Here is a 115343-nt window from a genome sequence, read left to right on the forward strand (position 1 = left end):
TGCGGCGCCCGGGAGATGAATGCGGTGGTACTGCTCGCGGGTGCGGGTCGTCGTCGGTACGAAGACCGTGGACGCCGAGCGCGTCAGCTCGTCGAGCAGGGCCGCGGCCGCCTCCGTGACGTACGAGAGGGGTTTCCCGTCGTACACCTCGACGCAGAGCAGTCGGGGGGCCTCGGCGTCCGGCATCGTGAGCTGGAGGGCGGCCGTCGAGTAGATGAGGGTGCGGTCGAGGTCGCTGGCGACCAGAGCCAGGGGGGTGCTCACTTGGTCTCCACCGCCCGGCCGTCCGCGCCCGTCGCGCCGCGCGTGTACTTCGGGTGGATCAACCCGACGCAGGTGTAGGGGAGTTCGTCGACCTCCTCGACCGGAACGCCGCGCTGCTGCGCCAGCAGCCTGATGTGCTCCAGGTCGGCGCCGGCGCCGCGCTTGGCGAGGATCTTCCACGGGACGCGGCGCAGAAGGACGCGGGTCGTCTCGCCGACCCCCGGCTTGACGAGGTTCACGTCGTGGATGCCGTGCTCCTCGCTGATCCGTTCCACCGCGGCCCAGCCCTCCCAGGTGGGGGCGCGGTCGGCGGTGAGCAGTTCCTTGACCTCGGCGTCCACGGCGTCGGCGACCTCGCCGAACCGGTCGGTGACGGTGTCGAGGAAGTGGCCGGAGACATCGGATCCGGCGAGCTCCCGGTAGAACTTCGCGCCGTGGAAGTCGTCGGGCCCCACGAGGTCGGAGCGCAGGACCGTACGTGAGATCAGCCCGGAGACCGTGGAGTTGAGGCATGCGGACGGGATCAGGAAGTCCTCGCGGGTGCCGTACGTGCGGACGCAGCCGCCCGGATCGGCGAGGACCGCGATCTCCGGGTTGAAGCCGTCGATCCCGTCGGCTTCCTCGAACTCGGCTACGGCCGCGGCGAGTTCGCGGGTGATGGCGCCCTTGCCGGTCCAGCCGTCGACGAAGACGACGTCGGCCGGGTCGTGGTGGGCGGCCAGCCAGCGCAGGGCGTTGGCGTCGATGCCGCGGCCGCGCACGATCGAGACGGCGTAGTGCGGCAGGTCGATGCCGTGCCGGAGCTGGGCCCAGCGGCGCATCAGTACGCCGACGGGGGTGCCGGCCCGGGCCAGCGAGACGAGCACGGGGCGGGGGCCGCGCTCGGCGAGGACCGTCTCGGTGACGGTGCCGACGGCGCGGGCGATGCGCGCCGCGGACAGGTCCAGGGCCGCCTTGAACAGGTCTTGGTACGCATCGGACGGCTGGTACTCGACGGGCAGCGACTCGGCGTAGTGCGCGCCGCCGCTCTGTATCGCCTCCTCGCGCTCCTCGGTGGGCGCCTCCAGCTCGGTGTCCGACAGGTCCTGGAGCAGCCAGCCGACCTCGTCCGGGGCGTAGGAGGAGAAGGCGGGGCCACGGAGGGGCTCGGGCAGCATGGAGGCTTCTTCCTGCCGGTGGGGGGTGTGTGCCGGTGGCGGCCCGGCGGGGACGGCCCCGGACGGTACGTACGAGGGGACGACCGCCAGCAGGACGTGGGCGGTGTGCGGGGCGAGCTGCCCGACCAGGCCGCCGGGGCCGTGCAGGGCGGGGGTGTCGGCGGTGGAGTCGACGACGAGGACCACGGCGTCGAAGCCGCCGCCCGCGACGTTGTACGCGTAGCGGTCGCCCGGGCCGTCGGCCGGGTCGTCATGGGCGGGGAAGACCAGCCGGGTGCGTATCGCATAGCCCGGGTCGTCCACGGCGAGGACCGGGGAGCGGGTGGTGGTGGAGTAGCGGACCTCGGCGTCGATGCGCTCCTCCAGGGCGGTGCCCAGGCGCAGGGGCGCGTACATCAGCTCCTCGAAGCCGAGGACCAGGACGCGGCGGGCGTGCTCGCCCACGGCTGCCGCAATTCTGTCGGCCATGTCGGGGAGCGCGGTCTCCAGGAGGGCGCGGTGCGCGGGGGTGAAGCCGTGCCGGCCGCCGTCGGGCAGCCCCGCGGGCCACTGGAGGTCGATCCGGGTGTGGGGGACGGCAGGGGGCACGTCGCCCCGCGCCTGCGCCTCTCCCCCGGGCCGCCCCGCCGGGGCCTGCGTGGCCCGCGCCTCTCCCCCGGGCAGCCCCGCCGGGGCCTGCGCGGCCCGCTGGGCCGCTTCGTACTCGGCGACGAGCTTCTGGCCCTTCTCCAGGACCCCTTCCGGCAGGCGGACCGTGCCCGAGTTCCTCGCCACCAGGTCGATCCGGGCGCCGATCTCCTCGGCGAACTCCGCGAGCCGCCCGCGGTCGTCCGGTGTACGCATGTCGACCAGGGCCACGATGACGTAGTGCTTGCGGGGGTAGCGCTCGTGCAGGGCGCGAATGGTGTTGAGGACGGTGTTGCCGGTGGAGAACTCGTCGTCCACGAGGACCAGGGTCGCGCCCGCGTCGCCCGTCAGCAGGTCCGGATCCTCCGGCAGCAGCAGGTGCGAGGTGGCGTGCGAGTGCGACTCCTCGAAGCCGCCCGCCCGCGCCACGCCCTCGACGGGGCGCCGCGTCGAGTGGAGGTAGGGGGCCGGTCCGAGCCCGTCGGCGACGGCGTGGCCGAGGCCGGTGGCCGTCTCCGCGTAGCCGAGCACGACGGCGTTCCGCGCCCCCTCCTCACCGAGCAGCTCGCCCACCCGGCGGCCGAGCTCGAAGCCGGCGCCGTACACGACCGAAGGCCGCTGCGGCACGTGCTTGCCGAGCACGTTGGACACGAGCAGATGCGCCCGCTTGGGGTTGCGCCGCAGGGCGAGGCCCAGCAGCTCACGGAGCTCTCCGTCGCCCACCAGCTCGACGCCCAGCCGCTCCGCGACCCAGCTACCCGACCACACCACGTTCGCCGTTTCCTTCCGTTGGCCTGTCACGCACCCGCTCGCCGGGAACGCCGTTGGTCACGCACCCGCTCGCCGGGAACGCCGTTGGTCACGCACCCGCTCGCCGGGAACGCCGTTGGTCACGCACCCGCTCGCCGGGAACGCCGTTGGTCACGCACCCGCTCACCTGGGAAACCAGCGCGGGCTCCCCGCTCATTCCGCGAGGCCGGCCGCCAGCAGTTCCACGAAGCCGACGTCCCCCCTCGCCACGCCGAAGACCTCGGCCCGCCGCAGCGTGCGTTCGGCCCAGGCCCGGTGCGGCTTCACTTCGTTCATCTTGTTCGTGTACGAGGAGCGCAGCACCCCGCCACCGTCGCGCTCCGGCCGCAGGATGTCCTGCGCGTCGCTGAACTCTTCGTGGCTGACCACGGACAGTGCGTGCACGGGGGCGACGTGCGACGGGTGGATGCAGGTCTTGCCGAGCAGGCCGTTGGCGCGGTCGAGCTCGATCTCCCGCAGCAGCCCGTCCAGGTCGTGCTCGATCAGGGCCGTGCGCAGCTCCTCCGCCCGGCCCTCCAGGAAGGGGCTGCGGCGCAGCTGTGGCTTGAACATGCGCTCCTGGAGCCTGAAGTACTCCCAGACCGGGCCGGTGATGGTGAAGCCCGTTCCGTCCGCGCGGCCCAGCACGTTGACCACGTCGGAGATGACGTCGCCGACGATCCGGACGTCGTACGCCGTCATGTCGGGCGCGCGGCGCAGTCCGTAGGCGGAGCAGAAGTCGGTGACGCCGAGGCGCAGGGCGAGCACCCGGTCACGGTAGGTGTCGACGGTGCGGGCGATCTTCTGGAGGGACTCCTGGCGGGTCTCCAGATGCAGCAGCTCGGGGGACTCGAGCACGGGCATGGCGAAGAGCCGCCGCCCGCAGGCCGACTCCGCCTTGGTGAGCGCCTCCATGAAGGGGATGCCGCGCTCCTGCGTGAACTTGGGAAGTACAAATCCGGACAACAATCGGACGGACTCCCCGAGCCGGCGCACGAGGTCCGTGATCTGGCGCGGTTCGCGGACGCGGATGAACAGCAGGGGCAGTTCGCCGCCGCGCTCGGCGAGGTCGGCGAACTGCCTGACCAGGTTCTCCTCGGCGGCCGGCACCTCGGAGTCCTCGATCGAATCCTCCAGGCACAACACCATGGAGACGACTCCGCGACCGGCCTGCTTGACGACGTCGTCGGCGAGCCGGGGCCGGGTGGCGGGGCTGTACAGGGTGGCGCCCAGAGCGGCCGCGATGACGGGGGCCGGCGAGTCGGCGTCGAAGGCGCAGGGCTCGCGGAAGAACAGGGCGCCCCTGACGGCCGGTGCGATATGCCCGAAATGACGCATGTGATTCCCCCTGTACTGCCTGACCGATCGGACGACGTGTGGCCGGTAATAGTACGTACGGCCGGGTGTCGGCAGTTCCCTGCCTGCATGAATTCCGGGTAACTCGTCCATTTAGCGCCGCTTCCGAAGGGTGCGGAGGGGCGTACTCCAGCCTTCCCCCGCGACACGGCTTGACCCCCGCGTTGTCCGCACGGGCAGCCAGCAGGCAGGATGACCGGCATGACGCACGCGATGGTGAAAGGCTCGAACGTCCCCCTCGACGCCATGGCCGTACGGGCCGTGCTGCGCTGGACCCCGGGCGCCGGGATCCCCGATGTGGACGCCTCGGCCCTGCTGCTCGGCTCCGGCGGCCGCGTGCGCTCCGACGAGGACTTCGTCTTCTACAACCAGCCGCGTCACCCCTCCGGCCTGGTCCGACGGCTTCCGAAGCGGAGCCTGCCCGAGGGCCTGACGGACACCATCGAGGCCGACCTGAACGGGCTCGACCCCTCGGTCGACCAGGTCGTCATCGCCGCGTCCTCCGACGGGGCCGCCTTCGAGCACGTGCGCGATCTGCGCATCCTCCTGTACGACGCCGCGGCACCGGGCGGCGAACCGCTCGCCGTCTTCGACGTGCGGCCGGAAACCGGCGAGGAGACCGCGATCATCTGCGGCGAGCTGTACCGGCGCGGCGATGGCTGGAAATTCCGGGCCGTGGGCCAGGGGTACCCGACCGGTCTCATCGGTCTCGCGACCGCCTTCGGCATCTCGGTGGACGAGTCGGAGGCCGCCGACGAGCCCGGCCCGACGCCTCCGCCCGCGCCCGCCTTCCCGCCCGCGCCGGCTCCCGGCCCCGACGCGCAGGCCACCGTCCAGCACCAGCAGCCGGCGTACGGCTATCCGCAGCCCGCTGCGGCCCCTGGGGCGCCGGGACCGGGGTCCGGCTACGGCTACCCGCAGCCGGCGTCCGCGCAGCCCGCCTACGGCTATCCGCAGCCCGCGGCGGCGGCAGCACACGCGCCTGACCCGAATTTCGTCCTGCCGCCGCAGGGGCCGCAGTTCATACGGCCCTGACCTGCCCCCCGGCCCTCATCCGCCGGACGGCCCCGGCCCAGAGCGCCGCCCGGCTCACGCACGGCTCTTGTTCTTGTAGCCGCGCCCCCACTGCATGCCGTACCCGTACAGCCGGTCCAGCTCCGACTGGAACCCGTACACGAACTTCACCTCGCGCCGCACGATCAGCTCATCCTTGACGTTCTCCAGCGTGAACACGGCGCAGGAACGGGCCTGCGGGGCCCGTTCCTCCAGCTCGATCTCGATGCGCGGCCCGTTGCCCGGGTAGAGCGTCACCTTCGCGTGCGTACGGTCGAAGGCCGGGGTCTGGTCGTAGATGTAGACGAAGAACAGCATGCGCTTGATCTGCTCGCGCTGGTCGAGGTTGACGTAGACGGTCTCCCCGGACGCCGAACCGAAGCGGTCGTCCCCGCTGAGCTTGATGTAGGGCGGCCCGTTCAGATCGCCGAGCAGATTGCCGAGCGGCTGCACCACACCCTTGGTGCCGTCCGTCAGCTCGTACATGCAGCCCAGGTCCAGGTCGACGTTGGCCACCCCCTGGGTGTGCGCCTGGACCACGTCGGGCTGGAACAGCTTCAGCGGCCGCAGCAGCCGCCCGCTCTGCCGGGACCGGCCCCCGATGTCGGACGTACGCATCTGCCAGGAGAGGTTGACCCGGAGATTGCCGGTCAGCGCTCCCTGCTTGGTGAGTGAGACCGTCGCGTGCCGCCGGGAGAGCACGATGGAGTTGGTGGCCGCGCTGCCCGACTCGAACTGGGCCTCCCGCCCCGGCCACAGGCTGTTCCAGAACGCCATCCCCAACCCCCACGCATATCGGCCCCGGTCGCACGGCACGTGCGACGCACGCACCGCTGCGGGGCGGCTCCGGGCCGGATCCGGGTGTACCCCGAACCGATGCCGTACGAGCCGCCCCGCAGAGAGCGTTCCTCATTCCCTGCCGGGTCACACCCCGGCGGAGACTTCCTTGCTGTTTTCGCCGCCTTCGGCCGCGATCGCCTTGTTGCGGCGGACCGAGGACCAGAAGGACCAGCCGATCAGGATGATGCCGACGGAACCCGTGATGAGCTCGTGGATCTCGTACTGGATCGTGACGAGCAGGATGACCGCCAGGGCGCCGATCGCGTAGTGCGCGCCGTGCTCCAGGTAGACGTAGTCGTCCAGGGTGCCCTGGCGGACCAGGTAGACCGTGAGCGAACGGACGTACATGGCGCCGATACCGAGGCCCAGGGCCATCAGCACGATCTCGTTGGTGATCGCGAAGGCGCCGATGACACCGTCGAACGAGAAGGACGCGTCGAGCACTTCCAGGTAGAGGAACATGAAGAACGCGGCCTTGCCGGAGAGCGCGACGGCGGAGATCTTCTTGCCGGTCCGCCTGGCCTCTTCCTCCGCCTCGTGCTCCCGTTCCTCCTCCTCTTCGAGCTTGTTCTCGAAGTAGCCGGAGAGACCGCCGACGACGAGGTACGTGATCAGACCCGCGATACCCGCGAGCAGGACCGTCTCGGCCTTGTCCGCGTGGCCGCCGCCGTGCTGGTGCGCCTGGGTCGCGAAGGTCAGGGCGGAGATCAGCAGGACGATCAGCGCGATGCAGACCGACAGCATGTCGACCTTGCCGAGCTTGGCGAGCGGGCGCTCGATCCAGCGCAGCCACTGGATGTCACGGTCCTCGAAGATGAAGTCGAGGAAGATCATGAGCAGGAACATGCCACCGAAGGCGGCGATCGCCGGGTGGGCGTCGGTGACCAGTTGCTTGTACTGGTCCGGGTCGTTGAAGGAAAGATCGATTGCCTCGATCGGTCCCAGCTTGGCTGTGATGGCCACGATCACGACGGGGAACACCAGTCGCATACCGAAGACCGCGATGAGAACGCCGACCGTGAGGAAGATCTTCTGCCAGAAGGCACTCATCTTCTTCAGGATTCCGGCGTTGATCACCGCGTTGTCGAAGGACAGCGAGATCTCCAGGACGGAAAGGATCGCCACCACTCCGAAGGCTTCCCACCCCCCGTAGAACCACGCTGCGACCAGACCGATCGCGGTAATCGCGAACGACCAGCCGAAGGTTTTCAGCACCACTGGCTACCCCATCATGTGTGTAAGGGTCTCCCCCGACTTGCCCGGGGCTCCCCCGCGCCGTGCGCGGCTTTACGAAACGTTGACCCCGAAGTCTAGAGCGATGCCCCGGAGTCCCGACGCGTACCCCTGCCCCACTGCACGGAACTTCCACTCGCCGTTGTAGCGGTAGAGCTCGCCGAAGATCATCGCGGTCTCCGTGGAGGCGTCCTCGCTGAGGTCGTAGCGCGCGAGTTCCTGACCGTCGGCCTGATTGACCACACGGATGAACGCGTTGCTGACCTGGCCGAACGTCTGCCCGCGATTGTCGGCCTCGTGGATGGAGACCGGGAACACGATCTTGTCGCAGTGGGCCGGCACCTGGTTGAGGTTCACGATGACCGACTCGTCGTCGCCCTCGCCCTCACCCGTGAGGTTGTCACCGGTGTGCTCGACGGAACCGTCGGGGCTCGTGAGGTTGTTGTAGAACACGAACCATTCGTCGCCGAGCACCCGGCCCGACTGGCACAGCAGTGCGCTGGCGTCGAGGTCGAAGTCCGCCCCCGTGGTGGATCGTGCGTCCCAGCCGAGCCCGATGAGCACCTGGGTGAGATTGGGTGCGGCCTTGGAGAGGGAGACATTGCCTCCCTTGGCGAGCGTGACGCCCATGCTGTGTCCTCCCCGAGTCGATGAACCGGTGATGAGCCGGCGGATCCGTCTGCTGAGCGCGTCCGGCGCCGCACAGCTGTGCGGCGCCGGACGGGACGTGCTGAAGGCCTGTCCGGGACCGAGGCCCCGGACGCGGCTTGCTAGACGTTGACGCCGAAGTCCTGCGCGATGCCGCGCAGCCCCGAGGCGTAGCCCTGGCCGATGGCGCGGAACTTCCACTCCGCACCGTTGCGGTACAGCTCGCCGAAGACCATGGCGGTCTCCGTGGAGGCGTCCTCGCTGAGGTCGTAGCGCGCGAGCTCGGTGTTGTCGGCCTGGTTGACCACGCGGATGTACGCGTTGCGCACCTGGCCGAAGCTCTGCTGGCGGGACTCGGCCTCGTAGATCGAGACCGGGAAGACGACCTTGTCGACGTCGGCCGGGACGCCGGCCAGGTTCACCTTGATGACCTCGTCGTCGCCCTCGCCCTCACCGGTGAGGTTGTCACCGGTGTGCTCGACGGAGCCGTCGGGGCTCTTGAGGTTGTTGAAGAAGACGAAGTTGCCGTCGTTGCCGACCTTGCCCTCGGCGTTCGTCAGCAGGGCGCTGGCGTCGAGGTCGAAGTCTCCGCCGGTGGTGGTACGGGCGTCCCAGCCCAGACCCACGATGACCGCGGTCAGGTTGGGCGCGGCCTTGGTCAGCGAGACGTTGCCGCCCTTGCTGAGGCTGACTCCCACGAGTCCTCCCATTGGTTTCTTTGGGGGCCGGCCGGTGCCGGCGCCTCCAGGTCGTGTTGGCATCCGATCAACGACTGGATCCTAGTGACCGGTTCCCGGCCAAAACAGGCTTTTGGCCGGGGGTCGCGCGGAGATCCGCCGGATCTCGGATCAGAGGGCGCCGAGCGCCTTGATGTACTCGTCGAGGTCGCGCGCGTCGGGCAGGCCGTTGACGACCGTCCAGCGCACCACGCCCTCCTTGTCGATGATGAAGGTCCCGCGCACCGCGCACCCCTTGTCCTCGTCGAAGACGCCGTACGCGCGCGAGGTCTCGCCGTGCGGCCAGAAGTCCGAGACGAGCGGGTACTCGAGGCCCTCCTGCTCGGCGAAGACGCGCAGGGTGTGGATGGAGTCGTTGGAGACGGCGATCAGCTGCGTGTCGTCGTTCTCGAAGGCGGGCAGCTCGTCGCGGAGCGCGCAGAGCTCGCCCGTGCAGACGCCGGTGAAGGCGAACGGGTAGAACAGCAGCACCACGTTCTTCTCACCGCGGAAGTCCGAGAGCTTCACGGTCCGGCCGTGGTTGTCCTTCAGCTCGAAATCCGGGGCCTTGGTGCCGACCTCGATCGCCATGAAAACGCGTCCCTTCGCTACGTCACCGGGCTGGGCTGTCCGGGTGACTCCCACCCTACGCAGAGGCGCCGGGCGGGCGGGCGGCACCCGGGAAGCTTCCCGCGGACGTGCGGGGGAATGTGCGGGGGAATGTACGAAGGCCCCGGACGGCGTGACGCCGTCGGGGGCCTTCATGGGGGGAGGTGCGGTTCAGCGCCTGGTCTTGGCCGCCTTCGGCGTGACCAGACGGCTGCCCGTCCAGTCCTTGCCCGCACTGATGCTCTTGGTCTGGGCGAGACCGGCTGTCTGGGCAGCCTCGTTGATATCGCTCGGCTCGACGTATCCGTCACGGCCGGTCTTCGGCGTCATCAGCCAGACCGTACCGCCGTCCTCGAGCAGACCAATGGCATCCACCAGCGCGTCCGTAAGGTCGCCGTCCTCGTCGCGGAACCAGAGCAGGACGACGTCTGCGACGTCGTCGTACTCCTCATCGACGAGTTCCTGGCCGGTAGTGGCCTCAATGCCCTCACGGAGCTCCAGCTCGACGTCGTCGTCGTAGCCGATCTCCTGGACCACCTGTCCGGGCTCGAACCCCAGGCGTGCTGCCGGGTTGGTCCGCTCCTCCGCGTGGTCCGCGGTCGCGCTCACGGGTTGCCTCCTGATCATGTTTCGGAAAAAGCTTCAGCCACGCGCGTGCGCGGGGCGTTGGCCGTAGTCCACACGGGAGTGGCGGATCGCGCAAGTACCCAGCGTACGAGACCGCCTAAACGGTGACGTTCCCTGCCACGTCGCCGCGGTGTCGGCGGGCCCCTCGCGGGAGCCGGCGCTGCCGTCCACACCCTTTACGTCCTTGAACAGCTTATGCGGTTTCGGTCCGGCATTCGGAGTCGAACAGCATTTGGGAGCGCTTGGACCCCTTGGGCGTATGGTTGCGGTTTGGCCCGTCCCATCCTGCCCCACGTCTCCTGTCCGGCCGTCCCGCCCGTCCCCCGACCGGCCGGACACGCGTGTACCCGCTCCGGCGCGGCCCGTGCGTCCGCCCGGGAGCCGGCTTCGCGAACGCCTGCGGTTACCTTTCGGTAGAGATGACGTTTCGCGTCCTCGCGGTACACGATGGGATGGCGTACGCGCAGACATCCCGGGGGCACGCCTCCCGTGACCAGGCCCCGTAGAGCAGCACCGACAGCGAAGGAACAGCGTGGCTTCCGGATCCGATCGCAATCCGATCATCATTGGCGGCCTTCCGAGTCAGGTCCCGGACTTCGATCCCGAAGAGACCCAGGAATGGCTCGACTCACTCGACGCCGCCGTCGACGAGCGAGGCCGTGAGCGGGCCCGCTACCTCATGCTCCGGCTCATCGAGCGCGCGCGCGAGAAGCGTGTCGCCGTGCCGGAGATGCGCAGCACGGACTACGTGAACACGATCGCCACGAAGGACGAGCCGTTCTTCCCCGGCGACGAGGAGATCGAGCGCAAGGTCCTCAACGCGACCCGCTGGAACGCGGCCGTGATGGTGTCGCGCGCGCAGCGCCCGGGGATCGGCGTGGGCGGTCACATCGCCACGTTCGCCTCCTCCGCCTCGCTGTACGACGTGGGCTTCAACCACTTCTTCCGCGGCAAGGACGACGGCCGGGGCGGCGACCAGATCTTCTTCCAGGGGCACGCGTCCCCCGGCATCTACGCCCGCGCCTACCTGCTGGACCGGCTGAGCGAGGCGCAGCTCGACGCCTTCCGCCAGGAGAAGTCGAAGGCGCCGAACGGCCTGTCCAGCTATCCGCACCCGCGGCTGATGCCGGACTTCTGGGAGTTCCCGACCGTGTCGATGGGTCTCGGCCCGCTCGGCGCGATCTACCAGGCGCGGATGAACCGCTACATGGAGGCGCGCGGCATCGCCGACACCTCCGATTCGCACGTCTGGGCGTATCTGGGCGACGGCGAGATGGACGAGCCGGAGTCGCTCGGCCAGCTCTCGATCGCGGCCCGCGAGGGTCTGGACAACCTGACCTTCGTCGTCAACTGCAACCTGCAGCGCCTCGACGGCCCGGTGCGCGGCAACGGCAAGGTCATCCAGGAGCTGGAGTCGCAGTTCCGCGGGGCCGGGTGGAACGTCATCAAGCTGGTGTGGGACCGCTCCTGGGACCCGCTGCTGGCGCAGGACCGCACGGGCATCCTGGTCAACAAGCTGAACACCACGCCGGACGGGCAGTTCCAGACGTACGCCACCGAGACGGGTGCGTACATCCGTGAGCACTTCTTCGGTGACGACCCGCGGCTGCGCGACATGGTCAAGGACATGACCGACCAGCAGATCCTGCACCTCGGGCGTGGCGGCCACGACCACAAGAAGGTCTACGCGGCGTACGCGGCGGCCAAGGCGCACAAGGGCCAGCCGACGGTGATCCTGGCGCAGACGGTCAAGGGCTGGACGCTGGGGCCGAACTTCGAGGGCCGCAACGCGACCCACCAGATGAAGAAGCTCACGGCCGAGGACCTCAAGCGCTTCCGGGACCGGCTGCACATTCCGATCGCGGACAAGGACCTGGAGGACGGCAACCCGCCGTACTACCACCCGGGCCGCGACTCGGAGGAGATCCAGTACATGCACGACCGCCGCAAGGGTCTGGGCGGTTACGTCCCGACCCGTGTGGTGCGGGCGAAGCCTCTGGCGCTGCCCGACGACAAGGTGTACGCGACCGCGAAGAAGGGCTCGGGTCAGCAGTCGATCGCCACGACCATGGCGTTCGTGCGCATCCTGAAGGAACTCATGCGGGACAAGGAGATCGGCAAGCGTTTCGTGCTGATCGCGCCCGACGAGTACCGCACCTTCGGCATGGACGCGTTCTTCCCGAGCGCGAAGATCTACAACCCGCTCGGCCAGCAGTACGAGTCGGTGGACCGTGATCTGCTGCTCGCGTACAAGGAGTCGCCGACCGGGCAGATGCTGCACGACGGCATCTCGGAGGCGGGCTGCACGGCCTCTCTGATCGCCGCGGGTTCGGCGTACGCCACGCACGGTGAGCCGCTGATCCCGGTGTACGTCTTCTACTCGATGTTCGGTTTCCAGCGCACGGGCGACCAGTTCTGGCAGATGGCCGACCAGCTGGCGCGCGGCTTCGTGCTGGGCGCGACCGCCGGCCGCACGACGCTGACGGGCGAGGGCCTCCAGCACGCGGACGGGCACTCGCAGCTGCTCGCGTCGACGAACCCGGGCTGTGTCGCGTACGACCCGGCGTTCGGGTTCGAGATCGCGCACATCGTCAAGGACGGTCTGCGCAGGATGTACGGCGGGACGCCCGAGGAGAACGAGGACGTCTTCTACTACCTCACCGTCTACAACGAGCCGATCCAGCATCCGGCGGAGCCCGCCGACGTGGACGTCGAGGGCATCCTGAAGGGCGTCTACCGCTACAGCAGCGGCGAGAAGGGCGCGATCCCGGCCCAGATCATGGCGTCGGGCGTGGCGGTCCCGTGGGCGGTCGAGGCGCAGCGCATCCTCGCCGACGAGTGGAACGTGAAGGCGGACGTCTGGTCGGCGACCTCCTGGAACGAGCTGCGGCGCGAGGCCGTGGACGTGGAGCGGTACAACCTGCTGCATCCCGAGGAGGAGCAGCGCGTTCCGTACGTGACGCGCAAGCTGTCCGGGGCGCAGGGGCCGTTCGTGGCGGTCTCGGACTGGATGCGGTCCGTGCCCGACCAGATCTCCCGCTGGGTTCCGGGGGCGTACCAGTCGCTGGGTGCGGACGGTTTCGGCTTCGCGGACACGCGCGGGGCGGCCCGCCGGTTCTTCCACATCGACGCGCAGTCGATCGTCCTGGCGGTGCTGACCGAGCTCGCGAAGGAGGGCAGGATCGACCGTTCGGCGCTGAAGACCGCGGTCGACCGTTACGACCTCCTGGACGTGGCCGCGGCCGACCCGGGTGCGGCGGGCGGCGACGCGTAGGGACGTGACCACGGACGCGGGGCGGCGGGACCTGAAGGGGTCCCGCCGCCCCGCGCCGCTGTGTGCGGTCAGTTCTCCCAGATCTTGAAGGCCCGTACCTGGTACGGGGAGCGGGGCACCCAGGTGCCGCCGCCCGGGTACGTCTCGAACTCGCCGGTCTCCTCGCACTCCGCCGACTGGTAGGTGGTGACGGGCCGGCCCGTGCGGTTGACCAGGGCCTGGACGGTGGTGCCCGCCTCGATCGGTACGCAGCTCTCGATGTCGGTGGTGGAGAGTTCGTGGACCTGCCGGGCGCCGGTGAAGTCGGGTTTCGCCCAGAGACAGAGCTGGCCGGTCCCGCAGTCCCCGAGCCGGCCGGGTGCGGCGTGGGCCGGAGCCTGTGGGAGGAGCGCGGTGGCGGCCAGGGCGGCCGCGACAACGGTCGTACGCATGTGAATCAACCCCCGTGCTGATGTGGATCTTCCACGCCCACCCTGAGCCGGGCCGCGACGGATCGGGAAGGGGGCCGGGGGCAGGACCACCCTGATAGGCGACAGCCCCGCCGGAACGTTCCGGCGGGGCTGTTGTACGCACTGTGTTGACGCACCCGGGGTGCGGGCCGGTCTCAGATGTGACCGGCTCCCGCGCCCGCCTCGGCGTTCTCGCCGCGCTTGGTCAGGGTGGCGACGAGCGCGGCGATCACCGCGACGATGCCGGCGACCATGAAGGCCGTGCTCATGCCGGAGAGGAAGCTGTCGTGGGCGACGCCCACGATCTTGCCAGCGACGTCGGGCGGGGTCCCCTCGGCGACCGGCGGTATGCCGACCTTGATGGCGGACGACGCCTTGTCGAGCTGCTCGGCCGACAGCGGCGGGAGCTTCGCCTCCGTCCAGTTGCCGGGGAGTACGGAGTCGACCCGGGCGGCCATGATCGCGCCCAGGACCGCCGTGCCGAGGCTGCCGCCGACCTGCATGGCGGCCTGCTGCAGACCGCCCGCGACGCCGGAGAGCTCCATCGGGGCGTTGCCGACGATGACCTCGGTGGCGCCGACCATCACCGGCGCGAGGCCGAGGCCGAGCAGACCGAACCAGATGGACATGGTCAGGGTGCCGGTACCGATGGACAGCTGGGACATGCCGAAGCAGGCGATCGCCGTGCACACCATGCCGCCGACGAGCGGGACCCGCGGTCCGAACTTGGTGATCATGAAGCCCGCGAGCGGCGAGGCGACGATCATCATGCCGGTCAGCGGCAGCAGGTGCAGACCGCTGTCGACGGGGCTCAGACCGTGCACGTTCTGCAGGTAGAAGGTGACGAAGAACAGTCCGCCCATGAAGGCGAAGGCCATCAGCACCATCAGGACCACGCCCGCGGAGAGCGGAACGGACCGGAACATCGCCAGCGGGATCAGCGGTTCACGCACGCGCTGCTGGACGAGGGCGAACCCGGCGAACAGGACCACGGCGGCCACCAGGAAGCCGACGGTCCTGGCCTCGCCCCAGCCCCACTCCGCGCCCTTGATGAGCGCCCAGATCAGGCAGAACATCGCCGTGGAGAGCAGCACGATGCCGGCGATGTCGAAGGAGCGCGGCGCGTTCTCGGCGCGGTGGTCCTTCAGGATCAGCGCGCCCATGACGAGGGCGATCACACCGACCGGCACGTTGATGAAGAAGACGGACTGCCAGCTGACGTGCTCGACGAGCACGCCGCCCAGGATCGGGCCGCCCGCGGTCGAGGCGCCGATCACCATGCCCCAGATGCCGATCGCCATGTTCAGCTTCTCGGCCGGGAACGTGGCGCGCAGCAGGCCGAGCGCGGCGGGCATCAGCAGGGCGCCGAAGAGGCCCTGGAGCACGCGGAAGGTGATGACCAGGACGACGCTGCCGGAGAAGCCGATGGCTCCCGACGCGGCGGCGAAGCCGACGACGCCTATGAGGAAGGTCTGGCGGTGACCGAACCGGTCACCGAGCTTGCCCGCGGTGATCAGGGAGACGGCGAGGGCCAGCATGTAGCCGTTGGTGATCCACTGGACGTCGGCGAGCGAGGCGCCGAGGTCCTTCTGGATCGCGGGGTTGGCGATCGCGACGATCGTGCCGTCGAGCGCGACCATCATCACGCCGATGGCCACGGAGAAGAGCGTCAGCCAGGGGTGGCCGCGCAGCCCCTTGGCGGGTGCGGGGCCGAGCGGGTCCCGGGGCTGCTTCGAAGCCTTTTCGACGGTGGTCTGACTAGTCATACGCGGGAGGTTAGTGTCAGTCACTGACAGTTGACAAACCAATTCACAAGTCAGTAACTGTCATGTGGCTCACAGGTAAGCTGAGCCGGACAAAGCAGGGAAAAGAGGACCGCTTCAGTGACCGACGGGCAGCGAGCCACAGGCAGGCCGGCCGGACTGCGTGAACGCAAGAAACAGCGCACCCGGGACGCCCTGCTACGCGCCGCCCTCGGCCTCTTCGTCACCCAGGGGTACGAGGAGACCACCGTCGACGAGATCGCCGACGCCGTCGAGGTCTCCCAGCGCACCTTCTTCCGCTACTTCGCGGGCAAGGAGTCGGCCGCCTTCGCCGTCCAGGAGATGGTGGAGTCGCACTTCCTCCTCGAACTGCGCCAACGCCCCGCCGCCGAACCCCCTTTCGAGGCCATGCGGCACGCCGTCCTCTGCGCCTGGAACAGTATCGGAGAGGCGATCGAGGCCATCATCCCGGTCGAACTCCACATGCGGACCTACCAGATGATCGAATCGACGCCCTCCCTGCTCGCCGCCCACATGCGCCGCAGCGTCGCCCTGGAGGAGCAGATCGCCGCACTGATCGCCGAGCGCGAGGGCCTGGACCTGGCCCGGGACCCCCGGCCGCGGGTCGCCGTCGCCGCGTTCTCCGGGGTGATGCGGGTGACCGGGCAGCTGTGGGGACGGGGCCGCGACGGCAGCATGGACGCGCTGCGGGCGCTGACCGAGACGTATCTGGACCAGTTGGGCCCCGCGCTCGCCGGGGACTGGCGCGCCCACCCGGCCGAGACCGCGCACCTCAACTGAGGCGGCATGTGCCGCACGCCTCAGTACGGGACATGACCGACGTCACAACAGGCGGGCGACGAGGCCCCGATGAGGCCCGTCGGCGGCTTCCGGCGCGGCGGAGCGTGCGCCAGGACCGTACGCAGGGTGAGGAAAACGCGGCTTCATTCCCCGCACCCAGGTGATGTGCGTCACCCGCTTACCGAAGCCCTACGCGCGTCTCCTAATGTGTGCCGAAGTGACTTCCTTCGACTCCTCCCCCACACTCACCGCCTGGCGGGCTCTTCTCGCCATCGCGGTCGTGTTCGTGATGCTGGCGACCACCGGTTGGACCGCCGTGCGTCACCAGCACTCCGCCGCGCCGCGCACGGTCGCCCTCGCCTCCTGGGCCAAGGGGTCGATAGCGGGACGCCCGCTGCCCGCGGCGGACGCGCCCGCGTACAAGCTGGCGCACTTCTTCGCCTCGCTCACGGACGCCCAGCAGGCCGGCCTGGCCCGGTCCTACCCCCTGGTGGTGGGGAACCTGAACGGCGCCCCGGTCACCCTGCGTTACCAGGCCAACCGGCTCGCGCTGGAGCAGGCCCGCACGGCCGAGGAGGCCCGGGTCAACGACCCGAGGCTCTCCCCCGACGGCCGCTCCGACGCACAGCACCGGGTGGACCGCTTCCGGTCGATGCTCGCCGAGGGCCGGCACTTCCTCGCGTTCGACCCGTCGGGCCGCGGCCACGCCGCCGAGGTGTTCGGCGACCTCGAGCGGGCCGCACGCGTCTCGGTGGTCGTCCCGGGTGTCGACACGAACCTGCTGACGCTGGAGCGCACCGGGAGCAAGACGAACGCCGCCCCCGTCGGCATGGCCAAGTCCTTGTACGCGGCCGAGCACTCCGGGCATCCGGACGTCCGCACCGCGGTGATCGCCTGGGCCGACTACACCGCGCCCGCGGGCATCGGCATGGACGCGGCGCTGGGCAACCTCGCCGCACGCGGGGCGGTCCGCCTCGACGCACTCGTCGGCGCCCTCCCGGGGACCGCTCCCGTCTCGTTGTTCTGCCACAGCTACGGCTCCGTCCTGTGCGGCGTCGCCGCGGACGAACTGCCCCGCCGGGTGACGGACATCGCGGTCGCGGGAAGCCCCGGCATGCGGGCCGACAACGCCGGCCAGCTGCACACCCGGGCCAACGTCTGGGCGATGCGGGACCGCGACGACTGGATCGCGGACGTGCCGAACCTGGAGTTCGGGGGCCTGGGCCACGGAGCCGACCCGGTGGATCCGGACTTCGGCGCCCGCATCGCGTCGGCGGGCGAGGCGGTCGGACACAGCGGCTACTTCGAGCCGGGAACCGAGAGCCTCGGCAACTTCGCCGCGATCGGCGCGGGCGCCTACGCCTCCGTGACCTGCGCGAAGTCCGACAGCGGCTGCCACGAACAGATTTCCGGCCACACGTCCGCCTGACGCGCGTAAAGACGGCCCGAACGGGTCCGACGCGCGTAGAAGACCGCGACCGGCCACGAATTGACCCGGTCTCCGAGGGGCGACGCGCGGGCAAGTGCCGCATACGATGAGGCACATGGGTGATGTGCTGGCCGGAATTCATGCCACCTGGGAGTTCGACGCCGACTCCGTGCTCATCCGCTTCGAACGGGGTATCCGTACGCCGAGGCTCCTGCAGAGCCTCCGTGAGCGCCGCGTCCCGCACGCGGCGCTGTCGTCGGTGACGCTGACCCCGGGCAAGCGGGGCACGGTGGTGCTGCGTGCGGTCCCCAGACCCGGTGCCGATCCACTCCTGGAGGCGGCGGCCGGGCAGCTGAAGGACGGCTGCGACCCGTACCGCCTGGTGCTCCCCGCCGAGCGCGAGACGCTCGCCGAGTACTACGCGGACGAGCTGCGCGCGCGCCTGGGCCCCGAGGCGGGCGAGCCCGCGGACCGGTTCCTGGTCGCGGCCCCCGAGGCGCCGATGCACTTCAAGGCGTACGACGGCAGGGCCAGCTTCGACGGGGACCGGATCTCCTTCCGGTGGTTCTGGACGGGCGCCTCCTCGGAGAAGTGGAAGGCGGGCGACCAGACGTTCCCGGTCACCGAACTGAGCGGCGTCGAGTGGCGTTCCCCCGAGGCCTTCGAGGGCTATCTGCGGCTGGTGCCGCGTGTGCCCGCGCCCTCCGATCCGGCCTCCGCCACGGGCGCCGGCTCCTCCGCCTGCGGGCCGGGTGCGGGTCTGCTGACGAGCACCGCCCCGAGCGCGCAGCCGCTGGAGGCGCGTCCGGCCCGGGCGGACCAGGACCCGGCCGCGGTGATCTTCGGCCTGGGCTACGGCCCGGTGCACGAGTCGCTGCCCTTCGCCGCGGCCGTACTGGAGTCCGTCCGCAGGAAGCAGTCCGCCCCCGTCGCGGCCGCCCTGGTGAGTCCGGGGCGCCGGGACCCGGCGGACATCGCCGAGCGGATTCGCCATCTCGGGGAGCTGCACCAGGCGGGTCTGGTGACGGACGACGAGTTCAGCGCGAAGAAGGCGCAGCTGCTGGCCGAGCTGTGATCCGTACGCGAGCGTCCCGCACCGGCGCACGCGGGTCATACCTCGGTACGACACCGGCCGCGGCGGAACCGGAACCCCGGTATGACGCCGACGGACGGCTTCGCTGCCTACCCTGATCAGGCCATGCCCCCCTCCTCACCGCCCCCGCAGTCATCGCCGCCGCCCGTTCCCCCGCACCCGCCGGCGGACGGTCTGCTGAGCGCCGCCCGCCGCAATCTGCGGGAGACCGGCCACGCGCTGTCCCATCCCTCGCATCCCCCGACGCCGCTCCTGGCCGACGCCCCGAGGCAGTGGCAGCGACTGCTGCCGTACGTCGCCGTGCTCACCCTCGTCGCCATCTTCCTCCCGGTCACGATCACCGTTCTGAGCGACCAGTACGGCCTGAACGGCGGCATCGCGGCCGCGCTCGCCGTCGGGCAGGCCGTGCCGCTCCTGATGCTGGCGCACCGCCCGTTGCAGGCCTGGTGGATCATCTTCCCCGCCCACGTCGCGGGCGCGGTGGTGCTGCTCGGGCAGGACGGCGGGCAGGACAGCGCATGGCCGTGGACCCCGCCGGGCTTCGTCAGCTACCTCTTCCTGCTCCTGGCGCTGGGCCTGCGTGAGGGCCGGCGGACCCTCGTCGGGGTGTGGCTGGCGACCGGCGCCGCCGGGCTCGTCCTGTATCTGGTCTCCTCGCACCGCGGCAGCGACAACTCGCTCCTGCTGGTCATCCTCGGCGCCGTGGTCCTGGTGATCGGCGCGACGGTGCGGGAGCGGGGCGACGCGCAGCGCCGGCTCGCCGAGCAGGAGACCATCAGCGAGGCCGAGCGGGCGCAGCGCACGCTGCTGGAGGAGCGGACCAGGATCGCCCGCGAGCTCCACGACGTGGTCGCCCACCACATGTCGGTGATCACGGTCCAGGCCGACTCCGCCCCGTACCGGCTGAGCGGCGGGCTCTCGGACGAGGCCCGGGAGGAGTTCGCGTCGATCGCCGCGAGCGCTCGGGAGTCCCTCGCCGAGATGCGGCGCCTGCTGACGGTGCTGCGCAGCGAGGGCACGGAGGGCGAGCGGGCGCCTCAGCCGGGGCTCGACCGGGTGCAGCAGCTGGTGGAGGCGACGGTACGGGCGGGGCTGCCGGCCGAGCTGTCGATGCCCGCCGGGCTGGAGGGCGTACCGCCGGCGGTGGACCTGTCGGCGTACCGGATCGTGCAGGAGGCCCTGGCCAATGTGGTCCGGCACGCGCCGGGCGCCCGGACCCGCGTGTCGATCGGTTCCGACGGTTCCGACGGGGCGCATCTGACGGTGCTGGTCGTCAACGGTCCTCCGGTGCACACGGGTTCGTCGCTCTCCCCGCACACCCCCGTGGAGACGACGGGCACGGGGCACGGGCTGATCGGCATGCGCGAACGCGTACGGTTGACCGGCGGAACGCTGGAGACCGGGCCCCTGCCGGACGGCGGATTCCGGGTGGCCGCCCGGCTTCCCCTCGCTCCGCCCTCGTCCGCCCCCCTGCCGAATCCGGAGGACTCGTGACCATCCGTGTGATCATCGTCGACGACCAGGCCATGGTGCGGGCGGGATTCGCGGCCCTGCTGTCGGCGCAGGCCGACATCGACGTGGTCGGCGAGGCGCCGGACGGCCGCCAGGGCGTCGACGTCAGCCGCCACACCCATCCGGACGTGGTCCTGATGGATGTGCGGATGCCCGAGATGGACGGCCTGGCGGCGGCGCGCGAGCTGCTGAACCCGCCGGTGGGCGTGGTGCACGTGCCGAAGGTGCTGATGCTCACCACCTTCGACGTGGACGACTACGTGTACGAGGCGCTGCGCGCCGGCGCGTCCGGCTTCCTGCTGAAGGACGCCCCGCCGGCGGACCTCATCTCGGCGGTCCGGGTGGTGGCGGCGGGCGACGCGCTGCTGGCCCCGTCCGTGACGCGCCGCCTGATCGCGGACTTCGCCCGGCAGCGGCCGGCCGGGGCCACGCGCGGCGGCCAGGCCCTGCGGCTGAACGGACTGACCCCCCGCGAGACGGAGGTGCTGGAGCTGATGGCGCGCGGGCTCTCGAACCAGGAGATCGCGGGACAGCTGGTGCTGGCGGAGCAGACGGTGAAGACCCACATCGGGCGGGTGCTGGCCAAACTGGACCTGCGCGACCGAGCCCAGGCGGTGATCTTCGCGTACGAGGCGGGGCTGGTGGTACCGGGCGCGTCCGGCCCGCCCGGCGATTGAGGGCATCTCCCGAGCCCGTGCGGCGGGTGAGGCACCTCTGAACCCGTGCGGCGGGTGAGGCACCTCTGAACCCGTGCGGCGGTTGAGAACGAAGCGGCCCGGCGGACCGCCCCGCCCGAAGCGAGCGGCCTGCACGAAGCAAGCTGCCCCGGCGGTCCACCCAGACGAAGCGAGCCGCCTGCCGCCCCCGCGGACCACCCCGGACGAAGCCAGCCGCCCGCCGCCGCCCCGGGCGGAACCCGTACACCCCCTACCCCGGTATCACCCCGCAGTTGGCCCTCCGGTGTGACGCCCCCTCACCCGTCGTCTTCCTACCTTCCTCCTCGACGCGCCGCACGGCGTGCGGGAGCCGGTTCAGCCGGAGAGGGAGGGTCGGATGCGCCGCTATGCGAGGACCTTGGTCGCGGTCGCCCTGGCGACCACCATCGTGTCGGGGACGGTCGGCTGGGCCTCGGGGAACGCCCAACAGGCGCTGACCGGGCCGCCGCCCGGCACCGCCGCCTGGCGGTCGGATCACGTGCTGGGCCGGGAGCTGCCCGACCCGGAACGGGCCACCCCCGCACAAGTGGCGCGGTTCTTCGACGGGTTGAGCGCGAAGGAACGGCAGTTGCTGATCACCCGGCATCCGCTCGTCGTCGGCAACCTCGACGGCGTACCCGTCGCACTGCGCTACCGGGCCAACGCCCTCGCCCTGAAGGCCGGCCACGACCCCCGGTACGCGAGCCTCGGCGCCGACCCCCACCGCCGGATCCTCGCGTTCGACCCCCGGGGACGCGGTCAAGTCGCCGAGGTCTTCGGGGACTTGACGACAGCCCGCCGGGTGTCCGTCGTGGTGCCGGGTTCGGACATCGACGCCGGGACCTTCGACCGTACGCATGATGTGTACGGGACGCCGGCCGGCATGGCCAGGTCGCTGTACGCGGAGACCGGGCCGGGCAGCGCGGTGATCGCCTGGGCCGGGTACACCACGCCCGTCGGCGTCGGCGTGGACGCCGCGACGGGCTCGCTCGCCGAGGCCGGTGCGGACCGCCTGACCCGGTTCACGGACGGGCTCGCCGCGACCGGCGTGCCCGCGCCCACGGTGTTCTGCCACAGCTACGGCTCCGTCGTCTGCGGCCTCGCCGCTCCCCGCCTGCGCGCCCGCGACCTGGTCGTCCTCGGGTCCCCCGGGATGCGCGCCGACAACGTCGGCGACCTGCACACCCGCGCCCGGGTGTGGGCCGCCAAGGACCCCGACGACTGGATCGACGACGTGCCGAACGTCGAGTTCGCCGGGCTGGGCCACGGGGCCGACCCGACCTCCGCCGGGTTCGGCGCCCGCCGGGTGCCCGCCGGTGACGCCCACGGGCACACCGGCTACTTCGCGCCCGGCACCCAGTCCCTGCACGCCTTCGCCGCGATCGCGGACGGGGAGCTGTGATGAGCGTGCGCGAGCTCGCCTCCCGTATCGGGGCCCGCACCCCCGCCCACCGCGACCGCGCCCTCGACGGACTGCGCGCCCTCGCCCTGCTCGCCGTACCGACCGGGCACTGGCTGCTCGGCGGGTTCCGGCTCGACGGCGGCGGGGCCCTGCACAACGCCAGCCCGCTCTCGGCCTTCGGCTCGCTCGCCCCGTTCAGCTGGGTGCTCCAGATGCTGGGCGTCTTCTTCCTGGTCGGCGGCTACGCCTCGGTGCTCTCGTACCGCCGGAGGAAGTCCACGACGGGGGCCTGGCTGCGGGGCCGGATGGCCCGCCTCGGCCGGCCGGTGCTCGGGGTGACGGCCGTCTGGGCGGCGATGATCCCGGTGCTCCACTCGCTCGGGGTGCCGGGCGACACCTTGCGGACGGGTTCGACGCTGGTGATCCAGCCGCTCTGGTTCGTCGGCGTGTACGCGGTGGTGACCGCGCTGACGCCGTACTGCATCCGCGCGGCGAGGAGGCTCGGCGGCTGGGCCGCGGCCCCGCTGCTCGGCGGGGTCGCCGTCGTCGACGTGCTGCGCTACGGGCCGCTCGGCGACGCGATGCCCTCCTGGCTGAGCGTGCTGAACATCGTTCCCGGCTGGCTCTTCGCGTACCAGCTGGGCGTCTCCTGGGGCGAGGGCAGGATCGGGAAGCGGGGCGCCCGGTTCCTGCTCGTCGGCGGTGGCGTGCTGTTCGCGGCCCTGCTGCTGGTCTTCCACTACCCGGCGTCCATGGTCGGGGTGCCGGGCGCAGCGCGTACCAACTCGCATCCGCCGTCGCTGCTGGTCCTCGCCCTGGCCGCCACGCAGAGCGGTGCGGCGATCCTGCTGCACGGCCGGATCGGCCGGCTGCTGCGCAGACCGCTGGTGTGGGCGCCGGTCGTCATGGTCAACCTGTCGGCGATGACGATCCTGTGCTGGCACCAGACGGCGATGCTCGCCGCGGCCGTGCCGGCGTCGTTCGCGGGCGCGGTACCCGGCCTGACGACCGGCCCCGACACGCTCGGCTGGGTCCTGGCCCGGCTGGCCTGGATGCCGGTGTTCGCGGGGCTGCTGGTGCTGATCGCCCGCTACGCCCGGCGGTTCGAGGCTCCGTGGAAGGCGGGCACCCGGGCCGCGGCCGCCCGCCGGGCCGTGGCGGGGGTGCTCGCGGCGGGATTCGCGGTCTTCGCGCTGGGGATGGCGTGAGGCCTTCCGCCCCGGGGGCGGACGCAGGAGCGCGCGGGGCGGGGCCGGGCACAGAACCGCGGCCCGCCGGGCTCGCGGCCGCGTCGGCCCGACAGCGGTCAACGCGTCGCTCTCTCCGCCGCCCCGGCCCCCGCCCCGCCGTCTGCTACTCGCGGGCCGTGGCCGTGTTGCTCATGTCCGGGTAGCGGTCCCCCGCCACCTTGTCGGCGATCGGCTCCAGCAGTGCCAGTTCCTCGGCCGACAGCGTGAGCCGGGTGGCCCCGAGGTTCTCCAGCAGCCGGCTGCTCTTGCGGGTGCCGGGGATCGGCACCACGGTCAGCCCGTGCACCTGGGCGCGCTGCTGCACCCAGGCGAGCGCGACCTGGGCGGCGGTCGCCCCGTGTGCGGCGGCGATCTTGTGGACCGGCTCCAGCAGCGCGGCGTTCGTCTTCGCGTTGTCGCCGGTGAAGCGCGGCTGGAACTTCCGGAAGTCGTTCCCCGCCAGCTCCTTGCCCGCGTCCGTGAACGCCCCGGTCAGGAAGCCGCGGCCGAGCGGCGAGTACGGCACCAGGGCCACACCCAGCTCGACGGCGGCGGGCACGGCACTGCGCTCGACGTCGCGGCTGAAAAGCGACCACTCGGACTGGAGGGCCGCGATGGGGTGCACGGCGTGCGCCTCGCGCAGTTCCGCGCCGGTCACCTCGCTCAGCCCGAGGTGCTTGACCTTGCCCTGCCGCACCAGTTCGGCCATCGCGCCGACGGACTCCGCCAGCGGCACGGACGGGTCGCGGCGGTGCATGTAGTAGAGGTCGATGACGTCGGTGCCCAGCCGGCGCAGGCTGTTCTCGACCGCCTGCCGGATGTACGCGGGGTCGTTACGCACGCCGCGGTAGTGCGGGTCGTCGTCGCGCCGCTCGATGGCGTACTTCGTGGCGAGGGTGATCTCGTCGCGGTGCGCCCCGACGAAGGGCGCGAGGAACGTCTCGTTGGCGCCGCTGCCGTAGATGTCGGCGGTGTCGAAGAGCGTGACGCCCGCGCCGAGGGCCGTCTCCAGCGTTTCGCGTGCCGCGGCCTCGTCGGTGTCGCCGTAGAACTCGCTCATGCCCATGCAGCCGAGGCCCTGGACGCCGACCTGCGGGCCGCCGCTGCCGAGCTCCACGGTGGCGATCTTGTTGTCAGTCATCAGGCACTGGGCCTTTCCGGCACCCGAGGGGCGCCTGCGTAGAACTCGATCTTGTAGTCGAGGACGGCGAGGGTGTCGTGGAGCTCCGCGATCCGCGTCCTCACGTCGCGGCGGGTCGCCTCCAGCAGTTCCCTGCGTTCTTCGAAGGTGTGCTCGCCCTCACGCACCAGCTCCGCGTAACGCACCATGTCGGCGACCGGCATCCCGGTCAGCCGCAGCTTGCCGACGAAGGCGAGCCAGTCCAGGTCGGCGTTGGTGAAGCGGCGCTGTCCCGTGTGGGAACGGTCGACGTGCGGCATCAGCCCGATCCGCTCGTACCAGCGCAGGGTGTGAGCGCTCAGCCCCGTGAAGGCGGCCACCTCGCTGATGGTGTAGCGGTCCTGGCCCGCGGGACGCGGATGGGGCCGGGGGGCCGAGGCGCAGGCGTCCACCCCCGGCGAAGCGATCTCAGTCTCCGTCACCGTCATGCCCTCCACGCTAGAACCCTGGAGTGCACTCTAAGCAAGCACTGCCGGAGACGAGTTTCAGCCACACCGATCCCGTACGCCCTCCCCCCTTGCGCAATGGTCAAGAAGTGTTGACCATTGAGCGCATGCCACCTACCGACGATCTGCCCGAGACCTTTCACGTCACCACGGACGAGCAGCTGCGCGCCGTCTCCAACCTCACCCGCCACCGGATCATGGCGGTACTCCGCTTCGAGCCCGCGACGATCACGCAGATCGCCGCCCGGGTGGGCCTCGCCAAGGGAAGCTCCAGCTACCACGTGCGGCTGCTGGAGCGGGCCGGCCTGGTGAAGGTGGTGCGGACACGGAAGGTCCGGGGCGTCACCGAGCGGTACTACGCGATGGCCGCCCGGTCGATCGAGCTGCCCGATCCGGGCGAGGGAGGGCCGGATCTGCTGATGCGGCACGCGGTGGCAGACCTGGAAGCGTCGCCCGCGGACGGCGAGCGGCACGTACGGATGGCACACCTGCGGCTCACCGACGAGCAGTTCGCGGAACTGGGTGCGCGGCTCCAGGCACTGGCGGACGAGTACCGGAAGCTGTCCGACCCCTCGCTGCCGGACACGTCACTCGTCTTCGCCCTGTTCCACCCGGCGTCGCGCGGGCAGGCCGGAGGTGAGGACGAGTGACCACCGACCTGAAGGAGAGACTCCCCTCCGGCTTCGGACGGCTCTGGACCGCGCAGACGGTGTCCTCGCTCGGCGACGGGGTGACGCACGGCGCGCTGCCGCTGCTCGCGCTCACGCTGACGCGGGACCCGATGGCCCTCGCCGTGGTCACCGCCGCCGGCACGCTGCCGTGGCTGCTCTTCGGGGTGCTCGGCGGCGCGCTCGTGGACCGCTGGGACCGCCGGCGCACGATGTGGGTCGCGGACGCCGCGCGTACGGCGCTGCTCGCGATACCCGCCGGAGCGGCCGCGCTCGACGCGCTGAGCATTCCGCTGCTCGCCGCCGTCGCCTTCCTGCTCGGCATCGGCGGACTGTTCTTCGACACGGCCGCCACGGCGTATCTGCCGGACCTCCTCGGCCGCGACCCCGCCCTCCTGGAGCGCGCCAACTCCCGTCTGCGCGGCACCCAGACCGCCGCGTCCGGCTTCGCGGGGCCGCCCGCCGGCAGTGCGCTGCTCGCCCTCGGGCGGGCGGTCCCGCTGCTCGCCGACGCACTGTCGTTCGCGATCTCCGCGGTGCTCGTACGGTCACTGCCCGCCGCGCCCCTGCCCGTACTGGAGGCCCGCGAGTCGCTGCTGCGGCAGGCCCGCGCCGGGGCCTCGTACGTCTTCCGGGACCGGCTGCTGCTCGGGCTCGCGCTCCGTCCGGCGGTGGGGAACGTCGCCTTCCTCGCCGTGGAGACCGTGCTCGCCCTCTTCGCCCACGACCGTCTGGGCATCGGCTCCTTCGGCTTCGGTCTGCTCCTCACGGCGGAAGCAGCCGGCGGCCTGCTCGGCGCGGGCATCGCCTCCTTCCTCGGCCGGCGACTCGGCACCGGCACCGCGCTGACCTGCACGGCCGCCGTCGAAGGACTCGCCATCCTGGGGCTCGCCGCCGCCCCGAACCCGTACGTGGCCGGGCTCTCGCTCGCCGTCTGCGGGGCGGGCATGGGCGCCACGATGGTGCTCGGTCCCTCCCTGCGGCAGGCGATCGTCCCGGCCCACCTGATGGGACGGGTCGCCTCCACCTCCCGCATGCTCGCGATGTGCGCCGCCCCGTTCGGCGCGTTCCTCGGCGGCTGGCTGGCCACCACGTACGACCTGCGGACCCCGCTCTACGCCGCCGCCGGCCTCCTCCTCACCATGACCGCCGTCACGGCGACCATGACCGGCAACCGCCGCGTCGAGGCGGCGCTGCGCGCCGCGGCACCGGCCTCATGACGCCCCGCCTGCCCGCCGGTCTTAACCTCGTACGTATGCAGAGCCTGGCAATGATCGAGAACTGGCCCGTCCCCACCGCGGCGGCGGCGGTCGTACGAGCGGACGGGACCGTCGCCGGTACGTACGGCCCGACCGCGCACCGCTTCCCCCTCGCCTCCGTCACCAAGCCGCTCGCGGCTTACGCGGCGCTGGTGGCGTACGAGGAGGGCGCGGTCGAGCTGGACGAACCGGCGGGGCCCGAGGGTTCCACGGTCCGGCACCTGCTCGCCCACACCAGCGGCCTCGCGTTCGACGAGCACCGGGTCACGGCCCCGCCCGGCACCCGTCGGCTGTACTCCAACGCGGGCTTCGAGGTCCTCGGCGACCACCTCGCGAAGGCCACCGACATCCCGTTCCCCGAGTACCTCCGCCAGGCGGTGCTGGAGCCCCTGGGCATGACGGCGACGACACTGGACGGCTCCCCCGCCCGCGACGGCGTCTCGACCGTCGAGGACCTGGCGCGCTTCGCGGCGGAGGTGCAGGCGCCCCGGCTCCTCGACCCGCGCACGGTGCTGGAGGCGCAGAGCGTCGTCCACCCCGGGCTCAAGGGCGTGCTGCCGGGCTACGGCCACCAGAACCCCAACGACTGGGGTCTCGGCTTCGAGATCCGGGACCACAAGTCCCCGCACTGGACGGGCGCTTCGTCCTCCCCCGCGACGTTCGGGCACTTCGGCCAGTCGGGCACGTTCCTGTGGATCGACCCGGTGGCGGGCGCGGCCTGCGTGGCGCTCACCGACCGCGCCTTCGGCCCGTGGGCCGCCGAGGTGTGGCCGCCGTTCACGGACGCGGTGCTGGCCGAGCTGAAGGCGTAACCGGCTCCGCGGCGGCGAGGCACTCGAACCACACCGCCTTGCCGCCGCCGTCATGCCGCGCCTCCACACCCCACTTGTCCGTCACGGCGTCCACCAGGAACAGCCCCCGCCCTTCTTCGTCGAGCAGGTCTCCCTCGGCCATGAGGGGCAACCCCGGCCAGTCGTCGGCCACTTCGACGCGTACGCCCCCGCCGCCCGGGAGCCGGAAGATGAAGGTCTGGCAGCGACGGCCGGGAACATGCCGGACGACATTGGCGATCAGCTCGGTCAGTGCGAGCTCCGCCGCGTCGGCCACGCCCGCCAGGCCCCACCCGTTGAGGTAGAGCCGGAGAATGCGCCGCAGATGCCGGGCCGAGTGCTCGCCGATGGCGAAGTCTGCGCGGTAGACGGGCTCGTCGGGCCGGTCGGCCGCGGCCCGGGGAGCAGTTACGTGATTCATGTCACCACTGTGCGAGCGAGTGACTACGCTCGGCTACAACCGGAACCGAACGCCGCGAGGCGTTGCACCTCGGAGGTCCCCGTCGTGGCCAACGTCCAGTCACTCGACCCCAGCGCCTCCCCACTGGACTACTACGGCTGGGAACTGCGCCGCCTACGCGAAGCCGCCGGCCTGAACCAGGCCCAGTTGGGCGAGATCATCTTCTGTACGGGCTCGCTGATCGGCCAGATCGAGACCACGAGGAAGCTGCCCACCCGCGACTTCTCCGAACGCGTCGACGCCGCGCTGGGGACGGACGGAGTGTTCTCCCGGCTGATGGGCCTGGTCCTGCGCAGCCAACTGCCGACCTGGTTCCAGCCGTACGCGGAGATGGAGGCGCGTGCGACGTACATCTCCACGTACCAGGCGCAGTTGGTCTACGGCCTGTTGCAGACGGAGGACTACGCGCGGGCGGTCCTGGCCACCGGGATGCCCGACGATCTGGACGGCCTGCTCGCCGCCCGGATGGAGCGCCAGCGCATCCTGGAGCGCGAACGGCCACCGCTGGCGTGGGCCGTGCTGGACGAGGCGGTGCTGCACCGCTTGGTCGGTGGCCACAAGATCATGCGCGCCCAACTGCACCGATTGTTGGAATTCGCCAACAACCGGTGGATGCAGATCCAGGTGCTGCCCTTCACCGCAGGTGAACACGCCAGCATGGAGGGTTCGTTCACCACCATGCGCTTCGAGGACGACCTCGACATCATCTACACCGAGGACATCATCTCCGGCCATATGACCGCCAGTCCCGACATGGTCCGGGAAGGCTCGCTCCGATACGCTCACCTGCAGGCCGCCGCCCTCTCCGTGGAGGATTCGGCGGCTCTGATCGCCCGCGTGATGGAGGAGCGTTATGGAGACCGGCCCCGACCTGAAGAACGCGCAGTGGCGTAAGTCCAGCTACAGCGGAAGTTCTGGCGGCGAGTGCGTCGAGTGCACCGTGACCGGCGGCGCTGCCTGGCGTAAGTCGTCGTACAGCGGAACGAACGGCGGCGACTGCGTCGAGGTGGCCGACGGCTGCGCGGCCTCCGTGCCCGTCCGCGACAGCAAGAACCCGGGCGGGCCCGTCCTCGTCGTCGGGGCCGACGCCTGGCAGGGATTCGTGGAGGGGCTTTGCGGGGAGTGAACCTCCTCTCGCCCACGACGCCGTGCTCAGCGACATCGACGGCGTGATCCGCCATTGGCCGAGCCACTCGGGCGCGACTTACATGAGTTCGAGACAGCCGCCAAGAGTGAAGACAAGCCCGCACATGGCAACGGCAGTCGCAAGCAGCCGGTAGAGCCGAGCGGAGGGCGCTGTCGCAGAAGGCCCGAGCTCACCACGCGCGTGCATCACCCGCTCGTGGTTGGCCGCGGCCCAGCTCTCCAACCCGCGAGCAACTCCCCGAAAGTTGAGCGCCACCGCTCCCCCCAGGAGAAGGAGAACGGGACCAACGGTCAGAAGCACAACGGCCGTCATGGCACCCCCAGGTGATGTGATGATCACCCGGACCCTAGCAGCGGCCCGGAGATCCGGCCGCCCTCACGCCCCGCCGACCGCTCTTCTCCTGCCGGTCCCCGCCGCGGAGGGCCGCACCTTCCGGCCGGAGGCCTAAAACGCCGGGATCCCGCTATTGAACGCGTTCAATAGCGGGCGTAGGGTGTCGCCGACATGGTCGCAGGGACGGGCAAGGCATGCGCCCGGGGGCCGGGGAGGGCGAGATGGCACATCCGTGGGACTCCCGTCCAGCGAAGCGGCCGGGCGCGGCCCCGTCGTCGGTGTCGATGGCCGTCCTGTGCGTGGTCCTTGCCGCACTCACGCCGGCGTGGGCCGCCTCGCCCGGAGCCCCGTCGGGAGCCGCCGCGCTTCTCCTCGCCCTGGTGGTCGGGCCACCGGCCCTGCTGGGCACGAGCGCGGTGCTGACAGCCGCGTACATCCTGCCGGCCGTGGCCCTGGGGCATCGGTTCGGGCGGCTGGCGGGCCACGGGAGACGGTGGGGGTGGGTGGCTGCCACCACGACGCTGGGGCTGCTGCCCGCGGCCGCCCTGATCACGGTGGTCCGCGTCCTCCAAGGTGCGACCCCCGGGTGGCATGCACTCGCCTTGGCCGGTGCGCTGGGCGCCGTTTCCGCCCCGGCCGCCGTCGCCGTCCACCTCACCTTGATGCGTGAAGACGCGGGAAGGCCTGTCCGGCCGGTCGGCGGCATCGTCCTCTGGGGAACCCTTGCGCTGTCCGCCGAGCTCACGGCGTGCTTGGCCTGCCTCTGATCCGCCCCGGACGGGCAGGGGCCCGGCCCGTCCACGACGCCCTCGCCCGATCCGCGTCCGTCCGCTCAGACCGTCGCCACCCGCCCCGCGTACCGCTGGGTCCACCCCGTCCCCGTGTCGGCGGTGAGCACCACGTCGTAGTAGCCGTGCTCGGTGGGCCAGTGCACGGTCTTGGAGGCGCCGCCGGGGACGGTGTGCGTGAGGGTGCCGCCCGCGTAGTCGTTGGCCTCCAGGGTGTAGCGGACGGGGTGTCTCCCGTCGTTGTGCAGCCGCAGCCTGACCACCCCGCGCCTGCCCCTGACCAACTCCGCTTCCACGCGCGGGATTCCGATGCGCTTCCCGCTCTCGCTCTCGCTCTCGGGGACGACCTGGCCGGCGAAGGAGCGCAGGAAGCCGTCGGGCCCGTAGACGGAGAAGGCGTATCTCCCGTCGGTGGCGTCGGTGTCCCAGGTGTACGAACGCGGGGCCGTCGCCGTCACCGTGTACGGGGTGTTGTCGAACGCGAGGTACTGGTCGGCGAAGACCTGGAGGCTCACCGCCTTGCCCTCCGGGCCGCCGGTCAGCGTCATGGACGCGGTCACCGTGCCGGAGGAGCGGTCCTCGCTGAAGGTGGCGTGCGGGTGGAAGGAGAGTCCGCGCGGCTTCATCCGGTCGCGCGGCGGCTTCGGCGGAGTCCCGGTGACCGGGTCGGCGATGACGACCGGGCCCGGCCTCGGGTGCGCGAAGTCGATCGCGCTGGTCAGGTCGCCGGCGATGGAGCGGCGCCAGTCGGTGATGTTCGGACAGGTGAACGGCTTGCCCAGATGGGCGGCCCAGGTCTCCAGGAACTTCACCGTCGAGGTGTGGTCGAACACCTCCGACGCGACGTAGCCGCCCCGGGTCCACGGCGAGACCAGCAGCATCGGCACCCGGGGGCCGAAGCCGTACGGAGTGGTGCCGGAGAACTCGCCGGGCGTGCCCGCCTCCGGGCGCGGGGGCAGGACGTGGTCGAACTTTCCGTCGTTCTCGTCGTAGGTGATGATCACCAGGGTGTGGTTCCAGATGTCCTCGTTGCTCTGGAGCGTCTTGAGCACCTTGTTCATGTAGCGCTCGCCGTGGACGGTGTCGAAGCCCGGGTGCTCGCTCCACGCGGCGGGCATCACCACCCAGGAGACCTCCGGCAGCGGGTGCTCCGCCCCCGGTTCGCAGGCCGCGATCAGGTCGCGGAGCACGGCGTCGAGGTTCGCCTCGGAGTCGTCGTTGGGCGTGGTGGCGCCCGCGTAGACGAAGGAGTTGGCCTTCCAGATCCTGCCGGTGCCCGGTTCGAGGTCGGCGGCGTCCGCCTTGCGGGGGTCGAAGGCCGCGAAACTGTTGGTGACGTTGCAGCCGTACTCGCCGATGTAGCCGTTCTGGAGGCTGCCGCCGACGCCGTTGCCGCTGTTGTCGGAGTAGACCCGCCAGTCGATACCGGCCTGCTGGAGCTGCTCGGGCACCGTGATCCACGTGCGGCTGTAGTTGTTCTGCCGGGCATTGGTGACCTCGCCGCCCGCCGCACCGGTCATCAGGTAGTACCGGTTCGGAATGGTCGGCCCGTGCAGCGAACAGAAGTTCATGTCGCAGACGGTGTACTGGGAGGCGAGCGAGTACATCCACGGCATGTAGTCGGGGGTGTAGTACCACATGCAGTGGTCGCCCTTGTCCTTCACCCAGGTGTCCCACCGCCCGCCGTTGGCGCCGTAGAAGTTGTGCTTGTCGCTCCAGGTGGCGGTCGAGACCGCGGGCGTCACGATGGTGCCGGTGGCGTCCCGTTGCTGGAAGACGTCGGTGCCGTCCTGGAATCTCAGCACCTGCTTGTCGTGGTGGCCGCGCACCCCGCGCAGCTGACCGAGGTAGTGGTCGAAGGACCGGTTCTCCTGCATCAGGATCACCACGTGCTTCAGGTCGGACATGTCACCGTTGAAGCCCTCGGGCAGGACGTACTCGGCCGCACGGGCCCGCGCCCCGCCGACCGCTTCGGCGACCGGCCCGGCGGCGAGCGCGCCGAGGGTGACGGCGGCCGTCCGGAGCATCCGGCGGCGGGTGATGCGGAGCTCGTCGGCGTGTTCGCGGCCGTCACCCCCGCTCGCACTGTTCTCGACGCTCTCACCGGGCACGCCGTGCACGCCGTGCACGCCGTGCACGCCGTTCTCGGCACTCTCGGCGCTCTCGGTGGTCTCGGCGTCGAGACGTGGGGACTCGAGGGTCTGGAGCGTCATCAGGGGCCTCCGGGGCGGTGATCGGGGGGGCGGGGCGTCGGCGCGTGCCTGCGAAGCTAGGCCGCCGGGACGAACGGCGGGCGAACCAGGGACGTATTCCTGAGGCACCGGCAGATTTCCACGGCCCCGGCGCCAGGTCGAGATGCCGCACGGTGATAGCCGAAACTCGCGCCCCGGCGGTTGGTTGACCAGCACCGTCGCCGGGGTGGCCGGCGGTCGCGCATGGCCGATACTCTCCCCGGCCATGACCGACATAGTCCGCGCCACCGCATCCGACGTCCCGGCGCTCGCCGCCGTCCTGGCCAGCGCCTACGCCGAGGACCCCGTGTGGTCGTGGCTGATGCCGCACGACCGGGACCGCCGGCTGCGGCTGCTGTTCACCGCCCACCTCGCCCAGCAGGTCCCGGCGGGCCGGGTGTGGACGGACCGGGACCGCACGGTGGCGGCGGTCTGGGCGGAGCCCGGCCAGTGGAAACTGCCGGTGACCTACCTGCTGCGCAACGCGGGCACACTCCTGCGGGCGGGCCGGACCCAACTGCCGAGGACCGGTATGCGGTTGCTCGCGCTGGAGCACCGGCACCCGGCCGGTCCCGCGCACTGGTACGTCGAGTACATCGGCACCCACGCGGACGCCCGCGGCACCGGCCGTGGCTCGCGGGTGCTCGGCGGGCTGCTGGAGCAGGCGGACGCGGACGGGCGGCGGCCGGTGTTCCTGGAGTCGAGCAACCCCCGCAACCTGACGTTCTACCGGCGTCACGGTTTCGCCGTGCACGAGGAGATGACGTTCCGGTCCGGGCCGCCGATGTGGTCGATGTGGCGGCGGGAAACCGGCGGTTAAGACTTTGGCACAGCCGGCGGCATCGCCCATGCTGGGGAAGTGCCGCACCCGGATCGGGGCACATGCCGAGCGAGGGGTGTCCGGACATGGGTGTCTACGACCGGTTGTTCGTCCCTGCGCCGTCCCCCTGCCCCGCGTGCGGTTCGCGGGAGGACTGGGTGATCCAGTTCCACTTCGGGGACGTGCATCTGAACAGGTTCCGCGTCGGCGACGCGATCGCGTGGTCGGACCATGCCAAGGGATCCCCCCGGTCGGGCCCCTTCGAGGTCCCCGGCTATCCGGAGTGGTGCAAGCAGTGCGGGGCGGACGACAAGCCCTTCCACCTCGTGCAGTTCGACGGTGACGTGATCACCGGCCACCGCCCGGCGACCGAAGAGGACGGGCAGCGATTCGCATGGTGACGGAGGCGGGTCGCCTCCCAGGAGGCCGCCCCGGGTACGAAGTCACCGGCCGACGGACCTGATCCGCGCCTCAGTCCGGCAGCTCCCAGACCAGTACCTCGGACGCCCCGTCCGCGACGAGTTGGAGCCCGGTCTCGCCGGCGATCCGCGCCTCGTCACCCGCCGCCAGGCTCTCGCCGCCCAGCCGCACGTCCCCCCGCACCACGTGGACGTACACCTTCGGCGCGTCCGGTACCGCCGTGCGCTCTCCCCCGGCCAGCCGGCGCACATGGAGCAGCGCGCCGGCCTCCGGAAGGGCGTACGGGGTGGAATCGGCGATGCCCGGAACCGTCGTGTACGAGGGTTCGCCGCCCGGCTCCAGGGGTGCGAGCCACATCTGGAGGAACGCCAACGGCGCTTCTCCGTCGTTGCGTTCGACGTGCCGGACCCCGGACGCCGCGCTGAGGTGCTGCACGTCCCCGGGGCGTACGACGGTGGCGTGCCCGGCCGAGTCCCGGTGGGTCAGCTCGCCCTCCACGACCCAGGTGACGATCTCGGTGTGGCTGTGCGGGTGCTCCTCGAAGCCGGCCCCCGGGGCGAGGCGCTCCTCGTTGCAGGCCAGGATCGGGCCGAAGCGGAGGTTGTCGGGGTCGTAGAACGTACCGAAGGAGAAGGAGTGCCGGGACTCGATGCCGGCCGCCCCGTCCCCGCCCCTGAAGCGGTCGCCCGAGCGACGTACGGAAATCACCCGTCCACGGTAGCCCGCCCGCGCGGGACGGGGGCCGCGCCCGGGGCCGGCTACCCGGCGGTACGACCCGCCGCCCGCCCCGCCCCGTCGGGCACCCGTCCGGATAGGGCAGTCTTGTCCCCGTGCCCCGATCCGATCCTGAGCAGCCCGCTGCGAACGCCGCCCATCTCCATGCCGCGACCCTGAAGCGACTGGAGCAGTCCTCCGGCCGGCTGGCCGCGAACGCGATCGCCCGCATGGACGAGTCGCTGCCCTGGTACCGGGCGATGCCCCCGGAGAACCGCTCCTGGATCGGCCTGGTGGCCCAGGCCGGCATCGCCGCGTTCACCGAGTGGTTCCGGCATCCGGAGACCCCGCAGGCCATCTCGACCGATGTCTTCGGTACGGCTCCGCGCGAGCTGACACGGGCGATCACGCTGCGGCAGACCGTCGAGATGGTGCGCACGACGATCGAGGTCATGGAGGCGGCGATCGACGAAGTCGCCGCGCCCGGCGACGAGTCGGTGCTGCGCGAGGCGCTGCTCGTCTACGCGCGGGAGATCGCCTTCGCGACCGCCCAGGTGTACGCGCAGGCCGCCGAGGCCCGCGGCGCCTGGGACGCCCGCCTGGAATCGCTCGTGGTCAACGCGGTGCTGTCCGGGGAGGCCGACGAGGGCGCCGTGTCCCGGGCCGCCGCGCTCGGCTGGAACTCCCCCGAGCATGTGTGCGTGCTGCTCGGCACGGCTCCGGACGGCGACAGCGAGCTGACGGTGGAGGCGATCCGCCGGGCCGCCCGGCACGCGAAGCTCCAGGTCCTGACCGGGGTGCTGGGCAACCGCCTGGTCGTGATCGCGGGCGGCAGCGACAACCCGTTGCAGGTCGCGAAGGCGCTGATCGGCCCGTACGCGGCGGGTCCCGTCGTCGCCGGGCCCGTCGTGCCGGACCTGCTCGCGGCCACCCGGTCCGCGCAGGCGGCGGCCGCCGGGCTCAAGGCGTGCAGTGCCTGGCAGGACGCGCCGCGGCCCGTCCTCGCGGATGATCTTCTGCCGGAGCGCGCGATGGCGGGCGACCCGGCCGCGCGGGACCAGTTGGTGGAGGAGATCTACAGACCGCTCGAAGAAGCGGGTTCGGCCCTCCTGGAGACGCTGAGTGTGTATCTGGAACAGGCGAGCAGCCTCGAAGGAGCCGCCAGGATGCTCTTCGTCCACCCCAACACCGTGCGCTACCGGCTCCGACGTGTGACAGACGTCACCGGATGGTCGCCGTCCGATGTGCGTTCGGCATTCACCCTGCGAATCGCCCTGATCCTCGGGCGTCTGGCCGACAGGGATCTCCAGTCCTAGACTTTTGTGGGACATCAACAATTCCCCCTACGGTTCTTCGTCCCTGTCCCCACGGGCGTTCAGGACCGTTCACAAGAGAGAGTGTGAGGGTGCTCGTACTCGTCGCTCCCGGCCAAGGCGCTCAGACGCCCGGCTTCCTGACTCCCTGGCTCGACCTCCCCGGTGCCACCGACCGCATCGCGGCCTGGTCCGACGCCATCGGGCTCGACCTTGCCCACTACGGCACCAAGGCCGACGCGGAGGAGATCCGTGACACCGCGGTGGCTCAGCCGCTGCTGGTCGCCGCGGGCCTGCTCTCCGCCGCAGCGCTCGACGCTTCACCGGCTGTCGTCGCAGGTCACAGCGTGGGCGAAATCACCGCAGCCGCTCTCGCCGGAGTGATCGGCGACGAGGACGCGCTGCGTTTCGTGCGGACCCGGGGGCTCGGCATGGCCGAGGCCGCGGCGGTCACCGAGACCGGCATGGCCGCACTGCTCGGTGGCGACCCCGAGGTCACCACGGCGCACCTGGAGAAGCTCGGTCTGACACCGGCGAACGTCAACGGGGGCGGCCAGATCGTCGCCGCCGGCACCGCCGCGCAGATCGCCGCGCTCGCCGAGGACATGCCCGAGGGCGTGCGCCGCGTGGTCCCGCTCAAGGTCGCCGGCGCGTTCCACACGCACCACATGGCTCCGGCTGTCGAGCGCCTCCGTGAGGCCGCCACGGCCCTGGAGGTCTCCGACCCGACCGTGACGTATGTCTCGAACGCCGACGGGAAGACCGTCGCCACCGGCACGGAGGTCATGTCCCGGCTGGTCGGCCAGGTCGCCAACCCGGTCCGCTGGGACCTGTGCATGGAGACGTTCCAGGCGCTGGGCGTCACCGCGCTCATCGAGGCCTGCCCCGGCGGCACGCTGACCGGTCTGGCCAAGCGCGCCCTGCCCGGCGTCAAGACCCTCGCGCTCAAGACCCCCGACGACCTCGACGCGGCCCGCGCGCTCATCGCTGAGCACGCGGGCGCCTAAGGAGCCCGAGAGCATGTCGAAGATCAAGCCCAGCCAGGGCGCCCCGTACGCACGGATCATGGGTGTCGGCGGCTACCGCCCGACCCGTGTCGTGCCCAACGAGGTGATCCTCGAGACGATCGACTCGTCCGACGAGTGGATCCGCTCCCGCTCCGGCATCGCCACCCGCCACTGGGCCTCCGAGGAGGAGACCGTGGCCGCGATGTCCGTCGAGGCGTCCGGCAAGGCCATCGCCGACGCCGGGATCACGCCGGAGCAGATCGGCGCGGTCATCGTGTCGACCGTCTCGCACTTCAAGCAGACCCCGGCCATCGCGACCGAGATCGCCCACAAGGTCGGTGCGGGCAAGCCCGCCGCCTTCGACATCTCGGCCGGCTGCGCGGGCTTCGGCTACGGCCTGACGCTCGCCAAGGGCATGATCGTCGAGGGCTCGGCGGAGTACGTGCTCGTCATCGGCGTGGAGCGGCTGAGCGACCTCACCGACCTGAGCGACCGCGCGACGGCGTTCCTGTTCGGCGACGGCGCCGGCGCCGTCATCGTCGGTCCGTCCAAGGTGCCCGCCATAGGCCCTACGGTCTGGGGCTCCGAGGGCGACAAGTCCGAGACGATCAAGCAGACCGTGGCGTGGGACACCTTCCACGCCGACCGGCCGGAGAAGTTCCCCGCCATCACCCAGGAGGGCCAGGCGGTCTTCCGCTGGGCCGTCTTCGAGATGGCGAAGGTCGCCCAGCAGGCGCTGGACGCGGCCGGGATCGCCCCGGAAGACCTGGACGTCTTCATCCCGCACCAGGCCAACATGCGGATCATCGACTCGATGGTGAAGACCCTGAAGCTGCCGGAGCACGTCACGGTCGCCCGTGACGTGGAGACCACCGGCAACACCTCCGCCGCCTCGATTCCGCTCGCAATGGAGCGGCTCCTGGCGACCGGTCAGGCGAAGAGCGGCGACACCGCGCTCGTCATCGGCTTCGGGGCGGGTCTCGTCTACGCCGCGACGGTCGTTACCCTCCCCTAGGCACACCGGGTCTTTTCGCCCGGACGCCCGAACCCAGCAGATATACACCGAAGGAGCGCCGACATGGCCGCCACGCAGGAAGAGATCGTCACCGGTCTCGCCGAGATCGTCAATGAGATCGCCGGTATCCCGGTCGAGGACGTCCAGCTGGACAAGTCCTTCACCGACGACCTGGACGTCGACTCGCTGTCCATGGTCGAGGTCGTCGTCGCCGCCGAGGAGCGCTTCGACGTCAAGATCCCCGACGAGGACGTCAAGAACCTCAAGACGGTCGGCGACGCCGCTGACTACATCCTCAAGCACCAGGGCTGATCCCAGCCCGCTGTGTCGCCACCCGGCGGTGGCGCCGCTGATTCACGACCCTCTACACGTGGAGAAGATTTTCCAGTGAACTCGACCAATCGCACCGTGGTCGTCACCGGTATCGGCGCAACCACTCCGCTGGGTGGCGATTCCGCATCAACCTGGGAAGGTCTGATGGCCGGCCGTTCCGGCGTCAAGCCTCTTGAGGGCGAACGTTTCGCCGACCTCCCCGTCAGGATCGCGGCCCTCGCGGCCGTCGACCCGGGCGACGTCCTGCCCCGCCCGCTCGCCCGCAAGCTGGACCGCTCGGCGCAGTTCGCGCTGATCGCGTCCCGTGAGGCGTGGGCGGACGCGGGCTTCACCGGCCCCGCCGGTGAGGACGACAAGATCCGCCCCGAGCGCCTGGGCTCGGTCATCGCCTCCGGCATCGGCGGCGTGATCACCCTGCTCGACCAGTACGACGTGCTGAAGGAGAAGGGCGTACGCCGCGTCTCCCCGCACACCGTGCCCATGCTCATGCCCAACGGCCCGGCCGCGAACGTCGGGATCGAGGTGAACGCCCAGGCGGGCGTGCACACCCCGGTCTCCGCGTGCGCCTCGGGCGCCGAGGCCATCGGCTACGCCGTCGAGATGATCCGCACCGGCCGTGCCGACGTGGTCCTCGCCGGCGGCACCGAGGCGGCGATCCACCCGCTGCCGATCGCCGCGTTCGCCAACATGATGGCGATGTCCAAGAGCAACGACGAGCCCGAGAAGGCCTCGCGTCCGTACGACACGGCCCGCGACGGCTTCGTCCTCGGCGAGGGCGCCGGCGTCGTCGTCCTGGAGTCCGCGGAGCACGCCGCCGCGCGTGGCGCCCGGGTCTACTGCGAGGTGCTGGGCCAGGGCCTGTCCGCCGACGCCCACCACATCGCCCAGCCCGAGCCGACCGGGCGCGGCATCGCCGCGGCCATGCAGAACCTGCTGGACCAGACGGACCTCAAGCCGTCCGAGGTCGTGCACCTCAACGCCCACGCGACGTCCACCCCCCAGGGCGACATCGCGGAGCTGAGGGCGCTGCGCAAGATTTTGGGCGACGACCTGGACCATGTCGCGATCTCCGCGACGAAGTCGATGACGGGTCACCTGCTCGGTGGCGCGGGCGGTATCGAGACCGTGGCGACGGTCCTCGCCCTGCACCACCGGACGGCTCCGCCGACCATCAACGTCGACCACCTCGACGAGTCGGTGGAGGCGGACATCGTGCGCGACGCGCCGCGACCGCTGCCGGAGGGCCCGATCGCGGCCATCAACAACTCGTTCGGCTTCGGCGGCCACAACGTGGTGCTGGCGTTCCGCAGCGTGTGATCGTTCGACGGCCGTACGCGTGAAGCCCGCTTCCCCGGTGAGGGGAGGCGGGCTTCAGGCGTCACACGGCCCCTTTCGCGGTGCCCGCCCAGGCCGTGCGCGTCGGGCGCCTTGTCCGAGGCGGTGGCCGCGTCCGGGACGGTGGAGCCTCGCGGTGTCGCGACGGCTTCCGCGGACCCGGACCTCGCCAGCCACAGCCCGGTGAACACGGCGGTGGCCGGGGTGACGGCGCCGGCCGCGGTGAAGGCGCTGTCAACAAACGCAAGCGTCAGCTGCGTTAAGGTGGAGGCATGGACGAGCGACAGACAGCCCGGCGGCCCGGCGGGCGGAGCGCCCGCGTCGGCGCACAGGTGCACCAGGCCGTCACCGAGCTGATCGGCGAGCGCGGGTACGGCAACTTCACCGTCGGCGAGGTCGCGGCCCGCGCGGGCGTGGCGGACAGCAGCATCTACCGCCGGTGGGGCAGCCTGGAACCCCTGCTCACCGACGTGGTGCTCACCCGGCTCAACGCGCGCTCGCCGATGCCCGACACCGGGAGCCTGGCCGGCGACCTGCGCACGTACGCGGCCCAAGTGGCCCGCGAGATCACCGGACCCGACGGTCCGGCGGTACTGCACCTGGCCTTCGCCCTCTCGGGCAGCGGCCGGCGGGGCGCGGAGGCCGGCGCCGCCCTCCGCGCGGAACGCACCCGGCAACTGCAGTCGATGCTCGACCGCGCCCGCGACCGCGGCGAGCCCGCACCCGACGCGCTCGACGTGCTGGACCACATCCTGGCCCCGATGTACATCCGCGTCCTGTTCGGCATGGTCCCGCTCGGCCCGGACTACGTCGACGGGCTGGTCGACCGCTTGCTGTGAACCAGGACCTCGACCGCTGCCGGCCGGCCAGGGCCTCTCGTCCGGATCACGCCGGGCTCGCGGGGCCCCGCTCCCCGATCCGGCCTGATCCGAACGAGAGGCCCTACACCACCTGGTGCAGCCACCGCACGGGCGCACCCTCGCCCGCGTGACGGAAGGGTTCCAGCTCGTCGTCCCACGGCTTGCCGAGGAGCTTGGCGATCTCCCCCTCCAGGTCCGTCTCCCCGCTCAGCGAACGGGCCAGCGCGGCCCGCAGCCGGTCCTCGGGGACCAGGATGTCGCCGTGCATGCCGGTGACGGCGTGGAAGATGCCGAGTCCGGGCGTGGAGCTGTAGCGCTCACCCTCCGCGGCCGGCGTCGGTTCCGCGGTCACCTCGAAGCGGAGCAGGTCCCAGCCGCGCAGCGCGGAGGCCAGTTTCGACGCCGTGCCCGGACGGGCCTGCCAGGAGAATTCGGAGCGCCAGGTGCCGGGCGCGGCCGGCTGCCTGATCCAGTCGAGCTGGACCCGCACGCCGAGCACGCCCCCCACCGCCCATTCGACGTGGGGACAGAGCGCGCGCGGGGCTGAGTGGACGTACAGGACTCCACGTGTCGTCACCGGGACCTCCAGTGTGGGACGAGGTGCGCCTTCCCCAGCGGCCTCGCGCCCGTACCAGCTCTCACCGGCCGGCTTCCCGAGGCTGTCATCAGTAAACAGTATCGGGAGTTAATGTCCGGATAAGGGAGGGTATGTGACGTGATGTGATGTTCGAGAGCCACCCGAGTGGAGCCGGGCGGCCGGGAGGGCCACTGGTTCGACGGGGAAAAGCTACCGTGCTGCGGCGTCCGAGGTGTGACGTACCGTCGGTCCTGGGCCCATGATTCGCTCCGCATTCACCCGGCAGGGCGCTCGGCCCTGCCGACCGCTGCCACGAGGGCATGCCGGGGGCAAGGGACAGGAGGGACGAGGACATGCCGGACCGTTCCGTACGGCACCGCTCGCGCACCGCTCTGAGCGCGCTGGCCGCCGCGACGTGCCTCGGCACGGCCCTCCTCACGGGCTGTGACGCGGGAACCGACGGGACGACGAAGGGCGCGACGGCCGACGGGGGCCGACGGCCCGCGGCCGCGCCGCTGTGGGACCGCAGTCCGGAGTCGGTCGCCGCGGTCGGGGATTCGATCACCCGCGGTTTCGACGCCTGTTCGGTGCTGGCCGACTGCCCCGAGGCCTCCTGGTCGACCGGCACGAACAGCACGGTGCGCAGCCTGGCGGTACGCCTCCTCGGCCCGTCGGGCGCGGCCGCCCGCAGCTGGAACCACGCAGAGACGGGTGCCCGGATCGCCCAGTTGCCGGAGCAGATGGCGCTGGCCGCGCGGGAGGACCCGGAGCTGGTGACGGTGATGATCGGCGCCAACGACGCCTGCCGGGACTCGGTGCGGCTCATGACACCCGTGGCGGACTTCCGGGCGTCGTTCGAGGCGTCGATGCGTCAGTTGCGCAGCGCGGCTCCGAAGGCACAGGTGTACGTGTCGAGCGTGCCCGACCTCAAGCGGCTCTGGTCGACGGGCCGGGGCAATCAGCTGGGCAAGCAGATCTGGAAGCTGGGCATCTGCAAGTCGATGCTGGGCGACGCGGACGACATGGGCGCCTCGGCGGTGGCCCGGCGCTCTGCGGTGCAGGACCGCGTCGTCGCGTACAACGAGGTGCTGCGCGAGGTCTGCGCGAAGGACCAGCGCTGCCGTTACGACGGCGGGGCCGTGTTCGAGTACCGGTTCACCGGCAAGCAGCTCAGCCCGTGGGACTGGTTCCACCCGGGGCTCAACGGGCAGGCCCGGCTGGCGGAGATCGCCTACCGCAACGTCACCGCGGCGCGGCCTCCCGCGTGACCCGGTCACCCCACGGGCTAGAGTTTCCGATCATGGACACGGGTTCGAACACGGTGATACGCACGGAGCACTTCGGCACCCTCGGGGACGGCACCGCCGTGGACCGGTGGACGCTCGAACGCGAGGGCACGCGGGCGCGGGTGCTGACGTACGGGGCCACCGTGCAGTCGGTCGAGGTGCCGGACCGCGACGGCACGCGCGGAGCGGTGGCGCTCGGACTGCCCGATCTCGCTTCGTACGTCCAGTACACCGGGCCCTACTTCGGCGCACTGGTCGGGCGGTACGCCAACCGGATCGGCGGGGCCTCCTTCGCGCTCGACGGGACGACCCACCACGTCACGCGCAACGAGGGCCGCAACCATGTGCACGGCGGGGCCGTCGGCTTCGACAAGCGCGTGTGGGACGCCCGCGAGGTCGCGGACGGGGTGGAGCTGTCCCTCGTCTCGGCGGACGGCGAGGAGGGCTTCCCCGGGCGGATGGAGGTCTCGGTGGCCTACACGCTGGACGGGGACGGGGCGCTGCGGATCGCGTACCGGGCGACGACGGACGCGCCGACCGTGCTGAACCTGACCAACCACACGTACTGGAACCTGGCGGGCGCCGACTCCGGCAGCGCCCTGGGCCAGCGCCTGCGGATCGCGGCCGGCCGGATCACTCCGGCCGACGCGGAGTCGCTGCCGACGGGTGAGTTCCTGCCGGTGGAGGGGACCCGGTTCGACTTCCGGGAGCCGCGGCCGGTCTCGAAGGAGTACGACCACAACTTCGTGCTGGACGAGGGCGTGCCGGGCCCGGTCGCCGAGTTGTACGACGAGGCGTCGGGGCGCGTCCTGACCGTCACGACGACGGAGCCGGGCATGCAGCTGTACACGGCGGACCACTTCGAAGGCCGGCCGTTCGGCCCGTGTGCCGGGATCGCCCTGGAGACGCAGCACTTCCCGGACTCGCCGAACCGGCCGGAGTTCCCCAGCACGGTGCTGCGGCCGGGCGAGGAGTTCGCGTCGACGACGGTGTACGGATTCTCGGTGCGCTGAAGCGGGGCGCGAAGGCGGCGTGAAGGCGGCGCGAAGGCGGCGCTGACCTGGGGGAACGCGGTACTACAAGATCGTTGAGCAGCACGTGCGGGTGATTCCCGGATGATCTACGCGCGTTCGCGCAGTGCGCCCCTTCCCGCGCCCCCCAGGGTGGCCGCATGACTACCCCCTCTGCCGAACCGGCGTCCGCCCTGCCCTCCCGGCGCACCCTGATCGCCGGCGCCGCCGCGGGCGCCGCCGCCCTCGCCTCCGCCGTGGCCCCGGCGGAGGCCGCCGCGACCGCCTCCCTCGCGGCCCCCGCCGCCGCCCCCGGCTCCGACTGGGACGCGTGCCTGACCGTCGCCCGCGCCATCCTCGTGCGCGACGAGCAGGACCGGTCGCTGGTGCCGCACTACCGTGAGGTCCTGCTGACCAAGGGCCTGCCGCGCAGCCGCAGGGCCGCCAAGAAGGTGCTGATCATCGGGGCGGGTCCGGCCGGGCTCACCGCCGCCCATCTGCTGCACGAGGCCGGGCACACGGTCACCGTGATCGAGGCCAACGGCAACCGGGTCGGCGGCCGGATCAAGACCTTCCGCAACGGCGGCCACGAGAAGGCGAAGTCACCCTTCTCCGACCCGAAGCAGTACGCCGAGGCGGGGGCGATGCGCATCCCCGACAGCCACCCGCTCGTCACCGGGCTCATGGACGGCCTCGGTCTGAAGCGTCGCCGTTTCCACCTCGTCGACGTCGACGGCACCGGAAAGCCCGTCAACCACACCTGGATCCACGTCAACGGCATCCGCGTCCGCAAGGCGGACTACGCGAAGAGGCCGCAGGCAGTCAACCGGTCCTTCGGGGTTCCCGCCGCGTTCGAGGACAAGACCGCGTCGGCCATCGTGCGGGAGGCCTTCGCCCCGGTGCGGACGGAGTTCGAGGGCAAGGAGGGCACGGAACTCGTCGAGGGCTGGGCCCGGGTCATCCAGCGGTACGGCCACTGGTCGATGTTCCGCTTCCTGACCGAGGCGGCGAAGCTCGACGAGCGCACCATCGACCTCATCGGCACCGTGGAGAACCTCACGTCGCGGCTCCCCCTCGCCTTCGTCCACAGCTTCATCGGGGCCTCCCTGATCAGCCCGGACACCGCGTTCTACGAGCTGCCGGACGGCACGGCGACGCTGGCCGACGCCCTGTACGCCCGGGTCGAGGGCCTGGTGCGGCTGGATCGCAGGGCCGCCAGGATCAGCCACTCGAAGGCCGGCGTGAGCGTCGAGACGGTGTCGGAGGGCCGGGACGGCACGGTGGTGCGCGAGACCTTCACCGGCGACCGCGCGATCGTCACCGTGCCGTTCTCCGGTCTGCGGCACATCCCGGTCACGCCCGCCCTCTCGTACGGCAAGCGGCGCGCGATCACCGAGGTCCACTACGACACGGCGACCAAGGTGCTGCTCGAATTCAGCCGCCGCTGGTGGGAGTTCGAGGAGAAGGACTGGAAGGCGGAGCTGGAGAGGGTCAGGCCCGGCCTGTACGACGCGTACCGGCTCGGGAAGGCGCCGGCCGACGGCTCACTGCTGGGCGCCCACCCCTCCGTACCGTCCGGACACATCCCGCCCAACCAGCGCGTGCACTACGCCGCGTACCGCGCGACCGCGCGCAACCAGCCCGAGGCGGCCCATGTCGTCGGGGGCGGATCGGTCACCGACAACGCCAACCGCTTCATGTACCAGCCCTCGCACCCGGTCGCCGGAAGCAGGGGCGGGGTCCTCCTCGCCTCGTACAGCTGGGCCGACGACGCCCTGAAGTGGGACTCGCTGGACGACGACGAGCGCTACCCGCACGCCCTCGGCGGGGTCCAGGACGTCTACGGGCAGCGCGTCGAGGTCTTCTACACGGGGGCCGGCGCCACCCAGTCGTGGATGCGTGACCCGTACGCGTACGGCGAGGCGGCCGTCCTGCTGCCCGGCCAGCACACCGAACTCCTCGCCCACGTGCGCTCCGTCGAGGGCCCCTTGCACTTCGCGGGCTGCCACACGTCCGTCAAGCCCGCGTGGATCGAGGGGGCGTTGGAGTCCGCCGTCCGCACCGCGCTGGAGGTGCACGGGAGCTGATTCAGGACCGCGGGGGCGGCACCGCCCCCGCGTTCTCCTCGCCCATCAGGCCGCGCGCCAGCAGCGTCGCGCCCGCGACGGCCCCCGGCATCAGGAAGACGGCGACGAACGGGACCAGGAAGGCGAGTCCCAGCGGGACGCCGAAGCCGAGGACCAGCAGCCGGCGGCCGCGCAGCAGGACGAGCCGGTCCTTCAGAACCATGCCGCGGCGCTGGAGCGCCACGGAGGTGAGCTCCTCGGCGAGGAAGTACCCCGTGACGCAGAAGCCGAGGAGCGGGACGACGGTCTGCCCGGCCACGGGCACGAATCCGAGGGCGAAGAGCAGCACGGCGTACAGCGCGACGCGCACCAGGACGCGCACGCTGTCGCGGGCGGAGATCCACAGCTCCCGCCAGAGCGGCAGCCCCGACACGGGGACCTTGCCGCCCTCGGCGCGGTCCACCTCCTCGGAGAGGGACTCGTAGAAGGGCTGCCCGACGAGCAGGGTCACGGCGGTGAACGTGATGACGGCGAGGAAGAGGCCGAAGCCGAAGACCAGCACGGTCAGGGTGGTGCGGAGCAGCCCGAGCCAGGGCGAGGACCAGCCGTCGGCGAACGGGGTCGCCCACCGCGCCAGGTCGTCGGCCCCGTAGCCGAGACCGACGAGGGCGCCCGCGTACAGGAGGAGGGTGATCAGGCCGGGCAGCAGCCCGAGGCCGAACCACCGTCCGTGCCCGACGACCCAGCGCTGGCCCTTGATCAGATAGCCGAAGCCCGCCCCGAGATCACGCATGGCGTCAGCGTAACGGGGCCGGGGGCGGGCTCCTGCGCCGGGATCAGCGCGTACCGGCGCAGATCGCCGCAGATCAGACCAGGCGGATCATGTTCCAGGACATCGGCTCCAGCGTGGCCCGCAGCACTCCCCCGTCGAGCACCGTGCCCCGCGCCGGGTGCGGGGCGACCCGCTCGGGCTCGGTGAGGGTGTTGCGGGCGTCCGGGTCCGCGTCGGCGAGGACCTGGTGTTCGGCGACCTCCGTCAGGCCGAGGCCGCGCAGGGCGACTTCGAGCGGGAGGGCCGTGTCCTGGCCGCGGTTGACCGCGAAGACGGTGACGGCGCCGGTCTCCGGGTCGCGGACGGCGGTGGCGTGGAGCAGGTCCGTCTCGCCGTACTTGGCCGTTCCGTACGTGGGCGAGTCCACGCGCACGTCCAGGACCTGGCCGCGGCCGTGCTGTGCGGCCTGGGCGAACGGGAAGAACGTGGTCTGCCGCCAGGCCGGTCCGCCGGGCTCGGTCATGATCGGGGCGATGACGTTGACCAGCTGGGCCAGGCAGGCCACGGTCACCCGGTCGGCGTGGCGCAGCAGGGCGATGAGCAGGGTGCCGAAGACGACGGCGTCGGTGACGGAGTAGTTGTCCTCCAGCAGACGGGGCGCCTCGGGCCAGTCGAGGGGGTTCTCCTCGGCCTCCTGCTGGCTGCGGGAGAGGTACCAGACGTTCCACTCGTCGAAGGAGAGGTTGATCTTCTTCGTGGACTTCAGCCGCGCCCCGACGTGGTCGCAGGTGGCGACGACGTCCTCGATGAAGGACTCCATGTCCACGGCGGAGGCCAGGAACGAGTCCCGGTCGCCTTCGAGTTCCTCGTAGTAGGCGTGCAGCGAGACGTAGTCGACGAGGTCGTAGGTCTCGGCGAGGACCGTCGCCTCCCAGGCGGCGAAGGTGGGCATGGACCGGCCTGAGGAGCCGCAGGCGACGAGTTCGACGGACGGGTCGATCTGCCGCATCGCGCGGGCCGTCTCGGCGGCGATCCGGCCGTACTCCTCGGCGGTCTTGTGGCCGGTCTGCCAGGGGCCGTCCATCTCGTTGCCCAGGCACCACAGCTTGATGCCGAAGGGGTCCTTGTCTCCGTGCGCGATGCGGCGCTCGGAGAGTTCGGTGCCGGCCGGGTGGTTGGCGTACTCCTGGAGTTCGATGGCCTCCTGGACGCCCCGGGTGCCGAGGTTGACGGCCATCATCGGCTCGGCCTGCGGGCCTATCTTCTTGCAGAAGGCGATGAACTCGGAGAGGCCGAAGCGGTTCGTCTCGGTGGAGCGCCAGGCGAGGTCGAGGCGGCGCGGCCGCTCGTCGGCGGGGCCGACGCTGTCCTCCCAGCGGTAGCCGGAGACGAAGTTGCCGCCGGGGTAGCGGATGGCGGTGACGCCGAGCTCACGGATCAGTTCCAGGACGTCCGTACGGAGTCCCGCCTCGTCGGCGCTGGGGTGGCCGGGCTCGTAGATGCCGTCGTAGACGCAGCGGCCGAGGTGTTCCACGAACGAGCCGAAGAGGCGGGGGTCGACATCGCCGACCGTGAACGCGGGGTCGAGGGTGAAGCGGGCGGTGCGGGTCATGACTTCCTTCTGGGGGTCGGGACGGAGGTCGCGGCGGGTCACTGTCCGGCCAGCCCCGTGTGGGCGACGCCGCTGACGATCTGGCGCTGGAAGAAGACGAACACGATGATCAGCGGCAGCCCGGCCATCAGTCCACCGGCCATGAGCTGGGCCCACTGGATGCCGTAGGAGTTCATGACGGTCGCGATGCCGTTCGGCATGGTCATCAGGTCGGGGTTGTTGGTCACCATGTACGGCCACAGGAAGTTGTTCCAGGACGCGATGAAGGTGAAGATGCCGACGGCGGACAGGGAGGGGCGGGACAGCGGCACGATGATGGTGAAGAAGACCCGCCAGCGCCCGGCCCCGTCGATGTACGCGGCCTCCTCCAGCTCCCTCGGGATGCCCTGGAAGAACTTGTAGAGGATGTAGACCATCGCGGCGGGCGCGCACTGCGGAAGGATCATGCCCCAGTAGGTGTCGACCATGCCCATCGCCTGGACCGTGGTGAACAGCGGGACGCCGAGTACGGCGGGCGAGACCATCAGGCCCGCCATCACCACGCCCATCAGGAACGCCTTGCCCCGGAACTCGGTGCGGGCGAAGCCGTATCCGGCGAGTGCGCCGACCAGCAGCACCACCGCGGTCACGCACACCGAGACGACGAGCGAGTTCACGAACCAGTTGGTGATGTTGCCGGTCTCGAAGAGCGCCTGCCACGCCTGGCCCGTCCAGTCCTCCGGCAGCCAGTGCGTCGGCACCTCGACGGCCTCGGTCTCCGACTTGAGGGACGTGAACAGCGCCCAGGCGAGCGGTGCCAGGAAGACGGCCGCGACGGCGGCGCCGATGAGGGTGAGCACGATCTGGCTCGGTGTCCAGGGCGTGCGGGTAGGGGACTTGACGGCTGTCTGTGCGGCGTCGGTGGTCATCGGCCGCCCTCCTCACGGTTGCGCAGCAGCCACATCCGCGCGAGGGCGACGGCCGCGATGATCACGAAGAAGATGATGGAGATGGCCGAGGCGTAGCCCACGCGGTAGCTGGTGAAGCCCTGTTCGAGCGTGTACTGCACGAAGGTGCGGGTCGAGCCCTCGGGACCCGGGCCGAAGTCCTGCATCACGACGGCCTGGTCGAAGACCTGGAGCGAGGCGAGGATCTGCAGCGCGATCACGAGACCCGTGATGTTGCGCAGCATGGGCAGCGTGATGTGGATCATGCGGTGCCAGGCGTTCGCCCCGTCCAGCTCGGCGGCCTCGTAGAGATGTGCGGGGATGCCCTGGAGTGCGGCGAGGTAGAGCAGGAAGCTGAAGCCGACCGTCCACCACAGGGTGGTGATGACGATGGCGAGCATCGCGTACGACGTGTCGGTCAGCCACGGCGTCTCCAGGCCGAAGACGTGATTGACCATGCCCGTGCCGGGGTTGAACAGCCACTGCCACAGGTTGCCCGCGACGGTCGACGGCAGCAGGAACGGGATGAAGAAGCACAGACGCCACAGCCACTGTCCGCGCTCGATGTGGTGGGCGAGCATGGCGAGGAGGAAGGCGAGAACGGTGATGCACGGCACGACGAGCAGCGTGAAGTAGGCGCTGTGTCCGAGCGCGTCCCACATCAACTGGTCGTGCAGGGCTTCGCGGTAGTTGTCGAGGCCGATGAAGCCCGCGCCGTCGCCGGAGATGTTGGCGTCCGTGAAGCTGAGGTAGATGCCCCGCAGGAGCGGCCAGATCACGAAGAGCGCGAACAGGGTGAGGAACGGGGCGACGAACCAGCCGCCGTGCTGGAAGCCCTGCTTGCGGCGGACCGTGGCGCTGTCGGCGGCGGCCCTCGCGTGGGCGGGCGCGAGGAGGGTCTGGGGGCTGGTCGTCGTCATACGGCCGCACCTCCCTGCGCTGCGGTCCTGCCGTCCATGGGGTTCTTCATGGCGAGGAGTTCGGTGAGCGTGCTCTTCATACGGCGGGCGGCTGCCTCCGGCTTGACGGAGCCCAGCATGGAGGACGCGGCGATCGGCCCCACGCGCTGGGCGAGGATGCCGGTGGAACCCGCGAACCACACCTTCGGCTCGGTGGCCTGGTGGTCCATCGCCCCGGCGTACTCGTTCTGCGGTTCGAGTTGCTTGTACGCGGCCGTCGACAGCGTCGGGGTGTAGGCGGGGATGTGTCCGCCGGCGGCCCACTGCTGTGCGTGCCTGACGACGTAGGCGGCGAGCCGGTGGGCGGCGTCGTTGGCGTCGCCGCCACGGGCGGACTGGTGCGGCAGGACGAAGGAGTGCGATTCGGCGTGGGTGGCCTGCTTGCCGAAGACGGGGGGCAGCGGCGTCGCGCCGTACTCGATCTTCGCCCCGGAGAACACCGGCACCGACCAGTTGCCCTCCCAGCAGAACGGGGAGCCGTTGATGAACTGTTCGGCCCCGGCGCCTCCCGCGTAGCCCGGGTCGGAGTACCCGTCGGTGATGTGCCGGCGCATGAACTCCAGGACCTGGGTGGCCTTGTCGGTGTCGAAGGTGACGTCGGAGTGGGCGGCGTCGAACCAGGTGCCGCCGAGCTGGGTGTAGAAGGCGACGAAGAACCACCACTGGAAGTTCTGGTCGTTGGCCCACAGGCCGATGGTCTGCAACCCCTTCTTCGTGGCCCTCTTGGCCTTCTTGAGCACGTCGAACCACTCGTCGGTGGACGTGACCGGCACGATCCGCCCGTCGTCGCCGAGCAGGCCGGCCTTCTTCAGGACGTCCTTGCGGTAGAAGCAGAGCTGGACGTGGATGTCGAGCGGGAGCGCGTAGAGCTTGCCGTCGATGACGGCGCGCTTCCAGAGCGCGGGGCTGAAGTCGGCCTCCTTCACGCCGTACTCGGCGAGCAGGCCGACGTCCCAGGGGTCCAGGAGGCGGCCGGGCGAGAACCCGGTGACGCGGCCCAGGTGCATGACGCCGAGATCCGGTGCGCGGTTGCCCGCCGCCGCCATGGCGAGCTTGGTGTAGAAGGGGCTGCCCCACTGGAGGGTCGAATCCTTCACGTCGATGCCGGGGTTGTCCCGGCGGAAGGCGTCCAGCATCGCGATCATGTTGTAGCCGTCGCCGCCGCTGAAGAGGTTCCAGTAACGGACCCGGGTGGCGGCACTCGACGCGAGGGCGTCCGCGCCGCTTCCCAGCGCCGCGAAGCCGAAGCTGCCGGCGACGGCCGCACCGCCCAGCCCGGTGATCAGTTGCCTGCGATTCAGGCCAGGTCGTCCCATGCCCGCCCTCACTGTTCGACATATCGAATACTGCCCGCAAGTTCGAACGGACCGTAAAATCGAAGCGCTTCCGCGTCAATGGGTCGCGCAAGAATTCCGAACAATGTCCGGGATATCGAACTCATCGGACGAGGGTGCCGGAGGCGCATGCCGGACACGTCGCACGGAACGTCCGAGGGCCGCACCCGCGCGGGGCGCCGTGGGTGACAGCGTCCGATGTGCGGGTGCGGCCCTCGGCCGCGTACGGGGTTCGGAGGTGCGGGCGGTCAGACGACCGAGAGCGCCACCTTGATGTTGCCGCGCGTGGCGTTCGAGTACGGGCACACCTGGTGCGCCTTCTCGATGAGCGCCTGCGCGGTCGCCGGGTCGACGTTCGGGATGGTCGCGCTGATCGCGACCTCCAGACCGAAGCCACCCGCCTCGGTCTTGCCGATGGAGACCGCGGCGGTGACCGTGGAGCCGGAGATGTCGGCCTTCTCCTGGCGGGCCACGACGCCCAGCGCGCCCTGGAAGCACGCGCTGTATCCGGCCGCGAAGAGCTGCTCCGGGTTGGTGCCCGCGCCGCTCCCGCCCATTTCCTTCGGCGGGTTGACGACCACGTCGAGCTTGCCGTCGTCCGAGGAGACCCGGCCGTCACGGCCGTTTTCCGCGGTGGCCACGGCGGTGTACGCGACGGCTATGTCCTGCATGCTCATACTGAGGATTCCTCCTGCTGATGCGCCGCGACTCGCGCCCACGATCGCGACGGCCTGGGACGAGCCTAACGGGTGCCCGGAGCGGCGGTTCAGCCGAGGGAGACGATCATCTTCCCGGTGTTCTCGCCGCGGAGCAGGCCGAGGAACGCCTCGAAGCCGTTCTCGATGCCCTCGACGACCGTCTCGCGGTACTTCAGCTCGCCCGAGGACAGCCAGCTGGCCACCTCCTGGACGAACTGCCCCTGGAGATCGGCGTGGTCGCCGACGAGCATGCCCTGCAGGCGCAGCCGCTTGCCGATGACGAGCGCGAGGTTGCGCGGGGCGGGGGTGGGCTCGGTCGCGTTGTACTGGGCGATCATGCCGCAGATGGTCGCGCGGCCGTGCACGTTGAACGAGGAGATCGCCGCTTCGAGGTGCTCGCCGCCGACGTTGTCGAAGTAGACGTCGATCCCGTCCGGAGCCGCCTCGCGCAGCTGCTGGGCCACGGGGCCGTTCTTGTAGTTGAAGGCGGCGTCGAAGCCGTACTCCTCGACGAGCAGCTTGACCTTCTCGTCGGAGCCGGCGGAGCCGATGACGCGCGAGGCGCCCTTGAGCTTCGCCATCTGGCCCACCTGGCTGCCGACCGCACCGGCGGCGCCGGAGACGAAGACGGCGTCGCCCTCCTTGAAGGAGGCCACGTCGAACAGGCCCGCGTAGGCGGTGAGCCCCGTCATGCCCAGCACGCCGAGGTAGGCGGACAGCGGGGCGAGGGAGGCGTCGACCTTCACCGCGTGCTTGGCGGGGACGTCGGCGTACTCGCGCCAGCCGAGACCGTGCAGGACGTGGTCTCCGACCGCGAAGCCCTCGGCGTTGGACGCGACGACCTCGCCGACCGCGCCCCCCTCCATCGGGTGGTCGAGCTTGAACGGCGGGGTGTACGACTTCACGTCGTTCATGCGGCCCCGCATGTACGGGTCGACCGAGAAGTGCAGGTTGCGGACGAGGACCCGGCCCTCGGCCGGGGCGCTGACCGGTGCCTCACGCAGTGCGAAGTCCTCGGCCTTCGGCCAGCCGTGCGGGCGGGCTACGAGGTGCCATTCACGGCTGGACGTGGGAAGAGCTGCAGACATGGGCTCGGTGTCTCCTCGATGTCTAGGAAGTGCGGGAAGTCCCGCCGGGGCGAGAATGCTTCATGATGTGAAACAACCATGCTCCTGGATATTTCATGTTGTCAAGTAACCGGGTATCCTGGGTGTCATGGCCACCACTCGTACGGACCCGCTGACCCTCGAAGTCGTCGAGCTGATCGGCGCGGTCGTGGCGCGCTACTACGAGGAGTACGAGCAGGCCGCGGCCGCCCACAGCCTCACCGGCGCCCAGGCCAGGGTCCTCGGACTCCTGTCCCTCGATCCGCTGCCGATGCGCCGGATCGCCCACAAGCTGAAGTGCGAGCCGTCCAACGTGACGGGCATAGTCGACCGGCTGGAGGCGCGCGGCCTGGTGGAGCGGCGGCCCGACCCGGCCGACCGGCGCGTGAAGCTGGCCGCACCCACCCAGAAGGGCGCCCGCACGGCCCGGGAGCTCCGGGACTCCCTCGACTTCGCCCGCGAGCCCCTGGCCGGCCTCTCGGACACGGACCGCGCGGTGCTGCGGGACCTCCTGCGCCGGATGCTGGGCGTGGAGCCGTCGGTGGAACCCCTGACCCCATGACCGCTCCCGCCTCCTTCGGCCCCCGCGAGTTCCAGCTCGTCCTGCTGCGCCGGATGGCCGACCACCAGCCCGGGCTCGTCGAGGACGCCCGGCACGAGCTGGGCGCGACCCCCGCCGAGATGCGGGAGGCCAACCGCCGCTGGCAGGCCGGGGATCCCTCCCGTGCCCGTAGGGCCGGGGCGACACGGGCGCCCGGTGGGCGCGGGTCACTGCGCCGCTACCGTTCGGTGCTCGGCGAACCCGAGGTGTCCCTGCGCCGGACGGTCGGCGATCTGGAGTGCGACGCGCTGCTGTGGCCGGTGCCGCTCTGGCCGGACCTGCGGTTCGAGGTGATGGTGGCGCCGGGCGGGGCCGTGTGGAACGAGTGGCTGGTCCGGGCCCCGGGCGCGGCCGCCCCCGTGCTGGGCCCCGCCGCGGAACTGCGCCCCTGGTCGTGCACCGTGCACGAGGTCGCCCGGGCCTTCGCGCCGGCCCGTCCGATGGAGGGCAGTGCGCCGACCCGCTGGGCGCTCGCGATCACCGACGCGGCCACCGGCACCCCGTACGTCGCCGAGTTCACCTGGGGCCTGTTCCAGCGGCTGCTCCCCCGCCCGGCGGGGAGCTGACTTCCGGTCGTCGCGGCGGGACGCCGCCCGGCGCGCGACGAGGTGTCCGCGGAGCCCGCACGTGGTCGGGCGACGGTGCCGACACGCCGTCAGCTCCGTAGCTCCCCCGGCGTATCCCAACGCGCACGACGCCCCCGAACGGCGCACGATGCGAAGAGAGCCGGCTGCCCGTCGGTCCCCCCTCAGAGCTCTCGGGAGAACCTGCCGTGACCGTCAGCCTTGAGCAGTTGCGCCGTTGCCATGTCGCCGTCGACCTCGGGGCCGCCCGGACCCGGGTGTACGTCAAGGGACCCGGCCTCGTCGTCGACGAGCCGAGCGTCGCCGCCGTGAACACCCGTACGGGCTCGCTCATCGCCGTCGGCGCCCTCGCCGAACAGATGACGGGCCGCACCCCCGACTACATCCGGGTGGCCCGCCCGGTCTCCGGCGGAACCGTCGTCGACATCGAGATGGCCCAGCGCATGCTGCGCCATCTGCTCGGCGAGAAGCTCCGCCGCCAGCTGCGCCGCAAGCCCTGGCTGCGCGCCGCCGCCTGCACCCCGCACGACAGCGATCCGCTCGCCCGGCGCGCCACCGTGGAGACCCTGGTCGGCCTCGGGGCCCGGCGGGTCGAGCTCGTCGACACCCTGATCGCGGCGGCCGTCGGCTGCGGGCTGCCGGTCGAGCAGCCGACCGCCACCATGATCATGGTGTGCGGGGCCGCGACCACCCAGATCGCGGTGCTCTCGCTCGGCTCGATCGTGACCGCCGTGCGGATCCCGGTCGGCGGTGACGCCATCGACCACGCGGTGATCCAGCACCTGCGCCAGCACCACGAACTGGTGCTGCCCAGCCAGTCCGTGCGCCCGCTCCAGCTGGCGCTCAGCGGCAACGGACTGACCCCGCACGGGCCCTCCGTGACCGAGATCCACGGGCGGGACGTCGCGACCGGCATGGCCCGCTCCGTGCAGGTCGACACCGCGGCCGTGCGGGAGGCGATCCACTCTCCGCTCACCGCGGTCCTCGACGGCCTGGGCAGGATCCTGCGGGACTGCCCGCCGGATCTCGTCGCCGACCTCGCCGACTGCGGGATCATGATGGTCGGCGGCAGCGCGCTGCTGCCCGGGCTCGACCACATGCTGCGCGAGGCGACGGGCATGCCGGTGCACATCGCCGAGCGGCCCGACGTCTGCTCGGTCCTCGGGCTCGGCGCCATGCTGGACGGCAGGATCAGCCCCATGGTCCTCGATCCGCTGGCCGGCTGAGTCCCGCGGGCACGGCGGATGACCGACGAACCGGGCGAGGAGACGCCCAGCCGCGGACTCCCCCGGTCGCCGCGGCTGCCGAAGCTGCTGGAGGCGGTGCTGCGCGTCGGCACCGACCTCGAACTGCGGTCCACCCTCCAGCAGATCATCGACACCGCCACAGCGCTCACCGATGCCCGCTACGGCGCGCTCGGGGTCCTGGACCCGGGCAGCGGCACCATCAGCGAGCTGTTCGTCACCGGGATGAGCGAGAGCGAACGGGCGGCCATCGGCCACTTGCCCGACGGTCACACCGGCCTGCTCGGCGCCCTCGTGGAACAAGGGGAGCCGCTGCGCTCCGACGACCTCACCACCGATCCCCGCTCCTGCGGTGTGCCGCCCGGCCACCCCGCGATGCGCTCGTTCCTCGGCGCCCCGGTCCGCGTCCACCGCAAGGTGTTCGGGAACATCTACCTCGCCGAGAAGAAGCACACCGGCCACTTCAGCGACACCGACACGACGCTGCTCCGGGTCCTCGCCGCACAGGCCGGCATCGCGATCGGCAACGCCCGGCTCTACGAGAGCGCCCGGCAGCGGGAACGCTGGATCGAGGGCGCGGCGGCGGTGACCAACACCCTGCTGACCGGCGAGAACGCCTCGGACGCGCTCATGACCGTGGCCGAACGGGCCAGGCTGCTCAGCGACGCGGCGGCCGGGGTGATCCTCCAGCCCGACGAGGAGGGCGGCATGGAGATCGTCGTCGCGTCGACGCTGGAGGACCCGGCCGGTCTCGTGGGCACGGCGATCGCGCCCGGCTCCCCCGTCCTCGTCCAGCTGCTGGGCGGCGAGGCGGTCTTCATCGACGACTCGGCGACCGATCCGCGGATGACCACGCCGGTACGCTCCCGTTTCGGCCCCAGCATGATGCTGCCGCTCCAGAGCGGCGGGCGGCTCATCGGCACCCTGGCCCTGCCCCGGGGGCGCGGGGCCCGTCCGTACACCGACGTGGACCGGCTGCTCGCCTCCCAGTTCGCCTCGCAGGCTGCGCTCGCCCTGGTCCTGGCGGACTCGCAGCACGACCGGGAGCAGCTCGCGGTGTACGAGGACCGGGACCGGATCGCCCGCGATCTGCACGATCTGGTCGTCCAGCGGCTGTTCGCCACCGAGATGATGCTGGAGTCGACGCGCCGCCGGGCCGGGGCGCAGGAGACGGACGAGCTGCTCGGCCGGGCCGTCGACGAGCTGGACTCCACGATCCAGGAGGTGCGGACGACCATTTTCGCCCTTCAGCAGCCGCCCGCCGACGCGCCCTCCACCTTCCGCGGCCGGGTGCTGCGGGAGACCAGCGGAGCGGCCGCGGTGCTCGGGTTCCAGCCCTCGGTGCATTTCGCCGGTGCGGTCGACGCGCTGGTACGGGACCCGGTGGACAAGCAGCTGCTGGCCGCGCTGCGCGGTGCGCTGGCGGCCGCGCACCGGCGGGAGGGGGTCTCGGCGATCGAGGTGGAGGTGGACGCGACGGCTCCGCTGCCCGACGGCCGCGCCTCGGTACGGCTGGCGGTGGCCGACGACGGACGCGAACCGGACGGCTCGCGGGCCCCGACGGTCATCTGGCAGGCCCCGCTGTGAGGGGTGGGGGCCGCACTCGCCCGCCAGGCACCCCTGTCAGGGTCAGGGCCGCGGTCGCCCGGTAGCGCCGCTGTGAGGGTCAAGGCCGCGGTCGCCCGGTAGCGCCGCTCCTAGAGCCGGGACCGCCGCGGGCCGCCCGGGCCGGTGACGGAGGGCCGCCGTCACCTGGCAGGCGCCGCTCTGAGGGCGATCCTGGTGCTGGAGTGGGCGACGCCCGCCTCCCGCTTGAGCCTGCGCAGCAGCCCGTCCAGGGCCGCGGTGTCGGCCGCGGTGGCCCGTACGAGGTAGTCGTGCCCGCCCGTCACATGCACCACCTCGGTGATGCCGGGCAGGGTGAGCACCGCTCGCTCGAACACCTCGTGGGTGGTGTCCGACCGCAGGGTCACGTCGATGAAGACGACGAGCCCGGTCCGGGTGTCGGCGGCGGGGTCGATGATCACGGTGAAGCCGCGGATGACGCCGTCCCGGCGGAGCCGGCGCACCCGGTCGGCGGCCGCATTGGCGCTGAGTCCGACCCGTGCGCCCAGGTCGCGGTACGAGATCCGCGCGTCCTCCTGGAGGACGCCGAGGATTTCCCTGTCCAGACGGTCCATACCGCGATTGTCCCAGCTTCGGGCCGATCGCGACTGCGGAGTCGGCGGGCGCCCCCGGGGGCGGGGCCCCGGGGGCCTCGTTCGGAGTACCCCGACGGGCTCGGGACCCGCTTCCGCCCTTGACTGGCGGTGTGGACACAGCAGTGAAGCAGTCACCCGCCCGGGCCGGCGAGAAGGAGCCCTCCGGCGCCTACCGCAACCTCGTGATGGCCACCCTCGGTTTCGCGCTCACCTTCTGGGCCTGGAACCTGATCGCGCCCATGTCAGCCGACTACAAGGACCGGCTCGGCCTGAGTTCGTTCCAGCAGTCGCTGCTGGTCGCCGTGCCCGTCCTCGTCGGCTCGCTGGGCCGCATCCCGGTGGGAGCGCTCACCGACAAGTACGGCGCCCGCCTGATGTTCCCGCTGACCTCGGCACTCACCGTCGTGCCGGTACTGCTGCTGATCCCGGCGAAGGACTCCTACGGCGCCATGCTGGCCGTGGGCTTTCTCCTGGGACTGGGCGGAACGACGTTCGCGATCGGCGTGCCCCTGGTCAACTCGTGGTTCCGGCCGGCCGATCGCGGGCTGGCGCTCGGGGTGTTCGGCATGGGCATGGGGGGCGTCGCCCTGTCCGGCTACTTCACGCCGAGGATCGCCAAGCACGGCGACAACCTGCCGTTCCTCGTGGTCGCCGGGGCACTCGTGGTGTACGCGGCGCTCGCGGCGGTGCTGCTCAACGATCGCCCGGGCCGCCAGGTGCCGACCGATTCGCTGGCCCAGCGGCTGCGGACGGCCGGCCGGCTCCGGGTCACGTGGGAGCTGTCCGCGCTGTACGCGATCGGATTCGGCGGCATCGTCGCGTTCGGCGTCTACCTGCCGACGTACCTGAAGACCTGGTACGAGCTGTCGCCGACCGACGCCGGCACGAAGGCCGCCGGGTTCGCCCTGGTCACGGTCGTCTTCCGGCCGATCGGCGGCTGGCTCTCGGACCGGGTGCACCCGGCGCTCGTCACCTCCGCCGCCCTCGGCCTCGCCGCGCTGACGGCGATCGTCCAGGCCTTCGACCCGGAACTGATGCCGGGCGGCACGATCGCCCTGCTCTGCATGGCGGCCGGACTCGGCACCGCGAGCGGCAGCGTCTTCGCCCTGGTCTCGCAGGTGACGCCGCAGGCGAAGGTAGGCAGTGTCACCGGCATCGTCGGCGCGATGGGCGGGCTGGGCGGCTTCGTTCCCCCGCTGGTGATGGGGGCGATCTACAGCGCGAAGGGTTCCTACTCGATCGGCTTCATGCTGCTGTCCGACCTGGCGCTCGCGGGCTGCGTGTACGCGTACGGGCGGATGCGGAACATCCAGCGGGACGCCTGAGGCTCCCCCGATCGCCGTTCGTCCCCGGCCGGCCGGCACTAGGGTTCGCAGGGTGATGCCACTTCTGCCCGCACTCCAGGACGCGACCGCCCCGGCGGCCGCCCGCGAAGCCGTCCGGTTCGACGAAGTCTCCCTCTCGTACGCCCAGTTGGCCGCCGCAGCGGATGCGACGGCGGCCCGGATCGCCGGCGCGGGCCGCGTCGCGGTGTGGGCCACGCCCACCGCGCAGACCGTGGTCGCGGTGGTGGCCGCGCTGCGGGCCGGCGTGCCCGCCGTCCCGCTGAACCCGAAGACGGGCGAACGCGAACTGGCGCACATCGTCGCCGACAGCGCACCGACCGCGGTGCTCGCCTCGGCCTCCGACGTGCTGCCGCCCGCCCTGGCAGCCCTGGAACGGCTCGACGTGACCACGGACGGGACCGCGGCGCCCGCAGGCGCGGGATTCCCCGAGCCCTCCCCCGAGTCCCCCGCCCTCGTCGTCTACACCTCCGGCACCACCGGCCCGCCCAAGGGCGCCGTCCTGCCGCGCCGGGCGATCGCCGCCTCGCTGGACGCCCTGGAGGACGCCTGGCAGTGGACCGGGGACGACGTCCTCGTGCACGCCCTGCCGCTGTTCCACGTGCACGGTCTGATCCTCGGCGTCCTCGGCCCGCTGCGCCGGGGTGGCTCGGTGCGCCATCTCGGCCGGTTCTCCGCCGAGGGCGTGGCCCGGGAGCTGGGCTCGGGCGGCACGATGCTCTTCGGCGTGCCGACGATGTACCACCGGCTGGCGGAGGCGCTGGCGGACCCGTCCGCCTCGGACGGCCTCGTGAAGGCCCTGGCCGGCGCCCGGCTGCTGGTCTCCGGTTCGGCCGCGCTGCCGGTCCACGACCACGAGCGGATCGCGGCCGCGACCGGCCGCCGGGTCATCGAGCGGTACGGCATGACGGAGACCCTGATGAACACCGGCGTACGGGCCGACGGCGAACCGCGCCCCGGCACGGTCGGCGCACCCCTGCGCGGCGTGGAACTCCGGCTGGTGGAGGAGGACGGCACCCCGCTCGCCGACCCCGCGTCCATCGGCGAGATCCAGGTGCGCGGCCCCAACCTGTTCACGGGGTACCTGAACCGCCCCGACGCGACGGCCGCCGCGCTCACCGCCGACGGCTGGTTCCGTACCGGTGACATGGCGACGCTCGACCCCGACGGGTACGTACGGATCGTCGGCCGCAAGGCCACCGACCTGATCAAGAGCGGCGGTTACAAGATCGGCGCCGGCGAGATCGAGAACGCGCTCCTGGACCACCCCGGCGTCCGCGAGGCCGCCGTCACCGGTGAGCCGGACCCGGACCTGGGCGAGCGGGTCGTCGCCTGGGTGGTGCCGGCCGATCCCGCCTCCCCGCCCCCCGCCGCCGCACTGGCGGACCACGTCGCCGCCCAGCTCTCCCCGCACAAGCGGCCGCGCACCGTGCACTTCCTGGACGCGCTGCCCCGCAACGACCTGGGCAAGATCATGAAACGGTCCCTCCATGGCTGACCGCCTGACGGCCAGGGAAGCGATCGCCGCCCTCACCGCCGACTTCACCGAGTCCGCCGCACCCGCCGGGGACACCACGGCCGACGGACCGCTCGACTGGTCCGGCTACGCCGACGCCCGCGCCCGGGCCACCGCCCGCACCGGCGAGCAGGAGTCCGTCGTCCACGGCACCGCCGTGATCGGCGGTCTGCCCTGCGTCCTGATCTCCTTCGAGTTCGGTTTCCTCGGCGGCTCACTCGGACAGCGCACGGGCGACCGGCTGGAGGCTGCGTACGAGGAGGCCACGGCCCGGCGGCTCCCCCTCGTCTCGCTCGTCGCGACGGGCGGCAGCCGGATGCAGGAGGGCATGATCGCGCTCACCCAGCTGCACCGGGTGGCCCGTGCGTCGGCCCGGTTGCGCGCGGCCGGTCCGGCGCAGCTCGCGGTCCTGCGCGATCCGACGACCGGCGGCGGCTGGGCCACCCTGGGGGCGGGCGCCGATGTGATTCTGGCACTGCCGGGGGCGCAGGTCGGGTTCGCCGGTTCCCGGGTACGGCCTGCGGACGCGGACCCTCTCGCGTACACCGCCGAGGGCCAGCTCGCGGCCGGCCAGATCGACGCGGTCGTCCCGTGCGGCGAGCTGCCGGCCGCGGTGGGCCACTGGCTCCGGGTGCTCGCCCCCCGCGACACCCCGGCCGCCCCCGCCCCGGTCCCGGGCGCGCTCTCGCCGGCCGGGCTCCCCCGGACCGGCTGGGACGCGGTGCGTGCGGCCCGGTCCGCGTCCAGGCCGCACGCCGAGGCGTATCTGGACGCCTACTTCACCCTGCGGCTCCCCCTGAGCGGGGACCGCTGCGGCGGCACGGACCCGGGACTGCTGTGCGGCTTCGGGCTGCGCGAGGGCCGGCCGGTGGCGTACGTGGCGCAGTGCGGCACCGCGACCCGGCCGGCCGGGTACCGCACCGCGGCGCGGGTGATCAGGCTGGCCGACCGGCTCGGGATCCCGGTCCTCACCCTGGTCGACACCCCGGGCGCGGCCAACGACGCGGAGGCGGAACGGGCGGGCGCGGGCGCGGCCATCGCCGACGCCTTCGCGGCGATCGCGGCGGCCCGCGTGCCCGTCACGACCCTGGTGATCGGCGAGGGCGGCTCGGGCGGGGCGCTGGCCCTGGCGGCGCCGGGCAACACCCACGTCACGACGGACAGCTACTTCTCCGTCATCGCCCCGGAGCTCGCCGCGGCGATCCTCAAGCGCTCCCCGGACCAGGTGCGGGCCACGGCCGGCCAGCTGCGGCTGCGACCGCAGGACCTGGTGGACCTCGGCGTCGCCCGCTCCGTCGTCCGGGCGGACCCGGCGGAGCACTGAGCCGTGTCCGGCGCGCAGGACGGGCGAGGGATGGCTAGCGTGTTCAAGGGGCCATTCACACCTGAGGAGATGACCGGTCATGGCCGCAGAACCGGAGGGCACTCCGTGCTGGGCAGACGCGACGTTCGGCGACCTCGAAGGAGCGAAGCGCTTCTACGGTGAGGTGCTGGGCTGGACATACGGCGAGTCGCTGCCCGAGTTCGGCAACTACACGCAGGCCCACGTGGACGGCAAGGCGGTCGCCGCGCTCATGCCGCCCGTCCCGGGCCAGGACGTACCGGCGGCATGGTGTCTGTACTTCGCGTCGCCGGACGCCGAGGCCACGGCCGCGAAGGTGCGGGAGAACGGCGGCACGGTCCTGGTGGAGCCGATGCGGGTCGGTGAGTTCGGCACGATGGTGCTGGCGAGCGATCCGGGCGGGGCCGCCTTCGGGGTGTGGCAGGCCGGTACCCATGAGGGGTTCGAGGCCAGGACGGTACCCGGCGCCTACGCCTGGGCCGAGGTCTTCACCCGGGAGCCGGAGAAGGCGGACGCCTTCTTCCCGGCGGTCTTCGGATACGGCGTCAAGCGCATGGACGACGACGCGGTCGACTTCGCGCTGTACGACCTGGGCGCGGACCCCCTCCTCGGCCGGATGAAGATGACCGACGAGTTCCCGGCCGAGGTGCCGCCGCATCTGAACGTGTACTTCACCGTCGCGGACTGCGACGCCGCGGTGGAGAAGGCGAAGTCGCTGGGGGCGGTGCTCCGGTTCGGCCCGATGACGATGCCGTTCGGCCGGTTCGCCGCGCTGACCGACCCGCAGGGCGCCGCGTTCTCGCTGATCGACGGCACGACGACCGAGGGCGAGAAGCCCAAGCTCAAGGACGTGTCCTGAACGGACGCCTGGAGGAACGTTCTTGAGCGGTCGCCCGGCGGCGCCGGATCAGGCGTCGGGTTCGCGCGCGTCGTAGCGCGCGAACCCGGGCCACCGCAGCGCGAGCAGCCCGACCGCGGCCACGCACGCGATCCCGCCGCCGGTCACGGCGAGGCCCGGGGACGCCAGGTCGGCGACGGACCCGGCCAGGAAGTCCCCGAGCCGCGGGCCGCCCGCCACGACCACGAGGAACACACCCTGGAGCCGGCCCCGCATCTCGTCGGGGACGGCGGCCTGGAGCATGGTGTTGCGGAAGACCATGCTCGTGGTGTCGGCGGCGCCGGCGAGCGCGAGGAAGACCAGCCCGAGCCAGAGCTGCCGGGTCAGTCCGAAGACTGCGATGGCGGTGCCCCAGCTCGCGACGGCGAGCAGCACGGCGAGCCCGTGCCGCCTGATCCGTCCGAGCCAGCCGGAGAACACTCCGCCGAGCAGCGCCCCGAGGGCGGGGGCGGCGACCAGCAGGCCGGTGGTCTTCGCGTCGCCTCCGTACCAGAGCACCGCGACCACGGGGAACAGGGCGCGGGGGTGGGCGAACACCATGGCGCACAGGTCCGTGAGGAAGGTCATCCGCAGCTGGGGCCGGGTGCCCAGGAACCGCAGCCCGTCCCTGACGGAGGCGCGCTTCGCGTCGCCGGTCTTCTCCTCGCCCCGTTCCGGCAGCATCGGGGGCAGCCGCCACATCGCGTACAGCGAGGCCGTGAAGGTGAGCGCGTCGACGCCGTACGCGGCACGGTAGCCCCACCAGCCGACGATGAGCCCGCCGAGCATCGGTCCGACGAGCATGCCCGTCGTGCCGGTGATGGAGTTCAGGGCGTTGGCGGCGGGCAGTTGCCCGGCCGGCAGCAGCCTGGCGATCATCGAGCTGCGGGCGGGCGAGTTGAGCGCGAAGCAGACGGCCTGGAGGGCGACGACCCCGTACAGCAGCCCGACCCGCTCCACCCCCGCGACCGTGACCGCCACCAGCGCCACCGACAGCAGGAACGACCCGAAGGCGCTGACCAGCCCCAGTTTGCGCCGGTCGAGCGTGTCCGCGACGGCTCCGCCGTACAGCCCGAAGACGACCAGGGGCACGAGCGAGCAGAATCCGATGAGTCCGACGGAGAAAGCCGAGCCGGTGAGGTCGTACACCTGGAGCGACACGGCGAGCGAGGTCATGCCCTGGCCGACCCAGGAGACCGTGTTTCCGAACCAGAGGCGCCGGTAGTCGGGGGAGAGCCGCAGCGGGGTCAGGTCGGCGAGTATGCGGGTGCGGGATACACCGGGTTCGGTCGTTTCGGTCACGGAGCATGGTAACGACCGGAAGCCGGGGCGGGGCCGCCGGTGGGACGGGGGCCACCGACCCCCTCCTGCGCCCCTGCCGGGGCATGACCGGGCAGGGCCGCCGGCGGTCCATCCGTGCGGCGGATGAGCGGCATCCGAAGATCCGATGGCCCAGGGGATTCCCCCCGCGGGCCGGTGACCAGCACAGTGGCGGCTACGCCACCCGGACGCCCCGGTGAGGGTACGTGGCGGTGTCCACGCGGGCACCGCCGCGCGTGCCCGGCACCCGGGCCTCGGCGTTCCCTGTCGGATCCGAGAGGACTCAGCCATGCCTGCCTCGATGTCAACGGCGCTCGCCCACGTACTCGGCGTCACGCCGGCGCACCGTTTCCGAGCGGCGGCACCCTGTGTCGTACGCGTGGCCGGCGGGGCGGTCCTGGCCGTCCACGGGCTGGACAAGCTCATCGAGGGGCCGGCCGGATTCGCCGCCCACCTCGGTGTTCTGGGGGTGCCCGCGCCGACCGTGACGGCCTGGGCCGTGGCCCTGGGCGAGAGTGTCGGAGGGGTCCTGCTCGTCGTCGGTCTCCTCTCCCGCCTCGTGGCGGCCCTGCTGTCCCTGCATCTGATCGCCGCCATCGTGCTGGCGAACTCCGACACGGGATTCATGACCCCGCAGCAGGGCCCGGCGACGGGATCCGGCGCGGAGTTCCCCCTGATGCTCATCGCCGGGTTCGTCGTGGTCCTGCTGGCCGGGCCGGGTCCGCTGGCTCTCGACCGCGTCACCGGGCTGGAACGGGGTCCCGCCGAAGCCGCGACGGCGTCGCCCGCCCCGGCCGCCACCGCGACGTCCGCGGCGAACGCCCTCGCCACGGAGAAGCCCCGCCCCTCGGCTCCGCCTTCGCCGGTACGCGCGTCGCTGACCAGCGGGCTCATCGGCGGCGTGCTCGGAGCCGTGATGAGCGCCCTGGTCAACTACGGGGCGGTGGGCATGCCCGCGAGCGCCGGCGCCAACGCGGGCAACCACGCCGTCTCCGGGCTGATCAGCGGCTTCCTCGCGGGTTTCCTCGGCCTGCTCACGTACCGGCGCAAGCACGCCGGGCCGGCCGACACCGCCTCGCCGTAGGCGGATCGGGCCTCTGCCGGGCCCGTTGGGCCTGTACGGGGAGGAGCCCCGCTGCGTCGCGGGACCACTCCCCGTACAGGCACGCCCTCTCAGTGGCCGGCCGCCTCGGAGCCACGGCGTACCCCGGCGGCGGCCACGAGCGCGCCGAGGACGCACAGCACTCCGGCGACCAGCGCGGCGGTGTGCACGCCGTTCATGAACGCCTGGTGGCTGCCGTCCACGACGGCGGCCCTGAGCTGGGCGGGCATCGTGTCGGAGACGGGTGCGACGCCCATCGCCACGGCGTCCTTCGCCTCGCTCAGACCGGAGGCGGCCCGGGCGGGCGCTCCGGCGGAGGTCAGTTCGGCGGTGAGGGTGGACCCGACCCGGCTGCTGATGAGCGAGACGAGTACGGATGTGCCGAGGGCGCCGCCGATCTGCAGGGCGGTCGCCTGCAGACCGCCCGCCACGCCGCCGTCCTTGACCGGTGCGTTGCCGACGATGGCGTCGGAGGAGGACGACATCACCATGCCCACGCCCAGGCCGAGCGCGATGAACGGCGGCCACATCGTGGCGTAGGACGAGTCGACGCCCCAGCCGAGCATGGCCAGACAGGCGACCGCCTGGAGGGCCATCCCCAGGGGCATGGTCAGCCGCGGCCCGAACCGGCCGGTCAGCGCCGCGCCGAGCGGGGAGGCGACGACGGAGGCGAGGCTCAGCGGCAGCGTGCGCACGCCGGCCTCGACGGGCGTGAAGCCGCGGACGTTCTGGAGGTACAGCATGACGAAGAAGATCACGCCGAGCAGGACGAAGAAGTTCAGCGCGGTGATGACCGTGCCGATGGTCAGCGTCGGGTTGCGGAACAGGCGCATGGGCAGCAAGGGGGCCGTCGCCACCCGGGTCTCGTAGAGACCGAAGGCGAGCAGGATCACCAGCCCGGCGCCGATGGCGCCCAGGGTGCCGCCCGAGGCCCAGCCCCAGCTCTCGCCCTTGACGACCCCGAACACGACGGCGAGCAGACCGAGCGCCAGCAGGACGACGCCCAGGATGTCGAACTTCTCCTCAGCCGCGGCGCCGTTCTTGCTCTGCGGCAGCACGAGGGCGCTGAAGACCAGGGCGAGGACGCCGATCGGGGCGTTGATGTAGAAGACGGACTCCCAGCTGACGTGCTGCACGAGCAGTCCGCCGACGATGGGGCCGAGGGCCGTGGAGACCGAGGAGACCATCGCCCAGATCCCGACCGCCATGCCGAACTTCTTCGGCGGGAAGACCGCCCGGAGCATGCCGAGCGTGTTGGGCATCAGCAGGGCGCCGAAGAAGCCCTGCACCGCGCGGAAGGCGATGACGCCCTCGATGGAGCCCGAGAGGCCGATGGCGACGGAGGAGAGAGTGAAGCCCGCGACCCCGACCAGGTAGAAGGTTCGGCGTCCGAACCGGTCGCCCAGCTTGCCCCCGAGGATGAGCGCGGCGGCGAGGGCCAGCAGGTAGGAGTTGGTGACCCATTGGAGATCGGAGGTGGAGGCGTTGAGGTCCCGGCCGATCTCGGGATTCGCGATGGAGACGACCGAGCCGTCGAGGCCGACCATGAACAGGCCGAAGGCGACGGCGGTCAGGGTCAGCCACGGGTTGGCGCGCCGGCCGCTCGGACGGCCGGCGGGCGGCGCGTGGGTATGCGCGGTGGAGGAGTCGGCAAGGGCGGAAGACATGGATGTGCCAGTTCTCTTTCGAGGGGGAGGTACGACCGCGGGAGGGAGCACGTGGGGACCACGGCGGGGCCCGTGCGGCCGGAAGCCCGGCCGCACGCACGTGCAGCGGCCGGAGCACGGGACAGCCGGCCGCCTGGGGCGGGGTCAGTCGCGGGAGTGACGGTGCCCATGGGGGCCGGGGTCAGGCGCGGAAGTGACGGTGCCGGGGGGCCGGGGTCAGGCGCGGGTGTGAAGGTGCCGGCTGAGCGCGGAGAGCGCACCCACCGCCGAACCGAGGGCGGCACGCTCGCCCTCGGTCATCGCGCGCAACGCGCGCGCCACGTGAGCGGCCATCACGTCCTGGACCTCGGCCAGACGCTGCCGCGCGGTCGGGGTCAGACGCAGATGGACGACCCGCTTGTCGGCAGGGTCGGGCAGACGCTCCAGCAGTCCCCGCTCGGTGAGTTGGGTGACCAGGGCGCTGACGTTGTTGGGCTTCATCAGCAGCACTTCGGCTGCCGCGCGCACAGTGGTCCCGTCGTGGGCCTGCACATGGCGGAGCAGCGCGAGCTGGGCGTCGGGCGGCTTCGGGTACGGAAACTCACGTCCGACCTGCCGGTCGAGAGCCCGGGCCAGCGCAGGCAGGGACGCCGCGAGGCCGGTGGCCATGCGGTCGAGGTCCTGCGCGGAAGGGGCGTGCTCGGGCATACGCGCAGCCTAAGTATGAAGCTATAGGTATGTCAACATACCTGCCCCTCTCCGGAGGGGTGCCCGCCTCGGGGGCGCTGTGCGGTCGCGCCACGGCGACGGGTCGGTCCGGGGCCGTGCTGGTGCCGGGCCGTCTCCGGAACGCCGGGCTCCCCATCCCCGCCAGGCCCCCGTCCGCGCCCGGCTCCGAGAAGCCCGAAGCGGCGCGGTCGACGCCGCGCCCGGCGTCCGTCGGAGGACTACGACCGAACGCAACACGTCAGCCCTGCGCATGCGTGCGAACCGGCGAGACGCCCGCCCCGTGAGGTGGGCAGGCGTCTCGTGTCGGAGCGTCAGGCCGGACGATGTCCGGGCCCGGCTGTCCGGTCGTGCTTCCGCGCTCACGCGCGTCGGCCCCTGTCACCGGCTCGACGGCATGCCTCCCGCGGCTCATGGTCCCGCGGTGGGGCAGCGGGGGTACGGCTCGGCTTCCCGCCCGGTGCGTAACCGGCCGCGTGCCGCCTCGCGGCAGGTGAGGCGTCGGCCGCCGGTCACTTGGCGAGGAACGCGAGGAGGGCGTCGGTGACTTCCTGGGCGTGGGTCCACAGCAGGCCGTGGGGGGCGCCGTCGATGACCACGTAGTCGGCCTGCGGAAGTGCCTCGTGGAAGCGCTCTCCGGTGGCCTCGATGGGCAGGATGCGGTCGGCGGTGCCGTGCAGGATCAGCGTCGGCACGTCGATCTTGGGCAGGTCGGCACGGAAGTCGGTGGACCAGGTGGCCACGCAGGCCAGGGAGGCGTACGAGGAGGCGCCGGCGGCGACGTTCCAGCTGTTGCGGACGGCTTCCTCGCTGATGCGGGTGCCGAGGTTCTCGTCGAGGTTGTAGAAGTCCTCGTAGAACGCGGTGAAGTAGGCGTAGCGGTCCGCGGTGACGGCGCCTTCGATGTCCTTGAAGATGGTGCCGTCGACACCGCCGGGGTTGTCGTCGGTCTTCAGGAGGAACGGTTCGAGGGAGGCGAGGAAGGCGGCCTTGGCGACCCGGGCGGAGCCGTAGGTGCCCAGGTAGCGGCCGACCTCGCCGGTGCCCATCGAGAAGCCGACCAGAACGACGTCCTCGAGGTCGAGGGTCTCCAGGACCACGTTCAGGTCGGCGGCGAAGGTGTCGTAGTCGTAGCCGGTGGTCGGCTGGCTGGAGCGGCCGAAACCGCGCCGGTCGTACGTGATCACGCGGTAGCCGGCCGACAGGAGCGCGGCGGACTGCTTCTCCCACGAGTGGCCGTCGAGCGGGTAGCCGTGGATCAGCACGACCGGCTGTCCCGTGCCGTGGTCCTCGTAGTACAGCTCGATGCTGGTGGAGTTTTCCTGGTCGACGGTGATGAACGCCATGGTGGTTGCTGCCTTCCGGTGAGAATGCGTCTGATCGTGCCGTGCCCGGCCGGGCACGGCCGTGCGGTGGGGTGGGGCAGGTGACAGGGCGGAGCCGCCGGCCGTCACACGGTGCGGGCCGCCTGCTCGACGATGCGGGTGACCGCGTCGGGGCGGGATACGGACACCGCGTGCGACGCGTCGATGGTCGTCGTGCGCGCCTCGGCGCGGGCCGACATGAAGCGCTGCGCCGCCACCGGGATGTTGCGGTCCTCCGTGGTCACCAGCGACCAGGAGGGGATCGTCTTCCAGGCGGCCTCGGTGGACTTCTCCTCCAGGGCGGCGGCGGCGATCGGGCGCTGCCCGGCTGCCATGAGCCGGGCCTTGTCCGCCGGCACGTCCGCGGCGAACTGGCCGCGGAACTCCTCCGGCTTGATGTTCACGTCCGCGCCCTGACCACCGTCGGGCAGGGAGTAGTTGACGGACTCGACGGCTTCGCCGAGGGTGCTGCCGGGGAACTTGTTCGTCAGTCCGATCGAGCTCTCGCCGGCGTCCGGCAGGAACGCCGCGATGTACACCAGCGCCTTGACCTTGTCCTCGAGGCCGGCGGCGGCCTGGCTGATGACGGTGCCGCCGTAGGAGTGACCGACCAGGACCACGGGCCCGTCGATGTGGTCGAGGACACTGCGCAGGTAGGCGGCATCGGTCGCCGGACCCCGCAGCGGGTTGGCGGCGGACACCACCGGATAGCCCGCACGCTGCAGTCGGGTGACGACACCGTCCCAGCTCGCGGCGTCGGCGAAGGCTCCGTGTTCGAGCACGATGGTCGGACGTGTCGGGTGGTGGGGCGCCGCGCCGGCGGTACCGGGCAGGGTGAGGGCGGCGACGGACAGTCCTACGGCCGCGGTGACACCGAGCAGCGCGGATCTGCGGGTCGGGCGGGCCAGACGGGTGATGCGCATGCGTGAAATCCCTCTTGGTCGTTGATGGTCCTGGATGGACCGTGCAGGCGGAGAAGGCCGGTGCGTTGGCGGGACAGGGCCCCGAGTCACCTGGCCGGTGCGTGAGTTCGCCACGTCCGGCCCGTGCTGAGCGATCAGCACGGATCGGAGTGCTGGTGGCCGCCGGGGGCAGCGGCGCGGAGAGCGGCTGCCTGCCTGCGGCTCGAGTGGAGCGGGGCCTCGCTCTCACCCGGTCACCGGAGTGGAGCGCCCTTCATCTCGTACGACGACGGGACGGCCGGACCGGTTCACCCGGAATGAGCCGCTCGTTCGCGGACACCGGATGGGCCGTGGGGGACGGTCACCGGCTCCGCGGTGCCGCTGTTCGTCCCGCCGCCCGAGGAAGAGCCGGGGACCGGGCGCACCTCAGTCGGTGGATGCCAGGGCTTGGTAGACGTGCTTGATGTAGCTGTGGGTGCGTTCCGAACCGAGGAGTCCCTCGCCCACCCGGTTCATCGTGTACGAGAACGTGACGCGCCGGTCGAGGTCCATCATGACGATCGAACCGCCCCGGCCGACCCAGAAGCAGATCCTCCCGGTGGGCATGTGCGGCATGGTCCTCTCGTCGGCGAGTGCGTAGCCCATGCCCCAGCGGACGGGGACGCCCAGGAACAGGTCGACCCCGTCGGCCTGTACCTCGAACACCCGGTCCACGGTCTCCGCGGAGAGGAGCCGGTGGCCGTTCACCCGGCCGCCCCGTGAGATGACGGAGAGGGCACGGGCCATACCTCGTGCGTTGCCATGCCCGTTGACGGCTCCGAGTTCGGCGGAGCGCCACTGCGGGGTGTCCACGTGCTCGTCACGGGCGGGGCTCCCGATCAAGGTCCTCATGAAGATCCCCTCGGGATCGACGCCGGCGGGTATACCGGAGAGCGGCGAGGGGGCCACCAGATCAGCGATACGCGGCCAGTCGGCCCGACGGGCACCGATCTGGACGTCGGCTTGTGCCGGCTTGGCGATCTCGGTGCCGACGAACTCCCTCAGAGTGCGGCCGCTGACCCGACGGACAAGCTCTCCCACCAGCTGCCCCTGAGTCTGCACGTGGTAGCCCGATGCGGATCCGGGCTCCCACCAGGGCGCCTGCGCGGCCAGCCGGGCACTCGCGGTGGGCCAGTCGTACAGGTCTTCCACGGAGAAGGGCTGCTCCCAGCCGGAGAGTCCCGAGGTGTGGGCCAGGACGTGCCGCACCTCGATGTGCTCCTTCCCCCGGGCGGCGAACTCGGGCCAGTAGTGCGCGACCGGGCGGTTGGGATCCAGTGCGCCCCGGTCGATGAGGACGAGGGCCGCGAGACTGGTGAGGGTCTTCGTGGTCGACCACATGCTCACCAACGTGTCCCGGTGCCACGGAACGGTCCGCGCTTCGTCCGCGTGGCCACCCCACAGGTCGACTTCCATGACCCCGTCCACATCGACGGCGATCGACGCCCCCAGCTCCTCGCCGGCTTCGAGGTGCGCCGACAGCGCCGCTCGTACCGGTTCGAACCGGTCAGTGCTCGTTCCCTCGACGGCCATGTTCTTCTCCACTCCGGACGACAACCGTTCGCTCACTCAACGGGCGGAACCTCACAACGGTTCACACATCGCCGCAGGTCATGACATCTGTTCACATGCCCGCTCCCTCAGGGGCCGGTGACGGAGCCCGTCCCAGGCCGCGGACCGCAGGCCGCAGACCAGACCCCCGACCCCCGACCCCCGACCCCCGACCCCAGGAAGATCGGTCAGGCCCGGTTCTCCGCCTGGAACATCCAGCTCTGCTTCTCCAGGTCGGCCGTGATGCCGATGAGGAGGTCCTCGCTGACGACATCCACCGCGCCCATCTCGACGATTCGCTTCCGCAGCCTCCCGGTCACGGCCGAGAGCGCGTGCACCAAGGCCTCGACGGCGTCGCCGTCCTTGGTCCAGCCCGACGGAAAAGTGGGGACCCCGCTGGTTCCCGCGATGGTCGCGGCCCGTCCGTCCGGGCTGACGCCCAGGGCGGCCGCACGCTCGGCCACGGTGTCGGCGTGGTCCCTGGCGAGGGTGGCGGCCTCGTCGAGCTGGACGTGAACCGAGCGGAAGCGCGGGCCGTACAGGTTCCAGTGGGCCTGCTTGGCCACCAGTGACAGGTCGAGAAGGTCGGCCAGGGTCGCCTGCAGCGCCGCACCCGCGGTCTCGCGGTCGCGCTCCGGCAGAGGGTTGTTGATGACCGGCATGGGAGTGCGGTCCTTTCGTGAAGGGCGCCGGCGTCCTGCTCGCGGCCGTCGGCGGCTGCCGTCCCGGAAACGTGCCGCAGCTCGTCTCCGTGGGGTGCTGATGAACCCGACGCTTGGAACGGCGGGAACCCTCCGTGGGTTCAGCCCGTCCGGTACGTGATCCGGAATCGAGCGTGTGCGGGGTTCCGCCACGACGGACCCCGTGTCCACACGTCCCTGACCGCGGCCGAGCGCACCCCGGCCCGGCCCTCGCCCCGTCACCAGTCCGACCACCGCTACCGAACGGGGAACCTCTCATGCGGACGACACCGACAACCCCGGCCCGGGGCCCGTCCCGGCTGAGCGAAGAACGCCGGCGCATCATCTTCACGGCGGTCCGGGAAGTGCTCAAGGACGTGGGCTTCGAAGCACTGACGATGGACCTGGTCAGCGCGAAGGCGCGCACCAGCAAGGCGACTCTGTACCGCCGGTGGTCGCACAAGACCCAGCTGGTGGCAGCGGCCCTCGAACAGAGCGAACGCATCCGTATCGACGCCGTCGACACCGGCACTCTCGCGGGCGATCTGGACGAGGTCGCCGTGAGGGCGGGAGAGGACGGGGGACAGACCGCGCGTCTGCTCTCCTCGATGACGCACGCGGTACGCGGCGACAGCGATCTCGCCGAAGCCCTGCGCAGACATGTCGTCGAGGGACACCTGGAGGCCCTGCGTCTGCTCGTGTGCCGTGCGGTCGAGCGGGGGGAAGTGTCCGGAGACTGTCCCGCCGTCCCCTACTTCCCCCCGTTGGTGCTCGGCGCGATGGTGGGGCAGCGGGCGGTGACGGGAGCAGACCCCGACACGGCCCACCTGCGCGCGTACTTCAGGTCCGTCGTGCTTCCCAGCCTGGACTACCGGCCCTGCTGAGGACCGTGCGACCGGGGCCGTGCCTCGGTCGCACGCGCAGGCTCCCCTGCTTCCGTGCCGCCTTCTTCCCGCTCCCAGGAGGCGGAGGGCCGCTGCCCCGGGAAGAGACGGCTTCCTCCGGAGGGAGATCACGACCGCGTCCGGAGGAGGACGCTCCCGTGATGAACGGGAGTGCCCTTCTCCTCGTTTCGACGAGGGGGCGCGCGTGCGTCCCTGCGATGCCGCCTCGTGCTGTGGCCCTCGGCGGCACCGCACCACCATGGAAGGAACAACTCACCAGTGAAGCGCTTCCTCACACGCCTCGCGGTAGTCGTGGCGGCCGGATCCCTCGCCGTTGTACTGCCTGCCTCGTCGGCGTCCGCCCTCAACCGCGTCGGCTGCTCGGAAATGGGTTACCTGACGATTCACAACGCAGGCGGTTCCCTCTGCTTCGCCAACGCGGGCGTGGAAAGCGTGGCGATCTACGGCGTGGACCAGATCTGGACCGGCAACAACAAGGTGACGTTCGATTACGTGCCGCGGCTGGGCGCACCGGCGACCAGCGCGACCGTCGAGAAGTGGAGTTTCGGGACGGTCACCGGCCAGCCCATCCACAAGATCACGAAGATCAGGGTCTGGTAGCACCCGCCGCCCCGCATGAGGTGACCGCGGGTCCTCGTCAGCGAGGGCGCGGGCACTCGGTTCTGTGACCTGCCGCGCCGCGGAGACGGGGACGCGGCCGGGCGCGGGGCCGGAAGGCAACGGGGCTCCTGGACCGGCGGGCGGGGACGTCGAACACGTCACCCGACGGCCCGGGAGCCCTGCCGCCGCGTTCACCACCCGGCCGGCGGCCACGCGGAGAGGGCTCGCTGACTGGAAGACGTAGGCGCACCGCACCGGGAACCCACGGTCACGCCCAGGAACGTCTGGCACTTCCACGGGAGGTGTGGGGGCGGGTCGCCACGCACGCTCATGCGATCACCCCACCGGGGCGGACCAGACGTATCCGGAGTCCGTGGGTCTGCCGCGACAGCGGTGTTCCGTACCGCGCGACGTGCGCCGAATACCGCACGACACCGGTCGCGCATTCCACGTTGCCCCAGGTCAGAACGATTCTGCCTGGGGATGCTGGGTGGGGCGGGTGGGACTCGAACCCACGGCCGACGGATTATGAGTCCGCTGCTCTAACCGGCTGAGCTACCGCCCCGTCTCGGCGTGGCGCGTACATGTGTACGCGCCGTCTGCCGCAGCATAGCCGGTCATACGATCTCTCGCTCCGACTGCCCGGCTACTCATGACCATGAAGACCGCGCTGTCCGCTGCCCGGTTCCACCTGGGCGCAGGTTGACGCGAAAGAGTCACTCCGGCACCACCCTGACGGGCCCCTCGCGGGCCGGCTCCGGGCATACGAAAAAGGACCCCGCAGGGTCCTCTTCCGTTTCGCTCCCCCGACTGGACTCGAACCAGTAACCCTCCGGTTAACAGCCGAATGCTCTGCCAATTGAGCTACAGGGGATCGCGCTCCCCCGACTGGACTCGAACCAGTAACCTGCCGGTTAACAGCCGGCTGCTCTGCCAATTGAGCTACAGGGGATGGTGGCGTTGCCTCGAACGTACCTGCCTGGCTGCTGCCGGGCGGCGCGCGTTCGCTGCGACACATACATTAGCGCAAGCAGGGGGGTGCTTTGCCAATCGGTATCGCCCGGGGTGATCTCGGGCGTCCGCGGGTAGGCGAGCAGCACACGTCGCACGGAGCGAAGGAAGGGTGGCAGCCATGCGGTACCGGCTCACGTTCATCGCCGGAGTGGCCCTCGGATACGTACTCGGCACGCGTGCCGGGCGCGAGCGTTACGAGCAGCTGAAGAAGTCCGCACGCCAGTTCGCCCAGAACCCGGCCGTGCGCAACACCTGCGAGACGGCGGCCCAGAGCGGCCGTGAGTTCGCCGGGAAGGCGTACCACGCGGTCGAGGAGAAGGTCGGCGACAAGGTGCCGGCGTCGGTGGCCGACCGGGTGCGGTCGCGGCGCGGGCGCGGGGCGAACGGCGAGGACGACTGGGGGACGACCAACACCTGAGTCCACGTCCTCACGTCTGCCGCACCACCGGTCGGGAAACCTCCGGTGGTGCGGCAGAATCTGTGTATGGGCATAGTCGCCGGCTTGGACAGTTCTTCCGCCTTCACGCACATCGTGGTCTGCGATACGGACACGGGTGCCGTACTGCGCCAGGGATACGCCGCACATCCCGTCGACGCGAAGGCCACCGAGGTCGATCCTCAGGCGTGGCTGCTCTCCCTCGGTGAGGCCGCCGCCGGCGGGCTGCTCGAAGGCGTGCAGGCCATCGGGGTGTCGGCGCAGCAGCACGGGCTCGTGCCGCTGGACCACCAGGGCAACCTCGTGCGTCCGGCGCTGCTGGGCAACGACCGGCGGGCGCAGGTCGCCGCGGCCGATCTGATCGACGGGCTCGGCGGGCGGCAGGCCTGGGCGGAGGCGGTCGGGTCGGTGCCGCAGGCCGCTCAGCCCGTGTCGAAGCTGCGCTGGCTGGCGCGGACCGAGCCGGACATGGCGCAGCGGGTCGCCGCGGTGCTCCAGCCGCACGACTGGCTGGTGTGGCAGCTGCTGGGCCGGCCGGCCCGGCGGACCACCGACCGGGGGGCCGCCTCCGGGACGGGTTACTGGTCGGCGGGCACCGCGTCCTACCGGCCCGACCTGGTGGAGCTCGCGCTCGGCCGCCAGGCGGCGCTGCCGGAGGTGCTCGGTCCGGCCGACGCGGCGGGGACGACGCCCGAGGGGCTGCTGATCTCCGCGGGGACCGGCGAGACCATGGCGGCGGCGTTCGGGCTCGGGGTCGCGGTCGGTGACGCGGTGGTGTCGCTGGGGGCGTCGGGTTCGGTGATGGCGGTGCACCACGAGGCGCTGGCGGACCCGACCGGGATGATCACGTCGTTCGCCGACGCGACCGGGATGCACCTTCCGGTGGTCCACACGTCCAACGCGGTACGCGCCCTGCGCGGGACCGCCGAGATGCTGGGGCTGGACGGGCTGGAGGAGCTGTCGGCGCTGGCCCTGAAGTCGACGCCGGGCTCCTCTGGGCTCGTACTGCTGCCGTACCTGGAGGGTGAGCGGACCCCGGACCTGCCGCACACCGCCGGAACGCTGAGCGGGCTGCGGCGTGAGTCGATGAAGCCGGAGCACCTGGCGCGGGCCGCGTTCGAGGGGATGCTGTGCTCGCTGGCCGACGCGCTCGACGTGCTGCGCGGCCGGGGGGTGGAGGTGCGGCGGGTGTTCCTGCTGGGAGCCGCCGCCGAGCTGCCGGCCGTGCAGGGGCTGGCCCCCGCGCTGCTGGGGACCCAGGTGGTCGTGCCGCAGCCGGCCCAGTACGCGGCGCTGGGCGCGGCCCGGCAGGCGGCCTGGGCGCTGGGCGTCTCCCAGGGGAAGCTGGACGGGCGCACTCCCCCGGCGTGGCAGGGCGCCGCGGCGCAGGTGCTGGAGCCGGGCGAGGAGCTGCCGGTCGGACAGGCGGTACGCCAGCAGTACGTGGCGACGCGCGACCAGATCCATCCCGGGGCGTTCGACGGGGTGCGCTGAGGCGACTGCCCTCGGTGACGGTCCCGGCCGCTCGGCCGGGACCCGCCCCCGAAAATGTGGACCGGGTCCGTTTTTTGACCTGGACTTGAATAAAAACGTTCGCTGTCCCGGTGGGCGGTACCCGAAAATGGGTCGACTCCCGACCTCGCCGACTCCGAGAGACACGCGTGCTCATAAAACTCCTGCGGGCCTGTCTCGGTCCGTACAAGAAACCGATCGCACTGCTGGTCGTCTTCCAGCTGCTGCAGACCTGCGCCACGCTCTATCTGCCCACGCTCAACGCGGACATCATCGACAACGGTGTCGTCCGCGGCGACACGGGCTACATCGTCCAGTACGGCGGTGTCATGATCGTCGTCAGCATCGCCCAGGTGGTGTGCAACATCGGGGCGGTCTACATCGGCGCCCGCACCGCGTCCGCCCTCGGCCGCGACATCCGGGCTTCGGTCTTCGACCGGGTGCAGTCGTTCTCGGCGCGGGAGGTCGGCCGCTTCGGCGCGCCGTCCCTGATCACCCGTACCACCAATGACGTGCAGCAGGTCCAGATGCTGGTCCTGATGACCTTCACGCTGATGGTGTCCGCGCCGATCATGTGCGTCGGCGGCATCATCATGGCGCTCGGCCAGGACGTCCCGCTCTCCGCGGTGCTGCTCGCGGTGGTGCCGGTCCTCGGCATCGCGGTGAGCCTCATCGTGCGGAGGATGCGTCCGCTGTTCCGGACCATGCAGGAGCGGCTCGACACCGTGAACCGGGTGCTGCGCGAGCAGATCACCGGCAACCGGGTCATCCGCGCCTTCGTCCGCGACGCCTACGAGGAGGAGCGCTTCCGGGGCGCCAACACCGAACTGACCGACGTGGCGCTGTCCACCGGGCGGCTGATGGCGCTGATGTTCCCGACCGTGATGACGGTCGTGAACGTATCGTCGATCGCCGTCGTCTGGTTCGGCGCGCACCGGATCGACAGCGGCGGGATGGAGATCGGCGCGCTGACCGCGTTCCTCTCCTATCTGATGCAGATCGTCATGTCGGTGATGATGGCCACCTTCATGTTCATGATGGTGCCGCGTGCCGAGGTCTGCGCCGAGCGCATCCAGGAAGTCCTGGAGACCGATTCCTCCGTGGTACCGCCGGTCGACCCGGTGCGCGAGCTCACGGTCCGAGGGCATCTGGAGGTGCGCGGTGCGGACTTCCGCTACCCCGGTGCCGAGGAGCCGGTCCTGCGCTCGGTGGACCTGGTCGCGCGGGCCGGTGAGACAACGGCGATCATCGGGTCCACGGGCAGCGGGAAGTCGACGCTGCTCGGTCTCGTACCCCGGCTGTTCGACGTGACGGACGGCCAGGTGCTGGTCGACGGCACGGACGTACGGACGGTGGATCCGGCCCTGCTGGCGAAGACCGTGAGTCTCGTCCCGCAGAAGCCGTACCTGTTCTCCGGGACGGTCGCGACGAATCTGCGCTACGGGAATCCGGACGCGACCGACGAGGAGCTGTGGCACGCGCTGGAGATCGCGCAGGCCAAGGAGTTCGTCGAGCAACTGGAGCACGGGCTCGACGCGCCGATCGCACAGGGCGGCACCAACGTCTCCGGCGGGCAGCGGCAGCGGCTCTCGATCGCCCGGACGCTGGTGCAGCGGCCGGAGATCTACCTCTTCGACGACTCCTTCTCGGCCCTGGACTACGCCACGGACGCGGCGCTGCGTGCGGCGCTGCTGCGGGAGACGCGGGGGGCGACCGTGGTGATCGTCGCGCAGCGGGTGTCCACCATCCGCGACGCCGACCGGATCCTGGTGCTGGATGAGGGCCGTGTCGTCGGCTCCGGCAGTCACCACGAACTGATGGACGGCAATGAGACCTACCGGGAGATCGTTCTCTCGCAGCTGACGGAAGCGGAGGCCGCGTAATGGCCGGGCCTGGCGGACGCATGATGGCGGGCGGGGCGCCGACCGAGCGGTCCATGGACTTCAAGGGCTCCACGAAGCGGCTGCTGAAGCGCTTCGCGGCCGAGAAGGCCACCCTGTACGTGATGCTGGTGGCCGTGGCGCTGAGTGTGGCGCTCTCGGTGGTCGGCCCGAAGATCCTCGGCAAGGCGACCGACCTGGTGTTCGCCGGGGTCGTCGGCCGGGGCATGGACGCGGGGACGACGAAGGAGCAGGCCGTCGAACGCCTGCGCCACAGCAACAGCGGCCTGGCCGACATGCTCTCCAAGGTGGACTTCACCCCGGGGCAGGGCATGGACTTCGACGCGATCGGCCGGGTGCTCCTCGTGGCGCTGACCGTCTACGTCGGGGCCGGCCTGCTGATGCTCGTGTCGACGCGGCTGTCGATCCGGGTGATCAACCGGGTCGTCTTCCAGATGCGCGAGGACATCCAGACCAAGCTGGCGCGGCTGCCGCTGTCGTACTTCGACCGGGCCAAGCGCGGTGAGGTGCTGAGCCGGGCGACGAACGACATCGACAACATCTCGCAGACGCTGCAGCAGACGATGGGGCAGCTGATCAACTCGCTGCTCACCATCGTGGGCGTGCTCGTGATGATGTTCTGGATCTCGCCGCTGCTGGCGCTGATCGCGCTGGTGACGGTGCCGCTGTCGGTGGTCGTGGCGACACGGGTCGGCAAGCGCTCCCAGCCGCAGTTCGTCCAGCAGTGGAAGGTGACGGGCAAGCTCAACGCCCACATCGAGGAGATGTACACCGGCCACACCCTGGTGAAGGTCTTCGGGCGGCAGGAGGAGTCGGCGCGGGACTTCGCCGAGCAGAACGACGCGCTGTACGAGGCCGGGTTCAAGGCGCAGTTCAACAGCGGCATCATGCAGCCGCTGATGATGTTCGTGTCGAACCTCAACTACGTCCTGATCGCGGTCGTCGGCGGGCTCCGGGTCGCCTCGGGCGCCCTGTCGATCGGTGACGTGCAGGCCTTCATCCAGTACTCGCGTCAGTTCTCCATGCCGCTGACCCAGGTCGCCTCGATGGCGAACCTGGTGCAGTCCGGGGTGGCTTCGGCGGAGCGGATCTTCGAACTGCTGGACGCCGAGGAACAGGGCGCCGACCCGGCGAAGGGCGAGGGCGAGCACCCCGGGATCCTGCGCGGCAACGTCTCGCTGGAGAACGTCTCGTTCCGCTACGACCCGGACAAGCCGCTCATCGAGGACCTGTCGCTGAGCGTCGAGCCGGGCCACACGGTCGCGATCGTCGGACCGACCGGCGCCGGCAAGACGACGCTGGTCAACCTGCTGATGCGGTTCTACGAGGTCACCGGGGGCCGGATCACCCTCGACGGCACCGACATCGCGAAGATGTCGCGCGACGACCTGCGCTCGGGCATCGGCATGGTCCTCCAGGACACCTGGCTGTTCGGCGGGACCATCGCGGAGAACATCGCCTACGGCGCCTCGGGCGACGTCACCCGGGAGCAGATCGAGGAGGCGGCGCGGGCGGCCCACGCCGACCGCTTCATCCGCACCCTGCCCGACGGCTACGACACCCGCATCGACGACGAGGGCTCGGGCGTCAGCGCGGGCGAGAAGCAACTGATCACCATCGCCCGGGCGTTCCTGTCCGACCCGGTGATACTGGTGCTCGACGAGGCGACCAGCTCCGTCGACACCCGTACCGAGGTGCTGATCCAGAAGGCGATGGCGGGCCTGGCCCACGGTCGTACGAGCTTCGTGATCGCGCACCGGCTCTCCACCATCCGGGACGCCGACGTCATCCTGGTGATGGAGAACGGTGCCATCGTCGAACAGGGCACGCACGACGAGCTGCTGGAAGCGGACGGCGCCTACGCCCGGCTGTACGCGGCGCAGTTCGCGCAGGCGGTCGCCGAGGTCGACTAGGGCAGTGACCGGCCGCGGCTGCCCGGGCTGTTCAGTCCAGGTAGCCGCGGAGCTGGTCGGCGAAGGCGTGGTCCCGGAGCTTGCTGAGGGTCTTGGACTCGATCTGCCGGATGCGTTCGCGGGTCACGCCGAAGATCCGCCCTATCTCCTCCAGCGTGCGCGGCCGCCCGTCGGCCAGCCCGTAGCGCAGCTGGACCACCTTGCGCTCGCGCTCGTTGAGCGTGGAGAGCACCGTCTCCAGGTGTTCGCGCAGCAGCAGGAAAGCCGCGGACTCCACCGGGGACGCGGCGTCGCCGTCCTCGATGAGGTCGCCGAGCGAGACGTCGTCCTCCTCACCGACCGGGGCGTGCAGGGACACCGGTTCCTGGGCCAGGCGCAGGACCTCCCCGACCCGTTCCGGTGTCAGGTCCAGCTGCTCGGCGACCTCCTCGGGCGTCGGCTCGTAGCCGCGCTCCTGGAGCATCCGGCGCTGGACCCGGACCACGCGGTTGATGAGTTCGACGACGTGGACCGGGACCCTTATGGTCCGCGCCTGGTCGGCGAGCGCGCGGGACATGGCCTGACGGATCCACCAGGTCGCATACGTCGAGAACTTGTAGCCGCGGGCGTAGTCGAACTTCTCGACCGCCCGGATCAGCCCCAGGTTCCCCTCCTGGACCAGGTCCAGCATCGTCAGACCGCGGCCCACGTAACGCTTGGCCACGGAGACGACGAGCCGGAGGTTGGCCTCGATGAGGCGGCGCTTGGCCATCCGCCCCATCACCACCAGCCGGTCCAGGTCGACGGCCAGCCGCGTGTCGGGGTCCGGGGTCCGGGCCAGGCGCTCCTCGGCGAACAGTCCGGCCTCCACGCAGCGGGCGAGTTCCACCTCCTCGGCGGCCGAAAGGAGCGGGATGCGGCCGATCTCCCGCAGATACTGGCGGAAGAGATCGGACGAGGGCCCCCCGGTCTCGGGGCGGCTGCGCGGCTCCGGCGGTTCGGTGAGCTCCGACTCCTCCATGACGGCCTCGGGCGGCTCCGGTGGTGATTCGGGCGGGTTCTGCGGGGCTGCCAGGGGTGTCGGCGGGTCCGCCGCGGCCTCGGGGTGGTGAACGGCCCGGGATTGCACGGGAAAGGCCGGGACACGCTCGGTCTCGGTCACGGTCCGGGTCTGCACGGGGGCGACCTCCAGGTGATCGCTGCCGGACCGCGGAGAGGGAGGACCACCCTTCGGTGGGCCGGCCGCGCGTCCGATGACTCAGGCACCGCCACCCAGTGTGGGGTACGACACACAGCCGCCACGAGGGGCGTGCGGGGACTTTCTGAATCCGTGCCGTGACCGGGCGATTACCAGGACGCGGGCCGGGACCTGGCGGCCCGGGACGCCCTCAGAGCGCCGCGGCGCCGTGGTTGCGCAGGGACTGGGCGTACTGCTGGAGGACCCACACCTCGTTCTGCGCGGCGGCCAGGTGGTCCGGAGACACGTTGCTGCCGAGGCGGGCCAGGCTGCCCTGGACCTCGTTGATCCGGCGGTCGACGGCGCGCAGGCGGACCTTGACCAGGTGCTCGCCCGCGTACGCCTCGTCGATGGTCTTGCCGTGGAAGACCTCGACCGCGAGCTCCGTGACCAGCTTGCGCACCGCGTCATTGGGGGTCGCGTCGAGCACCTGCACGAGATACTCGCGGGTCTCGGGGACACCCAGCTCCGCTCCGCCCGCCTCCGCGATGCACTGGCGGACCGCTGCGTACGGCGGGGCGGTGAACTCGTCGACCCCGTACGCGTCGAACGCCGGGGAGACCAGGGCGGGCTTCTGCAGGGCGAGCTTGAGCAGCTCCCGCTCGGTACGGTGGGCCGGGCTGCGGAGATTGAGCGCGGGGCCGGACTGCGGTGCGGCGGACGCGTGGACCTCCTGACGCCGGGAACCGCCGCGCGCGGCGGGCGCCGGGCCCCGGTCGCCGCGGCCCCGGGCCCACTGGGCGAGCTGGTTGACCCGGTGCACGACGTACTCCTGGTCCAGGATGCCGACGAAGCCGGCCAGCTGGACGGCGACCTCGCGCTGCACGCTGCCCGTCTTGATCTTGGCGACGACCGGTGCCGCCTCGTCGAGCGCGGCGGCACGCCCCGCCGGGGTCTCCAGGTCGTAACGGGAGACGATCTGACGGAGCGCGAACTCGAACAGCGGCGTGCGGGGTTCGACCAGGTCGCGGACGGCCTCGTCGCCCTTGGCCAGGCGCAGATCGCACGGATCCATATTGTCCGGGGCGATCGCGATGTACGTCTCCGCGGCGAACTTCTGGTCGTCCTCGAAGGCGCGCAGAGCGGCCTTCTGGCCGGCCGCGTCCCCGTCGAAGGTGAAGATCACCCGGGCGCTGCCGTTGTCCATCAGGAGGCGGCGGAGGATCTTGATGTGATCGCCGCCGAACGCCGTGCCGCACGTGGCGATGGCCGTCGTGACCCCGGCGAGGTGGCAGGCCATCACGTCGGTGTAGCCCTCGACGACGACGGCCCGGCTGGCCTTCGCGATGTCCTTCTTGGCCAGGTCGATGCCGTACAGCACCTGGGACTTCTTGTAGATCGCCGTCTCGGGGGTGTTCAGGTACTTCGGGCCGTTGTCGTCGTCGCGCAGCTTGCGGGCGCCGAATCCGACGACCTCGCCCGAGGTGTCCCTGATCGGCCACATCAGCCGGCCCCGGAAGCGGTCGATGGGGCCGCGCCTGCCGTCCTGGGAGAGGCCCGAGGCGATCAGTTCCTTGTCGCTGAAGCCCTTGCCGCGCAGGTACCGGGTGAGGTGGTCCCAGCCCGCCGGGCTGTAGCCCACGCCGAAGTGCGCGGCCGCCGCCTGGTCGAAGCCGCGCTCCGCCAGGAACTTGCGGCCGATCTCGGCCTCGGGGCCGTCCAGCTGCTCCACGTAGAACTGGGCGGCCGCCTTGTGTGCCTCGACCAGCCTGATCCGCTCACCGCGCTGGTGGGACGGGTTGTACCCGCCCTCCTCGTACCGCAGGGTGATGCCGGCCTTCGCGGCGAGCCGCTCGACGACCTCCGCGAACGTCAGGTGGTCGATCTTCTGCACGAAGGCGATCGTGTCGCCGCCCTCCTGGCAGCCGAAGCAGTGGAAGAGACCCTTGCTCGGACTGACCTGGAACGACGGGGACTTCTCGTCGTGGAAGGGGCACAGGCCCTTGAGGTTCCCCCCGCCCGCGTTGCGCAGCTGGAGGTACTCCGAAACGACGGCGTCGATCGGGACCGCGTCCCGGACCGCCTTCACGTCGTCATCGTTGATCCTGCCTGCCACGAGTGAAGTCTACGGGTGGACTACGACAGCCCGTCTCCATCGGCCCCGCCGCGGTCTGGGGGGCGGGGTGCGGGTGCTCCGCGGGGCGGCGGGGCCCCTTGCGGGGTGCGGGTTCCCTTGGTGGTGCGGGTGCTCCGCGTTGCGCGGGGTTCCGTCCTCAAGCGCCGGACGGGCTGTGGTGGTACGGGTGCGCGGTGTTGTGCGGGTGTTCGCCTCTGTCCGGTGGGTGGGGGTGGGGTCCCTCCGGGGAGACTCCTCAGAAATGGCATGTGCGGGCGGGTGGGAAAAGGACCGGAGTCGTACGCCATTTCCTGCGGGGACTCCCCTGCACGCCCCCACCCGGCCTCAGTCGCGTGTGCACACCGGCCCTGCGACTGTCGCACACGCACGGCGGGCGGGTTCGGGGGCGTGCAGGGGAGTCCCCGCAGGACGACGAACATCGACCCGGGTTCGGCTGCGTACCCGCCGAACGTTCGTCGTCTGAGGAGACGCCCCGGAGGGACCCCGAACCCCCACCCACCGGACAGGCGCGGAACTTCGCGGAGCACCCGCACCACACAAGCCCGTCCGGCGATTGAGGACGGAACCGGCCCGCCGGAGCAACCCGCACCCCGCACGGGGACCCGCACATCTCAAGCCCGTCCGGCGCTTGAGGACGGAACCCTCCGCCCCGGAAAGGGGCAACCAAAACAGGGGCCGCACCCCGCAAGGTCCCCCGGCAAGGGGCGACCATGACAAGGCGCCGCCCCCCGCAGGGGCCCGGCCCCGGGTAGGGGCGGGGTCAGACCAGGGAGAGCAGGCGCACCGAGGGGTCGGCCAGCGCGTCCGGGTCGATCGGCTGGCCGCTCCTGATCAGCTCCTGGATGGTCTCCGTGACATCCCACACGTTCACGTTCATACCGGCCAGCACCTTGCGGTCCTTCAGCCAGAACGCGATGAACTCCCGCTTGCCGGCGTCGCCGCGGATCACGACCTGGTCGTAGCTGCCCGGCGGCGCCCAGCCCGAGTACTCGAGGCCGAGGTCGTACTGGTCGGAGAAGAAGTACGGCACCCGGTCGTAGGCGACGTCCTGGCCGAGCATGGCGCGGGCCGCCGCCGGGCCGGTGTTCAGCGCGTTGGCCCAGTGCTCCACGCGGAGCCGGCCGCCGAGGAGGGGATGGGCCACGTTGGCGACGTCGCCGGCCGCGTAGATGTGCGGGTCGCTGGTGCGCAGCGAGGCGTCGACGGCGATGCCGCCGCCCTGCTCGCGGGGGGCGATGTCCAGGCCCGCCGCCTCGGCGAGCGCGGCGCGCGGGGCGGCGCCGATCGCGGCGAGGACGTCGTGGGCGGGGTGTTCCTCTCCGTCGTCGGTGCGGACGGCGAGGACCATGCCGTCCTGGCCGACGATCTCGGTGAGCCGGCCGCCGAAGTGGAAGCGGACGCCGTGGTCGCTGTGCAGGTCGGTGAAGATCTGGCCGAGCTCGGGGCCGATGACCCGGAGCAGCGGGGTGGCCTCCGGTTCGACGACGGTCACCTCGGCGCCGTATCCGCGGGCCGCCGCGGCGACCTCCAGGCCGATCCAGCCGGCGCCGGCGATCACCAGGTGGCCGTTGTCGCGGCCGAGGGCGGCCAGCACGTTGCGCAGCCGGTCGGCGTGGGCGAGGCGGCGCAGGTGGTGGACGCCCGCCAGGTCGGTGCCCGGGATGTCGAGGCGGCGTGGTTCGGCGCCGGTGGCCAGGAGCAGCTTGTCGTAGTGGACGACGGTGCCGTCGCCGAGTTCCACGGAGCGCGCTTCGCGGTTCAGCGCGGTGACGGGCTGGCCGAGGTGGAGTTCGACGTCGGCACCCGCGTACCAGGCGGTCTCGTGGACGAAGACGCTGTCGCGGTCCTCCTTCCCGCCGAGGTAGCCCTTGGAGAGCGGCGGTCGTTCGTACGGATGGTCGCGCTCATCGCCGATCAGGATGACCCGGCCGCTGAACCCCTCCGAGCGGAGCGTCTCCGCTGCCTTCGCTCCGGCCAGCCCTCCGCCGACAATGACGAACGTCCGATGTGCGTCGACCACTTGATGCCTCCTCGGTGCTTGCTGCGCGGCGCCAACTGCGAGCGTCCCGCACGCAGCGTGATGGCGAAAGAGGGTGTGACCCGATCAGGTCACACCCCGTGGTCATGGGACCAGTCTGCCGACCGGGGCCAGTACCCGGTCGAGCAGGGTGCCGCCGACGGGGCCTGCGTCCCCGCGCGTCGCGGTACGTGTACCCAGCACACCACCCGCGACATGGCCGATCGTCATCGCCGCGCCCCGCTGCCCCGGGACATGCCCGGGAGAGGCGAGAACCGGGAGCGCCCCGGGGCGGCGGAAACCGGGCGCCGGGGGCGTGGCGGCCGGAGTCGCGGAGAGCGGGCTCCGGTGACGCCTCTGGCCGGGGCGGGTCCCTCGGCCGGACCGGGGCGGTGCGGTGCGGTCAGGTGCGGGGCGCGGTGAGCGAGTGGTGCAGGGCGCGGGCCGAGGCGTCGGTGAGGGCGGCGATCTGGTCGACCAGGACCCGCTTGCGGGCGCTGTCGTCGGGGGCGCTCTCGTAGAGCGCGCGCAGCTGGGGCTCCAGCCCTTCGGGGGCCCGGGCGGTCAGGGCCGCGGCCAGCTCGGCGATGACGATCCGCTGGTCGGCGCGGATCGCCTCCTGCTCGGCGCGCTGCATGACGTAGCGGTCGGCGACGGCCTTGAGGACCGCGCACTCGTTCCGTGTCTCGCGGGGCACGACGAGCTCGGCGCCGTATCTGCTGAGGCGTCCGGTGCCGTGGGCCCGGCGGGTGGCGCTCTCGGCGGCGAGGCAGAACCGGCCGATCAGCTGGCTCGTGGCGTCCTTGAGCCGGGCCTGGGCGACGGCCGATCCGTCGTAGCCGTGCGGCCACCAGTCCTGGCCGATGAGCCGGTCGAGGGCGTCGGACAGCTCCTGGGGATCGGTGTCCGCGGGGACGTACCGTCCGATGGCGACGGACGCGATGTCCTGGCGCTCCGGCTCGGCTTCGAGGCAGTTGGGGTCGATGTGCCCGGCGTGCAGCCCGTCCTCGAAGTCGTGGACCGAGTACGCCACGTCGTCGGACCAGTCCATCACCTGGGCCTCGAAGCACTTGCGGCCGTGCGGGGCGCCCTTGCGGAACCAGTGGAAGACCGGCAGGTCGTCCTCGTACACCCCGAATTTCGGCGATCCGGGTTCGGTGGGATGGGCGCCGCGGGGCCAGGGGTACTTGGTGGCGGCGTCGAGCGCGGCGCGGGTGAGGTTGAGCCCGACGCTGACCAGCTCGCCGGTGCGGGTGTCGGGCACGAACCGCTTGGGTTCGAGGCGGGTCAGCAGCCGCAGCGACTGGGCGTTGCCCTCGAAGCCGCCGCAGTCGGAGGCGAAGTCGTTGAGCGCCTGTTCGCCGTTGTGCCCGAAGGGCGGGTGGCCCATGTCGTGCGAGAGGCAGGCCGCCTCGACGAGGTCGGGGTCGCAGCCGAGCGCCGCGCCGAGTTCGCGGCCGACCTGCGCGCACTCCAGCGAGTGCGTGAGCCGGGTCCGCGGGCTGGCGTCCCAGACGTGGCTGCGGGTGCCCGGGGTGACGACCTGGGTCTTCCCGGCGAGCCTGCGCAGCGCCGCGGAGTGCAGCACCCGGGCGCGGTCGCGCTGGAAGGCCGTGCGGCCGGGCCGTTTGTCCGGCTCGGTGTCCCAGCGCTCCGCGTCGGCGGCGCCGTAGGGGGCCGTGCCGGGGGCCTGCGTGCCGTACGTCGTCTCCGTGCCGTCCGTGCCGTTCATGGGGCCGACACTAATCCGCCGGACTGACAGGAGAGCTCAGGCGGAGGCGAGGAAACGTGTGTTCATCAGGGTTTCGTGTGCGGGTGCGCCGCCCGCGCGTGCCTGGTCGTAGCGGTGGAGCAGCAGGCGTGCCATGGCCGGGTGGGCGCCGAGCGGGGCGGCCGCGATCCACGGCGCTTCCGCCGCCGCGACGGAGGCGAAGCGTCCGGGGGCGGTGAAGTACGAGGCGATGGCGACCCGTCGGCGGCCGCGGGCGGCCAGCGCCCGCAGGGCGGCCGGGACGGTGGGCGTCGCGGCGGAGGCGTACGCGGGCACGACGGGCACCCCGCCGAGCCGTTCGCTGAGCAGGTGCGCGGTGCGGCGGGTGTCGGCGGCCGATTCGGGGTCGCGCGAACCGGCGGCGGCCAGGACCACGGCGCTGTTGCGGTTGCCGTCGTCCTCGGTCCGCCAGCCGGCCTCGGCGAGCCGGCCGTGGAGCGCCTCGACCAGCAGCGGGTGCGGTCCGAGGGGGCCGGCGGTACGGGTGCGCAGGGCGGGGGCGCCGGCGACGGCCTCCGGAATGTCCTGCTTCACGTGGTAGCCGCGGCCGAGCAGCAGGGGCACGAGGACCGCCTCGCCGCTCCCCAGGACGCGCAGGGTGTGCGGGAGGAGGGGTTCGTTGAGCTCGATGTGGCCGAGCCGGACGTCGAGCCCCGGCCGCAGTTCCCGGACCCGGTCCAGCAGCTCCGTCACCGTGTGCAGCGCCCGCGGGTCCCGGCTGCCGTGGGCGACGGCGACGAGGGCGGGGGCGGCGGGCAGGAGGGGGCTCACGTTGCTGAGCGGGGGCTGCTGCGGGGTGCGGTCCATGGGCCGTCGGGTTCCGTTCAGGGAGACGAGGCTGAGCTGGGTGCCGAGCTGTGCGGTGATACGGGTCAGCAGTTGCGCCGTGCTGTCGAGGGGCAGGGACTGCTCAGGGCGTTCCGGTGCCGACTGCGTCATGGACCGATGGTGCAGGGCGCAGGTTGCCGCGTCGTTGCGCGCCGGTCACAGCCGTTTTCCGCCACCTCACCGAAAGCCCGTGCCCGGTGTCAGGCGCCCGGTGTCAGCTGGCCGTCCCGGACCGCGGCCGCCGGCCGCACCCGCTCGGCGAACAGCCGCTCGATGACCTGGGCGACCCCGTCCTCCTCGTTGGTGGCGGTGTGCGCCGCCACGGCCGCCAGCACGGAGGGGTGGGCGTTGGCCATGGCGTAACCGGTGCCCGCCCAGCCGAGGACCGTGAGGTCATTGGGCATGTCGCCGAACGCGACGACCTCGGTCGCGTCGATGCCCCGGGCGGCGCAGACCATCTCCAGGGTGCCGGCCTTCGTGACGCCGGGCGCGCTGATCTCCAGCAGGCCGCGGCCGCCCGAGTGGGTGAGCTGCACCTCGTCGCCCGTGCCCTGCCGGGCCGCTGCGAGCAGGGTGTCGGCGTCGAGCCGGTCCGACCAGGCGAGCAGCTTGGTGACGGGGGCCTCGGTCAGCCACAGGTCGGCGAGGGAGGGGACGGGGAGCTCGGCGCCGACGTCGTCGGACATGCGCAGCCGGTAGGCGGGTTCGTACACCACCTGGTTGCCGTTCTCCAGGGCGAAGCCCACCCCGGGCACCGCGGCCGCCAGAGCGGTGGCCACCTGCCGGGCCGTGGCCAGGGACAGGAAGCGGGAGGAGACGACGGTGCGGGTCCCGACGTCGTAGACGAGCGCCCCGTTGCTGCAGACCGCCGTGCCCGTCAGGCCGGTGGCCTCGGCCAGCCGGTCGACGAAGCGGGGCGGTCTGGCGGTGACGATGACGATCTCCGCGCCGGCGTCCTCGGCCGTGCGCAGGGCTCGCAGGGTGCGCGGGGAGAGGGTGCCGTCATCGCGCAGGAGGGTGCCGTCGAGATCGGAGGCGATCAGCCGTGGGAGCAACATCGGCCGATGCTACCGACGGCCCCGGCGGAGAACCGTTTCGGGCGTCCGCTCGTCAAACGGGAGAGGGGACGGCATGACACGACACCAGGGACGGGGGCTTCGATGCGGCTGAAGCCGTGGGGAGGACGGGCGGTCCGCGCGCTGCGGGGGGCCGTCGCCCGGTTGCGGCCGAGGCTGCCGCGGACCCGGCGGGGGCGGCGCCTGACCGTCCAGGGGGTGATGGTGGCGTGCGTGCTCGCGCTGGCACCGGCCACCTGGCTGCACACGGTCGCCGACGCCCGCGTCAGGACGGCGGCGGACGTGCCCGAGCAGCAGGTCGCGGTGGTGTTCGGCGCCGGGCTGTGGCACGGCAGGCCGTCCCCGTATCTCGCGAACCGGCTGCGGACCGCGGCCGGTCTCTACCGGGACGGGAAGGTGAAGGTCGTGCTGGTGACCGGTGACAACAGCCGGGCGGAGTACGACGAGCCGGATGCCATGCGCACGTTCCTGGTCGCGCACGGCGTTCCGGACCGCAGGATCGTCAGCGACTTCGCCGGCTTCGACACCTGGGACTCCTGCGTGCGGGCCCGGAAGATCTTCGGGGTCGAGCGGGCCGTGCTCGTGAGCCAGGGCTTCCACATCCGGCGGGCGATCGCGCTGTGCCGGGCCGCGGGGATCGACGCGTACGGCGTCGGGGTCGACGCCGTACACGACGTGACCTGGTACTACGGCGGGACGCGGGAGGTGTTCGCGGCGGGCAAGGCCGCCCTGGACGCCCTGTTCGAGCCGGATCCGCACTTCCTGGGGCCCAAGGAGGCGGGGGTGGAGAGCGCCCTCGCCGCGGCCGGCCGGTGACGGAGCGGCCCACCTCACCGCCGGGTCCCGGCCGGGCTGAGGTGCGCGTACCGGCGGTGTAACCGGGAGCGGGCGCCCGTGTAACACCCGGCTCGCAGTCTGGGGTCATGACCAGTACCGCGCCTGCCGCCACCGCGACCCACTGCCCGTACTGCGCACTGCAGTGCGGCATGAATCTGCGACCGGTCGCCGGGGACGCGGTCGTCGAGGTGGAGGAGCGCACCGCCTTTCCCGTGAACCGGGGCGCTCTGTGCGGCAAGGGCCGGTCCGCGCCCGCCGTCCTGTCCTCGGCGGTCCGGCTGACCGGTCCGCTCGTACGCGACACGGCGAGCGGTGAGCTGGAGCCGGCCGGCTGGGACGAGGCGCTGGCCCGTATCGCCGAAGGGCTGCGGGGAACGCGTGCGGAGCACGGGGCCGACGCGGTCGGGGTGTTCGGCGGCGGCGGGCTGACCAACGAGAAGGCGTACACGCTCGGGAAGTTCGCCCGGGTGGTGCTCGGCACCTCGCAGATCGACTACAACGGGCGGTTCTGCATGTCCTCGGCGGCCGCCGCGCACCAGCGCGCCTTCGGACTGGACCGCGGACTGCCGTTCCCGCTGGAGGACATCCCGCGGACCGGGTGCGTGATCCTCGTGGGATCCAACCTCGCGGAGACGATGCCGCCCGCGCTGCGCTATCTGACCGAACTGCGGGAGAACGGCGGCCGGCTGATCGTCATCGATCCTCGCCGCACGAAGACCGCCGAGCAGGCGGACCTCCATCTGGCCCCGCGGCCCGGCACCGATCTCGCGCTCGCGCTCGGCATGCTCCACCTGGTGGTGGCGCAGGGCCGGGTGGACGAGGAGTTCGTACGGGAGCGCACCACCGGCTGGGACGAGGCGCGGGCCGGGGTGATGGCCCACTGGCCGGAGCTGGTGGAGCGGCTGACCGGCGTCCCGGTCCCGCAACTGCGGGCGGCCGTCGAGATGTTCTGCGACGCGGAGAGCGGCATGGTGCTGACCGCGCGCGGGCCCGAGCAGCAGGCGAAGGGCACGGACACCGTCGGCGCCTGGATCAACTTCGCGCTGGCCACCGGGCGTGCGGGCCGCCCGCTGTCCGGCTACGGCTGCCTGACCGGGCAGGGCAACGGCCAGGGCGGGCGCGAACACGGCCAGAAGGCCGATCAGTTGCCCGGATACCGCAAGCTCACCGATCCGGTGGCGCGCCGCCATGTCGCGGGGGTGTGGGGAGTCGATCCGGACTCGCTGCCGGGGCCGGGGCGCAGTGCCTACGAGCTGCTGGACGCGCTGGGCGGCGAGGTGCGGGCGCTGCTGGTGATGGGGTCGAATCCGGTGGTCTCCGCACCGCACGCGGGGCACGTGGAGGAGCGGCTGCGGTCGCTGGACTTCCTCGCGGTCGCCGATGTGGTGCTCTCCGAGACCGCCGCGCTGGCGGATGTGGTGCTGCCGGTGACGCAGTGGGCCGAGGAGACCGGGACGACGACCAACCTGGAGGGCAGGGTGCTGCTGCGCCGGCGTGCGGTCACCGCGCCCGAGGGCGTCCGCAGCGATCTGGACGTGCTGCACGGGCTCGCCGGCCTCCTCGGGCACGGGAAAGGCTTCCCGGCCGACCCGGAGGAAGTGTTCGACGAGCTGCGCCGGGCCTCGGCGGGCGGGCCGGCGGACTACGCCGGCATCACGTATGAGCGGATCGCGGCCGAGGACGGCGTCTTCTGGCCGTGCCCGGACACGGACCACGCCGGTACGCCGCGGCTGTTCCTGGACCGGTTCGCGACGGACGACGGGCGGGCCCGGTTCGTGCCCGTCACGCACCGGCCGTCCGCCGAGGAGACGGACGCGGAGTACCCGGTGGTGCTGACGACCGGGCGGGTCGTCGCCCAGTACCAGTCGGGGGCGCAGACCCGGCGGGTGGCGGAGCTGAACGCGGCCGCACCGGGGCCCTTCGTGGAGCTGCATCCGCGGCTCGCCGAGCGGATCGGGGTGGCCGACGGCGGACCGGTGGCGGTCACCTCACGGCGCGGGCGGGCGGTGGCGCCCGCGCGGATCACCGTGGCGATCCGCGAGGACACCGTGTTCATGCCGTTCCACTGGGCGGGTGAGGGCCGGGCCAACACCCTGACCAACCCGGCCCTGGACCCGGTGTCGAAGATGCCGGAGTTCAAGGTGTGCGCGGTGCGTGTGGAGGCTGCGGGCACCGCTCAGGGCGCGGTCACCGGCGCGGTCTCCGCCGATACCCAGCCCAGGTAGCGGGCGCTGCCCCGGAGCACCGGCAGGGCGATGATCTCCGGGGTGTCGTAGTCGTGCGCCTCCTGGAGGTAGGCCTCCAGCTCGTCGTACCGCTCGGCCGTCGTCTTGAAGGACAGCTGCCACTCCTCGGTGGTCTCGATGGCGTTCTGCCACCGGTAGACCGAGGTGAGGGGCGCGGAGATCTGGACGCAGGCGGCGAGCCGCGCCTCCACCGCGCCCTGTGCCAGGAGCCCGGCCTTCTCCTCGCTGTCCGTCGTGGTCAGCACGTTCAGCCATGCGGGCGGTGTCACCTGGGGTCTCCTCGGATCGGGGGCGGGTCCTTCCCCGATTGTCGGGCCCCGGCCGCCGGGCCGCGTCAGGTTCCGTACGGATGCGCCGCCCTGGCGCCCTTCAGCGCCCGCCCCCACCAGAGCAGCTGGTCCAGGAGCGTCTTCGCCGCGGCGTCGGGGCCGGCCGGGTCGCGGTGCCGCCCCTCGTCGTCGAAGAGGGCGCCCGCGTTGTGGAACGAGACGCCGTCGCGGAGGGAGACGGCGTGCAGCTCGGCGAAGACCTGGCGCAGGTGCTCGACCGCGCGCAGACCGCCGGAGACGCCGCCGTAGGAGACGAACGCGACGGGCTTGGCCTGCCATTCGGTGAAGTGCCAGTCGATGAGGTTCTTGAGCGGGGCCGGGTAGGAGTGGTTGTACTCCGGGGTGATGACGACGAAGGCGTCCGCGGCCGCCAGCCGGCCCGAGATCTCCGCCAGCCGGGCCCGGTCCTCGGGGCCGGGGCTCTGGGAGAGGGCGGTCGGGAGGTCGAGTGCGGCGACGTCGACCACGTCGGTCTCGATGCCGGGGCGGTGTTCCGTACGGGATCGGAACCATGCGGCGACGACGGGCGCGAACCGGCCCTCGCGGTTGCTGGCGACGATGACGGCGACCCTCAGCGGGTCGGTCGCGGGAGTGGTGGTGGGCAGAGCGGTGGCCGTGGTTCCGGCTGCGGTGAGGTCCATGCGAGGAGGTTCGTACGTCAACCGCGGTTGAGGTCAAGCGGTCGCTGCCGGTCCGCCCCCGCGCAGGTCGGCATACGGTGAGCGGCATGACGCCTCACGCAGCCGCCCCCCTTCCCTACGCCGAGTTCGACGGACGTCCGGCCACCGAGGACGACCTGCGCCGAGCCGCCTTCTTCGGCTACGGCCATTTCACCGCCATGCAGGTCAGGAGCGGCCGGGTGCGCGGCCTGGAACTCCATCTGGAGCGGCTCGACTCCGCGAACCGGGAGCTGTTCGAACTCCCCCTGGACGGCGGCCGGGTACGCGAGTGGATCCGGCACGCGCTGCACAGCGGCGGGGCGTCGGACGCCTCGGTGCGGGTGCACGGGCTGCGGCCGCCGGGCGCCGCCGCGACGACCGTCATGGTCACCGTGCGCGGGTCGGTCCGGATGAGCCCCGAGCCGGTCTCCCTGATGTCCGTCCCGTACGCACGCACCGCGCCGCATCTCAAACGCGCCGGTGACTTCGGCCAGACGTACTACGGGGAGCTCGCCCGCCGGGCCGGGTTCGACGACGCGCTGCTGACCCTGCCGGACGGTGCGGTGACCGAGGGGGCGATCACCAACATCGGCTTCTGGGACGGAGTTTCGGTCGTCTGGCCCCAGGCGCCCGCGCTGCTGGGCGTCACCATGGCGCTGCTGGAGCGGGAGTTGCCCGGCGCGGGCGTGCGCTCGGTGCGCCGCACCGTGCCGAAGGACGGGCTGGGCGCCTACCGGTCCGCGTTCGTCACGAACTCGCAGGGCATGGCCCCGGTGGCCCGGATCGACGGCACGGACTTCACGGTCGACGAGGAGCTGATGAGGCGGCTGGCGACGGCGTACGAGGCCGCCCCCTGGGACACCGTCTGACACCCGGGGCGTCCGCCCGGCCGACCCGGAGGGACGATGGACGCATGCAGATCCCCGCCGAAGGAACGCCGTCGCGCATCCAGATCCACATCGAGGGCTCCCGCCTGCCTGGCCGCTCCGGCGGGCCGGGCGGCGGCTTCGCCGGCCGCGAGAACATCCATGTGGGCGTGCAGCGCAAGGACCGGGCCGGTGAACTCCTCGGGCTGCATCCGGGCGACGCCCCCGCCGCCCACTGGACCCTGGAGTGCACGGCCACCGACGGCCCGGACGGCATCGAGGTGAGCGGGCCGTACGTCCAGAACCGGCTCGGCGGACGGTTCGTCTACCTGTCGTGGGGCACGGTCGACGACGACGGCCTGTTCTCCATGTTCCGGCGCGCCAAGCTGATGTTCGCCGACATCGACGCGGACGTCCTCGAAGCGGCCGCGCGTTCGGGGCACCTCACCGCGACGCTCCCCCTCTCCGACGCCGAGGGACAGCCGCTCTGCGCCAGGGTCCGGCCGCCCGTCATCACGTGGTCCGCCGCCGCGCCCGTCTGAGGACGGCGCCCCGGGCACGGGCACACGCCGAACCGCCCTCACCGGGCCCAGGGGGGGTGGGGCCGGTGAGGGCGGGGGCCGGGGGGCAGCTGTGCACTGCGTCCCGTGGGGGGGGTGTGCGTCGTATGCCCCCGCACACCCGGACCATGCGTGTGACGTACGCCACTTTCTCGCGAAGGGGTGTCACCCGATCGGCACCGGAGGCGGGAGGACGGGGCATGCGACCCTCCATCACCGCTGTGACCTGCACGCATGGGCGGTGGCAAGGAGGCAGCGCCGGTCCGGAAGAGTGAAAGCTGACTTGGTGTCAGCAGGCATGGATGGCGACCCGGCCGTTAGCTCGGAACCAGGACACACCAGCCCGCGCCATCCCGCCCGGAGGAACCCCCCATGCGCAGTCCTGCCCGCCTCGTGACCGGCACAGCCGCCGCGGCCCTCGCCGCTGCCGCACTCGGCCTCAGCGCCGCCGCCCCGTTCGCGTACGGGGACGAGGCGGCGCCCCTGGAGGTCACTCCCGCGAGCGCCGCACCCGGCGCCACCGTCACCGTGAACACCACCGCCTGCGGCAGCGACACCGCCGCCACCGGTGACGCGAGCGCGCTGAACGCCTCCGAGTTCGCGCTGGCGCCGGCCACCCTCGAGGAGGTCCTGGCCGGTTCGTTCCGGGTACCGGGCACCGTCGAGCCGGGCCCGTACCGCATCGGTGTGGCCTGCGAGAACGGCAAGCGGGCCACCGGGGAGATCGAGGTGAAGGCGGCGGGCACCGCGGCCGGGGACAGGGCCGCCGGGGCCACCGAAGAGGACTCCCCCACCGACGCCGCTCCACCCGCGGACCCGGACGACTCCGAGGAGTACGACACCACCGGTCTCGACGAGGCCGAGGCTTCCGGTGCGGCCCTCGTCCCGGACGCCCCGGACGCCCCCGCGCTCGCCGAGGACTCCGGTGCGGCGCTCGTGCCCGACGCCCCCGCGCTCGCCGGGCGCTCCACGCCACCCGCTCGCCCGACCCCCTCCGGGCACGAGAGTTCCGCCGGGCACGACAGCTCGTCCGACGGGCACGAAATCCCCTCCGGCCACCACACCTCGGCCGCACCCACCGCCCCCACGGGGCACGTGAAGACCGGTGTCGGCGGCAGCGTCGGCCCGGACACCACCCAGATCGCGGCGGGAGCCGGCGTACTCGCCGCGACCGCCGTCGGCGGAGCCTGGCTCCTGCGTCGCCGGGCGAGCGGCACGCAGGACGGCAGCTGACGGAGACTTCCACCTCTCCGTACCGCCCGGTGTCCGTCCCGGTGGCCTCGCGCCACCGGGACGGGACCGTATCCCCCTCTCGTCACCCGGAGGACGACCGTGTCCCAGAAGGCCAAGGGCTGGCTGCTCGTCGTCGCGGCGCTGGCCGGTCTCTGGCTCATCCGCAACGGCGCCGACACCCAACTGACCCCGCCGGCCCCCGCCTCCGCCGACGCCTTCGCCGCCGGCCCGGACCTGCTGCCCGGATCGCCGGTCGCCCAGCCGCTGCGCCGCTCGGCGCCCGTACGCCTCATGATCCCCGCCATCCGGGTGGACGCCCCGGTGATGCCGCTCGGCCTCGGACCGGACGGCAGTCTCGACGTGCCTCCGGCCGGGAACACCGACCTCGTCGGGTGGTACAAGGACGGCCCGCCACCCGGCGCCAAGGGCACCGCGATCGTCGCCGGCCATGTCGACAACGCCGAGGGCCCGTCCGTCTTCTACGACCTGGGGTCGGTGAAGAAGGGGACCACCGTCGAGGTGCTCCGCGAGGACGGCCGCACCGCCGTCTTCTCGGTCGACGCGATCGAGGTGTACGAGAACGACGACTTCCCCGACCGGCGGGTGTACGGCCCCTCGGAGCACGCCTCGCTGCGCCTGATCACCTGCGGCGGCGGCTTCTCCGAGTCGACGGGCTACCAGGGCAACGTGGTGGCGTACGCCCACCTCACCGGCGTCCGCTGAGGCCGCACCGGAGTGCGCCGGGTCCTCGGCGGGGCGCGCCGAGACGGCGGCTGCCCGTGCCGGGGCCGGACCGGCCCGCGCGCACCGTCCGCGTGGGGCCGGTCAGCTCTGCCACTGGTCGAAGGCGAGCTTCGCGACGAGCGAGAAGACCACCACCAGCAGCACCCCCCGGACGAACTCGCTGCCCCTGCGCAGCGCCATCCGCGCCCCGAACAGGCCGCCCGCCAGGTTGAACACCGCCATCAGCGCGGCCAGCTGCCACATCACGTTGCCCTGGTAGGCGAACATCGCCAGGGCCCCGCCGTTGGTGCAGACGTTGACGATCTTGGCGGTGGCGGAGGCCGTCACCAGGTCGAGGTGGAGCACCGCGGTGAGCGCCAGCACGAGGAAGGTGCCGGTGCCCGGGCCGAACAGTCCGTCGTACAGCCCGATTCCGCCGCCCACCAGCACGATCGCGGTGACGGTGCGGGCCCGGGTGACCCGGGGCGCCGTACCGTCCCCGGCCGCCCGGCCGAACTGGGGCCGCAGCATCACGAACGCGGCGACGGCCAGCAGCACCACCATGATCACCGGGCGCAGCACCTCGCTGCTGATCCCCGCGGCGAAGAACGCCCCGCCCATCGATCCGGCGAGGGCCGCCAGCCCGATCCGTACCGCCGTGCCGACGTTCACCGGGGCCTTGCGCGCATAGGTGACGGCGGCGCCCGACGTGCCGACGATCGCGACCGCCTTGTTCGTGCCGAGGATCTGGGCGGCCGGGACGTGCGGCAGGCCGAGCAGCAGCGCGGGCAGCAGGAGCAGTCCCCCGCCCCCGACCACGGCGTCGATCCAGCCGGCCGCGGCTGCCGCGAGGCAGAGCACGACGAGGGTGGTGAGGGTGATGTCAGGCATGGTCACGACAGTAAGGAGCAGGTACGTGCCCCGTCCAATGATCCCTGGAATCTTGAGCCGTTCCTGAGCTCCGCGCCCCGCTCTCCCCTCACAGGCGCCTACCGCAGGCGCTGAGCGCAAGGTTCCTCCCGGGAAACAGGGGGGATCCGGACGGGTAACACCCCCCGGTCACGCTTCCTGTCATGAGTACACGGACGGAGAACACGGCGCGGGTGGTGGTGATCGGCGCCGGGATGGCGGGCGCACGCCTGGCCGCCCGGGTGCCCGATGTCACCGTCATCGGCGAGGAATCGCACGCCCCCTACAACCGGGTGCTGCTGGCCGAGGTGCTGGCCGGGCGGTATCCGGCGGACGTGATCGCCCTGCCCCCGGCCGAGGTCAGGCGCGGGGTGCGGGTGGTGCGGATCGACCGGGACGACCGGCTGGTGCACTGCGACGACGGAAGCGTCGTGCGCTACGGGCGGCTGGTGCTGGCGACCGGCTCCAACCCGGTGCTCCCGCCTCTGCGCGGGCTCGGGAACACGATGCCGGACGGGGTGCACGCCTTCCGCACCCTCGACGACTGCCTGGCGTTGCGCGCCTCGGTGCGGCCGGGGGTGAACGCGGTCGTCATCGGCGGCGGCCTCCTGGGCGTGTCGGCGGCCCGCGCGCTGGCCGAGTGCGGTGCCCAGGTGGTGCTGGCCCAGCAGGGCGAGCACCTCATGGAGCGGCAGCTCGACGCGGAGTCGGCCGGGCTGCTGCGGAGCCACCTGGAATCCCTCGGGGTCGAGGTGCACACCGAGTGCCGGGTCCGGGGGCTGCGCTGCGCCGACGGATCGGTCCGGGCGGTGGAGATGGCCGACGGGTACGAGCTGGCGGCCGAGATCACCGTGCTGGCCTGTGGGGTGCGTCCCCGGACGGGCCTCGCGCAGGCCGCGGGTCTGGAGGTCCGCAAGGGCGTCGTCGTCGACGACGAGCTGCGCACCTCGGATCCGTACATCCACGCCGTCGGCGACTGCGCCGAGCACCGTTCCACCGTGTACGGGCTCGCGGGTCCGGCGCTGGAGCAGGCCGATGTGCTCGCCGAGGTGCTGGCCGGACGGCCCGCCCGCTACGACGGCACCCGGGCGCTCACCCGGCTGACGCTGAACGGCCCGGACACCCCCGGCTCGGGGTCGCTCGATCTCGCCGCCTTCGGCGACTCCCGGCCGCTGCCCGGTGACGACGTGATCCGGCTGGCCGACGCCACCCGGGGCGCGTACCGCACGGTCGTCGTCCGCGGCGACCGGCTGGCGGGAGGTGTGCTGCTCGGTGATCTCGCCGCGGTCGGCACCCTGGCCCGCACCTGGCAGGACGACGCACAGCTCCCCGCCGAAACGTCCCTGCTCCACCTGCTCACCAATGACGGAGGCTTCTGAGATGCCGGTGTCCACTTTCCCGACCGCCCACACCTCCACCGCAGCAGCCGTGCCGACCATCGTGGTCGTCGGGCACGGAATGGTCGGCCAGCGTTTCCTGGAGGCCCTCGCCGAGCGCGGGCTGACGGCCACCGCCGGCACGGCCCGGGTCGTCGTCCTCTGTGAGGAACCCCGCGCCGCCTACGACCGGGTGCAGCTGACCTCGTACTTCTCGGGGAAGACCCCCGAGGACCTGTCGCTGGTCGAGCAGGGCTTCATGGAGCAGCACGGCTTCGAGCTGAGGATCGGCGACCCCGCCGAGTCCCTGGACCGCGAGGCGCGCACGGTCACCGCGCGCTCCGGCAAGACCTTCACGTACGACACGCTGGTCCTGGCCACCGGCTCGTACCCGTTCGTCCCGCCCGTCCCCGGCAAGGACAGCGAGGGCTGTTTCGTCTACCGCACGATCGAGGACCTGCTCGCGATCGAGGAGTACGCGAAGACGGCGACGACCGGCGCGGTCGTCGGCGGCGGGCTGCTCGGACTGGAGGCGGCGGGCGCACTGAAGGGGCTCGGACTCGACACCCACGTGGTCGAGTTCGCGCCCCGGCTGATGCCGGTCCAGGTCGACGAGGGCGGCGGCGCGGCACTGCTGCGCACCATCGAGAACATGGGTCTGACCGTCCACACGGGCGTCGGCACGCAGGAGGTCACCGCGGGCGAGGACGGGTCGGTGAACGGGATGTCGCTCTCCGACGGCTCCTCGCTCGCCACGGACCTGGTGGTCTTCTCGGCCGGTGTCAGGCCCCGCGACCAGCTGGCCCGGGACTGCGGACTGGCGGTCGGCCAGCGCGGCGGCATCATCGTGGACGAGGAGTGCCGCACGTCCGACCCGGCGGTGTTCGCGATCGGCGAGTGCGCGCTCGCCTCGGACGGGCGGGTGTACGGCCTGGTGGCCCCCGGTTACGAGATGGCGCAGACGGCCGCCGAGGTGATCGCCGGCAAGGAGGCCGCGTTCACCGGCGCCGACCTGTCGACGAAGCTCAAGCTGCTCGGCGTGGACGTGGCGTCCTTCGGCGACGCCCACGGCACCTCCGAGGGCTGCCTGGACGTCGTGTACGCGGACTCCCGCTCGGGCGTCTACAAGAAGCTCGTGATCGGCCAGGACGGCACGCTGCTCGGCGGCGTCCTCGTCGGCGACGCCGACCAGTACGGCACGCTGCGCCCGATGACGGGTACGGTCCTGCCGGTCGCCCCCGAGCAGCTGGTCCTGCCGGCCGGCGCGGGCGGCCCGGTCACCCTCGGCCCCTCGTCGCTGCCCGACGAGGCCGTGATCTGCTCCTGCCACAACGTCACCAAGGGCGAGATCTGCGAGCACACCACGCTGCCCGAGGTGAAGAAGTGCACGAAGGCAGGCACCGGCTGCGGCAGTTGCGTCAAGGTCATCGGCCAGCTGCTCCCCCAGAGCCAGGACAAGGGCCTGTGCGGCTGCTTCGCGTACACCCGCAGCGAGCTGTACGAGATCGTCCGCACCCTGGGGATCACCTCCTACGCCGAGCTGCTCGACTCGCACGGCCGTGAGCAGGCGCGCGGCGGCGACGGCTGCGAGGTGTGCAAGCCGACGGTGGGTTCGGTCATCGCCTCGCTGGCGCCGACGGTCGGCGCGAGCGGCTACGTCCTCGACGGCGAGCAGGCGGCCCTCCAGGACACCAACGACCACTTCCTGGCCAACCTCCAGCGCAACGGCTCCTATTCGATCGTGCCGCGCATCCCCGGCGGGGAGATCACTCCGGAGAAACTGATCGTGATCGGCGAGGTGGCCCGGGACTTCGGCCTCTACACCAAGATCACCGGAGGTCAGCGGATCGACCTGTTCGGCGCCCGCGTCGACCAGCTGCCGCTGATCTGGACCCGGCTCGTCGACGCGGGCTTCGAGTCGGGACACGCCTACGGGAAGTCACTGCGGACGGTCAAGTCCTGTGTGGGGCAGACCTGGTGCCGCTACGGCGTCCAGGACTCGGTGAAGATGGCCATCGACCTGGAGCTGCGCTACCGGGGCCTGCGCTCCCCGCACAAGCTGAAGTCGGCGGTCTCCGGCTGCGCCCGCGAGTGCGCCGAGGCCCGCGGCAAGGACTTCGGGATCATCGCCACCGCCCAGGGCTGGAACCTGTACGTGGGCGGCAACGGCGGCGCCACCCCGCGCCACGCGGACCTGCTGGCCCAGGACCTGTCGGACGCCGAACTGGTGCGCCTGATCGACCGGTTCCTGATGTTCTACATCCGCACGGCGGACCGGCTGGAGCGCACCTCGACCTGGCTGGACCGGATCGAGGGCGGCCTGGAGCACGTACGGGACGTCGTCGTCCACGACTCGCTGGGGCTCTGCGACGAGCTGGAGCGGCTGATGGCCGACCACGTACGCGGCTACCGCGACGAGTGGGCCGAGACCATCAACGACCCGGAGCGGCTGCGCCGCTTCGTCACCTTCGTCAACGCACCCGACGCTCCCGACCCGTCGGTGAAGTTCGTCCCGGAACGCGACCAGGTCAAGCCCGACCTGGACATCCTCGCGGGCCCGGTTCTCGCCATCCGCACTCTTGAAGGGACCGCCTCCTGATGACGACGCAGACGATGACCGAGACGACCGAGACCGCTGGGGACGACCGGGTGATCCGGCTCGCCACGGGGGACGACTGGATGACGGTCTGCGACCGCTCGCTGCTGACGCCGGGCCGCGGGGTGGCCGCCCTCCTCCCGGACGGCCGGCAGGTCGCGCTGTTCGTGGACCGGGCGGGGCGTACGTACGCGATCGACAACCGCGACCCGTTCACCGGCGCGTACGTCCTCTCGCGCGGGCTGGTCGGATCGGACGGCGGGCAGCCGTTCGTCGCCTCCCCGCTCCTGAAGCAGCGCTTCGACCTGGCGACGGGCGCGTGCCTGGACGACGACGAGGTCTCGGTGCCGGTCTTCGAGGTCCGGGCGGACTGACCACGGCCGGTCTTCCGGGCCCGTTCACCGGGCGTTGACGCTCCGTCAACTGCGTCCCTCTACTGTCCTGACGTTCGACCCGCCGGGCCGACCGGACCGGCGGGCCCTCACGTCACCCGTGGAGTGATCGTGGAACGTCGGACCTTCTTGCGCACAGCGGTGATCGGCGGCTCGGCGGCGGCCTTCGGCGGCACCCTGTGGCGGGGCGCCGCCTTCGCCGGCCCCGCCCAGCCGGCCACCGGCCCGTACGGCGCGCTGCAAGCGGCGAACGGCAACGGCATCCTGCTGCCGAGCGGCTTCACCAGCAGGATCATCGCCCGGTCGGGGCAGACCGTCCCCGGCACCTCGTACACCTGGCACAGCGCACCCGACGGGGGCGCCACGTTCGCCGACGGCAGCGGCTGGATCTACGTCTCGAACGCCGAGGTCTCCTCCGGCAGCGGCGGCGGAGCGAGCGCGGTGCGCATCAACTCCGCCGGAACCGTCACCTCCGCGTCGCGGATCCTGTCCGGCACCAACAACAACTGCGCGGGCGGCCGGACCCCGTGGAACACCTGGCTGTCCTGTGAGGAGGTCAGCCGCGGATTCGTCTACGAGACCGACCCGTGGGGCGTGAACGCCGCCGTGCAGCGTCCGGCGCTCGGCCGCTTCAAGCACGAGGCGGCGGCGGCCGACCCGGACCACGGGTACGTGTACCTCACCGAGGACGAGACGGACGGGCGCTTCTACCGCTTCCGCCCCACCACCTGGGGCAACCTGTCGTCCGGCACCCTCCAGGTCCTGGTGGCGGGCACCGGCACCTCGGGCCCGGTGACCTGGGCCACGGTCCCCGACCCGGACGGCTCGCCCACCCAGACCCGCTACCAGGTCTCCGGCGCCAAGGTGTTCAACGGCGGCGAGGGCTGCTTCTACGCGGCGGGAACCTGCTGGTTCACCACCAAGGGCGACAACCGGGTGTGGGCGTACGACGCGAACGCGTCCAGCATCTCGCTCGTCTACGACGACTCCCTGGTCACCGGCGGCAGCGCCCCGCTGACGGGAGTCGACAACGTCACCCGGTCCGCGTCCGGTGACCTGTTCGTCGCCGAGGACGGCGGCAACATGGAGATCTGCCTGATCACCCCGGACGACACCGTCGCACCGTTCCTGCGGATCAGCGGCCAGTCCGGTTCTGAGATCACCGGTCCCGCGTTCTCCCCGGACGGCTCCCGGCTCTACTTCTCCTCGCAGCGCGGGACGAGCGGAAGCTCCTCCGGCGGCATCACCTACGAGGTCACGGGCCCGTTCCGCGGCTGACCGGCGCTCCGGCCGTGCGGCGGCCCGCACGGGCGCCGCACGGCTCTCCCCGCCGCCCTCAGGCGGGCTGACCGCCGGCCTCGGCCGCCGCCGGGTCCATCCATACGACCTCCCAGATGTGGTGGTCCGGGTCCTGGAACGAGCGGCCGTACATGAAGCCGAGGTCCTGGGTGTCGTTGGCGGGCGACCCGCCGGCTGCGAGCGCGGCGTCGACCAGTTCGTCCACCCTCTCGCGGCTGTCCGCGCTCAGCGCGAGGATCACCTCGGTGGACTTCGAGGCGTCCGCGATCTCCTTCTTGGTGAAGTCCTTGAAGCGCGGCTCCTCGAGGAGCATGGCGAAGATGGTGTCGCTGATGACGAGGCAGCCGGTGTGCTCGTCGCTGAACTGGGGGTTGAAGGAGTAGCCCAGCTTCTCGAAGAAGCTCCTCGTCGTCTGGATGTCCTTGACCGGCAGGTTCACGAAGATCATCTGAGGCATGGCCGTCTCGCTCTCTCACTGGTGTCGCGGGTGCGTTTCCCCGCATGCGTTACGAGAGGTAGACGCCGGGCCCGCCCGGAACTCATCGGTGCCGGGCGAAAATCTCCGCCGTCGTGCCCGTGACTCCCGGGGCCCCGCGCCCGGAACTCACGATACGGCGAGCGGCGCACCGCCGCGCAGCAGCGAGCCGCCCAGCGGGGTCAGCGTGTGCAGGACCGAGCTGCCGTGGCGCAGGGTGCGCACCAGGCCGGCCTCGCGCAGCACGCAGGCGTGCTGGCTGGCCGAGGCGAGGGACACCCCGGCCCGGCGGGCGAGCTCACTGGTGGTGCACCCGTCGCCTATGACCCTCAGCACCGTCGACCGGGTGTTCCCGAGCAGCCGGCCGAGCCAGGGGCCCGGTTCGGCGAAGACCGGGGCGGCGGCATGGGTGACGGGGTAGACGAGCACCGGCGGGAGCAGCGGATCGCGGTAGACGACCGGGGTGCCGCGACAGAAGAACGACGGCTGGAGGAGCAGGCCGCGGCGGTCCAGGTGGAGTTCGCGGTCGACCGGGTAGTCGGCCTCCAGCACGGGCGCCCGCCAGCGGATCACCGGTGGGAGCGAGGCCAGCAGTTCCTCGGCGCCGCCGTCCAGGAGGGCGCGGCCGCGGATCGCGCGGTCGGCCTCGACACTGGCCTGGATGTGCGGCCAGTACGGCTCGACGGCGGCCCGGTGGTAGGCGCGCAGGACCCCGATGAGCCGGCCCAGGGGCTCGGCGCGCCCCTCGCCCAGCGTGTCCAGCACCACGGGCCGCACCGCGCGCAGGGCCGCGCCGCGGCCGCCGGATGCTCCCTGGGCGCCCAGCACCGCCAGTTCGGCCCGCAGCCGGTCGGTCGGGGTGTCGCGCAGGGCCTCCATTCCGGTGGCGAAGTCCATCGGCTCGGCGCCTTCCTGAGAAGGCGTCAGAAAGTCGGGGAAATAGCCGCGCGGTGGAACCACGGCGGACAGCAGGCGTACTTCACTATTCAACCGCGGCCGCGCTTCGGAGCGCCATTTCCCGAACACCGTGGAAGCCCTCCGGTCCCTCAGCCGGTGAAAGCTGAGAATGGTCTCCCATAATGCGTCCGGCCCGGTGGCCATCCGCACCTTGGAAAGGTCCCATCCGGAGACATGGATACGCAGCACCGAACCCCCACCCCTTGCACGTGCAATTGCCCCCACGTCAGAGTATGCGAAGGGTAACTACACGTCACCACGGGGTTTCGGCCAGAGGTGAAACGTCTCGCCCGGACCCCCCGTCACCCGAAAGGCTGTACGACGTCGGGTGCGATTCCGGAACCACCGGAAGAGCGGGTGAAGGCCGTGGGGGGTTTCGCTCGTTCGGCGGCGGTTGGTGACGGTGCGGCTCCGCACTCGACGGGGGTAAGCCGGGTGCGGTCCATGGGTGGGGATCCATGGACCGCACCCCGGTCCGTTCCGGACCTATTTCTTTGCGCATTAAACGAAGCAACGGGGTGAGGGGGCGAGCGGAAAGCGCGCACATTCCGGCATCCGGTCGCTACCGCCCCCCCCATCCGTACGGGGCTGCCGCACCTCCGTACAGAGACATATGCGCATCCGCACGGAGACACCTGGGCTTCTCCCAACAGCCCATGCACATGACAAGGCGGCGGCACCCCCGCACAGGGTGCCGCCGCCTCAGGGAATTCCGCGGCCGCCGCCGGACCGATGAGGGTCGTCCGGTCCCGCGGCAGCCGGCGGAATCAGTGGCTCTGCCGGACTCAGCGGCTGTCGCTGCCCCGCGACTCCGCGGCCGCCCGGCCCGCTTCCAGGCGGGCCACCGGAATGCGGAACGGTGAGCAGGAGACGTAGTCCAGGCCCACCTCGTGGAAGAAGTGCACCGACTCGGGGTCGCCGCCGTGTTCGCCGCAGACGCCGAGCTTCAGATCGGGGCGGGTCGCCCGGCCGGCCGCGACCGCGCTGCGTACCAGCGACCCCACGCCGTCCTTGTCGATCGTCTCGAACGGCGACACCCCGAAGATGCCCTTCTCCAGGTACGCGGTGAAGAACGAGGCCTCCACGTCGTCGCGGGAGAAGCCCCACACCGTCTGGGTCAGGTCGTTGGTGCCGAAGGAGAAGAACTCCGCCGCCTCGGCGATCTGACCGGCGGTCAGCGCGGCGCGCGGCAGCTCGATCATCGTGCCGATCTTCAGCTTGAGGTTCGTGCCCGTGGCGGCCTGGACCTCGGCGATGACGCGGTCGGCCTCCTCGCGGACGATCTCCAGCTCCTGGACCGTGCCGACGAGCGGGATCATGATCTCCGCGCGCGGGTCGCCCTTGGCGTTCTTGCGCTCGGCGGCGGCCTCGGCGATCGCCCGCACCTGCATGGCGAACAGGCCGGGGATGACCAGGCCGAGCCGGACCCCGCGCAGACCGAGCATCGGGTTCTGCTCGTGCAGCTTGTGCACGGCCTGCAGCAGGCGCAGGTCGTTCTCGTTGGCGTCCTTGCGGGACTCGGCGAGCGCCACCCGGACCGAGAGCTCGGTGATGTCGGGCAGGAACTCGTGCAGCGGCGGGTCCAGCAGCCGTACGGTGACGGGCAGCCCGTCCATCGCCTCGAACAGCTCGATGAAGTCGGCCTTCTGGAGCGGCAGCAGCTGCTCCAGGGCCGTCTCGCGCTCCTGGTCGGTGTCGGCCAGGATCAGCTTCTCGACCATCTCACGGCGCTCGCCGAGGAACATGTGCTCCGTGCGGCACAGCCCGATGCCCTGGGCGCCGAAGCGGCGGGCGCGCAGGGCGTCCTCGGCGTTGTCGGCGTTGGCCCGCACCCGCAGCCGGCGCACCCGGTCCGCGTACGCCATGATCCGGTGCACGGCGGCGACCAGCTCGTCGGCGTCGTCGGCGCCCGCGTGCATCCGGCCCTCGAAGTACTCGACGACCGGTGACGGCACGACGGGGACCTCACCGAGGTACACCTTGCCGGTGGAGCCGTCGATGGAGACCACGTCGCCCTCCTCGACGACGCGCCCGCCCACCGTCATCCGGCGGCGCTTGGTGTCGACCTCCAGGTCCTCGGCCCCGCAGACACAGGTCTTGCCCATGCCGCGTGCGACGACGGCCGCGTGCGAGGTCTTGCCGCCGCGCGAGGTCAGGATGCCCTCGGCGGCGATCATGCCGTCCAGGTCGTCCGGGTTGGTCTCACGGCGGATGAGGATGACCTTCTCGCCGGAGCGGGACCACTTGACCGCGGTGTACGAGTCGAAGACGGCCTTGCCGACCGCGGCGCCCGGCGACGCGGCGATGCCGCGGCCCAGCCGCTCGGTCTTCGCGTCGTCGTCGAAGCGCGGGAACATCAGCTGCGCGAGCTGCGCGCCGTTGACGCGCTGGAGCGCCTCCGCCTCGTCGATGAGCCCCTGGTCGACGAGCTGGGTGGCGATCCGGAAGGCGGCGCCGGCGGTGCGCTTGCCGACCCGGGTCTGGAGCATCCACAGCTGGCCGCGCTCGATGGTGAACTCGATGTCGCAGAGGTCCTTGTAGTGGGTCTCCAGCGTCTCCATGATCTGCATCAGCTGGTCGTACGACTTCTTGTCGATGGACTCCAGCTCGGCGAGCGGGACGGTGTTGCGGATACCCGCGACGACGTCCTCGCCCTGCGCGTTCTGGAGGTAGTCGCCGTACACGCCCTGGTGGCCGCTGGCCGGGTCACGGGTGAACGCGACGCCCGTACCGGAGTCGGGGCCGAGGTTGCCGAAGACCATGGAGCAGACGTTGACGGCAGTCCCGAGGTCGCCGGGGATGCGCTCCTGGCGGCGGTAGAGCTTGGCCCGGTCGGTGTTCCACGAGTCGAAGACCGCCTTTATGGCCAGGTCCATCTGCTCGCGCGGGTCCTGCGGGAAGTCGCGTCCCGCGTCCCGCGTGACGATCTTCTTGAACTGCTTGACCAGCTTCTTCAGGTCGCCCGCGTCGAGATCCACGTCGACGGTGACGCCCTTGGCCTCCTTGGCGGCCTCCAGTGCCTCCTCGAAGAGGTCGCCGTCGACCCCGAGGACGGTCTTGCCGAACATCTGGATCAGGCGGCGGTAGGAGTCCCACGCGAACCGCTCGTCGCCGGACTGGGCGACGAGACCGACGACGGAGGCGTCGGAGAGGCCGATGTTGAGAACCGTGTCCATCATGCCGGGCATCGAGAACTTGGCGCCCGAGCGGACGGAGACGAGCAGCGGGTCGTCGGCCTGGCCGAGCTTCTTGCCCATCCGCGCCTCAAGGGCGTCGAGGTGCGCACTCACCTCGTCGCGCAGGGCGGCCGGCTCCTCGCCGCTGTCGAGGTAGACCTTGCACGCCTCGGTGGTGATGGTGAAACCCGGAGGGACGGGGAGCCCGAGGTTGGTCATCTCGGCGAGGTTGGCACCCTTCCCGCCCAGAAGGTCCTTCAGTTCCTTGTTGCCCTCGGTGAAGTCGTAGACGAACTTCTGAAGGTCTTCGTTTTCCGACACGGGTCTCGACTCCTCGACGACGCGGTGGCTGCCCTGACGGCGAGGAACATACCCAGATCGAAGGTGTCTGGGTACGTCCACTTGCCCGTCATGGGGCCGCAACCACCCGTCCGCCAGCAGATCGAAAGTGGAACGACACATCACCCGGTCGAGGCCATGCCTTCAACCCTTGAACGAATGACCACGGAAAGCGATCATTTTCGAGTTGGTACGCGACGGTGCGTGAGAGAAGCGTCGATCGATCAAAGTGGAGACTCCTGGCACCCAGTGCCACCATTTGAGAAGTGCACCCCTCACCCGACCGCTCATCTGAGACGGCATCCCCTCAGGCGTGGCGAGGATCACTCTGATAGCGCCGCTCAGATGTCACCATACGGACGCCTTCATGACAGCTCTAGGTGACTTCCCGGTCACAGCTCGCCACCTTCTCGAGAGAGAAAGTGGCACACGCGCCCTCACCGATCGGTGGAACCCGCGGGATCGCGCCGCATCTCGCCGATTCAGGCCACATTCAGCGCTCAAATGAGCAGAGGGGTGATGGGGGCACCCGGTGCCCCCATCACCCCTCCGGCACGCCTTCCGCCCCGAGGCGGGCCTCACCCTCCGGAGGTGTCCAGTTCCGCGTCCTCGCTGACGCCCGAGCAGTCGTACGGGTCCTTCAGCCAGCCGTCCGGGAGGACCACCCGGTTGTTGCCCGATGTGCGGCCGCGCGGGCCGTCCGCCCCGTCCGGCCACGGCTGGTCCAGCTCCAGCTCGTGCAGCTGGGACCCGAGTTCCTCCAGCGACGAGGTGATCGCCAGCTTCTTGCGCATCTCGGAGCCGACCGCGAAGCCCTTCAGGTACCAGGCCACGTGCTTGCGGAAGTCGATCACGCCGCGGGTCTCGTCGCCGATCCACTCCCCCAGCAGCGTCGCGTGCCGCAGCATGACGTCGGCGACGGTGCGCAGCGTGGGCGCCTGCCTCGTCTCCGTACCCTCGAACGCGCTCACCAGGTCGCCGAAGAGCCAGGGCCGGCCCAGGCAGCCGCGGCCCACGACCACGCCGTCGCAGCCGGTCTCGCGCATCATCCGCAGGGCGTCGTCCGCGCACCAGATGTCCCCGTTGCCGAGGACCGGGATCTCGGGGACGTGCTCCTTGAGCCGGGCGATGGCGTCCCAGTCGGCGGTGCCGCCGTAGTGCTGGGCGGCCGTCCTGCCGTGCAGGGCGACGGCCGTGACGCCCTCCTCGACGGCGATCCGTCCCGCGTCGAGATAGGTGATGTGGTCGTCGTCGATGCCCTTGCGCATCTTGATGGTGACGGGCAGGTCGCCCGCGTTCGACACGGCCTGGCTGAGGATCGCGCGCAGCAGCGGCCTCTTGTACGGGAGCGCGGAGCCACCGCCCTTGCGGGTGACCTTGGGGACCGGGCACCCGAAGTTCAGGTCGATGTGGTCGGCGAGGTTCTCGTCGACGATCATGCGGACGGCCTTGCCGACCGTGACCGGGTCCACTCCGTAGAGCTGGATCGAGCGCGGGGTCTCGGTCGCGTCGAAGCGGATGAGCTGCATGGTCTTCTCGTTGCGCTCGACCAGGGCCCGTGTCGTGATCATCTCGCTGACGAACAGCCCCTTGCCGCCCGAGAACTCCCGGCACAGGGTGCGGAAGGGCGCGTTGGTGATGCCGGCCATGGGGGCCAGGACCACCGGCGGCTGCACGGTGTGCGGGCCGATGCGGAGCAGCTGGGGGGAGGGGGCGAGCGTGGTCATTCCCCCATTGTCGCGTACGCCGGGAACTGCTCCGGCGGCGGAGACGGCCGGGGCTCCGGCGAGGGGAGCGGCCGGGGCGCCCGCGAGGGGCCGGCCTGGGCTCCCGCAACGGAGCGGCCGGGACTCCGGGCGGGGCGGCCGGGGCGCCGGCGAGGGAGACAGCCGGGGCGCCCGCGACGGGGCGGCCGGGGCTCCGGCGAGGCGGGCATGAACGCGGGCGGCGAGGGGGAAGCGAAAGTCGTTAGTTAGCCGTACTATCCATGCATGCCCGAGCTCAGCCACCGGCGACGGATGCTCGTGCTGGCGATCTGCTGCATGAGCCTTCTGATCGTCAGCCTCGACAACACCGTCCTCAACGTTGCCCTGCCCGCCATGCGGCATGACCTGGACGCGAGCGTCGCGGGGATGCAGTGGACGATCGACGCGTACACCCTCGTCCTCGCCTCCCTACTGATGCTCGCCGGTTCCACCGCCGACCGGATCGGCCGCCGCAAGGTCTTCATGGCCGGCCTCGTCCTGTTCACCGTGGGCTCGGCGCTCTGCTCACTCGCGCCCAGCCTGGAGGCGCTCATCGCGTTCCGGATGGTGCAGGCCGTCGGCGGCTGCATGCTCAACCCGGTGGCGATGTCGATCATCACCAACACCTTCACCGATCCCCGCGAACGCGCCCGCGCGATCGGCGTCTGGGGCGCTGTCGTCGGCATCTCCATGGCGGCGGGACCGGTGGTCGGCGGCCTCCTGGTCGATTCGGTCGGCTGGCGGTCGATCTTCTGGGTCAACCTGCCGATCGGCATCGTCGCCCTGCTGCTGACCTGGCGGTACGTCTCCGAGTCCCGCGCCCCGAAGGCGCGCCGCCCCGATCCTGTGGGGCAGCTCCTGGTGATCACACTGCTGGGCTCCCTGACGTACGCGATCATCGAGGCGCCCCAGAAGGGCTGGACCTCGACGGAGATCCCGCTCTTCGCCGCGCTCGCGGCGGCCTCGCTGACCGGCCTGCTGGTGTACGAGCCCCGGCGCACCGACCCGCTGATCGATCTGCGCTTCTTCCGCAGCGCCCCCTTCAGCGGGGCGACGGTCATCGCGGTCAGCGCCTTCGCCGCGCTCGGCGGGTTCCTGTTCCTCAACACCCTCTATCTGCAGGACGTACGGGGGCTCAGCGCGCTGGGCGCCGGTCTCCGCATGCTGCCGATGGCGGCCGTGGTCTGCGTCCTGTCCCCGCTCTCGGGCCGGCTCGTCGCCAGTCGTGGGCCGCGCATCCCGCTGCTGGTCGCGGGAACCGCGCTGGCGGCGAGCGGGTTGATGTTCGCGGCGTTCGACGCGGAGACCGGCACGGCGTCGCTGTTCACCGCCTATGTGGTGTTCGGTGTGGGCTTCGGCGCGGTGAACGCGCCCCTCACCAACACCGCCGTCTCCGGGATGCCGCGCGCCCAGGCCGGAGTGGCCGCGGCGGTCGCCTCGACCAGCCGCCAGATCGGCCAGACCCTGGGCGTCGCGGTGATCGGAGCGGTCCTCGCGGCGGGGGTGGCCGGTGCCGGTTCCTCGTACGGCGACGGCTCGGCGGGCGACTTCGTCGCGGCGAGCCGGGCCGCCTGGTGGATCATCACCGGCTGCGGGGTGAGCGTCCTGGTGGTGGGGACGGTGAGCAGCGGGCGCTGGGCCCGGGAGACCGCCCGCCGGACCGCGGAACGGCTGGAGGAGTCCGCGCGGGCGGTCCCGGGGACGGAAGCGGGCCCTCCCGCGGATCCTGCGGGTGGTGCGGGTCCTGGGGGCTCCACAGGACCTGCGGGCTCTGAGGGCTCTGAGGGCTCTGCGAGTTCCGGGGGTCCCGGGGGCTCTGCGAATTCCGCCGGTCCTGGCGGCGCTGCGGGTCAGTCCTCGGCCTCCGCGAGAACGAGGGCCTGAAGCCGCTCCAGCCGCTCGCGGGTCTCCTCGTCGCGTGGTGCGTATGTCACGAGCCTCGGTCCGGCCGAGGGGCCGAGCCAGAGGTCGGTGGTCTCCACCCGGAGCAGCCCGACGTGGGCGTTGCGGAAGATCTTGGACCGGCCGCCGGTTCCCACGACCTCGTGCCGCGCCCAGATGTCCCGGAATTCCGGCGAGGCCGCCTCCAGCCGTTCCAGCAGCGCCTTCCACGCCGGCTCGGCGAGGTGTTCCGCCATCGCGGCCCGGAACTTGGCGGTCAGGAGCCGCGTCACCTCGGCGATGTCCATGACCGAGGAGCGCCACTCCTCGTTCGTGTAGGCGAGCAGCATGATGTTGCGGTCCTCGGGCGCGACGGCGTCCATGTCGCACAGCAGCCGGCCGTAGGTGCGGTTGTGGGCAAGGACGTCGTACCGGCTGTTCTGCACGCAGGCGGGGATCGGCTCCAGCTGCCGCAGCATCGTGCTCAGCGCCGGGGTGACGCTCGGGCACTCCGTGCCGGGCGCCGGGTCCACCGCCCCCGCGAGCGAGAACAGATGGGTGCGCTCACTGCGGTCCAGCAGCAGGGCGCGGGCGAGCGCGTCGAGGACCTGGGGCGAGACCTGGATGTCGCGGGCCTGTTCGAGCCAGGTGTACCAGGTGACGCCGACGGCGGAGAGCTGGGCGACCTCCTCGCGGCGCAGCCCGGGGGTGCGCCTGCGACGGCCCCGGACCAGCCCCACCTGTTCGGGCGTGATCCGTTCGCGTCGGCTGCGCAGGAAGTCCGCGAGTTCGTGCCGCCGGACCTCGGTCCCGGACGGAGCGGAGGAGCCCGCCCCGGGCGCCTGCGGGGTCTGCGGAACAGGGTCCCTGCGCGCTGCCGTCACCATCGTCGTCATGCCTCCAGGGTGCGGGCCGTGCCGCGGCCGTGCCAGGTGCTGCTTGTACCAGGATAAAGACACTCTGGTACCAGGCTCCGAGAAGCGCGATCGTCGATGCCGTGAGTGAATCCTCTGTACGCCAGAAGACATACGCCCCCGTGGTGCGGCGCGACCATCCGGCGCCGGTGCTCGGCTCGCTGGGACTGTTCACCGTTCTGCTGGGTGCGGCCCTCCCCCTGATCGACTTCTTCATCGTCAACGTCGCCCTGCCCACGATCGACCACGACCTGGCCGCGGGTCCCGCGCTGCTGGAACTGGTCGTCGCGGGTTACGGGCTCGCGTACGCCGTCCTGCTCGTCCTCGGTGGCCGCCTCGGGGACATGGCCGGCCGGCGCCGCCTCTTCCTGCTGGGCATCGCCGCGTTCGGGCTGACCTCGCTGGCCTGCGGACTGGCGCCGAACGCCTGGACGCTGGTCGGGGCGCGGGTGGCCCAGGGCGCGTCGGCGGCGCTGATGCTGCCGCAGGTCCTCGCCACCATCCAGGCGGCCACCTCGGGCCACCGGCGGGCCCGGGCGATGAGCCTGTACGGGGCGACGGCCGGGCTGTCCATGGTCGCCGGGCAGATCCTGGGCGGGGTGCTGGTCGCCGCCGCGCCGCTGTCGTCGGTGTTCGGCGAGAGCGCGGGCTGGCGCTCGGTTTTCCTGGTCAACGTTCCGGTGGCTGCCGTCGGGCTCTTCCTGGCGGCGCGCACGGTGCCGGAGACCCGTTCGGAGCGGCCGGCGCCCGTGGACGTACCGGGCACCCTGCTGCTCGCCGCGTCGCTGGTGACGCTGCTGGCCCCGCTCACCGAGGGGCGGGCGGCGGGCTGGCCGCTGTGGACCTGGGTCTCGCTGGCGCTGTTCCCCTTCGCCGCGGTCGCGTTCTACCGGGTGGAGCGGCGGGCGGACGGGCGCGGCCTGGTCCCCCTGGTCCCGCCGAGCCTGCTGCGGCTCGACTCGCTGCGGCGCGGGCTGGCGCTGGTGGTGCCCTTCTCGATCGGCTTCGGCGGTTTCATGTTCGTCATCGCGGTGGCGCTCCAGCAGGGGCTGCGGCTGGGTCCGGCGGAGTCGGGGCTGTCGATGGCCCCGATGGCGGTGGCCTTCTTCGCGGCCTCGCTGGCCGGGCCGCGGCTGGTGCGCCGCTACGGCAGCCGCGTGGTGACCGCCGGCGGACTGATCCAGGCGGCCGGTGTCGTCGTGCTCGCGCTCACCGTGTGGCAGGGCTGGTCGGGTCTGGGGCTGCTCGGACTGCTGCCGGGGATGGCGATCGCCGGGCTCGGGCAGGGCCTTCAGCTGCCCGTCCTGTTCCGCATCGTCCTGTCCGATGTGCCGCCGGAGCGGGCCGGGGTGGGCGGCGGCGTGATGACGACGACCCAGCAGGCGGCGCTGGCGCTGGGCGTGGCGACGCTCGGCTCGCTGTTCCTGGCCCTCGCGCCGGGATCGGGCATGCGGGACGCGCTGATCGTGACCCTGCTGGTCCAACTGGCGGCGGTCGCGCTGACGACCCTGCTGAGCCTGCGGCTGCCGCGCGCGGTGGCGTGAGGGCCGGGCGCGATACGGCGCGGGCCGGACACACCTCAGGCAGCTGCGATACGGGCGTGGGCCCGGAACACCTCAAGCATCCGAGGTGTTCCGGGCCCACGGTCGTACGGGTGGTGCGTACCGGCTCTCCGCTCGTCCTCCGCGAGGAGGCGGGTCAGCTCTGAGCGGGCGCGTCCTGCTCCGGGGCGTCCTGCCCGGCGGTGGCGGCTGCGTCCGTCGGCTCGCCCTCGGTCCCGGCGGTGCGCTCGCGCATCTTGCGCAGCAGCTCCGCCTTCTGCTCGGCGGCCGTCTTCCGGTTGGCGTCGCGCTCGGGGCCGGCGCCCTGCTGCTCGGCGCGGGACAGCTTCTTGCGCTGTCCGCCGACGCCGAGAAGGTTGTTACGGCTCTTGGCCACGGGGTTCTCCCATTCGGGGTGAAAGTGAGGTCTGAGAAGACCTTGGATCGGTCCGGTGGGCGGCGGGTGGTCGGACCCGCCGCGCTCTCACTCGTAGATCTGGAAGAACGAATACATGAGGGAACGGTACCGCGCCCCGAACGGCCCGGGCACCGGATTTCCTGCACGCCGATCCCTCTCCCGAGGGAACATGGGATGACAGATATTGAAATCTGTCATCGCGTATGCCAAGGTTGAGGTGCGGCACGGCACGGCATCCATCCGCGTCCCGCGCTCTCCTTCTTCACGTCGCGCGAGTCCGTCCGGGTCCTGTGGGCCCGTCCGGCTCCCGTGCGTTCTTCCGAGCCGTTGCTCCACCTCCACCCACCGGGAGTCCTCATGAACGCCCCCTCCGCCCTCCCCGCCCGCGCCCTGGGCTCCACCGGCCCGCAGGTGTCCGCGCTGGGCCTCGGCTGCATGGGCATGTCTGCCCTGTACGGCGAGACCGACCGCGCCGAATCGATCGCCACCATCCATGC

The 115343-nt window shown here is 71.6% G+C and carries 101 protein-coding genes and 3 tRNA genes (2 of these 104 only partly in view); 54 read left to right on the top strand and 50 right to left on the bottom strand.

Features of this window, described 5'->3' with window-relative positions:
* The 3 genes from E6R60_RS04335 to E6R60_RS04345 all read right to left on the bottom strand — a co-directional run.
* Positions 1-186: the beginning of an HAD family hydrolase gene (locus E6R60_RS04335; protein WP_240802417.1), read on the bottom strand. Its footprint begins 582 nt before the window's first position; 186 of the gene's 768 nt are visible here — the first part of the coding sequence; the start codon lies at positions 184-186; its stop codon lies beyond the left edge, outside the window.
* Between the two features lie 74 nt (positions 187-260).
* Positions 261-2819, bottom strand: a complete 2559-nt coding sequence (locus E6R60_RS04340; RefSeq protein ID WP_136325058.1) for a phosphoribosyltransferase — start codon at positions 2817-2819, stop codon at positions 261-263.
* Between the two features lie 192 nt (positions 2820-3011).
* Positions 3012-4175, bottom strand: a complete 1164-nt coding sequence (locus E6R60_RS04345) for an HpcH/HpaI aldolase/citrate lyase family protein (RefSeq protein WP_136325059.1) — start codon at positions 4173-4175, stop codon at positions 3012-3014.
* 219 nt (positions 4176-4394) lie between these two features.
* Between E6R60_RS04345 and E6R60_RS04350 the strand changes: the two genes are divergently transcribed.
* A complete protein-coding gene (locus tag E6R60_RS04350) occupies positions 4395-5228 on the top strand; it encodes a TerD family protein (RefSeq protein WP_136325060.1) in 834 nt (277 codons plus the stop codon).
* Positions 5229-5282: 54 nt separating this feature from the next.
* On the opposite strand, the gene E6R60_RS04355 is transcribed toward E6R60_RS04350, so the two are convergent.
* From E6R60_RS04355 to E6R60_RS04380, 6 genes are all read right to left on the bottom strand, one after another.
* Positions 5283-6023: a Tellurium resistance gene (locus E6R60_RS04355; protein ID WP_136325061.1), complete on the bottom strand. Its 741-nt coding sequence runs from the start codon at positions 6021-6023 to the stop codon at positions 5283-5285.
* A gap of 147 nt (positions 6024-6170) precedes the next feature.
* Positions 6171-7304 (bottom strand): DUF475 domain-containing protein, encoded by a 1134-nt coding sequence (locus tag E6R60_RS04360; protein ID WP_136325062.1) that lies wholly within the window; start codon positions 7302-7304, stop codon positions 6171-6173.
* Positions 7305-7373: 69 nt separating this feature from the next.
* Positions 7374-7949 carry a TerD family protein gene (locus E6R60_RS04365; protein WP_136325063.1) on the bottom strand — a complete coding sequence of 192 codons (576 nt, stop codon included), beginning with the start codon at positions 7947-7949 and terminating at the stop codon, positions 7374-7376.
* Positions 7950-8089: 140 nt separating this feature from the next.
* The gene (locus E6R60_RS04370) at positions 8090-8665 is read right to left on the bottom strand and encodes a TerD family protein (RefSeq protein ID WP_136325064.1); all 576 of its coding nucleotides are present in this window, start codon (positions 8663-8665) and stop codon (positions 8090-8092) included.
* Positions 8666-8815: 150 nt separating this feature from the next.
* A complete protein-coding gene (locus E6R60_RS04375) occupies positions 8816-9274 on the bottom strand; it encodes a peroxiredoxin (protein WP_136325065.1) in 459 nt (152 codons plus the stop codon).
* Positions 9275-9463: 189 nt separating this feature from the next.
* Positions 9464-9901, bottom strand: a complete 438-nt coding sequence (locus tag E6R60_RS04380) for a DUF3052 domain-containing protein (protein WP_136325066.1) — start codon at positions 9899-9901, stop codon at positions 9464-9466.
* A gap of 550 nt (positions 9902-10451) precedes the next feature.
* Between E6R60_RS04380 and aceE the strand changes: the two genes are divergently transcribed.
* Positions 10452-13193, top strand: a complete 2742-nt coding sequence (gene aceE, locus E6R60_RS04385; protein ID WP_136325067.1) for a pyruvate dehydrogenase (acetyl-transferring), homodimeric type — start codon at positions 10452-10454, stop codon at positions 13191-13193.
* 68 nt (positions 13194-13261) lie between these two features.
* On the opposite strand, the gene E6R60_RS04390 is transcribed toward aceE, so the two are convergent.
* Positions 13262-13624, bottom strand: coding sequence for a peptidase inhibitor family I36 protein (locus E6R60_RS04390; protein WP_136325068.1), 363 nt, complete (start codon positions 13622-13624; stop codon positions 13262-13264).
* A 173-nt stretch (positions 13625-13797) separates the two neighbouring features.
* Complete coding sequence (locus E6R60_RS04395) at positions 13798-15408, bottom strand: MFS transporter (RefSeq protein ID WP_136325069.1); 1611 nt, start codon at positions 15406-15408, stop codon at positions 13798-13800.
* Positions 15409-15525: 117 nt separating this feature from the next.
* On the opposite strand from E6R60_RS04395, the gene E6R60_RS04400 reads away from it, so the two are divergent.
* From E6R60_RS04400 to E6R60_RS04430, 7 genes are all read left to right on the top strand, one after another.
* Positions 15526-16206 carry a TetR family transcriptional regulator gene (locus E6R60_RS04400; RefSeq protein ID WP_136325070.1) on the top strand — a complete coding sequence of 227 codons (681 nt, stop codon included), beginning with the start codon at positions 15526-15528 and terminating at the stop codon, positions 16204-16206.
* Positions 16207-16423: 217 nt separating this feature from the next.
* Positions 16424-17635 (top strand): alpha/beta hydrolase, encoded by a 1212-nt coding sequence (locus E6R60_RS04405; protein ID WP_136325071.1) that lies wholly within the window; start codon positions 16424-16426, stop codon positions 17633-17635.
* Between the two features lie 115 nt (positions 17636-17750).
* A complete protein-coding gene (locus E6R60_RS04410) occupies positions 17751-18710 on the top strand; it encodes a DUF4429 domain-containing protein (protein ID WP_136325072.1) in 960 nt (319 codons plus the stop codon).
* A gap of 123 nt (positions 18711-18833) precedes the next feature.
* Positions 18834-20222: a sensor histidine kinase gene (locus E6R60_RS04415; protein WP_240802390.1), complete on the top strand. Its 1389-nt coding sequence runs from the start codon at positions 18834-18836 to the stop codon at positions 20220-20222.
* Entirely contained in the window at positions 20219-20917 is a 699-nt protein-coding gene (locus E6R60_RS04420) for a response regulator transcription factor (RefSeq protein ID WP_136325074.1), read from the top strand. Before E6R60_RS04415 ends, E6R60_RS04420 begins: the two co-directional genes overlap by 4 nt.
* 376 nt (positions 20918-21293) lie before the next feature.
* The gene (locus E6R60_RS04425) at positions 21294-22337 is read left to right on the top strand and encodes an alpha/beta hydrolase (RefSeq protein WP_136325075.1); all 1044 of its coding nucleotides are present in this window, start codon (positions 21294-21296) and stop codon (positions 22335-22337) included.
* Entirely contained in the window at positions 22337-23545 is a 1209-nt protein-coding gene (locus E6R60_RS04430) for an acyltransferase (protein WP_136325076.1), read from the top strand. The genes E6R60_RS04425 and E6R60_RS04430 overlap by 1 nt, the downstream gene beginning before the upstream one ends.
* A gap of 145 nt (positions 23546-23690) precedes the next feature.
* Here the strand turns inward: E6R60_RS04430 and E6R60_RS04435 are convergent, their stop codons facing one another.
* Positions 23691-24707 (bottom strand): aldo/keto reductase, encoded by a 1017-nt coding sequence (locus tag E6R60_RS04435; RefSeq protein ID WP_136325077.1) that lies wholly within the window; start codon positions 24705-24707, stop codon positions 23691-23693.
* The gene (locus E6R60_RS04440; RefSeq protein WP_136325078.1) at positions 24707-25174 is read right to left on the bottom strand and encodes a MerR family transcriptional regulator; all 468 of its coding nucleotides are present in this window, start codon (positions 25172-25174) and stop codon (positions 24707-24709) included. Before E6R60_RS04440 ends, E6R60_RS04435 begins: the two co-directional genes overlap by 1 nt.
* Positions 25175-25299: 125 nt before the next feature.
* Here E6R60_RS04440 and E6R60_RS04445 point away from each other — a divergent pair, with 125 nt between their 5' ends.
* Genes E6R60_RS04445 through E6R60_RS04455 form a run of 3 tightly spaced genes read left to right on the top strand, consistent with a single transcriptional unit; the run spans position 25300 to position 27931 of the window.
* Positions 25300-25842 (top strand): transcriptional regulator, encoded by a 543-nt coding sequence (locus E6R60_RS04445; protein WP_136325079.1) that lies wholly within the window; start codon positions 25300-25302, stop codon positions 25840-25842.
* On the top strand, positions 25839-27080 hold the full coding sequence (locus tag E6R60_RS04450; protein WP_136325080.1) for an MFS transporter: 1242 nt from the start codon (positions 25839-25841) through the stop codon (positions 27078-27080). Before E6R60_RS04445 ends, E6R60_RS04450 begins: the two co-directional genes overlap by 4 nt.
* Before the next feature lie 35 nt (positions 27081-27115).
* On the top strand, positions 27116-27931 hold the full coding sequence (locus tag E6R60_RS04455) for a serine hydrolase domain-containing protein (RefSeq protein WP_136325081.1): 816 nt from the start codon (positions 27116-27118) through the stop codon (positions 27929-27931).
* On the opposite strand, the gene E6R60_RS04460 is transcribed toward E6R60_RS04455, so the two are convergent.
* Positions 27897-28370, bottom strand: coding sequence for an ATP-binding protein (locus E6R60_RS04460; RefSeq protein ID WP_136325082.1), 474 nt, complete (start codon positions 28368-28370; stop codon positions 27897-27899). The two genes, E6R60_RS04455 and E6R60_RS04460, sit on opposite strands and share 35 nt — an antisense overlap.
* 84 nt (positions 28371-28454) lie before the next feature.
* Here E6R60_RS04460 and E6R60_RS04465 point away from each other — a divergent pair, with 84 nt between their 5' ends.
* The 3 genes from E6R60_RS04465 (at position 28455) to E6R60_RS04475 (ending at position 30656) form a co-directional block, all read left to right on the top strand.
* Positions 28455-29303, top strand: coding sequence for a helix-turn-helix transcriptional regulator (locus E6R60_RS04465; protein ID WP_136325083.1), 849 nt, complete (start codon positions 28455-28457; stop codon positions 29301-29303).
* Positions 29263-29535, top strand: a complete 273-nt coding sequence (locus E6R60_RS04470) for a DUF397 domain-containing protein (RefSeq protein ID WP_136325084.1) — start codon at positions 29263-29265, stop codon at positions 29533-29535. Before E6R60_RS04465 ends, E6R60_RS04470 begins: the two co-directional genes overlap by 41 nt.
* 575 nt (positions 29536-30110) lie before the next feature.
* Positions 30111-30656 (top strand): hypothetical protein, encoded by a 546-nt coding sequence (locus tag E6R60_RS04475; RefSeq protein ID WP_136325085.1) that lies wholly within the window; start codon positions 30111-30113, stop codon positions 30654-30656.
* Between the two features lie 65 nt (positions 30657-30721).
* Here the strand turns inward: E6R60_RS04475 and E6R60_RS04480 are convergent, their stop codons facing one another.
* Positions 30722-32890 (bottom strand): alkaline phosphatase family protein, encoded by a 2169-nt coding sequence (locus E6R60_RS04480; RefSeq protein WP_240802391.1) that lies wholly within the window; start codon positions 32888-32890, stop codon positions 30722-30724.
* A gap of 244 nt (positions 32891-33134) precedes the next feature.
* Here E6R60_RS04480 and E6R60_RS04485 point away from each other — a divergent pair, with 244 nt between their 5' ends.
* Both E6R60_RS04485 and E6R60_RS04490 read left to right on the top strand, forming a co-directional pair.
* Complete coding sequence (locus E6R60_RS04485; RefSeq protein ID WP_136325086.1) at positions 33135-33728, top strand: GNAT family N-acetyltransferase; 594 nt, start codon at positions 33135-33137, stop codon at positions 33726-33728.
* An 86-nt stretch (positions 33729-33814) separates the two neighbouring features.
* Positions 33815-34129 (top strand): hypothetical protein, encoded by a 315-nt coding sequence (locus E6R60_RS04490; protein ID WP_136325087.1) that lies wholly within the window; start codon positions 33815-33817, stop codon positions 34127-34129.
* Positions 34130-34199: 70 nt separating this feature from the next.
* Here E6R60_RS04490 and E6R60_RS04495 read toward each other — a convergent pair whose 3' ends face one another.
* On the bottom strand, positions 34200-34856 hold the full coding sequence (locus E6R60_RS04495; RefSeq protein ID WP_136325088.1) for a pirin family protein: 657 nt from the start codon (positions 34854-34856) through the stop codon (positions 34200-34202).
* Between the two features lie 122 nt (positions 34857-34978).
* On the opposite strand from E6R60_RS04495, the gene E6R60_RS04500 reads away from it, so the two are divergent.
* The 6 genes from E6R60_RS04500 (at position 34979) to E6R60_RS04530 (ending at position 40704) form a co-directional block, all read left to right on the top strand.
* Positions 34979-36178: a helix-turn-helix domain-containing protein gene (locus E6R60_RS04500; RefSeq protein ID WP_136325089.1), complete on the top strand. Its 1200-nt coding sequence runs from the start codon at positions 34979-34981 to the stop codon at positions 36176-36178.
* Positions 36179-36267: 89 nt separating this feature from the next.
* Positions 36268-37182: an ACP S-malonyltransferase gene (locus tag E6R60_RS04505; protein ID WP_136325090.1), complete on the top strand. Its 915-nt coding sequence runs from the start codon at positions 36268-36270 to the stop codon at positions 37180-37182.
* A 13-nt stretch (positions 37183-37195) separates the two neighbouring features.
* Positions 37196-38197 (top strand): ketoacyl-ACP synthase III, encoded by a 1002-nt coding sequence (locus E6R60_RS04510; RefSeq protein WP_136325091.1) that lies wholly within the window; start codon positions 37196-37198, stop codon positions 38195-38197.
* Between the two features lie 63 nt (positions 38198-38260).
* Entirely contained in the window at positions 38261-38509 is a 249-nt protein-coding gene (locus tag E6R60_RS04515) for an acyl carrier protein (RefSeq protein ID WP_014045780.1), read from the top strand.
* A gap of 75 nt (positions 38510-38584) precedes the next feature.
* Positions 38585-39847 (top strand): beta-ketoacyl-ACP synthase II, encoded by a 1263-nt coding sequence (fabF, locus tag E6R60_RS04520; protein WP_136325092.1) that lies wholly within the window; start codon positions 38585-38587, stop codon positions 39845-39847.
* 290 nt (positions 39848-40137) lie between these two features.
* On the top strand, positions 40138-40704 hold the full coding sequence (locus E6R60_RS04530; protein ID WP_136325093.1) for a TetR/AcrR family transcriptional regulator: 567 nt from the start codon (positions 40138-40140) through the stop codon (positions 40702-40704).
* Positions 40705-40807: 103 nt separating this feature from the next.
* On the opposite strand, the gene E6R60_RS04535 is transcribed toward E6R60_RS04530, so the two are convergent.
* Positions 40808-41302 carry a DUF3145 domain-containing protein gene (locus E6R60_RS04535; protein ID WP_136325094.1) on the bottom strand — a complete coding sequence of 165 codons (495 nt, stop codon included), beginning with the start codon at positions 41300-41302 and terminating at the stop codon, positions 40808-40810.
* A gap of 353 nt (positions 41303-41655) precedes the next feature.
* Between E6R60_RS04535 and E6R60_RS04540 the strand changes: the two genes are divergently transcribed.
* The 3 genes from E6R60_RS04540 (at position 41656) to E6R60_RS04550 (ending at position 45685) form a co-directional block, all read left to right on the top strand.
* Positions 41656-42570 (top strand): SGNH/GDSL hydrolase family protein, encoded by a 915-nt coding sequence (locus E6R60_RS04540; RefSeq protein ID WP_136325095.1) that lies wholly within the window; start codon positions 41656-41658, stop codon positions 42568-42570.
* 32 nt (positions 42571-42602) lie between these two features.
* Positions 42603-43601: an aldose epimerase family protein gene (locus E6R60_RS04545; protein ID WP_136325096.1), complete on the top strand. Its 999-nt coding sequence runs from the start codon at positions 42603-42605 to the stop codon at positions 43599-43601.
* Between the two features lie 158 nt (positions 43602-43759).
* On the top strand, positions 43760-45685 hold the full coding sequence (locus E6R60_RS04550; RefSeq protein WP_136325097.1) for an NAD(P)/FAD-dependent oxidoreductase: 1926 nt from the start codon (positions 43760-43762) through the stop codon (positions 45683-45685).
* 1 nt (position 45686) lies between these two features.
* On the opposite strand, the gene E6R60_RS04555 is transcribed toward E6R60_RS04550, so the two are convergent.
* The 7 genes from E6R60_RS04555 to E6R60_RS04585 all read right to left on the bottom strand — a co-directional run bounded on the left by E6R60_RS04555 (position 45687) and on the right by E6R60_RS04585 (position 53053).
* Positions 45687-46457: an EI24 domain-containing protein gene (locus E6R60_RS04555; RefSeq protein ID WP_136325098.1), complete on the bottom strand. Its 771-nt coding sequence runs from the start codon at positions 46455-46457 to the stop codon at positions 45687-45689.
* A 73-nt stretch (positions 46458-46530) separates the two neighbouring features.
* Positions 46531-48048 carry an alpha-N-arabinofuranosidase gene (locus E6R60_RS04560; protein WP_136325099.1) on the bottom strand — a complete coding sequence of 506 codons (1518 nt, stop codon included), beginning with the start codon at positions 48046-48048 and terminating at the stop codon, positions 46531-46533.
* A gap of 38 nt (positions 48049-48086) precedes the next feature.
* Positions 48087-48956, bottom strand: coding sequence for a carbohydrate ABC transporter permease (locus E6R60_RS04565; protein ID WP_136325100.1), 870 nt, complete (start codon positions 48954-48956; stop codon positions 48087-48089).
* Positions 48953-49894 carry a sugar ABC transporter permease gene (locus E6R60_RS04570; protein WP_136325101.1) on the bottom strand — a complete coding sequence of 314 codons (942 nt, stop codon included), beginning with the start codon at positions 49892-49894 and terminating at the stop codon, positions 48953-48955. Before E6R60_RS04570 ends, E6R60_RS04565 begins: the two co-directional genes overlap by 4 nt.
* A complete protein-coding gene (locus E6R60_RS04575) occupies positions 49891-51249 on the bottom strand; it encodes an extracellular solute-binding protein (RefSeq protein WP_136325102.1) in 1359 nt (452 codons plus the stop codon). Before E6R60_RS04575 ends, E6R60_RS04570 begins: the two co-directional genes overlap by 4 nt.
* Before the next feature lie 266 nt (positions 51250-51515).
* Positions 51516-51944: an organic hydroperoxide resistance protein gene (locus E6R60_RS04580; RefSeq protein WP_136325103.1), complete on the bottom strand. Its 429-nt coding sequence runs from the start codon at positions 51942-51944 to the stop codon at positions 51516-51518.
* Between the two features lie 89 nt (positions 51945-52033).
* Entirely contained in the window at positions 52034-53053 is a 1020-nt protein-coding gene (locus E6R60_RS04585) for an NADP-dependent oxidoreductase (RefSeq protein ID WP_136325104.1), read from the bottom strand.
* A gap of 127 nt (positions 53054-53180) precedes the next feature.
* Here E6R60_RS04585 and E6R60_RS04590 point away from each other — a divergent pair, with 127 nt between their 5' ends.
* The 4 genes from E6R60_RS04590 (at position 53181) to E6R60_RS04605 (ending at position 57087) form a co-directional block, all read left to right on the top strand.
* Positions 53181-53633: a MarR family transcriptional regulator gene (locus tag E6R60_RS04590; protein ID WP_136325105.1), complete on the top strand. Its 453-nt coding sequence runs from the start codon at positions 53181-53183 to the stop codon at positions 53631-53633.
* On the top strand, positions 53630-54238 hold the full coding sequence (locus E6R60_RS04595) for a hypothetical protein (RefSeq protein ID WP_136325106.1): 609 nt from the start codon (positions 53630-53632) through the stop codon (positions 54236-54238). Before E6R60_RS04590 ends, E6R60_RS04595 begins: the two co-directional genes overlap by 4 nt.
* Before the next feature lie 206 nt (positions 54239-54444).
* A complete protein-coding gene (locus E6R60_RS04600; RefSeq protein ID WP_136325107.1) occupies positions 54445-55482 on the top strand; it encodes a rod shape-determining protein in 1038 nt (345 codons plus the stop codon).
* A gap of 18 nt (positions 55483-55500) precedes the next feature.
* The gene (locus E6R60_RS04605) at positions 55501-57087 is read left to right on the top strand and encodes a GAF domain-containing protein (RefSeq protein WP_136325108.1); all 1587 of its coding nucleotides are present in this window, start codon (positions 55501-55503) and stop codon (positions 57085-57087) included.
* Between the two features lie 161 nt (positions 57088-57248).
* Here E6R60_RS04605 and E6R60_RS04610 read toward each other — a convergent pair whose 3' ends face one another.
* Entirely contained in the window at positions 57249-57680 is a 432-nt protein-coding gene (locus tag E6R60_RS04610) for an Lrp/AsnC family transcriptional regulator (RefSeq protein ID WP_136325109.1), read from the bottom strand.
* Positions 57681-57811: 131 nt separating this feature from the next.
* Between E6R60_RS04610 and E6R60_RS04615 the strand changes: the two genes are divergently transcribed.
* From E6R60_RS04615 to E6R60_RS04630, 4 genes are all read left to right on the top strand, one after another.
* Positions 57812-59026, top strand: coding sequence for an MFS transporter (locus E6R60_RS04615; protein ID WP_206309313.1), 1215 nt, complete (start codon positions 57812-57814; stop codon positions 59024-59026).
* Between the two features lie 52 nt (positions 59027-59078).
* Positions 59079-60542 (top strand): acyl-CoA synthetase, encoded by a 1464-nt coding sequence (locus E6R60_RS04620; protein ID WP_206309314.1) that lies wholly within the window; start codon positions 59079-59081, stop codon positions 60540-60542.
* On the top strand, positions 60535-61884 hold the full coding sequence (locus E6R60_RS04625; RefSeq protein ID WP_136325110.1) for a carboxyl transferase domain-containing protein: 1350 nt from the start codon (positions 60535-60537) through the stop codon (positions 61882-61884). The genes E6R60_RS04620 and E6R60_RS04625 overlap by 8 nt, the downstream gene beginning before the upstream one ends.
* Positions 61885-61963: 79 nt before the next feature.
* Positions 61964-62761, top strand: a complete 798-nt coding sequence (locus tag E6R60_RS04630; RefSeq protein WP_136325111.1) for a VOC family protein — start codon at positions 61964-61966, stop codon at positions 62759-62761.
* 48 nt (positions 62762-62809) lie between these two features.
* On the opposite strand, the gene E6R60_RS04635 is transcribed toward E6R60_RS04630, so the two are convergent.
* Positions 62810-64081: an MFS transporter gene (locus tag E6R60_RS04635; RefSeq protein WP_136325112.1), complete on the bottom strand. Its 1272-nt coding sequence runs from the start codon at positions 64079-64081 to the stop codon at positions 62810-62812.
* A gap of 307 nt (positions 64082-64388) precedes the next feature.
* Between E6R60_RS04635 and E6R60_RS04640 the strand changes: the two genes are divergently transcribed.
* A complete protein-coding gene (locus tag E6R60_RS04640) occupies positions 64389-65183 on the top strand; it encodes a DoxX family protein (protein WP_136325113.1) in 795 nt (264 codons plus the stop codon).
* 89 nt (positions 65184-65272) lie between these two features.
* On the opposite strand, the gene E6R60_RS04645 is transcribed toward E6R60_RS04640, so the two are convergent.
* The 6 genes from E6R60_RS04645 to E6R60_RS04670 all read right to left on the bottom strand — a co-directional run bounded on the left by E6R60_RS04645 (position 65273) and on the right by E6R60_RS04670 (position 72091).
* Entirely contained in the window at positions 65273-66868 is a 1596-nt protein-coding gene (locus E6R60_RS04645) for an MFS transporter (RefSeq protein ID WP_136325114.1), read from the bottom strand.
* A 216-nt stretch (positions 66869-67084) separates the two neighbouring features.
* On the bottom strand, positions 67085-67555 hold the full coding sequence (locus E6R60_RS04650) for a MarR family winged helix-turn-helix transcriptional regulator (RefSeq protein ID WP_136325115.1): 471 nt from the start codon (positions 67553-67555) through the stop codon (positions 67085-67087).
* Between the two features lie 530 nt (positions 67556-68085).
* The gene (locus E6R60_RS04655) at positions 68086-68919 is read right to left on the bottom strand and encodes an alpha/beta hydrolase (RefSeq protein WP_136325116.1); all 834 of its coding nucleotides are present in this window, start codon (positions 68917-68919) and stop codon (positions 68086-68088) included.
* A gap of 104 nt (positions 68920-69023) precedes the next feature.
* The gene (locus E6R60_RS04660; RefSeq protein WP_136325117.1) at positions 69024-69860 is read right to left on the bottom strand and encodes an alpha/beta hydrolase; all 837 of its coding nucleotides are present in this window, start codon (positions 69858-69860) and stop codon (positions 69024-69026) included.
* Between the two features lie 405 nt (positions 69861-70265).
* Positions 70266-71447 (bottom strand): beta-lactamase family protein, encoded by a 1182-nt coding sequence (locus tag E6R60_RS04665; RefSeq protein ID WP_240802392.1) that lies wholly within the window; start codon positions 71445-71447, stop codon positions 70266-70268.
* Positions 71448-71617: 170 nt separating this feature from the next.
* A complete protein-coding gene (locus tag E6R60_RS04670) occupies positions 71618-72091 on the bottom strand; it encodes a DNA starvation/stationary phase protection protein (RefSeq protein ID WP_136325118.1) in 474 nt (157 codons plus the stop codon).
* A 296-nt stretch (positions 72092-72387) separates the two neighbouring features.
* Between E6R60_RS04670 and E6R60_RS04675 the strand changes: the two genes are divergently transcribed.
* Both E6R60_RS04675 and E6R60_RS04680 read left to right on the top strand, forming a co-directional pair.
* Positions 72388-72993 carry a TetR/AcrR family transcriptional regulator gene (locus E6R60_RS04675; protein WP_136325119.1) on the top strand — a complete coding sequence of 202 codons (606 nt, stop codon included), beginning with the start codon at positions 72388-72390 and terminating at the stop codon, positions 72991-72993.
* 279 nt (positions 72994-73272) lie between these two features.
* A complete protein-coding gene (locus E6R60_RS04680) occupies positions 73273-73614 on the top strand; it encodes a beta/gamma crystallin domain-containing protein (protein ID WP_136325120.1) in 342 nt (113 codons plus the stop codon).
* 491 nt (positions 73615-74105) lie between these two features.
* On the opposite strand, the gene E6R60_RS04685 is transcribed toward E6R60_RS04680, so the two are convergent.
* The 3 genes from E6R60_RS04685 to E6R60_RS04700 all read right to left on the bottom strand — a co-directional run bounded on the left by E6R60_RS04685 (position 74106) and on the right by E6R60_RS04700 (position 74566).
* A tRNA-Ile gene (locus tag E6R60_RS04685) sits at positions 74106-74179 on the bottom strand.
* 236 nt (positions 74180-74415) lie between these two features.
* Positions 74416-74488: transfer RNA gene (locus E6R60_RS04695), tRNA-Asn, on the bottom strand.
* Positions 74489-74493: 5 nt separating this feature from the next.
* Positions 74494-74566: transfer RNA gene (locus E6R60_RS04700), tRNA-Asn, on the bottom strand.
* Between the two features lie 180 nt (positions 74567-74746).
* Here E6R60_RS04700 and E6R60_RS04705 point away from each other — a divergent pair.
* The 4 genes from E6R60_RS04705 to E6R60_RS04720 all read left to right on the top strand — a co-directional run bounded on the left by E6R60_RS04705 (position 74747) and on the right by E6R60_RS04720 (position 80390).
* Entirely contained in the window at positions 74747-75046 is a 300-nt protein-coding gene (locus tag E6R60_RS04705) for a YtxH domain-containing protein (protein WP_136325545.1), read from the top strand.
* Between the two features lie 66 nt (positions 75047-75112).
* Positions 75113-76558 carry an FGGY family carbohydrate kinase gene (locus tag E6R60_RS04710; protein ID WP_136325122.1) on the top strand — a complete coding sequence of 482 codons (1446 nt, stop codon included), beginning with the start codon at positions 75113-75115 and terminating at the stop codon, positions 76556-76558.
* 167 nt (positions 76559-76725) lie between these two features.
* Positions 76726-78459: an ABC transporter ATP-binding protein gene (locus E6R60_RS04715; RefSeq protein WP_136325123.1), complete on the top strand. Its 1734-nt coding sequence runs from the start codon at positions 76726-76728 to the stop codon at positions 78457-78459.
* A complete protein-coding gene (locus E6R60_RS04720; RefSeq protein ID WP_136325124.1) occupies positions 78459-80390 on the top strand; it encodes an ABC transporter ATP-binding protein in 1932 nt (643 codons plus the stop codon). Before E6R60_RS04715 ends, E6R60_RS04720 begins: the two co-directional genes overlap by 1 nt.
* Before the next feature lie 31 nt (positions 80391-80421).
* Here the strand turns inward: E6R60_RS04720 and E6R60_RS04725 are convergent, their stop codons facing one another.
* From E6R60_RS04725 to E6R60_RS04750, 6 genes are all read right to left on the bottom strand, one after another.
* Positions 80422-81546 (bottom strand): RNA polymerase sigma factor, encoded by a 1125-nt coding sequence (locus tag E6R60_RS04725; protein ID WP_136325125.1) that lies wholly within the window; start codon positions 81544-81546, stop codon positions 80422-80424.
* 211 nt (positions 81547-81757) lie between these two features.
* Positions 81758-83662, bottom strand: a complete 1905-nt coding sequence (gene dnaG / locus E6R60_RS04730) for a DNA primase (protein ID WP_136325126.1) — start codon at positions 83660-83662, stop codon at positions 81758-81760.
* Positions 83663-84443: 781 nt separating this feature from the next.
* Positions 84444-85703, bottom strand: coding sequence for an FAD-dependent oxidoreductase (locus E6R60_RS04735; RefSeq protein WP_136325127.1), 1260 nt, complete (start codon positions 85701-85703; stop codon positions 84444-84446).
* Between the two features lie 400 nt (positions 85704-86103).
* Positions 86104-87432 (bottom strand): deoxyguanosinetriphosphate triphosphohydrolase, encoded by a 1329-nt coding sequence (locus E6R60_RS04740; RefSeq protein ID WP_136325128.1) that lies wholly within the window; start codon positions 87430-87432, stop codon positions 86104-86106.
* A 36-nt stretch (positions 87433-87468) separates the two neighbouring features.
* The gene (locus E6R60_RS04745; RefSeq protein ID WP_136325129.1) at positions 87469-88410 is read right to left on the bottom strand and encodes a sirohydrochlorin chelatase; all 942 of its coding nucleotides are present in this window, start codon (positions 88408-88410) and stop codon (positions 87469-87471) included.
* Positions 88411-88499: 89 nt separating this feature from the next.
* The gene (locus E6R60_RS04750; protein ID WP_136325546.1) at positions 88500-89342 is read right to left on the bottom strand and encodes a Cof-type HAD-IIB family hydrolase; all 843 of its coding nucleotides are present in this window, start codon (positions 89340-89342) and stop codon (positions 88500-88502) included.
* Between the two features lie 117 nt (positions 89343-89459).
* Here E6R60_RS04750 and E6R60_RS04755 point away from each other — a divergent pair, with 117 nt between their 5' ends.
* Both E6R60_RS04755 and E6R60_RS04760 read left to right on the top strand, forming a co-directional pair.
* Positions 89460-90191, top strand: a complete 732-nt coding sequence (locus tag E6R60_RS04755) for an ElyC/SanA/YdcF family protein (protein WP_136325130.1) — start codon at positions 89460-89462, stop codon at positions 90189-90191.
* A 107-nt stretch (positions 90192-90298) separates the two neighbouring features.
* The gene (locus E6R60_RS04760) at positions 90299-92437 is read left to right on the top strand and encodes a molybdopterin oxidoreductase family protein (protein WP_136325131.1); all 2139 of its coding nucleotides are present in this window, start codon (positions 90299-90301) and stop codon (positions 92435-92437) included.
* On the opposite strand, the gene cutA is transcribed toward E6R60_RS04760, so the two are convergent.
* Together cutA and E6R60_RS04770 are read right to left on the bottom strand one after the other, a co-directional pair.
* A complete protein-coding gene (cutA, locus tag E6R60_RS04765) occupies positions 92389-92727 on the bottom strand; it encodes a divalent-cation tolerance protein CutA (protein ID WP_136325132.1) in 339 nt (112 codons plus the stop codon). The two genes, E6R60_RS04760 and cutA, sit on opposite strands and share 49 nt — an antisense overlap.
* 65 nt (positions 92728-92792) lie before the next feature.
* Positions 92793-93428 (bottom strand): NAD(P)H-dependent oxidoreductase, encoded by a 636-nt coding sequence (locus E6R60_RS04770; protein WP_136325133.1) that lies wholly within the window; start codon positions 93426-93428, stop codon positions 92793-92795.
* A gap of 86 nt (positions 93429-93514) precedes the next feature.
* On the opposite strand from E6R60_RS04770, the gene E6R60_RS04775 reads away from it, so the two are divergent.
* From E6R60_RS04775 to E6R60_RS04790, 4 genes are all read left to right on the top strand, one after another.
* Positions 93515-94315 (top strand): aminotransferase class IV family protein, encoded by an 801-nt coding sequence (locus tag E6R60_RS04775; RefSeq protein WP_136325134.1) that lies wholly within the window; start codon positions 93515-93517, stop codon positions 94313-94315.
* A 44-nt stretch (positions 94316-94359) separates the two neighbouring features.
* On the top strand, positions 94360-94854 hold the full coding sequence (locus tag E6R60_RS04780) for a DUF5990 family protein (RefSeq protein ID WP_136325135.1): 495 nt from the start codon (positions 94360-94362) through the stop codon (positions 94852-94854).
* Positions 94855-95244: 390 nt separating this feature from the next.
* Entirely contained in the window at positions 95245-96105 is an 861-nt protein-coding gene (locus E6R60_RS04785; RefSeq protein ID WP_240802427.1) for a hypothetical protein, read from the top strand.
* A gap of 99 nt (positions 96106-96204) precedes the next feature.
* On the top strand, positions 96205-96828 hold the full coding sequence (locus tag E6R60_RS04790; protein WP_136325136.1) for a class F sortase: 624 nt from the start codon (positions 96205-96207) through the stop codon (positions 96826-96828).
* 102 nt (positions 96829-96930) lie between these two features.
* Here E6R60_RS04790 and E6R60_RS04795 read toward each other — a convergent pair whose 3' ends face one another.
* Positions 96931-97719: a TSUP family transporter gene (locus tag E6R60_RS04795; RefSeq protein ID WP_136325137.1), complete on the bottom strand. Its 789-nt coding sequence runs from the start codon at positions 97717-97719 to the stop codon at positions 96931-96933.
* Between the two features lie 182 nt (positions 97720-97901).
* Between E6R60_RS04795 and E6R60_RS04800 the strand changes: the two genes are divergently transcribed.
* The 4 genes from E6R60_RS04800 (at position 97902) to E6R60_RS04815 (ending at position 103379) form a co-directional block, all read left to right on the top strand.
* The gene (locus tag E6R60_RS04800) at positions 97902-99116 is read left to right on the top strand and encodes an FAD-dependent oxidoreductase (protein ID WP_136325138.1); all 1215 of its coding nucleotides are present in this window, start codon (positions 97902-97904) and stop codon (positions 99114-99116) included.
* A 1-nt stretch (position 99117) separates the two neighbouring features.
* Positions 99118-101712 carry a nitrite reductase large subunit NirB gene (gene nirB, locus E6R60_RS04805; RefSeq protein ID WP_136325139.1) on the top strand — a complete coding sequence of 865 codons (2595 nt, stop codon included), beginning with the start codon at positions 99118-99120 and terminating at the stop codon, positions 101710-101712.
* Positions 101712-102083: a nitrite reductase small subunit NirD gene (gene nirD / locus E6R60_RS04810; protein ID WP_136325140.1), complete on the top strand. Its 372-nt coding sequence runs from the start codon at positions 101712-101714 to the stop codon at positions 102081-102083. Before nirB ends, nirD begins: the two co-directional genes overlap by 1 nt.
* A 129-nt stretch (positions 102084-102212) precedes the next feature.
* On the top strand, positions 102213-103379 hold the full coding sequence (locus tag E6R60_RS04815) for an alkaline phosphatase PhoX (protein WP_136325141.1): 1167 nt from the start codon (positions 102213-102215) through the stop codon (positions 103377-103379).
* 58 nt (positions 103380-103437) lie between these two features.
* Here E6R60_RS04815 and E6R60_RS04820 read toward each other — a convergent pair whose 3' ends face one another.
* The 4 genes from E6R60_RS04820 to dusB all read right to left on the bottom strand — a co-directional run bounded on the left by E6R60_RS04820 (position 103438) and on the right by dusB (position 110074).
* Positions 103438-103857, bottom strand: a complete 420-nt coding sequence (locus E6R60_RS04820) for a VOC family protein (RefSeq protein WP_136325142.1) — start codon at positions 103855-103857, stop codon at positions 103438-103440.
* A 147-nt stretch (positions 103858-104004) separates the two neighbouring features.
* Positions 104005-105021 (bottom strand): helix-turn-helix domain-containing protein, encoded by a 1017-nt coding sequence (locus E6R60_RS04825; RefSeq protein WP_136325143.1) that lies wholly within the window; start codon positions 105019-105021, stop codon positions 104005-104007.
* Between the two features lie 596 nt (positions 105022-105617).
* Positions 105618-108329, bottom strand: coding sequence for a pyruvate, phosphate dikinase (ppdK, locus tag E6R60_RS04830; RefSeq protein ID WP_136325144.1), 2712 nt, complete (start codon positions 108327-108329; stop codon positions 105618-105620).
* Between the two features lie 596 nt (positions 108330-108925).
* Positions 108926-110074, bottom strand: a complete 1149-nt coding sequence (dusB, locus tag E6R60_RS04835) for a tRNA dihydrouridine synthase DusB (protein ID WP_136325145.1) — start codon at positions 110072-110074, stop codon at positions 108926-108928.
* Positions 110075-110338: 264 nt separating this feature from the next.
* Here dusB and E6R60_RS04840 point away from each other — a divergent pair, with 264 nt between their 5' ends.
* Positions 110339-111976, top strand: a complete 1638-nt coding sequence (locus tag E6R60_RS04840) for an MFS transporter (RefSeq protein ID WP_206309315.1) — start codon at positions 110339-110341, stop codon at positions 111974-111976.
* On the opposite strand, the gene E6R60_RS04845 is transcribed toward E6R60_RS04840, so the two are convergent.
* A complete protein-coding gene (locus E6R60_RS04845) occupies positions 111943-112860 on the bottom strand; it encodes a helix-turn-helix domain-containing protein (protein WP_136325549.1) in 918 nt (305 codons plus the stop codon). The two genes, E6R60_RS04840 and E6R60_RS04845, sit on opposite strands and share 34 nt — an antisense overlap.
* Before the next feature lie 149 nt (positions 112861-113009).
* Here E6R60_RS04845 and E6R60_RS04850 point away from each other — a divergent pair, with 149 nt between their 5' ends.
* Positions 113010-114431, top strand: coding sequence for an MFS transporter (locus E6R60_RS04850; RefSeq protein WP_136325550.1), 1422 nt, complete (start codon positions 113010-113012; stop codon positions 114429-114431).
* 154 nt (positions 114432-114585) lie between these two features.
* On the opposite strand, the gene E6R60_RS04855 is transcribed toward E6R60_RS04850, so the two are convergent.
* Positions 114586-114825: a DUF6243 family protein gene (locus E6R60_RS04855; protein WP_136325146.1), complete on the bottom strand. Its 240-nt coding sequence runs from the start codon at positions 114823-114825 to the stop codon at positions 114586-114588.
* A gap of 378 nt (positions 114826-115203) precedes the next feature.
* Between E6R60_RS04855 and E6R60_RS04860 the strand changes: the two genes are divergently transcribed.
* A protein-coding gene (locus E6R60_RS04860; RefSeq protein ID WP_136325147.1) for an aldo/keto reductase crosses the window boundary here: on the top strand, positions 115204-115343 show its 5' portion. It continues 883 nt past the right edge of the window; the window shows 140 of its 1023 coding nt (coding positions 1-140); it begins with the start codon at positions 115204-115206; its stop codon lies off the right edge, out of view.

Origin of the sequence: Streptomyces sp. A0642 (assembly GCF_004795105.1) — a bacterium.
Taxonomy (GTDB): Bacteria; Actinomycetota; Actinomycetes; order Streptomycetales; family Streptomycetaceae; genus Streptomyces.

Excerpts from the sequence above, each read along its gene's own strand:
- E6R60_RS04345 (WP_136325059.1), bottom strand. The coding sequence starts at position 4,175 with ATGCGTCATTTCGGGCATATCGCACCGGCCGTCAGGGGCGCCCTGTTC.
- E6R60_RS04350 (WP_136325060.1), top strand. The coding sequence starts at position 4,395 with ATGACGCACGCGATGGTGAAAGGCTCGAACGTCCCCCTCGACGCCATG.
- E6R60_RS04355 (WP_136325061.1), bottom strand. The coding sequence starts at position 6,023 with ATGGCGTTCTGGAACAGCCTGTGGCCGGGGCGGGAGGCCCAGTTCGAG.
- E6R60_RS04365 (WP_136325063.1), bottom strand. The coding sequence starts at position 7,949 with ATGGGCGTCACGCTCGCCAAGGGAGGCAATGTCTCCCTCTCCAAGGCC.
- E6R60_RS04375 (WP_136325065.1), bottom strand. The coding sequence starts at position 9,274 with ATGGCGATCGAGGTCGGCACCAAGGCCCCGGATTTCGAGCTGAAGGAC.
- E6R60_RS04390 (WP_136325068.1), bottom strand. The coding sequence starts at position 13,624 with ATGCGTACGACCGTTGTCGCGGCCGCCCTGGCCGCCACCGCGCTCCTC.
- E6R60_RS04395 (WP_136325069.1), bottom strand. The coding sequence starts at position 15,408 with ATGACTAGTCAGACCACCGTCGAAAAGGCTTCGAAGCAGCCCCGGGAC.
- E6R60_RS04410 (WP_136325072.1), top strand. The coding sequence starts at position 17,751 with ATGGGTGATGTGCTGGCCGGAATTCATGCCACCTGGGAGTTCGACGCC.
- E6R60_RS04415 (WP_240802390.1), top strand. The coding sequence starts at position 18,834 with ATGCCCCCCTCCTCACCGCCCCCGCAGTCATCGCCGCCGCCCGTTCCC.
- E6R60_RS04425 (WP_136325075.1), top strand. The coding sequence starts at position 21,294 with ATGCGCCGCTATGCGAGGACCTTGGTCGCGGTCGCCCTGGCGACCACC.
- E6R60_RS04430 (WP_136325076.1), top strand. The coding sequence starts at position 22,337 with ATGAGCGTGCGCGAGCTCGCCTCCCGTATCGGGGCCCGCACCCCCGCC.
- E6R60_RS04435 (WP_136325077.1), bottom strand. The coding sequence starts at position 24,707 with ATGACTGACAACAAGATCGCCACCGTGGAGCTCGGCAGCGGCGGCCCG.
- E6R60_RS04440 (WP_136325078.1), bottom strand. The coding sequence starts at position 25,174 with ATGACGGTGACGGAGACTGAGATCGCTTCGCCGGGGGTGGACGCCTGC.
- E6R60_RS04445 (WP_136325079.1), top strand. The coding sequence starts at position 25,300 with ATGCCACCTACCGACGATCTGCCCGAGACCTTTCACGTCACCACGGAC.
- E6R60_RS04455 (WP_136325081.1), top strand. The coding sequence starts at position 27,116 with ATGCAGAGCCTGGCAATGATCGAGAACTGGCCCGTCCCCACCGCGGCG.
- E6R60_RS04460 (WP_136325082.1), bottom strand. The coding sequence starts at position 28,370 with ATGAATCACGTAACTGCTCCCCGGGCCGCGGCCGACCGGCCCGACGAG.
- E6R60_RS04470 (WP_136325084.1), top strand. The coding sequence starts at position 29,263 with ATGGAGACCGGCCCCGACCTGAAGAACGCGCAGTGGCGTAAGTCCAGC.
- E6R60_RS04475 (WP_136325085.1), top strand. The coding sequence starts at position 30,111 with ATGGCACATCCGTGGGACTCCCGTCCAGCGAAGCGGCCGGGCGCGGCC.
- E6R60_RS04480 (WP_240802391.1), bottom strand. The coding sequence starts at position 32,890 with ATGACGCTCCAGACCCTCGAGTCCCCACGTCTCGACGCCGAGACCACC.
- E6R60_RS04485 (WP_136325086.1), top strand. The coding sequence starts at position 33,135 with ATGACCGACATAGTCCGCGCCACCGCATCCGACGTCCCGGCGCTCGCC.
- E6R60_RS04490 (WP_136325087.1), top strand. The coding sequence starts at position 33,815 with ATGGGTGTCTACGACCGGTTGTTCGTCCCTGCGCCGTCCCCCTGCCCC.
- E6R60_RS04510 (WP_136325091.1), top strand. The coding sequence starts at position 37,196 with ATGTCGAAGATCAAGCCCAGCCAGGGCGCCCCGTACGCACGGATCATG.
- E6R60_RS04515 (WP_014045780.1), top strand. The coding sequence starts at position 38,261 with ATGGCCGCCACGCAGGAAGAGATCGTCACCGGTCTCGCCGAGATCGTC.
- E6R60_RS04530 (WP_136325093.1), top strand. The coding sequence starts at position 40,138 with ATGGACGAGCGACAGACAGCCCGGCGGCCCGGCGGGCGGAGCGCCCGC.
- E6R60_RS04540 (WP_136325095.1), top strand. The coding sequence starts at position 41,656 with ATGCCGGACCGTTCCGTACGGCACCGCTCGCGCACCGCTCTGAGCGCG.
- E6R60_RS04545 (WP_136325096.1), top strand. The coding sequence starts at position 42,603 with ATGGACACGGGTTCGAACACGGTGATACGCACGGAGCACTTCGGCACC.
- E6R60_RS04550 (WP_136325097.1), top strand. The coding sequence starts at position 43,760 with ATGACTACCCCCTCTGCCGAACCGGCGTCCGCCCTGCCCTCCCGGCGC.
- E6R60_RS04555 (WP_136325098.1), bottom strand. The coding sequence starts at position 46,457 with ATGCGTGATCTCGGGGCGGGCTTCGGCTATCTGATCAAGGGCCAGCGC.
- E6R60_RS04560 (WP_136325099.1), bottom strand. The coding sequence starts at position 48,048 with ATGACCCGCACCGCCCGCTTCACCCTCGACCCCGCGTTCACGGTCGGC.
- E6R60_RS04565 (WP_136325100.1), bottom strand. The coding sequence starts at position 48,956 with ATGACCACCGACGCCGCACAGACAGCCGTCAAGTCCCCTACCCGCACG.
- E6R60_RS04570 (WP_136325101.1), bottom strand. The coding sequence starts at position 49,894 with ATGACGACGACCAGCCCCCAGACCCTCCTCGCGCCCGCCCACGCGAGG.
- E6R60_RS04575 (WP_136325102.1), bottom strand. The coding sequence starts at position 51,249 with ATGGGACGACCTGGCCTGAATCGCAGGCAACTGATCACCGGGCTGGGC.
- E6R60_RS04580 (WP_136325103.1), bottom strand. The coding sequence starts at position 51,944 with ATGAGCATGCAGGACATAGCCGTCGCGTACACCGCCGTGGCCACCGCG.
- E6R60_RS04585 (WP_136325104.1), bottom strand. The coding sequence starts at position 53,053 with ATGTCTGCAGCTCTTCCCACGTCCAGCCGTGAATGGCACCTCGTAGCC.
- E6R60_RS04590 (WP_136325105.1), top strand. The coding sequence starts at position 53,181 with ATGGCCACCACTCGTACGGACCCGCTGACCCTCGAAGTCGTCGAGCTG.
- E6R60_RS04595 (WP_136325106.1), top strand. The coding sequence starts at position 53,630 with ATGACCGCTCCCGCCTCCTTCGGCCCCCGCGAGTTCCAGCTCGTCCTG.
- E6R60_RS04605 (WP_136325108.1), top strand. The coding sequence starts at position 55,501 with ATGACCGACGAACCGGGCGAGGAGACGCCCAGCCGCGGACTCCCCCGG.
- E6R60_RS04610 (WP_136325109.1), bottom strand. The coding sequence starts at position 57,680 with ATGGACCGTCTGGACAGGGAAATCCTCGGCGTCCTCCAGGAGGACGCG.
- E6R60_RS04625 (WP_136325110.1), top strand. The coding sequence starts at position 60,535 with ATGGCTGACCGCCTGACGGCCAGGGAAGCGATCGCCGCCCTCACCGCC.
- E6R60_RS04630 (WP_136325111.1), top strand. The coding sequence starts at position 61,964 with ATGGCCGCAGAACCGGAGGGCACTCCGTGCTGGGCAGACGCGACGTTC.
- E6R60_RS04640 (WP_136325113.1), top strand. The coding sequence starts at position 64,389 with ATGCCTGCCTCGATGTCAACGGCGCTCGCCCACGTACTCGGCGTCACG.
- E6R60_RS04645 (WP_136325114.1), bottom strand. The coding sequence starts at position 66,868 with ATGTCTTCCGCCCTTGCCGACTCCTCCACCGCGCATACCCACGCGCCG.
- E6R60_RS04650 (WP_136325115.1), bottom strand. The coding sequence starts at position 67,555 with ATGCCCGAGCACGCCCCTTCCGCGCAGGACCTCGACCGCATGGCCACC.
- E6R60_RS04655 (WP_136325116.1), bottom strand. The coding sequence starts at position 68,919 with ATGGCGTTCATCACCGTCGACCAGGAAAACTCCACCAGCATCGAGCTG.
- E6R60_RS04660 (WP_136325117.1), bottom strand. The coding sequence starts at position 69,860 with ATGCGCATCACCCGTCTGGCCCGCCCGACCCGCAGATCCGCGCTGCTC.
- E6R60_RS04670 (WP_136325118.1), bottom strand. The coding sequence starts at position 72,091 with ATGCCGGTCATCAACAACCCTCTGCCGGAGCGCGACCGCGAGACCGCG.
- E6R60_RS04675 (WP_136325119.1), top strand. The coding sequence starts at position 72,388 with ATGCGGACGACACCGACAACCCCGGCCCGGGGCCCGTCCCGGCTGAGC.
- E6R60_RS04705 (WP_136325545.1), top strand. The coding sequence starts at position 74,747 with ATGCGGTACCGGCTCACGTTCATCGCCGGAGTGGCCCTCGGATACGTA.
- E6R60_RS04710 (WP_136325122.1), top strand. The coding sequence starts at position 75,113 with ATGGGCATAGTCGCCGGCTTGGACAGTTCTTCCGCCTTCACGCACATC.
- E6R60_RS04720 (WP_136325124.1), top strand. The coding sequence starts at position 78,459 with ATGGCCGGGCCTGGCGGACGCATGATGGCGGGCGGGGCGCCGACCGAG.
- E6R60_RS04740 (WP_136325128.1), bottom strand. The coding sequence starts at position 87,432 with ATGAACGGCACGGACGGCACGGAGACGACGTACGGCACGCAGGCCCCC.
- E6R60_RS04745 (WP_136325129.1), bottom strand. The coding sequence starts at position 88,410 with ATGACGCAGTCGGCACCGGAACGCCCTGAGCAGTCCCTGCCCCTCGAC.
- E6R60_RS04755 (WP_136325130.1), top strand. The coding sequence starts at position 89,460 with ATGCGGCTGAAGCCGTGGGGAGGACGGGCGGTCCGCGCGCTGCGGGGG.
- E6R60_RS04760 (WP_136325131.1), top strand. The coding sequence starts at position 90,299 with ATGACCAGTACCGCGCCTGCCGCCACCGCGACCCACTGCCCGTACTGC.
- E6R60_RS04770 (WP_136325133.1), bottom strand. The coding sequence starts at position 93,428 with ATGGACCTCACCGCAGCCGGAACCACGGCCACCGCTCTGCCCACCACC.
- E6R60_RS04775 (WP_136325134.1), top strand. The coding sequence starts at position 93,515 with ATGACGCCTCACGCAGCCGCCCCCCTTCCCTACGCCGAGTTCGACGGA.
- E6R60_RS04780 (WP_136325135.1), top strand. The coding sequence starts at position 94,360 with ATGCAGATCCCCGCCGAAGGAACGCCGTCGCGCATCCAGATCCACATC.
- E6R60_RS04785 (WP_240802427.1), top strand. The coding sequence starts at position 95,245 with ATGCGCAGTCCTGCCCGCCTCGTGACCGGCACAGCCGCCGCGGCCCTC.
- E6R60_RS04795 (WP_136325137.1), bottom strand. The coding sequence starts at position 97,719 with ATGCCTGACATCACCCTCACCACCCTCGTCGTGCTCTGCCTCGCGGCA.
- E6R60_RS04800 (WP_136325138.1), top strand. The coding sequence starts at position 97,902 with ATGAGTACACGGACGGAGAACACGGCGCGGGTGGTGGTGATCGGCGCC.
- nirB (WP_136325139.1), top strand. The coding sequence starts at position 99,118 with ATGCCGGTGTCCACTTTCCCGACCGCCCACACCTCCACCGCAGCAGCC.
- nirD (WP_136325140.1), top strand. The coding sequence starts at position 101,712 with ATGACGACGCAGACGATGACCGAGACGACCGAGACCGCTGGGGACGAC.
- E6R60_RS04820 (WP_136325142.1), bottom strand. The coding sequence starts at position 103,857 with ATGCCTCAGATGATCTTCGTGAACCTGCCGGTCAAGGACATCCAGACG.
- dusB (WP_136325145.1), bottom strand. The coding sequence starts at position 110,074 with ATGACCACGCTCGCCCCCTCCCCCCAGCTGCTCCGCATCGGCCCGCAC.
- E6R60_RS04840 (WP_206309315.1), top strand. The coding sequence starts at position 110,339 with ATGCCCGAGCTCAGCCACCGGCGACGGATGCTCGTGCTGGCGATCTGC.
- E6R60_RS04845 (WP_136325549.1), bottom strand. The coding sequence starts at position 112,860 with ATGGTGACGGCAGCGCGCAGGGACCCTGTTCCGCAGACCCCGCAGGCG.